The following is a 112,486-nucleotide window of genomic DNA, read 5'->3' as shown; positions in this document are numbered from 1 at the left end:
TGTCGATCTCCAGCAACAAATACGTCATCCTGCTCCTGCTCAATGTCTTGCTGCTGCTGCTCGGCACCCTGCTCGACATGGCGCCGTCGATCCTGATCGCGACGCCGATCCTGCTGCCGGTGATGCAGAATTTCGGCGTCGATCCCGTGCACTTCGGCATGATCATGCTGCTCAATCTCGGCATCGGCCTGTGCCATCCGCCGGTCGGCGCGATCCTGTTCGTCGGCTGCGCCGTGGGCAAGGTCTCGCTCGAGGAGGTCATGCGCAAGATCTGGCCGTTCTACGGCGTCATGCTGTTCGTGCTGATGCTCGTCACCTACCTGCCGGAGATCTCGCTCTGGCTGCCACGTCACATTTTACGGTGAGGAAACGCCGATGCCGCGGAAGCTGATCGACATCTCCGTGCCGTTGCAGAACGACGTGCCGGCCGACCCGCCGGGCAACCACCCGACGATCCAGTATATCGACCACCAGCAGGGATTGCCGCGCATGCTGCAATTCTTCGATGGTCTCAAGGCGGAGGATCTGCCGGATGGCCAGGGCTGGGCCGTCGAGCAGGTTTCGTTGTCGACGCATAACGGCACGCATCTCGACGCCCCCTGGCACTTTCATCCGACCATGAATCGCGGCAAGCGATCGTGGACCATCGACGAGGTGCCGCTGGAATGGTGCTTTCAGCCCGGCGTGAAGCTCGACTTCCGGCATCTGCCGGATGGTTACGTCGCCACCGCCGACGACGTCGAAAAGGAACTCAAACGCATCGGCCACACGCTCTCACCGCTGGAGATCGTCGTCGTCAACACCAGCGCCGGCGCAAAGTTCGGCCAGGCGGACTACGTCAACTCCGGCTGCGGCATGGGTTATGAAGCCACCATGTACCTGCTCGACCGCGGCGTACGGTTGACCGGAACCGACGGCTGGAGCTGGGACGCGCCGTTCGTCTTCACCGCCAGAAAATATGCTGAAACGAAAGATGCCGGCCTGATCTGGGAAGGGCATAAGGCGGGACGGCACATCGGCTATTGCCACCTCGAGAAGCTGCATGATCTCGACAAGCTGCCCTCGACCGGTTTCACGGTCTCGTGCTTCCCGGTCAAGATCGAGCGCGCATCCGCGGGCTGGACCCGCGCGGTCGCGATCATCGACAGCTAGGTGCGCACCGTCAGCTGCCGTCGAGGCCGCTTTCGACCAGTTCACGCAATGCGTCGGTGTCGAGCACGACGATGGCGCCATGCTCGAGACGAACCCAGTTGCGTCCGGACCAGGCGCGCAATTGCTTGTTGATGCTCTCGCGCGTCATTCCCACCATCTCGCTGATCTCCTGCTGCGTGATGGTGAGCGTTCCGCTGCCGGAGTCGAACTTGCGCTCCTCGGTCAGGCCAAGGAGAGCGCTTGCAAGCCGGCCCGGCAGATTCTGCAAAATCACTTGCTCGACCTGTTGACTGGTCCAGCGCAGGCGCGCGCAGAGCAATTCGATGAATTTCATCGCCAGCGCAGGCTGGCTCTTCACGAAAGGCAGGAAGTCGCGGCGGTCGATGATGTAGAGCTCGCAATTGGTGTTGGCGGTCGCATCCGCCGACCGCGGTGCGCCATCGAGGACCGCGATCTCGCCGAAAATCTCTCCGGGCCCGATCAGATTGAGAATGGCATTCCGTCCATCTGGCGACGAGGAGGAGATTTTCACTGTTCCCGTGATCACCGCGAACAGATTGTTGCCCGGATCGCCCTTGGCGGCGATCGTCGCGCCACGCTTGACCGTGGTGTGCTTGGCGTAGCGGCAGAGCTGATCGAGCGCGTCAGGTTCCAGATCTGCGAAGATCGGGTGCTTGCGCAGGACCGATAGTTTATTGCCCGACGGCTGTCGGGGGTCGCCGGTCTTGTCCTGAGGCACGCCGGGACTCCTAAGACTGCGAGGCACTGGGGTTCCTGCGTAGTCAACGTTGCCCGGCATTTCAACCGGAAAGCACGCAAACAGTTTTAGGCAAGTGCCGCTAAAATGCCGAAGACGCGCCGAGACGGCGCACCCGCAGGATGAGCCAATGCATCCCGGTCGATGCAGAGTTGCAGGCACCGCAAGTCGCAATTTGCGTTGAGGCGCTGCCATACGACCAAGAGGCAACAGGGCCAGTAGCGGCGGTTAGCGCGTCAAAATGCGACTGTGCTCTCAGGAACTTCGGCGCGAGGCATCCGAATCAGGCCCGCCTGCACTGGTCTGTCGGTCCGCCCAAGCCAGGAGCCGCAGCGAACGAGACAAAGACGGTCACAACGGCAATCATCACGAGCAGCGCGTCGGTTGGCATCCTGCCCCTCCCAACCCTCGTTTTGGGCATTATCCGCGGCGCACGACCGACGTCATTGATCGGGATCAAAAATCCGAGAGCGCTGTGGAAAGATCGTCAGGCCGCCGTCAACGCTTCGACCCTGGCGGAGTCGAGCAGGCTGATGCCACCGTGGATGATCTCGATCGCGCCATGGCGTTCCAGCTTGGTGAAAATGCCCGTTCGGCTCAATCGTCACCACAGAAGCCTTCATCCACCGCTCCAAGCGTCGGCCTCCGTTTGGGACCGTGTCCACCACACGGACTGCATTTTACTGCATCCTGGCAGTGGCAATTGACGCAGATCAAATTTGACGAAGATGGCCGCCCTGCAGGATGCGGGAAGAACGGGAAGTGCTAGACCGCCTGCACCGTCCAGCCAATCAGCTCCTTGGCAACGCGGGCAAAGGCTGCGTCGAACGCCTCGATCGCGGCAGCGGGCTCGACCTTGTCGAGTTTCTCGCTGGTTTCGACGAGGCGCGAGGCGATCACCTTGCCGTTCTTGTCGACGATCCTGGCCGACAGTCCGATCTCGACCCGTGTCTCGCCGTCCGTGGCAATGCGGAAGCGCCTGATGTCGATCAGGAGCTGGTAGTCCGCCTGCCCGAGGTCTGTCGTGCGCAAGGGCGCGTGAGCGATGTCGTAGTTCTCAAAGCTGTCGATCAGCCGGGCCTGCAACAGCTTTGGAATGCTGTCGGCCCACAGGAACTCCGCAAACCCCGGATTGTCCCCCACCGGCGAGAACAGCATGCGTTGCGTCTGGAGCATCGCGACTGCGGTCGGCTCCGGAATGGCCAGCGACGCGGACAGGGTCTTGCCGGCTGGCCCGAGATTTTGAGGCGTGCGCAAATCATAGGTGATCTTCTGCGCAGGCGCCCCGCCACCGGTCATCTTCTCGAGGCCCGCCAAAATGCCGTCGATTTTGCCGGTGTTGCGCGCGAGCCCGTCGGAAAATGTCTTGAGATTCGCGATGGTATCCTTCAGCGGGCCGGAATTATCCTCCAGCACGGTGTCGACGCGCCGTAGCGCATCGCGCGCCGCCTGCATCATGCTCTGGCCGGCGCCGGCCTCGGCGATCAAGGTCAGGGGCTCGCCGGATTTGGCGGCGATCATGCCGCCTTCCAGAGTCACCACCGGCACGCCCGTCAGGCCCTGGAAATCGAGCCCGACTTTGGTATCGGCGCGCACCGGCGTCGTGGCGGCAACCGAAATCGTCGCATTGACGAAGCGCGAATTGTCCGGCGCGAGGCCAAGCTGCGTGACCTCGCCCACGCGGATGCCGTTGAACAGCACGCCGGCACCGACCAGAAGGCCCGGCACCGGTCCCTGGAACTGAACGTGGTAGTTCGCACGCGGCCCGATGCCGCCGGTGTTGTTCAGCCAATAGACGAAGCCGAACACCGCGAGGATCGCAGCCAGCACGAAAGTGCCGATCAGCACGTAGGGAGCGCGGGTTTCCATGTCTCATCTCATCTGGGGTTGCAGCATCTGCGAGCGCTTGCCGTGGAAATAGGCGCGCACCCAGGGATGCTCGGATTGCAGCAGTTCGCGCATCGGGCCGATCGCGACGATCTTGCCGTCTGCGAGCGCCGCGACGCGGTCGCAGACCGTGGTGAGGCTCGCGAGATCATGGGTGACCATGAACACGGTGAGGCCCAGGGTCTTTTGCAGCGTCCCGATCAGCGTGTCGAAATCACCGGCGGCGATCGGATCGAGGCCGGAGGTCGGTTCATCGAGGAACAGGATCGGCGGATCGAGCGCGAGCGCGCGCGCAAGCGCCACGCGCTTGGTCATGCCGCCGGACAGCTCTGACGGATATTTATCGCCGTCCTGCGGCCGCAGCCCGACCATCTCGAGCTTGGCGATCGCGATCTCGTCCATCAGCTCCTGCGACAGCACCAGATTTTCGCGCAGCGGAAACTGGACGTTCTGCCGGACCGTCAGCGAGGAGAACAGCGCGCCCTGCTGGAACAGGATGCCCCACGTCGTGGCCGCGCCTTGCGTGCGGCCGCCGATCGGCTGTCCCATGACTTCGATGGTCCCGCCTTGTCGAGGAATGAGGCCGATGATGGTGCGCATCAACACCGACTTGCCGCCGCCAGACGCGCCCACAAGCCCGAGGATCTCACCCCGACGGACGTCGAGCGACAGATGGTCGAGCACGGTCTGGCGGCCGAAGCCGACCACAAGGTCGCGGACGCGGATCGCGAACTCTTCTTGCGCTTCGCCCATCGTCACATTCCGATCGAGGCGAAGAAGATCGCGAACAGGCCGTCCAGCACGATCACCAGGAAGATCGACTTCACCACCGACGTCGTCGTCTGCCGTCCGAGCGACTCCGCACTGCCTTTCACGCGCAGTCCCTCACTACAGGCGACGATCCCGATCACCAACGCCATGAAGGGAGCCTTCAGGATGCCCACCTCGAAATGCGTAACGGAAATAGCTTCGTGCAGCCGCGCGATGTAGATTGCGGGCGCCATGCCGCCGTAGAATTGCGCGACCAGCCCTCCGCCATAAAGCGCGGCAATCGATCCGATGAAGGCCAGGATCGGCAGCGCGATGACAAGAGCCAAAACGCGCGGCAGGATCAGGACGTGGACCGGATCGAGGCCCATGGTCGAGAGCGCATCAATCTCCTCCCGCATCTTCATGGAGCCGAGCTCGGCGGTGTAGGCGCTTCCGGAACGGCCCGCGACCATGATGGCAACGATCAGTACACCCAGTTCGCGCAGCACGAGGATGCCGACCATGTCGACAGTGTAGGACTCCGCGCCGAACCTGCGGAAATGGAAGAATCCCTGCTGGGCAATGATCGCGCCGATCAGGAAGGTGATCAGCACGACGATAGGAATGGCCTGCCAGCCGATCCGGTCAAGCTGATAGACCAGCGATGTCAGCCGCAACGTGCGTGGCCGGCGCGCGACGCCGATCATGGCCATAAACAATGCACCGAGCATTTGCAGAAAGAGTGTGACGTCTTCGCGGGCACCGATCGTAGCCTTGCCGAGATTGCTCAACCTGACCAGAACCGGATTGGGCGCGGCCGTCGCCGCCGGCGTATGGCGGTTGACCTGACGCACCTCGTCCATGAGTCCGCTGAAATGATCGGCCACGCCCACGATCCCGGCCGATCTTCCTGATGATGCAGCCTTGCGCGACAGTTTCTCCAGCATCCATGCGCCGAGCGTGTCGAGCGCGCTGATGCCCGACATATCCAGTGTCACGGCCCTGGATCGATCAACATCCGCCCCGACCGATCGGGACAGCATCTCGAGCGTCGACACGTTGGCTGCGATCCACGGCCCTTGAGGGCGCAATTCCAGCGCATCGCCAGACGGTGTTGCCAGAAGCAGGGGTTCCGAATTCACGCTGATATCCTCATGGGACTACCGGTCCTCGATAGCTTGTATTCTAGGCCGGCATAAGGCCGCTCGATTGACCTGCCTCAAAGCGGAAGGCCGCAAAGGAGCCAGCCGCGGAAACGTAGTTGGCACGCTCAGAGCTTCAGCCGGACGTCGCAGATATCAGGCTCGGTCGGATCCGACTTCACCTCGAAGCCGAGCTGACGGCACATCTCCAGCATCGTGCTGTTCTCCTTGAGCACGTCGCCCGAGATTGTCTTCAGCCCTTCAGACTTCGCGTAGTCGATGATCGACTGCATCAGGGCCCAGCCGAGCCCCCTGCCCTTGAGGTCGGACCGCAGCAGGATCGCATATTCGCCGCTCTCGTAGATCGAGTCCGAGTGGAGCCGCACCACACCGACCATCTCATTCGTGGCCTCATCGAACGCGATGAAGGCCATCGCGCGCGCGTAGTCAAGCTGGGTCAGGCGCGCGATGAACGCGTGAGTAAACTCCTTCATCGGCGCAAAGAACCGCAAGCGGAGGTCGTGAGGCGTGACGTGGCGCAGAAATTCGTGGATGGTCGGCTCGTCCTCCGGGCGCAACGGCCGCACGAAAATCCGCCAGCCATCCTTGAGCACGAGGCGGCGCTCCCATTGCGACGGATAGGCCCGAACGGCGAAATTGGTGGGGCCCGAGCCTGCGAATTTCCGCTGCGGCGGCCCCACCGCGACGCGGGCATCAACCGCCGTCACGCCGGTTTCGTCTGCCAGCAGCGGATTGATGTCGAGCTCGCGGATTTCGGGGATGTCCGCCGCCATTTGCGCCAGCTTGACCAGCACCAGGGCGACGGCGTGCTGCTTGACGGCCGGCACGTCCCGGTAGGCACGCAACAATCGCGAGACGCGGGTACGGTCGATCAGGTCGCGGGCGAGCTGCAAATCGAGCGGCGGCAGCGCCAGGGCCTTGTCGTTGATGATCTCGACCGCCGTTCCGCCGCGACCGAACACGACGACGGTGCCGAAAGTCGGATCGTCGGCGAGGCCCAGGATCAGCTCGCGCGCCTTCGCCTTGACGACCATTGCCTGGACGATGAGGCCGGAGATGCGGGCTTCGGGCTGCAGCTTCTTCGCCCGCGCGAGAATATCGGCGGCAGCCGCACGTACCGCACCCGGCGTGGTCAGATTGAGTACGACGCCGCCGACGTCGGACTTGTGCACGATGTCGCGCGACATGATCTTGAGCACGACGGTGGCGCCTTGCGCAAATATCTCGTCCGCATAGGCCACGGCCTTCTCGACATCTGCTGCCGCGTAGGTCGGCACCATTGCGAGGTCATAGCACCCAAGCAAATGCTTGATCTCGACGGGCTCGAGCCATTTGCGGCCGTCAGCGATGGCCGTCGTGACGATCTGCCTTGCAGCCGCGACATCCGGCACGAACGTGTCCGGCATGGCCGGCGGGACCTGGCTCAATTCCTCCGTCACCTCGCGATGCCGGACCAGATGCATAAAGCCGCGCACCGCGTCGTCTTCGGTCGGGTAGTTGGGGATACCGGCGCCGGACAGCGTTTCGATGATGTGCTGGTCGGCTCCAATCCAGGAGGCGAGCACGGGCTTGGCCCAACTGCGGTGCTTCTGTCGATACGCCTTGACGCGTTCGGTCACCGTCGTGGCAATTTCGGCGGCCGAGGCGATCGCGGTCTGCACATTAAGGACCAGAACAGCGTCATTGTCCGGATCGGCGAGCAGCACCTCGAGCGCCGCTGCATAACGAGATGCATCGGCATCACCGACGATGTCGACGGGATTTGCACCGGACCAGGTCGGCGGTAGCACCGCATCAAGACTTTTGCGCGCGTCCGCCGAGATGGACGCGGGAATGCCGCCAAGCTCGACCAGCCGGTCGACGGCGAGGACGCCGATGCCGCCGCCATTGGTCAGGATAGCGAGACGCTTTCCGGTCGGCGATTCGACGCGACCGAGCGTCTCGGCGCAGTCGAACAGCTCGCGCAGATCGGACACCCTGAGGACACCGGCGCGGCGGAACGCCGCGTCATAGACGGCATCTGCGCCGGCCAAAGCGCCGGTATGCGTGGCGGCCGCCTTCGCGCCCTGCGCCATGCGGCCGGACTTCACGACGACGACGGGCTTCACGCGCGCCGCGGCACGCGCCGCCGACATGAACTTCCGCGCATCCTTGATGGCCTCGATATAGAGCAGGATCGCGCGGGTCTTTTGATCCATCGCGAAATAGTCGAGCAGGTCGGCAATATCGACGTCGATCTGATCGCCGATCGACACGATGCCGGAGAAGCCGACGCCGCGCTGCGCCGCCCAATCCACCATGCCGGCCGCGATCGCACCCGATTGCGAGATTAGCGCGAGGTTTCCAGCCCCCGGCATATGCGCGGCGAAGCTTGCGTTGAGGCTCACGCCGGGCATCATGATGCCGAGACAATTGGGACCGATCAGCCGCATTCCGTATTTCCGGGATGCCGCGATCGCGGCCTCGTGCAGGGATCCCGGTCCGTGACCGAGTCCGGCCGAAACGATCAGGGCGCCCGCCGCGCCGAGACGCCCGGCCTGGTCGATGATGGCGGGGACCTCAGCCGCCGGCGCAGTGATGACGACCAGCTCGGGGACGAATGGCAGTTGGTCCAGGCTGCTCACGGCGGCAAGGCCGCCGATCTCGGCATGGCGTGAATTCACCAAACCGAATGGCCCCCTGAATTCCGCCTTGCGGATGTTTTCAAGGACGGCGCGTCCAACGGAGACCTGACGGGGACTCGCGCCGACGAGCGCAATCGACCGGGGCGACAGCAGGTTCTTCAGGCGGTAAGTCGACATGACTGCAATCGTCCAATCGGACGACGGGTCCGATAGTTGGAAACCTGGTAACTGAAGGCCTGGTAATTGAAGGCCTGGTAATTGAAGGCCTGGTAATTGAAGGCCTGGCTCGGATGTATGGCAACCGCGCCTAGTGCGACATCATCACCCAGCACGGCGGTTGACCGATGACGGTCTTGGTCACGCCGCCCCAGACGATCTCGTTCAGGCGCGAATGGTGGTAGGCGCCCATGACGATGGCATCGATAGCATGGGACTGCGCCCAGCTGCCGAGCACCTTGCCGATCGAGCTGCCACTGCCCTTCACGGTTTCGAAGGACGCGTAGACCCCGTGTTCCCTGAGATGATCGACGAGACTGGTGCCGGATTGCGCGATCGGCTCGGCTTTGTCGTCCGCTACCGTGATCACGCGGACCGCGGCGGCCGCCTGGAGGATCGGCAACGCGTCGCCGACCGCGCGCGCAGCACGGGCCGAGTTGTCCCAGGCGATCATGACATTCTCGAATTCCGGACGCAGCACCTCCACGTGCTGCTCCGGACAGAGCAGCAACGGCCGGCCGGATTCGAACAGGAACGTCTCGACAATATTTTCTGTTCGGCTGTCATGCGGCTTCACAGGGACCAGCGTGAGGTCGCTGAAACGAGCATGTTCGGCGAAGGTCAACGCGATCTGGCCCGCCGGCACCCTACCCGATCGGCTTTGGGCACGGATGCCGGTGCGGGAGGCCGCATTGGTGAACGCATTCAGGAGATGCTGCATGTCGCCCACCTCCCGCTCTCCTCTGGTCTCGGCGGAATCCGGGCCATCAGGAAAGACCACCTTCGGCCGCACAAAACCGTCGTCCTCGAGCGCAAGCGCGGTGATCCTGGCGCCGAGGTCGGCGGCGACCGCCACGCACTTCTCGATCGCGGCAAGTGCAGGTCCGCGCGGCTGGCCGATGAGCGGCAGAAAGACGTCCTTGATGGGCATCGGGATTCTCCTTGCCGGCCAAAATAGGCCGCCTCTGGTCGGGACGCTTGATCCTCGTCAAGCTGGGGAACTCCGTCCGGTCAACCGACGACAGGCATTGACGGAAGTCAAGGACCGGTCGTGATGGCGCGTTACGAGGCGTTGCCGCATGCGTCTGCCTCGCGAAGCGGTCCACACGAATCGGAAGCCGTCGAGGAGATGCATCAGACGCCACGCAAGAGGTTGCCGCGCTGCAAGAGCACTATAATATCGGCCATGTCGGTTGGGCGACCATCGATGCCTCCGGGACGCAGGAGCAGACGCTCCAGAGCTGCCGGGACGCGATCGCTGAGGGCAAATAAGGCAATCTGATTGGCGCGGGCTAGGATGGCGCGACCCACCACGAGTTCGACAGCGACCGCTCGCGCCAAACCTGCGGCCGGGCGCAATGCCCTGCCCGGCCGTCTCAGTCCCGGCATGGCCTGTGATACGGCCTTTCGGATCATAGCGCGCCGCCATCTCGACGCCGTCCTCGCCCAGCATGACGGCACTTGCCGCGGCGATCCGGACGCGCTGCATCAGATCCGAATCGCGCTGACCCATCTACGGACCGCCATCCGCTTCTTTTCGCCCATGGTCGATGACGCGCTGCGATCCAAAGTCTGGGCCGAGCTGAAGTGGCTGAACAGCCAGCTCGGCATGGTGCGGGACCTCGACGTTGCGATTGAACGTATCGTGGCCGAGAGCCGCGACGAGCTCGCCGTGATTGCCGAGCTCCAGCACTGGGACGAAAAGCGCGCCGAGAGCCACCGCCTGCTGGCCCGCGCGCTGCAATCGGCGCGATATCGGCGCCTGGTCGAGGAGACCTCTGCCTGGATCGAGAGTGGCCCCTGGTCGACCAGGCGCAGCAAGGAGGCCATCGGGCTGCGCCGTTGCTCGCTCTCCAATCACGCGACGACGCAACTGATGGAATGGGAAAGGACGCTGCTTCGGAAAGCCCGGAAGCTCAGCAAGCTCGACGTCGAGAAACGGCACAAACTGCGGATTCTCAACAAACGACTGACCTATTCGATCGAGTCGCTGGAGGATCTGTTCTCCGACACGTCGCTGACGAAGCAGAAGTCGATCCTCAAGCAATTGCGCAAGGCGCAACGGTCGCTCGGACAACTGAATGACGATGCACGAGGCCGAACTCTGGCGGCGTCATTGAACGGAGCCGGCCCCGAGGCAGGCATCCGCTTCCTCAACCGCAAGCGCGAGAAGAAGTTGCTGCAGACGGCATCGACGGCCTACCGGAAACTGGACAAGGCCAAGCCGTTCCGCTCCTCCGATCTCGCGCCAAATGCAGAGCCCGAGGACTAGGCGCGGACCAGCCCTCCTTGACTTGGGTCAAATCAAGTATCTCCCGGTGATCTAAGCTTCGCATCTCGATATTTGTGTGAACTTGCGGAGCTCGAAAATGCGCGCCCACCAGATCATGACCCGCTCGGTCATCTCGGTTACCCCCGACACCAGCATTGTCGAGGCGGCAAACATCATGCTGAAGCGGCACGTCAGCGGCCTCACGGTCGTCGACGACGCCGGCAAGCTGGTCGGCGTCGTCTCGGAGGGCGACTTCATTCGCCGCAGCGAAATTGGCACCGGACGCAAGCGCGGCCGCTGGCTGCGCTTCATTCTCGGTCCCGGCAAGTCGGCCAGCGACTTCGTCCACGAGCACGGCCGCAAGGTCGCAGAAGTGATGACCGCCTCGCCCGTGACCATCACCGAGGATACGGCACTCGCGGAGATCGTCGATCTCATGGAACGGAACAATGTGAAGCGGCTGCCGGTGGTACGCGGCGACAAGGTCGTCGGCATCGTGTCACGCGCCAATTTGTTGCAGGCGGTGGCCGGTCTCGCCCGTGACGTGCCGGATCCGACGGCCGACGACGATCACATTCGCGGCCGTATCATCGACGCCATGGAGAAGAGCGATTGGTGTCCGTTCGGGCTGAACGTCATCGTCCGCAACGGCATCGTTCACCTCAGCGGGGTCATTACGGAAGAGCACGCACGGCAGGCTGCGGTCGTTGCCGCCGAGAACGTGGAAGGCGTGAAGATGGTGCACGACCATCTCTGCTGGGTCGACACCATGTCCGGCGTCTATCTCAACTCGCCTGAGGACGACGATCTCGCCAAGGCGAGCTGAAGCCAAACGCAACTCAGCGCGGAATGACGGCGGTTGCCTCGATCTCGACGCGCGCCGCCTTCTCGACGAGGCGGACGACCTGGAGCAGCGCCATCGCGGGATAGTGCGCACCGAAAACCGTCCGGTAGATCTTGCCGAGCTCCTTCAGGTTGGCCAGGTATTCGTCCATGTCGACGACGTACCAGGTCAGGCGCACGAGATGCTCGGGCCGGGCACCGGCTTCGGCTAGAATCGCCGCAATATTGCTCAGCGCTTGGCGCACCTGAGCAATAAAGCCGTCCGCAAGACGTTCCTCGGCATCCCAGCCGATCACCCCGCCGGTGACGACGATGCGCCCCTCCGCGGCGATGCCGTTGGCATAGCCCTTCGGCATCGGCCAGCCCGAAGGCTGGAGCACCTGCGCCACCGAACGGGTGTCATCCTCGGCGGCGGTCGGCAGCACCGCAAGCTGTGGACCTTTCGGCGTCGTCACGGACAATTGTCTATCCTTTTCTCATTTTGCCGCGACGCCCGATGACGTCACTGCGGCCTGCGCCAATTGCCGCAAGGCAAAGCGCTTCAACTTCCCGGTCTCGGTCTTCGGCAGTTGTGCCACAAACTCAATCGCGCGCGGATATTTGTAAGGCGCAATCTCGCGTTTGACGTGCTCCTGCAATTCGGCCGCGAGCTGGGCGTCCGGCATCACTCCGGGTGCAGCGATGACATAGGCCTTCACGATCATCCCGCGCGCCTCGTCCGGCGCACCGACGACGCCGCACTCGGCGACAGCGGGATGCGTGAGCAGCGCGACCTCGACATCGGTGCCTGCGATGTTGTACCCGGCCGACACGATCATGTCGTCGGAGCGTGACTGGTACCAGAAATAGCCATCGCTATCCATCAGGTAAGTGTCGCCAGTGACGTTCCAGCCATTCTGGACGTATTTGCGCTGACGCTCGTCGGCGAGATAACGGCAGCCGGTCGGCCCGCGCACCGCGAGATAGCCCATCGTGCCCGGCGGCACGTCGTTGCCGGAATCATCGACAATCTTTGCCTCATAGCCTGGAACAGGCTTGCCGGTCGCCCCAGGCCGAATCTCGTCTTCAGTCGCGCTGATGAATATGTGCAGCAACTCGGTCGACCCGATGCCGTCCATCAGCTTGATGCCGGTCGCCTTGAGCCAAGCATCGAATGTCGGCTTGGGCAGCGTCTCGCCCGCGGAGACGCACTTCCGGAGCGAGGAAATATCGCGGCCAGGAAGCTTGCCGATCATGGCCCGATATGCCGTCGGCGCGGTGAAGCAGACTGTGGTCTTGTATTGTTCGATTGCGTTCAGAATTTCGTCGGGCGTCGTCTTCTCCAGAACGACGAAGGACGCGCCGATATGCATCGGGAACAGCACGCCACCGAAGCCGAAGGTGAAGGCGAGCGGCGCGGAGCCGACGAAGCGATCCTTCTGCTCGGCGCGCAGGATGTTGCGTGCATAGCCGTCACACACCGCCAGCATGTCGCGGTGGAAATGCATGGTGCCCTTGGGATCGCCGGTCGTGCCAGACGTGAAGGCGATCAGGCAGATGTCGTCGGAGGCGGTATCAACTGCCGTGAACTCAGGACTTGCGTCAGCGATGAGCGCCTCAAGTGAGTCGGCCGCGCCATTGCCCCAATAGACGACATGCTTGAGACCGGGTGCTGCCGCCTTCGCCTTCTCCATCTCGTCGGAGAGTTTTCCGTCGCAGAGCGCGAGCGTGATCTCCGCCTTCTGGATCGGATAGGACAGCTCCTTGGCGCGCAGCAATGGCATCGTCGCCACGCAAATACCACCGGCCTTGATCACCGCGAGATAGGTCGCAACCATCATCGGGCTGTTGGCGGAGCGCAGCAGCACGCGCCCGCCAGTCACGAGACCCAGCTGGCCGACCAGCACATTGGCGATGCGATTCACCAGCGCTTGCAGCTCGCGATAAGTGTAGCTGACGGCGGGACTGATGACACAAGGGGCATCGCCATGGCCCTGTTCGACCCAGCGATCGACGAAATAGCTGACGCAGTTCAGTCGTGGCGGATAGTGCAACTCCGGCCGTGTGAAGATGAACTCTGGCCAAAGCTCAGGTGGCGGCAGATGCTGCCGCGCGAATGTATCGACATGGGCCGTCGCAGCATTGCCGTCATACGAACCCGACACTTCAGCCTTCGCGGCGTTGGCCATCGCACGCTCCTTTGCGCATGGAAAGCACCCGGCAGCACTATCTGGAAATCATTTTAGGCTTAAAGCAATTTTGCGCAATAGCGGATTTTGGGCATCCCATGCTTTTTCCTGGGGCAAGGGAGATTGGCGGGCGTCCCGCTTGCGGCCTTAAGGCCGGCGGCGCGCAGCTGATTTCTGCGCCGACGCCTTGGTCTTGGCCAGGAGCCGCATCAGCTCGCGCACATCCTTCGGCGTCAGGTCGGCGAAGAGAGCGGCGATCCAGGTCTCGTGTTCCGCGGCCATCCTGCGAAACTCGGCACGCCCGAGTTTTGTGAGCCGGATCACCTGGACCCGGCGGTCCGTCTCCGATGTGCGACGATCGAGATGGCCGGATTCCACCAGCCGCTCGACGAGGCCAGTGACGTTGCCGTTCGACACCATCATGCGCTTGGAGACGTCGGACAGCGTCATCCCGTCGGGCGCCTTGTCGAGCTGCGCCATCAGATCGAAACGGGGCAGCGTGACATCGAAGCGTTGCCGCAGCCGGCCGCGGACTTCGCCCTCGATCAGGGTCGTGCAGGTCAACAGGCGCAGCCACAGCCGAAGCTCTTCGGCATGGTCCTCGGGCGTCTCGACGGCCTTGGTCTCGGAATCGAGCATCTTGATGCAGTCACTGGCGGCCGGCATTGGCGCCGGCCGGATTCCCTAACATTTTGAGCTTCAAATAAATTCGCGCGGGCTGCAAGCCTAAAGCTGCAACAATCGACAGCACGCCAATTTCTTTAAGCTTCAAGCAATTGGCGCGCCGCTTGCATGAACGTCGCCGGCGATGACGCGATGCGCACGGCCTTGCTTGCCGCGGCAGCCATCATCGGCATAAGCTTGAATTGGAGTACGCGGCTTGCGGCGCAAGCCCGGTAGTCACGGGGGACAGACCATGAGAACGCAATTGACCTTGGCCGCGGCGGCCTTGCTGCTCGGCACCACGGTGAACCCGGCCCTCGCCCAGGAGAAGATCAAGCTGGGTGTGATCGTGACCCTGTCGGGGCCCGCCGCCGCGCTTGGCCAGCAGGTCCGCGACGGCTTTGCGCTCGCCGTGAAGGATCTCGGCGGCAAGATGGGCGGCCGCGACGTCGAGGTCGTTGTGGTCGACGACGAACTGAAGCCGGATGCGGCGGTAACCAAGGTCAAGGGCCTCCTGGAGCGCGACAAGGTCGACTTCGTGGTCGGCCCGATCTTCTCCAACATCCTCCAGGCCATCCATCGGCCGGTCACGGAATCGAAGACCTTTCTGATCAGCCCCAATGCCGGCCCGTCGACCTTCGCCGGCAAGGACTGCAACCCGTTCTTCTATGTGACGTCGTATCAGAACGATCAGGTCCACGAGATCCTCGGCAAGGTGGCGCAGGATCGGGGCTACAAGCGCATGTACCTGATGGTGCCGAACTATCAAGCCGGCAAGGATTCGGTCGCCGGCTTCAAGCTCGACTATAAGGGCGAGATCGTCGAAGAATCCTACATGCCCCTGAACACGCTGGACTTCCAACCGGAGCTCTCCAAGATTTCATCGCAGAAGCCCGATGCGCTCTTCACCTTTATGCCGGGCGGGCTCGGCGTCAATCTCGTCAAGCAGTACAAGCAGGCCGGCCTCGCCGACAGCATTCCGGTGCTCTCGGCTTTCACCGTCGATGAATCAACACTGCCCGCGCAGCAGGACGCCGCGGTCGGCATGTTCGGAGGCGCCAACTGGGCGCCCAATCTCGACAATCCCCAGAACAAGAAGTTCGTCGCCGCCTATGAGGCCGCCTATAACGGCGTGCCCGGCACCTATGCCTTCCAGGCCTATGATGCAGCGATGCTGATCGACAGCGCGGTCAAGACCGTGAAGGGCGAGCTCTCCAACAAGGACGCCGTTGCAGCCGCTCTGAAGAAGGCCGATTTCACCTCGCTGCGCGGCGCCTTCAAGTTCAACACCAATGGCTATCCGATCCAGGACTTTTACCTGACCAAGGTCGCCAAACGTCCGGACGGAAAATTCCAGACCGAGATCGTGCAAAAGGTGTTTGAGAACTACGGCGATCGCTATGCCAAGGACTGCAAGGCGGCGAACTAAAGCCGCGCGTCGCGTTAAGGGAGGACTGCAATGAAGAGCGAAATCACCGGCATCACGCGGGCGAATGAGGGGATCCAGGGCATTTCCTGGAACATCCTCGGCCAGACCTATGTGCCGAAGAGCAACACCGAGCACAGCTTCTCCTGGCACGCGACGCTGCCGCCGGGCACCTTCGTGCCGCCGCACATTCATCCCGACCAGGATGAGTATCTCTACATGCTGGAGGGCAAACTCGATTTCATGCTCGGCAATTCCGAGTCACAGGCGACCGCTGGCGATCTGATCCGTCTCGGCATGGGCGTACCGCACGGCATCTTCAACAAGTCGGAGCAGACCGCGAAGGTGCTGTTCTGGGTCTCCCCGACCCGCAAGCTGTTCGACTTGTTCTGGGGCCTTCACAACATGAAGGAGCAGAAGCCGGAGGACGTGGTGGCGATGGCCGCCGAGTACAACATCCACTTCCTGCCACCACCGCCCGGCTAAGCATCAGGCTCGCACTGCGGCGAGCCCAGGCACTGCGGCAAAACCGGCCTTGGTGGCATAGCCGCGTACGATGGCCTCGCGCTGCGAATAGCTCAGCACGTTGTCGACATTGTCGAAGCCGTCGGGCGCAAGCTGCTCGACGGCATCAATGACGCCCTCGGGGCCGCCACGCCGGTTGGAGCGGACGATGTCCGCGGTCATCGGCAGCCGCTTCTTCTCATATTCGACCAGCGCCTGACGCGGATGCTCGGCGCGCACCAGCGCATCCGCAAGGCAGCGCGCATCGAGGATCGCCTGCGAGGCGCCGTTCGAGCCGACCGGATACATCGGATGCGCGGCATCGCCGAGCAGCGTGACACGCCCCGACGACCAATAGGGCAACGGATCGCGGTCACAGGTCGGATATTCGTAGAATTCCGGTGTGGCCGAGATCAGACTCTTCACGTCGATATAGGGCACGGAGAAGCGCGCGACATGCGGCATCAACTCTTCGCGCCGGCCCGGTCGCGACCAATCCTCCTTGCGCGGCGGCGAGGCATTGCCCTCGCCCACTTTCACCAGCACGGCCCAATTGGTCAGACGGCTCGCGGGGCTAGATCCCTCCGCAATCGGATAGACAACGACTTTGGCATTGAGGCCGCCCGCCACGATCATCGACTTGCCAGTGAGGAACAGCGGCCAGTCGCGCGCACCACGCCACAACATCAGGCCGTTCCAACACGGCGGGCCCTCGTTCGGGAACAGCGTGTCGCGGACCCGAGAATGGATGCCGTCAGCGCCAATCAGGATATCGCCACGCGCGGTATGGATGTGTACGCCGGCACGATCGAAGAAATAGGCCGTGACACCGCCTTCGTCCTGCGTGAACGCACCGAGCCGGCAACCCGTGTGGATCGACTCAAGCCCGAGCCGCTCTTCGACAGCGCGGTGAATGACGCCCTGAAGGCGACCTCGGTGAATCGAGAATTGCGGCACGTCGTGGCCCGCGTCGATGCCACGAGCTTCGCGCCAGACCTCCTGGCCATGGCGGTTGAGGTAATAGAGCTGGTCGGTGCGGATTGCGACGTCGTCAAGCTTCTGCAACAGGCCAAGACCCGCGAGTTCGCGCATAGCATGCGGCAGCGTGTTAATGCCGACACCGAGCTCGCGAATGGTATCGGCCTGCTCGAAAATCTCGCAACCGATGCCGCGGGCCCGCAGCATCAACGCCGTGGTGAGACCACCGATGCCGCCACCGACGATAATCGCTTTCATCGCCCTAACTCCACTCGAAACACACCAGGCAATGGGGTTAACGTCGCACGGCCGGTTACTCGGCCGCAAGCTGCTTTGTCGCCTCCGCCTTGAGCTAGGCCCGCGTCTTGGGCTTAGCCTTAATTCTCAGCTCCGTGGCGGCGAAAATTGTCGGTTCAGTCGCCCCTAAAGACCGGCTTGACCTTGTTGGCGAAGGCTTCGAAAGCGCGCGCGAAATCCGCCGTCGTCATGCACAGCGCCTGAGCAATGGCTTCCGCCTCGATCGCCTCTTCGATCGACATCGCCCATTCCATGGCCAGCATCCGCTTGGTCATGGTGTTGCCGAAGGTCGGTCCTTCCGCGATCTGCTTGGCCAGCAGCTGTGCCTGGGGCAGCACCTGCTCCGGCGTCACGATGCGGCTGAAGAAGCCCCAGCGCTCGCCCTCCTCCGCGGTCATGAACCGGCCGGTATAGAGCAGCTCGGAGGCGCGGGACTGTCCAATGATCCGCGGCAGGATCGCACAGGCACCCATATCGCAGCCGGCAAGGCCTACCTTGTTGAACAGGAAGGCGACCTTGGCCCCGCTCGCGGCGAGCCGCATGTCCGACGCCATGGCAACGATCGCACCCGCTCCGGCGCAGATGCCCTCGACGGCGGCCACGATCGGCTGCGGGCAGGCACGCATCGCCTTGACGAGGTCACCGGTCATCCGCGTGAAGGCGGTCAGCCCCTTGGTGTCCATCTTCACGAGCGGCCCAATGATCTCGAACACATCGCCGCCGGATGAGAAATTGCCGCCTGCGCCGGTGACGACGATGGACTTGACCGCGTCGTCGAACGCGCAGGCGCGGAAGAAGTCGGTCAGCTCCCGATAGCTCTCGAAGGTCAGCGGATTTTTCCGTTCGGGGCGATTGAGCGTTACGGTGGCAACACCGTCGACCACGGCCAGCAGGAAATGTTGCGGCGAATAGTCCGCGAGCGGCACGGTCACGGGATTGGCTGGTCTGCTCATGCGATGTCCTTTTCTTTGTTCCGAGCCGCTAGATTTCGCCGCCGGCAACGGCGATCGCCTGGCCGGTGATCGCGCCCGCGCCTTCGCCGCACAACCAAAGGACGGCGTCTGCCACCTCCTGCGGCGTGATCAGCCGTCCCTGCGGATTGTGCTTTGCGAGCTCAGCGATTGCATGCTCGCGGCTCCGGTCGGTCTTCTTCATGATGTTCTCGATGCTGCCGGCGACCAGATCGGTATCAGTGAAGCCGGGACACACGGCATTGACGGTTACATTGCTACCGGCCATCTCGATCGCAAGCGACCGCACGAGACCGACCACCGCGTGCTTGGCGGCCGTGTACGCGCTCACATAGGCATAGCCCTTCAGCCCGGCCGTCGACGCAATCGCGACGATGCGCCCATAAGGACGCCCCTTCATCCCGGGCAGCACACCGTGGATGGCGTGGACTACGCCCATGAAATTGACATCCATCATGCGCGCAAACAGTGCGCTGTCGGACTTCGAGAATGGCGCCGACTCGGCGCTGCCGGCGTTGGCAATCAAGATATCGATCGGCTTCCGCGCATGCGCTTCAGTGATTGCGACTTTCAACGCCGCTTCGTCCGAAACGTCGGCAACTGCCGCGAAATGCGCAGCTCCCGCGCTCACCGCCTCTTCAAGAGTTGCGGCATTCCGGCCAAGCACCGTAACAGTGGCACCAGCGCCAACGAGAGCCGCAGCAATCGCGCGGCCGATGCCGCGGCCGCCACCAGTCACCAGCGCGTGCGGCGAATGCGGCAATCCGGTCATGCTGTGGCTCCCTGACATAGCTGCTGGCCTATGCTTCGATATATTTTAAACTTCAAGCTTTTGCAACGAAGCGTACTCAAACGCCGCGAACGGCTACGCACCCGGGGCGGCCCGAAAATTGCTTTAAGTATAAAATTATCTCTTCCCATCGCCCGCAGGCCTGTTAGCATCCCGGGGCCAAGCAAAAGGATGTCGCGTGCCGCAACCCGCGCCGATGATAACAAAGGATGGGCGCTTCGCCTACGAAGCGGCGGGCCTCCCGGACGCGACACCTCTGATATTCCTGCATGGCATCGGCGGCGCGGCGCGGGCCTGGCGGCAACAGCTCGCCACGTTCGGCGATCGCTTCCACGCGATCGCGTGGGATATGCCGGGCTATGGCGGATCGGCACCGCTTGCCGCCGTCAGCATCCCTGCCCTGGCGGATGCGCTCCAGCAATTCATCGCGCAGATCGGTGCGGCGAATCCCATTCTGGTGGGCCATTCGATCGGCGGCATGATCGTCCAGAAATTACTGGTTCAGTCTCCCAAATTGGCGCGCGCCGTGGTGTTGGCTCAGACCAGCCCCGCCTTCGGCAAGGCCGACGGCGACTGGCAGAAATCGTTCATCGCAGCGCGGCTTGGGCCGCTTGACCGCGGGGAGACGATGAAGTCGCTGGCGCCGTCCCTGGTGAAGGAGCTCGTCGGCGAGGATCCCGATCCAAAAGGGATGGAGCTTGCGCGCGAGTGCATGGCCAGCGTGCCAGAGGCAAGCTATCGCGCCATGATGCTGGCGTTGATCGGGTTCGATCAGCGCAGCACACTGAAGGACATCTCCGTACCGACACTGCTGCTGTCCGGCTCCAAGGACAACAATGCGCCTGCCCCCATGATGGCGAAGACCGCGACGTACATTCCTTCCGCAGAGTATGTCGAGCTCGCCGGCGTCGGCCATCTCGCAAACCTGGAACGTCCGCATGCCTTCGATGACGCTCTCGGCGGGTTCCTCGACTCCGTCACTGCAAAATCCGGGTGACTGCGCAATGACCATGCAAGTCAGCAAAACCATTGGCGCCGGCGACAAGGTCGCACTCGATGCCCCGATCTTCGATCCCGCCGCATTCCGCCTGAGCGACGAGCAGGCGGCCATTATCGCGCGGGCGCGCGAGATCGGGCAGAGCGTGTTCGCCGGCCGCGCCGCGACCTACGATCGCGAAGCGATTTTCCCGACTGAGAACTATCGCGACCTGCACCGCGTCGGCCTGCTCGGCATTGCAGTGCCCAAGAAACACGGTGGTCTCGGCGCGAACTATCAGACCTACGCTTTGGCGGCGGCCGAGATCGGCCGCTATTGCGGCGCGACTGCGCTGACCTGGAACATGCATGTCTGCTCGACGCTGTGGTCGGGCCCCCTTGCCGATGATCTCGATATGGACGCCGAGACTCGGGCGGAGCACGAGCAGCGGCGCGCAGTCCACTACAAGCGCATCGTCGAGGACGGCGCGATCTATTCGCAGCCCTTCTCCGAAGGCGGTGCGGCAGCGGCGGGTGGCGTCGCCTTTGGCACGGAAGCAAAGCCCGTGGAAGGCGGCTGGATCGTCAACGGCAAGAAGATCTTTGCGTCGCTCTCCGGCCATGCCGATTATTACGGCGTGCTCTGCACCGAGATCGAAGAAGGGGGGAAGGCCTCGCGCCGCAACACGCTCTACCTGGCGATTCCCGCCAAGTCGCAGGGCGTCTCCGTCGTCGGCGACTGGGATCCGCTCGGCATGCGCGGGACGGTCTCGCGGACGCTGCTGTTCAAGGACGTATTCGTACCGGACGATTCTGCCTTGATGCCGCGCGGCGTCTATTTTCAGGCCGCGATGCGCTGGCCGCATATGTTCCTGACGCTGTCGCCGACCTATATGGGCCTGGCGCAGGCGGCCTATGATTTCACGGTGCGCTATCTGCGCGGCGAGGCGCCAGGCATGCCGCCGGTCAAGCGCAGAATGTATCCGACCAAGCAGATTGCGGTCGCGCAGATGCAGATCAAGCTCGAGCAGGTCAAGGCAATCTGGTTTCAGGCCGTCACCGAGGCGCGCGCCAATCCGAGCAAGGAGCAGGTGCTGCGCGCTTACGCCGCGCAATATTCGGTGATGGAAGGCGCCAACGAGCTCGCGGCGCTCGCGATCCGCACTTGCGGCGGCCAGGCCATGCTCCGATCGCTGCCGCTGGAGCGAATCTATCGCGACAGCCGCTGCGGCTCGCTGATGCTGCCGTGGACGGCCGAGCTCTGCCTCGATCGGATCGGCCGCGAGGCGCTGTACGAGGCCGGCGAAACGGACGACTGACGGTGGACCTCTGTAGTCTGATCGATCGCAACGCGGCGTTTTCGCCAGACAAGACGGCCATCGCCTTCGAAGGGGAGCGGCTGAGCTACGCGGCGTTCGCGGCACGCATCGAGCGGACGGCAACGGCCTTGAAGCACGAGCTTGGCGTCGGCCGAGGCGACCGCGTCGCGATCCTCAGCCTGAACCGGCCGGACTATCTCGTTCTGCTCTACGCATGCGCGCGGCTCGGCGCGATGCTTGTGCCCTTGAATTGGCGGCTTGCCGTCGCCGAACAGCTCTTTATTCTCTCGGATGCTGGCGCCAAGGTTTTGGTGCTCGAACAAGCATTTGAGGCAGTTCTTCCCGAACTGGCGCGAAGTGCGCCGGGGCCATCCGTTGTCGGCCTCGACTTCACACCGCCTCGCGGCACGACCTTCGAAAGCCTGCTAACGCAGGGCGACGGCAACGGCCGCAACCCGCACACCGACCTCTCCTGCCCGCTCCTCATCGTCTACACGTCTGGAACGACCGGACGACCAAAAGGCGCGGTGTTGCGCCAGGAAGCGCTGTTCTGGAACGGCGTCATGAGCCAGCACATGCACAACATGACGTCCGACGATCATGTGCTGACGGTGCTGCCGTTCTTTCATGTCGGCGGCCTCAACATCCAGACCACCCCGGCGCTCCAGCTGGGCGCGACCGTCACGATCCACGCCCGTTTCGCGCCCGACACGGCGCTCGCGGCCATTGAGCAAGAGCGGCCGACGCTGACGCTGATGGTACCCGCGATCATCCAGGCCGTGACCGAGCATCCCGCCTGGGCGACGGCCGATCTTTCGTCGCTGAAGGCTGTCGCCACCGGCTCGACTATTATGCCGCCGCATCTGATCGATCGCTTTGTCGCACGCGATGTTCCCGTTCTCCAAGTGTACGGTTCGACCGAGACTTGCCCTATCGCGGTCTACACGCGGCTCGGTGGCGATCTTTCGCGTGTGGGATCGACCGGTCTTGCTGGCCTGTGCTGCGAAGCCAAGGTGATCGATCAGGCAGGCGCCGAAATGTCGCCGGGCACGCCCGGCGAGATAGCACTGCGCGGCCCCAACGTGTTCTTCGAATATTGGGGCAATGAAGAGGCCACGCGCGACGTGCTGTGCGACGGCTGGTATCGCACCGGCGATATCGGCCTGTGCGACGCCGAAGGCTATTTCTGGATCCGCGACCGCAAGAAGAACTTGATCATTTCCGGTGGCGAGAACATCTATCCGGCCGAAGTCGAACGTGTCCTGCTCGAACATCCCGACGTCAGCGAGTGCGCCGTGATCGGCAGGCCGGACCCGCGCTGGGACGAGGTCCCGGTCGCCTATGTCATCCGGCGATCCGGCTGCCGGCTTGAGGCGGACGAACTGAGGGCACACCTTCAGGCTCAGCTTGCCCGCTACAAGGTTCCGCGCGACATGGTTTTCGTCACCGACCTGCCGCGCACAGCGCTCGGCAAGGTCCAGCATTTCGTGCTGAAGCAACTTGATGCCCAGTCGCGCGGCTATGGAGAAGCATCTTGAAGATTGCGGTACTGGGTGGGGGAAACGGCTCTTTCGCGGCCGCAGGCGATTTTGCGCAGTCAGGGCATGAGGTCCGGATCTGGCGCCGCGACGCGGATCAAGCGGCCGCGCATCGCGCTGCCGGCTCGCGGATCCTGGTCAAGGACCATAATGGCCAGCACGACATCAAGCTCGCGCTGGTCACGACCGACATTGCTGAAGCTGTCAGCGACGTCGAACTCATCCTGTGCCCTGCGCCCGCCTTTGCGCAGCCGGACATCGCCCGCCTTCTTGCCCCGCATCTGCGGGACGGCCAGGTCGTGTTTCTGCCGCCGGCTACATTTGGCTCCATGATCTTCGCGCAGGCGGCACGGGATGCCGGCAATCACGCCAAAGCAAGCTTTGCCGAAACCGGCACACTGCCCTGGCTGGCCCGCAAGCACGGACCGTTCGAGGTCGCGATCACCATCCGCGCCAAGCGGTTGCCCGTCGGCGTGTTCCCGCTCGACCAGGCACCGCACGCACTCGAAGTCATCGGACGCGCTTTTCCGGACGTGATCGAGCCGTGCGGAGATGCCCTCTCCGGCGCGCTGATGAATGCTGGGCCCGTTATCCATCCGCCGCTGATCGTGATGAACGCCGGCCCGATCGAGCATTTCGAGCGGTGGGACATTCACAAGGAAGGCACACAAGCCGCGATCCGCCGGGTCACCGATGCGCTCGACGCCGAGCGGATCGCGGTGCGCGAGGCGCTCGGATACGATGCGCCACATTTTCCGCTCGCCCATCACTACGCCAGTGAAGGCGAGATATGGATGTATGGCCGCGGCTCGCATGACCGGCTGACCGACTCGGGCGACTGGCGCGAACACATCGTGCTGACCGAGCATCGCTATATGCGGGAAGATCTGCGGCTTGGGCTGTCGCTGCTGGTCTCTGTCGCTGCGATGGCCGGTGTGGCGACGCCGCTGGCGAGGGGATTTCTGGCAATCGGCGGCGCGATCTGCGGCGAGGATTTTGCACAGGGCGGCCGAACACTCAAAACGCTGGGCCTTGGCAACCTCGGCAAGGCCGAATTGCAGACGCTCCTTCGCAAGGGATTTTGACCGATGACGACCCGCGCCAAAATCGCCTGCCTCGGTGCCGGCCGCATGGGGCGCGGCATCGCCGTTGCGTTCGCCTATGCGGGGCACAGTGTGGCCATGATCGACATCAAGGCTCGTTCCGCAGAAGACTTCGCCAGACTGGAGGCCGACGCTCTCGGCGAGGTCAGGAACACGTTTGCCAGCCTGTCGAACCTAGGGCTGCTGACCGAAGCCGATGTCGACCCGCTTATCGCGCGCGTTTCGGTGGTGCCCGCCGGCCACAGCGGGGCAGCGCTTTCCGATGCCGGAATAGTCTTTGAGGGCGTTCCTGAGGTCGTCGAACTCAAGCGCGAGGTGTTGGAGTCTGCCTCAAGGCAAGTGAAGCCGGACACGATCATCGCATCGACGACATCAACAATTCTCGTCGACGATCTGTCCGGCGCGATCGTGAACCCCCGCCGCTTCCTCAACGTGCATTGGCTCAATCCGGCCTATCTGATCCCGTTGGTCGAAGTTTCGCCCGGCAAGGCCACCGATCCCGCGATCATCGACGAGGTCAAGGCGCTACTCGAAGGGATTGGCAAAGTGCCGGTGGTCTGCGCTGCGACGCCTGGGTTCATCGTTCCGCGCATCCAGGCGCTGGCGATGAACGAAGCCGCGCGCATGGTCGAGGAAGGCGTCGCCAGTGCAGAGGAGATCGACAAGGCGGTCCGCTACGGCTTCGGCTTCCGCTACGCTGTGCTCGGGCTGCTCGAATTCATCGACTGGGGCGGCGGCGACATTTTGTATTACGCCAGCCGGTATCTCGAAGGCGCCCTGGGTAGCGACCGCTATCGTGCACCGGAGGTAATCTCGCGAAACATGCGCGAAGGCCGGATCGGCTTGCGGACCGGCGCCGGCTTTCTTGATTATTCCGGCCTCGATGTCGACGCCTATCGCACCAAGCGGCTACAGGCCATGGTCGACCTACTCCGGCACTTCGACCTCGCCCGCCCGCCCGTGCTCGACCGCAATTAACCGAAGACGTCCTGGAGCACGCCTTCCCGGACCACGGCAACCCCATCGAGTTCGATGGTCGTTCCCATCATCGGCAGGTCGAAATGGCCCGCCGTGTAGCGGCCGGCGAACTCATTTGCACCGGTTGAGAACAGGAAGTTGCCGGAGACAGCACGAAGCTCCGTGCCGTTGGTGTCGCGCTGGTCATACATCGACAGCGCTTCATAGCGCGCGCCCGGATTCATGCCGAAGCCGACATGCGACACGGCATAGGCTTCACGGTCCCCCCAAGCGGCGAGATAGGCGCGCATCATCGCAGCATCCGTGCCCTCGCCGTCGAGCTCGACGACATAATCGTCCTTTAGCGTCATCTTCACTGGCGACGTCAGGTAACGCTTGAAGGTCAAGTTGATGTCGCCGGGCGCCATCACCAGTGTCCCGTTGATCGTGCCGCTCTTGGGAAAGCTGACGACGATGCCGCCGGGCCAGTGCGCGAGAGTTCCGGGCTTGTCGGTCCAGCCCCAGACGCCAACCGTCGAAGCTCCGACCATGTCGACGTCGAGCGCGGTCCCCGCTTTTGAGGTGACCCGCATCCGCTTGGTCCCGCGCAGCATCTTCGCCGCCGCCCGAACGCGCTGTTCAAGCGCCGGATCCGGCACCATGCGCTCGAGCGCCTCGGGATGCTCGTTGGAAATCACCAGGATCCGGGCCCCGGCCTTCAAGATCTCAGGCGTCTCCACCGCGTGCATCAGGCCCTCGATTGTGCAATCCACTACAAAGCCGGCCTGCTGGAGCGCGCTGATGACCGGACCGAGCCGCTGGATCGCCTCGCTCGCCCCTGTCGAGCGAACCGGCACGATGTTGCGGTTGCGCGGCGTCGGCATCACCACGTGAAACGGCCGCGCCCCCATGCGCAGCAGGGCAAGCTCCGCCAGATGCACATTCAACGCGCGCGATTGGGTCTCCGAGAGGATCGCCGCGGTATCACCAGCTTTGACCGCGCATCGCTCAAAAATCTCGCAGAATGCGTCGATCCATTTTGCTTCGATGCGATCAGCCAGCATGGTTCACTCCCGGTACCGTGGTTTCTTGTTCGGTCAGATCACGCTTCGGGAAAGCCCCGCAAAAGGTATGATCGCAAAACCCCCAACAGGCCGTTCAGGATCAAACCGAGCAGCGAGATCGTAATCAGCGGTACGAACATGTCGACAGCCTGAAAGGTTCGGGCCGCGGTAACGAGGACATGGCCCAGCCCGTCAGTCGACGTGATCATCTCCGCCAGAAACACCACGATGCAGGAAATGACAAGGCCGATCCTGCAACCGGTCAGGATCGACGGCATCGCCGCCGGCAACACGACCTTGAACAGAATTTCATACCGCGGCGTTCCCGCTGCCATGGCCGACCAGATCAGCTTCTGCTCGACGCTCGACGCTCCATAATAGGTGGACAGAAGAATTGGAAACAGAGCATCGGCAGCCACCAAGGTGATCTTCGATCCATGACCGAAGCCGAGCAGCAATAATAACGCCGGATAAAGCGCGACCTTGGGCAATGGCGCCAGCACACGCACGATCGGCCGAACCACAGCATTGATCGCGGGATTGGCGGCGGCGGCAATGCCGATACCCACGCCGAGCACCACCGCAATCGCAAAGCCGGCGAACAGCCGGAACAGGGTTGACGCGATCTCCTGCTGGTACGTCCACGTCACGAGTTGTTGGAGCAACCGGCCGAAGACGATTCCTGGCGGCGGCAGCAAGGACGCGGGTGCAAGACCGGATGACACAAGACCTTGCCACACCGCGATCACCAGCGCGATGGGTGCGAGCCCGAGAACGACATTCATTGGAACAAGGCGCGATGTCATGAGAAGCTCAGCGGCAAGTCGAACTGGGGCTCGGACCAACGAACAAGCCTTGCGCGGACCCGCTCGAACATCGCATCGAGGCAGATGCCCATCGCCCCCACGATGATGATCATCGCATACACCGTGTCGTACTGCCCCATATCGAGTGCGTTGAACAGGATGTTCCCGGCGCCAGACTGCCGGGCGATCATCTCACTGGTAATCATTGTGATCAGCGCCAGCACGAGCCCCGTTCGGCAGCCGGTCAGGATTTCCGGTAGCGCCGCCGGCAATACAATCCAGACCAGGCGTTGCATGGCGGAGAGTCCCATCGCCGCGCCCGACCAGAGCATCTTCTCTTCGACGGCCTTGGCGCCCTCAAAGCTGTGATAGATCACCGGGAGACTGACGCCGAGGAAGATCACCAGCGTCTTCGTGATGTCGCCGACCCCCAGCCACAGCATGATGATCGGCATCAGCGCGGCCTTGGGAACAGGGTAGATCACCATCAGGAGCGGATTAAACAAGGCCGCGACCGCGCGGCTGCGCCCCATCAATAATCCTAAGGGAATCGAAACAAGCACCGCCACGCCGAATCCCATCGCCATGCGGCGCAGAGAGGCCAGAATATTGATCAAGGCCTCCTTGTCGCCAAGAATGTCCGGGATCGCGCGGATGGCCTCAATCGCGGTTGGAAAGCTGTCGTTCTTCAGCGCAAGCGCCGCGATCTGCCATACCGCGAGCAGCCCGAAGCAGGCGAACACCGGGGCAACACGCTTGGCCAGGGCCGCTGCCGATATCATAACGGAGATCCGGTCTCGTCGACCTCGTCGAACATGCGCTCGATATCGACGACGTATTTCTGGTAGCGCGGGTCGAGCAACAGCTCGTTGCGACGACGCGGCCGCGGCAGGTCGATGTTAATGACCTGCCGAATGCGGCCCGGAGATTTCGACATCATCACGACCTTGTCGGACAGGAAGACAGCTTCATCGACCGAATGGGTGACGAATAACACCGTCTTGCGGTCACGTTCCCAGATATTCAGAAGGTCATTCTGCAAGCGTGTCCGGGTGTGCGCATCGAGCGCACCGAACGGCTCGTCCATCAACAAGACTTCGGGATGGTACGCAAGCGTTCGAGCCAACGCGACGCGCTGCTTCATGCCACCGGATAGCTCCTTGGGGTAGAAGTTTTCGTAGCCCTTCAGCCCGACCATTTCGATCAGAGCGCGGCTCTGCCCTTCTGCCTCGGCGGCCTGCACACCCTGCTGCCGTGGCCCATACATCACATTGCCCAGTACTGTCTTCCAGGGAAACAGCGCGAATTCCTGGAACACAGGCCCGCGATCAGGCCCGGGCCCGGAAATGGTTTTCCCTTTCATCTTCGCCGCGCCGCTGGTTGGGCTAACAAACCCACCGACGATGTAAAGCAATGTCGACTTGCCGCAGCCGGATGGGCCGAGGATGGAGACGAACGCCCCCTCTTCGATCGTCAGCGAGATGTCCGACAACGCCAAATGATCCTTGCGCGCCGAGGTTTGAAAAACCTGCGAGACGCGGTCGATTTCGATGATCGCAGAAGCCGGCCTTTGTGACGTCACCGGTCTCACCCATTCGCTCGATCTCGAAGGCACTACCTTCATCCCGTCTCTCGCTTCACCCGTGCGCGAATATCTCGCAACCGACCCGCTGAATGTCCTCCATCAGCAGCACGAGCTTAGCAAGAAACTTGCCAAGCGAGTGATCGTTTTCGCAGGGGTGCGCGCGTCAATCGAACCAGGGCCATTCTGCCGGGCCTTCATGCGTAACTGCTCCACCCCGCGCCTGCCCGACCAATCGAGCATATTTCGCAAGCGCACCTGCACGGTGACGTGGCGCTCTAGGCTTCCAATCGCGCCGGCGCGCCGCGAGTTCCTGCTCGTCGACCAACAGATCCATGCGGCGGCCGGCCGCATCAATCCGGATCCTGTCGCCGTCGCGAACAAGCGCCAGCGGGCCGCCAACAAAGGCTTCCGGAGATACATAGCCGATGCACATGCCGCGGGTCGCACCGGAGAACCGTCCATCGGTGATCAGGGCTACCTTCTCGCCCATGCCTTGCCCGTAGATCAACGCAGTGACGCCGAGCATCTCGCGCATGCCGGGCCCGCCGACCGGCCCTTCGTTGCGGATCACCAGCACCTCGCCTGCCTTGTAGCTGCGGTCGCGCACTGCTGCGACACAAGCCTCCTCGTCTTCGAACACCCGCGCCACGCCTTCGAAGAACTGGTTCTTCAGACCTGCAACCTTGATCACCGCGCCGTCCGGACAGAGATTTCCCTTCAACACGGCCACGCCGCCATCGGGCATGATCGGCGCGCGGGCCGCGTAGACGACCTCACCATCAGGCGCGTTGGCAGCGCCATATTCTTCTGCAAGTGTGCGGCCCGTGATGGTCAGGCAGCTACCATCAATGTGTCCGCTTTGAATCAGCTCGCGGATCACGACGGCGGCACCGCCGATATCGTAGACGTCCTTCGCTGTGTATTTGCCGCCGGGCCGCAGATTTCCGATCAGCGGCGTCCGGGCAAAAACCTCCCCGACATCGTCAATCGTAAATGTTATGCCGGCTTCGTTTGCGATGGCCGGCAGATGCAGGGCGGCGTTGGTCGAACCGCCCGTCGCAGCAACGATCGCTGCGCCGTTCTCCAACGATTTCCGCGTCACGATGTCGCGCGGCAGCGGCCCGCCGCGTTCCAGCATTTCCATCACCAGCCGCCCGGCTCGTCGGGAAATCTGCGCGCGTTCGGCATACACACCGGGCACCATCGAGACATTGGGAATGGTCAACCCCATCGCCTCGGACACCATCCCCATCGTGTTCGCGGTGAACTGGCCGGCACAGGCGCCGATGGTCGGCAGGCAGGCACGTTCGATCCGCTCGAGCGTGGCGCCGTCGATCTCACCGGTCATGAAGCTGCCGACAGCTTCGTAGGAGTCGAGTACCGTCAGGGTCCGCCCGTCCACGCGGCCCGGCAGCGAACTGCCGCCATAGATGAAGATGGACGGCACGTTGCAACGAACCATTCCCATCATCACGCCTGGAAGCGTCTTGTCACATCCGCCGTATCCGATCAGCGCATCATAGGCGAGGCCATGAACGACCGCTTCGATCGAGTCGGCGATCAGCTCCCGTGAAAACAGGGAGAACTTCATCCCCTCGTGGTTCATGCTGATGCCGTCGGAGACCGAGATGGTCGAGAATTCGCGCGGCGTGCCGCCGGCCTCCTCGATCCCGGTCTTGGCTGCAGCGACCTGGAAGTCATGGGTCATGTTGCAGGGCGTCTGCTCGCCCTTCATGCTGACGACGCCTACCATCGGTTTGGCGATTGCCTCGTCGTCCAGGCCCATCGCGCGCATGAATGCGCGATGCGGGGCCCGGTCGAGACCGTCGGTCGTTATCCGTGATCGCAGCTTCTTCATATGTGCATCATCTTCATGCAATGTCCCGCACATGGCGGGACATTGCGACCTCGTTAATTCAACAAGCGGTCGATCGCCTACTGTAGTGGCGCAACGATGGTCGGATGCTTGAACTGGGCGACATCCAGCTTCGGAAGCATTCCCGTCTCAGCATAGATATCCAGCATCTTCTGGATCGCCGGGAAGTTCGGCGCCGCACCCGGATCACGGCCGAAATCATTGTCCTTGAGCAGATAGGTCTCGAGCACCGGAACGGGCGCCTTCAGCACTTCGGACACCACCTTCAGCGTCTCTTCGCGGTTCGCCAGCGCCTTCTTCATGCCTGAGGTGATGTCGCGGACATAGGCCTTGACCAGGTCAGGGTTCTTGTCGACGAAATCGGCGCGGCACGCTTCCAGGATGTGCACGATGTTCGGCATAGCCTGCGACAGCGAGAATAGTTTGCGGGTGCCTCCCTTGGCTTCCGCCCGCGCTGCAAACGGCTGGTTCATGTTGACCGCATCGACCCGACCCTGCCGCAATGCATCTTCCGAGACGGCAAAGCCGACCTCGACCAGCTTGATATCCTTGGCCGGATCGATGCCGTTCTGCTTCAAGAGCAGATTGAACGGCCCTTGCGTCCCGCCGCCGATGACGGAAATGCCGACCGTCTTGCCCTTGAGGTCGGCAATCGTCTTGATCGGGGAATCGTCCATAACCGCCCAGTAGACCGAGAACCCGCCGGGCTTCTCGAAGACATGCTGCGCCACGATGTAGGCCTTGAGATTGCCGCCAACCACGCCGTTGGCGAGCGACAGCGGCGCCTGCGTAGCGCAGTCGAGCGCACCGGCTGCGAGCGCCTGCGTCATCGGCGCGGTGCCCTGGAATTGGGTCCATTCGATATTATAGGTCTTGCCGATATCGGGAAATTCGGCCGGCCTGCGCATCATCCAGTATTTGGATTCCTCGGCCGGGATCGTCCAGCCGACGCGGATCGTCTGCTGCGCTCGTGACGGGCTTGCGCCCGCAATCATGGCCGCCACAGCTCCTATTGCCAGCATCCACCTCGAAACCGTCCGCATCGCGCCCACTCCGTTGCTCCGGCGCCGACCGACGCCACCCAACCCGACCGGTCTAAATGTTTCATGGTTCAAACAATCAGGCAAGCCATGCATGCCGGCCCGGTTTCGCTGCGGCGCGCGTTATGTATGGTGCGGCAGCGGTTGCGAGCAGTTGCGCCGCGACAGAAGGAAGCAACCTATGGCTGATGCGAGCAAGGCAAACCCGCAAGGCGTCGAGAGGCTCGGCTATCTCGGCCTCGGACTGATGGGGACGCCGATGACCCGGCGCCTGCTCAAGGCAGGCTATCAGGTGACCGTCTGGAACCGTTCGGAAGGCAAGGTAGCTCCGCTCGTCGAGGCCGGCGCCAAGCGTGCAGCCACGCCCCGCGACGCCTTGGCCAATTCGGACATCGTCTTCATGTGTGTGACGGATGCAGATGCCGTGGAGGAGGTGATCTTCGGGCCCGAAGGCATTTCAGGCGCTTCCGGCGCAGGCAAGCTCGTCGTCGACTTCTCGTCGATTCACCCCGATGCCGCGCGCAATCTCGCCACTCGGCTGAAAGCCGCAAACGGTGCGGGCTGGATCGATGCGCCGGTATCCGGCGGCACCAAGGGCGCCGAAGAAGGCACGCTTGCCATCATGGCCGGCGGAGAAGCCACTGCCATCGAGAGGGTGCGGCCCTACATATTGGCCATGGCACGCAGGTTCACCCACATGGGTGCGATCGGCGCCGGCCAGACAACAAAACTCTGCAACCAAGTGATTGTCGGATGCGCGATGGCTGTCCTCGCGGAAGCAACACGCCTTGCCGTAAACGCCGGAATTGATGCCAACCGCTTGCCCGAGGCGCTCGCCGGCGGCTTTGCAGATTCCATTCCACTCCAGCTCTTCGTACCGCGCATGGTCCAGGGCATTCACTCCCCGCCGCTCGGCCACATCGCCACGATGCTCAAGGACCTCGACACGATTGCCGATGTAGCCCAGGCGACCTCGACTCCTGTACCGATGGCCACGCTTGCGGGACAACTCTTCAGGCTGGCCAAGACTGCGCGTGGCGCGGATGCCGATGCGCTGGAGATCTACAAGCTCTCCGCGGAAGAGCGGTAGGCCGCAACTCCCCACTTACGGCGACTTCTTGCCCTCATCGTCGGGAAGGAATCGGCCAAACGCGCCGCGCGCAAAGAGCAGTGGCTCTTTCGCGTTGTAAGTATAGGCCTCGACCGCGCCGAGAAAGATCACGTGGTCACCGCCATAATAGCGATTAACGGAGCGGCACTGAAAGTTGGCGACGCTATCGGCAAGCACCGGAGCGTTCCCGAGCCCTGGCGTCCAATCGACCCCGGTGAATTTGTCATCGGATGATTTGGCGAATTTGTTCGCAAGCGACTGTTGCGAAGCTCCAAGTACATTGACTGTAAAATGGCTGGCGTTCTGAAATGCGGTCAAGCTTGAGGAATAGGCAACAAGACTCCAAAGAACCAATGGCGGATTCAGGGAGACCGAAGCAAACGAGTTACAGGTTAAACCGTAAGGCTTTCCGTCCGGACCTGCGGCCGTAATGATGGTCACGCCCGTTGCATAGGTACCGAGCGCATTGCGAAAGTCGCGGGGGTCGATCGGCGAGCTGTCGCTCGCGAATTCGTTGGCTGGATCAGGGACGGCCGGCTGCTTTGGCGGATCATTCATCGGCCGGCCTCACAAGGTGAGATTCTCGGACGGCAGGCCAAGTGCCACGCGTCCATAATTGGTTCCGGCCGCATCAAAATTAAATGCAAGGTGCGAGTTGATCGCGTGCGCATCGCGGAACTGTCGCTGCAACACGCCCGTCGTGAACAAGCCGCGCGCCCCGCTCGCCGCGAACAACATCGAGACCGCATCGGTGCACAGATTCACCGAAAAAGCCCCGTCGCGCCGATATCTCGTCTTGGCCGTCATGTCCGGCACATGATGACGTCGCGCGTCCTCCATGGCATCGATGCAGGCGGAGCGCATAATCAAACGCGCAGCATCGATCTTGGCCGAGGTCTCCGCGATCTTGATTTGAGTGCTTTGAAAGTCGCTCAGCTTGGCGCGGTTGTAGGTCGATATGCGATGACGCGCGACCTCCGCATAGTCGTCCAGGCATGCCTGCGCATTGCCGAGCGCGACGCCGGACAATACATAGGGAAACAACGAGAACACAGGCAGAGCATACAGCGGGTTGGGATTGACGTTGCTTCCCGGCGCGGAACCGCCGGCGAGATCACCCACGGCGACCGTCATATGGCCGGCCACGAAAGCGTCCCTGACTTCCACGTCCGACGACCCGGTGCCGCGTAGCCCGGTGACGTTCCAGGTGTCGAGAATCTTGTAGTCGGCCTTAGGCAGCAGAAAGATACGATACTCGATGCCGTCAGCCTCATCGTCAGAAGAAACGACGCTTGCGAGCATATTCCACTCGCAGGAGGCGACCCCCGATGAGAATGGCCAGCTTCCGTGTAGCCGGTATCCGCCCTCGACCTTCCTGGCGCGGCCGGCGGGGAAGATGAACGATGACGCGATCAGCACGTCCGGGTCCCCGCCCCAAACCAGATCCTGTGCTCTCTGCTCGAACATGCCGAGCATCCAGTGATGACTTGCCAGATTGGCGAGATTCCAGGCCACGGATGCGTCCGCCTGTCCGAGCAGGTCGGCGCAATCGATCAGGGCGACGTAATCGAGCTCGGCGCCGCCGATGCGCTTCGGCTGGAGCATGCGGAACAGGCCGGTGTCGTGCAGGTCCCGCTCGGTCTCCGGCGGCAGGTGCCGCAACTCTTCGGTCCGGGCTGCCCGCTCCCGCAATTGCGGCAGGAGCGACCGGGCCCTCGCGATCATTGACGCATAGGCGCGATCGCCGGAGTCCGTCCCCGCCGACTGACCCGTGCTCGGCTCTCGACCAGGCGCCATTCGTATCCCTCGCTTTCACACAGTTATGCGGCGGGAACCTCGCCAAATCAAGCTGGCGCAACGTTAACGAGGTGCAGTCGCCCTGTAACCGGGCTGTTCGAAGGGGTGCGACGTCGCGAAGGCCGGCATTGCAAAGCAGTGCCCCGCAAGTCGCGCCACGGCCGGATATGACGCCACGTCGAGCTTCAAAAAGTGAGCTCCGACGACTTGGCCGGCAATGCAGATATCCGCGACCCCCACCTGCTTACCGAGTGTAAACGGCTCCGCTGGCCGCCGCTCCAACAGTCTCTCGTAGGTTGCTAGTCCTTCGATTGTCCAATGCTTCGCCCAACTCTCGATCGCATTGGCGTCTGCACCGAACATCTTCACGAGATGATTGCGGACACGCGGAGTCACCAGCGGATGCGCATCCGCGATCGTCACCAAGGCCAGAGATCGAGCATAGGCACGGTCGCCAGGGTCCGACGGCAGCAGCCTCGGCTCCGGCATGAGATCATCGAGATACTCGATGATCGCCAGTGACTGAAACACCCGGTGTTCGCCATGCACCAGCGTCGGAACGACACGCTCGGTGTTGACCGCGTCATAGACCGGGTTGAACTGCTCTCCGGACAGGATGTCGACCGGAATTTCCTCGAATGGTAGTCCCTTTAGCTTGAGGGCCACACGCACGCGAAACGAGGCAAGTGACCGCCAGAAGCCATAGAGCTGTATGTTCATCGTCAATCCTGTTGGCAAATGATGGCCGCGTTGCTCGGTTAGTCAGCTCAAGCGAAGTGGTAGCTCACCGTTCTGCTTCAAGATGGCTTGCTCGATCCAAAGACGCCCTTTTGAGCGAAGTCCACGATACGACGATCATCGTAGCCAAGAGTATCACGCAAAACATGCTCCGTATGCTCGCCCAGCAGGGGCGCAGCTACAGGATCGACCGCCGCCGTCAAACTCATGTTGATAGGAGGCTCGATGTTGGGGACCCATCCCGCCGTGGGGTGCGGAATCTGGCTCAGGCGGTGACGCTCCCGCGCCTCGGGCGCGTTGAATCCCTCCTCAACGGTGCGGAGATAGCCGACCGGGATATTGGCCAGCTTCATCTTCGCCATCCAGTTCTCGAGGCTGTCGCTTGCGAAAACCTCCGCGATAGCCGTCCGCAGGAGCTCTTTGTTCTCCGACCGCGCCTTCCGTGTCGCGAACCGGAGATCGGTGATGAGATCGGGGCGATTCAACACCTCGACCACCAGCCGCCGGTACAACCGGTCATTGGCGCAAGCCATGTAGAACGGCCCGTCGGATGCCTCGTAGACGCCGACGGTGGGAGAGCCACTCGGCGAGTTACCGAACCGGCCGGGATTCTCACCATTGATTAAATAGGCCATGCCGTAAAAACCAGTCATGCCCATGGCCACATCGAACAGGGCGACTTCAGCATGCTGCCCGCGACCAAGCCGATCCCGCGCCAGAAGCGCCAACAGGATGGCATTACAGGCCGACATCCCCGTCGCCATGTCAACGATGGGCGGCCCGGTACGAACGGCCGGGCCGTCAGCGAACCCATTGAGCGACATGAAGCCGCTTTCCGCCTGCGTGATGGGATCGAAACCGGGACGCGAGGCGAAAGGCCCGGTGCGTCCATAGGCCGAGATTGAGCAATAGACCAGCCGCGGATTAAGCGGCGCGACCGCTTCATAGTTGAGGCCGAACTTCTTCATGACCCCGCTCGAAAAATTCTCGACGACGACATCCGCCTTGCGGATCAGATCCAGCGCGATCTCGCGCGCTTCCGGTATGGCAAGGTCGAGCGCGATGCCGAGCTTGTTGCGGTTCAGGCTGAGATAGGCTGCGCTTTCACCACCGATCTCGGCATGCTCATAGGCGCGCGTGTCGTCGCCACCATCTGGATTTTCGATCTTGATGACGCGCGCACCGAAATCGGCGAGCGTCTGTGTGCAGGCTGGTCCCGCTACCACGCGCGTGAAATCGACCACCAACAGACCTTCAAGTGCGGTTGGCCCTCCCATCGCCCGCGACGGACGTTCCGGCAATTGAGGCTTCGTGGACATCATTGGCGCTCCCTTACATCGGCTTGTAGTCGCCGAATTTCCTGCATCGCAAACTTAAAGCCCGGCGACGCCAGCTGCGCAAGTACCTGATCCAACTCTCTCTCAAAACGCAAAAAGGGCCCGGCAGCTATCAAGCCGCCGGGCCAATCCGATCGAGCAAACTATTCACTGCAGAAGTGGCGTTCCGCGTCCCGGGAAACCGGACAATTATGCGCCCGTCACAGCCACTTTCTCCAATAGAGCGTGTTCGACCAGGCCCAGGGCACATCGGGTTCATAGAGCCGATAGCCGGCCTTGATGAAATTATTGCCCGACACCGGATTGTCCGTCGTATCTGAAACAATGCTGCGCCATCTTTCCGGTCTTCATCCTCAATGCCAAAGGATGCCAGCACCGATGCCACCGCCTTCAATACGATGGTATCGATACTCTCCTGCTGGAGCCTGTGCTGCTCGGCCAGCGTCTCGGCGACGATCGCCCGGATCTCGTCGTCCTAAATCTTCACCGCTTGATGATCCTTGCAACGTTCTCAAAGCCGCGTTTGGCGAAATAGAAGGAGATCACGAGATTGGCCGTGGTCGCAGCAAATCCCGCCAGGGCATCCGTGGAGCCAAAGCCAAGGACCTTGTCCCAGACCAAGAGCTTGCCCGAGCCGCGGCCACCGTAGACGCCCTTGTAGCGCGCAGGCTTGAGCAACGGCGCGAAGATCTTGGCCGTCGGAATTTTCAGGATGGACATCGCGAGCGCCTCTCCTCAAGCGATGGCGCCGGCGTCCTCGCCATCAAAATGTTCGGGATGCACGATGATCCGCTCGATCCGGTGGATCAGTTGCAGGACTCCGTCCTCGCCGTTCTCCAACGGCTGCGCCGCCTTGCCCCAGCCGCGATCGAGGATCGCATTGGCGGCCGAGACGCGAGCGGCCGGTGTTGAATCGTCGCTGCGCATGATCCCGACGAGAACGTTGACGGCTGTCTTGGTGTGGCTACGCGCGAGCGATCGGATTTCGGTCAGCGTTCGCGCCTTTGACGCTTTCCTGGCGACAGGCCGGCGGACCGGAACGCTCTCATGATCGCATTCGAGATCGTCACTCAAGCAAAAGTCTCCCACAAGGCAATCGCGATCAAGCCCGCAGTCGCGAGCGATATCAGGTACGCCGTCATTTTCTCTCCATGAAAGCAAGTGTGCGGCAGATCGCGCGACGAGGCGTGATCGTTTCGGGCGCGAACCCTATCCCCGTGTCCGGGGACCGCGGCGGCGGAGCGAGGGACTCGCGCCGCGGGCCGGCACGTTCGCGCGTGCTCGGCCAATAAGCTGGTTCGGACGGCGGCGCGCCATTCGGCGCTCCATGAAGTCTATCTGTGAGTGCGTTGCCATAATGCGTGGCCGCCGTCCGATTCCGAAAATCGAGACGAAAAAACCCGCGGCGGAATTGCGTCCCGCGCGGGTGAACCAAACTCGTCTCGATGATGTCATTCTGCCGGTGTTTTGCCCGACGAGTCAAACCTTGTTATGCACGATCTGAGTTCGACATGAAAAAGCCCGCCGCGGATTATGCCGCGCGGGCTGAAGCAAACTCATCTCGATGATGCCACTCTGCCAGTGTTTTGCCCGACGAGTCAAACGACGTCGGCGTGGCTGAAGGATGGACGTCAGCGGCGCGGCTTAGAATTCGAATGTTGGCGAGATCGACACGAGTTGGCTCGCCAACTCTGGTGACCGTCTGCGCCTTCTTCGTCTCAGGTTCATATGCAAGTGCCTCGCGCATCCATTGAGGCCAGCCGGTCGACTGAGGCTCTGGTCTGCCGGCGATGTGGTCGCAGACACAGCGACGGTTGCTCGCGCTCTAACACTCATCGCAATTCCCCTTCTTGCGATGAGACCGATTGTGAGACCTGCGAGAGATCGGATCTCTCAATGTGATTGACGGCCGGCGATGGATTATCCGGGTGCACGATCACTCGCTCGATCCGATGCAGCAATTCCATTGGGCCATGATCGGTAGCCAACGGCTGCACCGGCCTGCCCCAACCCCGGTCGAGAATGGCGTTTGCGGCGGCCACCCGCGCAAACGCATTCGCGGTCTCTCTCAACATGATTGCGGAAAGCACGTTGATTGCGCTCTCGGTCCTACTCCTCGCCAAGTCCTGAACGGCCACGAGCGTTGGAGCCCTGAAACGTTCACTATTGGGTTCCTCAGCGACTGGCTGATAAAACTGCATCTCCCCTCTTCAACCTGGCCATTTCCAAATCCCTTCCAGATACGCAATTGCGTCTTCGGAAACAAAAAGCCCGCGGCGGATTGCTCCGTGCGGGCTGAACCAAACTCTTTCGATGATGGCATTCTGCCAGTGTTTTGCCCGACGAGTCAAACTTTGGCCCACCGCACACCCTTCAAGACATCCGGTCTGCACTCACAAGCGGACGCTGGGTCAGTTTACCCGCTCGTCCGCTAAGGGCCAGAGGCGGACATGGCAGGTCAGTCATCTGGATCGGACCTTCCAACCAATCTGACCGAGCCCGGATAGTCGGCTGGCGCGCGACTCACATACCCGATTTCTTCAGAGAAATTTTTGCCCGCTTCTGTCCACCGCCCAAAGCGGGTATTCACTATTTCCATCAGTCCAAAGTCCGCAAGTACTTGGATTGCCCGCTCTCCGGCGGACTCCGCGAGATTGTCAACTTCATCGCCATGCTCGTGCAGATGTTGGTGAACCATGGCGACGAGCGCTATCAAGAGCTTCTTCTCGGTATCGGTCATGACTTTTTATTCCTTCCCACGCGATTGCGGTGGTAGGTGTCTATTTTGGCCCTGCAAGATGCCAATCGCCGTTCCGGCGCTCGACGAAAGCGGTTACGCGCTTCGTTGGTGTCTCAGTTGATGTCGCCACCAGCTCGACATGATCATCGCCCTCCCAGCCTGCAAACTCATAAAGCCATTGATCATCATCCGGGCTCCTGTAGTGCCATTCCTTGAGAGAGGGATCGGACGTGGCCAGGACAATATCAATTCCGTCAGGCGGTCCCGAAGGCCCGACGCCCGAAGCGACGGAGACGAGCCAAAGCTTGCCCGGTGAATAGTGCGGGGGCGCAACGATCTCCGATGTCTTGCCGCTATCGACGTGCACCAGAAGCCAACTCCCACCCTCCCAATAGCCTACTTCGATCAGCAACAGATCATGCTTGGGAAAATATCCGGTCAGTCGATATTTGACGCAGCCCTCTGCTTTGGGGGTCTGACATTTGGCGTCTTCATTGAGGTAGACCCGCGCCAGCCCGTTGCGGAATTTCAATTGCAGCCCCGGTCCTACGCGGCGGCCGAGGTCGCCGACCTGTTCTAAACATGCCCGTTCCGACCGATCCAGATCACCGACGCCCTTATCGCCGATGCATCGACCGTCTTGCGATGGACGATCTGACAAGGAAAATGTCGGTGGATCAGCTAAGGCTGTTGCGCACGAGAAGAGTGCTGCCGTCGCGGTTAGGGCGACACGTATCATGGCAATCTTGCGTTGGGTTCCGATGATGCTGCTGTCGTCCACCACTATCGCCTGCGGCCCTTCGGCAATATTAAGAGCTTCGTTCAAATCGGACAAATCGACCAAGTCTGTTGTGGGTCACGAGCGTCGGTTTGTCCGCGTGTGCGCGATGTCCGGTCTGGGCCCGACTATGCTCGTGCTGAACGCCGCCTCCATCTTCGCCTACGGGCCAGAAGGCGACATGGCCGATCAGCCGCCCACGTCCGATCATCCGTCTATATGGAGACCCTGCGTTAGGCTATTTACTCGCTATCGATGTTAAGGATGCCAGTGGCACATCGAGCGCGTACACGAAGCCGCTGGGCTCGTACGTCAACTGCACGTCGCCCTTGAGTTGATTGCCGAGCGTCTCGATCAGCCGCGTTCCGAAACTGCGCTTATCCGGAGCCCGAACCGCGGGGCCGTTCTTCTCGGTCCATTTCAGATGCAGGCGCTGCGTCCCGGGATCGAGCGTCCAGGCGATGTCGATGCGGCCGGCGGGCACCGACAATGCCCCAAATTTCGTGGTGTTGGTGCAGAGTTCGTTGAGGGTCATCGCAATCGCGATCACGGCTCCTGACGTCATCCGGACGTCAGGTCCCGCAATCGCGAATTTCGGCACATCGGGATTATCGAAGGCTTCGGTCGCGCCGCGCACGATCTTTTCTAGATCGGCGCTGGTCCAACGTGCCTGCAACAAGAGGTCGTGAGCCCGCCCCAGCGCCAGCAGCCGGCCTTCGATCGCGTGCTGCGCATGTTCGGCGCCCGCCACGTTGCGCAAGCTTTGGGAGGCAATGGCACTGACGGTCGCCAGCGTATTCTTGATGCGGTGGTGCAGCTCTTCAAGGATAAGCTTCTGCAGCTTGTCGGCCGCCTCGCGCTCGCGGGCGTCGATGCCGGCCTGATCGAGCAGCTCCTGGGCGTTGATTTCAGCCTGCGCCAATAGCAGCCGAAGGCTGACGTTCTCCGCCGCCAGAAATTCCTGCGGAGGGGCTTCTCCCGCACTCAATTGGTGCTGGTTTCGCTGATGATCGATCTCAAACATTCCTGACGGTAGCACCATACGTTGGGTTCCGCTCATATCAATTAAGACGAGATGGCTGCACGAGAGGGTGATTATCGCCGTTTTCGCCTGATAACGTCGGCGTCAGGCGTGGCCGATCATGCTCTGGATCTGGGCTATCATGACCTTTGCCTCCAGCGGCTTGCCAAAAAAGCGGCTGTTGGCGGGAATATCGATGCTAGCCAGCTTCAACTGGCCGGACACCAGGATGATCTTGATCGGCGGCCAGCGCGCATGCACGGAGTGCGCAAGTCCGAGGCCGTCCATGCTGCCGGGCATCTGGATGTCGGTGAACAGCAACACGATGTCGGATCTGGATTCCAGGATTGTGACAGCCTGGTCGGCATCGACCGCCTCGACCGAGATGTAACCGGCGTCTTCCACCATATCGACCGCGCGCATGCGAAGCAGCATGTCGTCCTCGACGACGAGAACGACCGCGGGAACAGGCGAATGATCAAGGGCCATCATGACGGGCCGCTTTCAAAGGTTAGGTGGAGGAAATCAGCCTTGCTCAAACCGGCTGGCTCAGAAAGGGTAGCTCAGAACGACTGGCAACAGCGGGATAAGCATCTTACGGCCCTTTTGATCCCAATTGCCTTAACAATAGTCGAATGACAGCCCGCGCTTGACGCCGTCAGATCAGCAGGGCTGAGCGACGGGAGTAAGGCTGCCAATGTCCGAGATGGGTCACCAGCCGACCTCGGCTTGCCAACTCGAAGACGTCCGCTCCGGGCCGAGCGCTCTGCGAATGGGGGGCCTTCACCCCGCCGGGGAGGCCGGCGGCGCGGCGTTCAAGAGGTTGGAAACGGCGGTAACAAGCTGCGCGGGCGCGAATGGTTTCGCCAGCATGATGCTGTTGGGGACGCCCTGTGACGCCCACTCGTCGACGTCCCTTCCGCTCATGTAGACGATGGGAAAATTGGGGTCGATTTCTCTGGCGTGTCGCGCGACCTGCCACCCGTCGACCTTTCCGGAACGCATATTGATGTCCGTGACAAGCGCCCGGTATTTGCCTTCGGCTGCATCAAGCAGCTCGATGGCGCTCTCGCCGGACGAAGCGATGACGGTTTCAAAACCTCCCTCGCTCAGGCAATCCTCGACGACGTTTCGAACATCCGGGTCGTCTTCGACGACCATGATCAGCAATTGGTTTGCCATTTGTGACCCCGCTTGCGCCGCCACAGGGACAGCAGGGGGTACACGCGGTCAGGAGATCATCGTTCCGGAGGACGTGAACAAAAGTGCACATAAACAAAAACAGGACCACGAAGGCTCAGCTGTTCTGCTGCCACCCGACGATCGCACCCACGAGGCACAGCACCGAGCCGAAGGCCGAGCCGCCCATTTGCATCCAGTACCGGATCGGCATGGTGTCCCGGTCATACACCTGCCGCGACCACCTCGACCAGTCCCACCAATCATCGCTGACGAACAGGATCTTTCGCTCGACATAGCCATACCAGGTCTTGCGGGCGCAAAAGACGCACGCCCCGAGCGCAACGAGGCGATAGCCGAGATCGAGAGCGGGGGTCATGCAAACATCCGTTCAGCAAGGACTGATCCAGGACCAGGCCGTATGTCGATCCTTTGGTCGGGCGGAAGGCCGGCGGAGTTCAAAACGATCTGGTTTCAGGCGTGTTTCGTCGGGATGACCACGCCGCTATTTCGTTCGCGGGAGGCGGCGTCGGCTAAGAGCCCAGGAGCAGACGGAGAAAGAGGCGGTCCACTGTTGCTCAAACACGGTCCGGCTATCGTTTTGGCCAGAAAGCGTTGGCTAGGATTTTGCAAACGAAGAACGCCGCCACGAGGTCGAGTGGGATGGTAAGCAAAGCTAGTGGAATCGAAGCCAAATAACCCTCGCCGCAATTTCCTCCCGAACCTCCTCCATGACAGGAAATGGTAGGAAAAAATAGGATGAGCACAAACAGCCCGATCGGTGTGACAATAGTGAGCGCCGCGATGATCGCACCAGCGGCAAGCCGTTTGAGAAAGAGCGTCAAGTCTGGCAGCTTTAGTTGCTTAAGCTTGTCCAGTGACGCTCGTTGCGCTTCTTCGGTCTGCGACTTTCGCCACCCCCGGATTACGATGACGAAGAACGCGATCAGAGGCGCGACCACCCCAAAGAAGCTAACAATCGATACAACGGTTAAGTGCATTGGATTGGATTACCACCGCTTCCTTAACTGGTTGCAAATTTCAGTAGGCTCGATACTGGGCGAGACCTGATAGCGAGGCGCTTCGTCAAATGTTCTGAGCGGTCAGAACTTCGACGTAAAATGTGGTCCCCCAAATGTCTGCAATGGGGTCAGAAGCGCACTCCATCTACGCCGCTCAGTCGGTATACCGCGCTGCAAAGCTACCTCTAACGGGCTGTCAAGGTCATCCAATTGCTGGCAATCTGCGAGCCGCATGAGGGCGCCGGTCCGCTTCACGGGCAGGTCCAAACCTTTCATGCCCCTAGGGTGACCACATGACCAACCCGCAAACGCCCACAGCGCCAGCCCACGAGCAGGCTCAACCAACGATCGAGCAGCTGAACTCGCGCCTCGAGCGGGCGGAACGAAAATTGAAAGGGCTTCAATGGACGATTCCGGGGCTCGCAGTTCTGGCCGCCGTCCCGATTTTCATGCATCTCGATAAACCCACAGCGATCAACGCGAAATCGATCATCGCCGAAAGCTTCGCGGTGCAGAGCGCCAAAGGCGACATCGTCGCCCAATTCAGCGCTGACCGCGACGGCCTTCCCAGCCTCGCGCTCCTCGACGCCAACAAGAAGGTTCGCCTGATGGCGTGGGTTGGCGCCGCCGGCCCCTCCGTGTCGCTGCTGGACCCGCAGCAAGTCTCTCGCGCAACGCTATCGCTGAACGAAAAGTCCGACCCTTCGCTCAGCCTGTCCAATGCCGACAAGCTTCCACGCAGCGTGCTCGCCATCGACACCACCGGCTCCGGCCATCTGGTCCTTTACGGCACCGCCGGAGGCCTCGACCTCTCAGCCCACAAAGGCCGAGTGCGCTGGACGCCGTCCGACGGCGCCCCGGTCGATGCCGTGCCGGCACCTAAATGATTTGACGGAAGGGCTCCCGTGCCAGAGGTTTGCGCGCCTCCGTGTGACGTGGGTCAGAAGCGGGCTGCCGCGGCGGATTTGCGGGATCATCTCGACGTTGCCTCTGTCGGTATTTACCGACAGCTCAAGAACTTTACTTAAATGCACCACATCGGATTCGGCGGAATGAAATCTCTCCGCGCCATGCTCACCCGCACGCGTTCTGAGGAGAGATGCGCGATGTATTACGTCGCTGCCGGGTTGCTCGGGCTGTCAGGACTGTTCTACTCCGCGAGCCATCATGAGCTCGGCCAGTTCGGCGCGAACGTGTGCAGCTATGGCAGCACGTTCTGCGACAACCCGGTGGTCGTCTTCACGGGCGCGGCGCTCGCCGCCGCCTGGGGCATGTTCGTCAGCATGAAATAGAACGCAGAAAGCCCGACATCCGCGACGGACGCCGGGCCGTTTGAAGAGTTGCACGTCCGAAGCTTACTGTCGGGCCGCGCCGCTGGATCCTGGAATCTGCCCGCCGAACTTCGACGAGCCGGTGCCGCTGACGCTTGTCGGTCCGCTTGCCGACCCGTTCGGATCGTTTCGGGCGGCCGCCCGTCCCGGGCCGTGCATCATGTTCATCGAGCCAAACCAGCCATGGTGATGGGTGTGCCTGGCGCTGTGGGCCGACGCGTAGCCGGCCGGGAGCGCAAACAGGATGGCCAAAGTCAGTGTTGCTGCTTTCATCGGTGCTTCCTCCAGAGCGGAAAACGCGCCTGCGGTTCACTCGTTCCCGCGGCTACGTCGCCAGCTCCTTGCGGACGGCGGCAGCCGAATTGCCGACCTTGTCGACGGCCTTTTGCAGCTGCTCCCTGGACACGCCGAGCGCGTGAGTCCAGTGCTTGACCTCGTAAGGCTCGTGCATGTTGATCTTGCTGCGGTCGGGCTGCTCGCGCTTCGTCAGATTGTCCATTGGCGATGTCCTCGTTCTCGAAACGGGGAAACGCCGCCATGGCCACGCTGTTCCTAGACGGAGCGGTGTGGGACAAACACCTCGCTGGTGTCCATGCGCATGTTGCGAATGGTCACGGGTTTGTTTTGAAGGAGAGCTAGACACAGGCAACAGAAAAGCCCGCGGGCGGTGACGGTGCGGGCTCGACGATTGTCGCGATGGCGATCTTTGGAATGGTACATCCCTACAGGTGTTTTGCCCGACGAGTCAAAGCAACGGTGAAGCATTGCCTCGCCACGCGGCACATCGCTGGCCGGCGATGGAACTTTCCGCGTATGATGGCGCTTAGGCTTTGAATTCGAAATTCCGGAAGGTGAGCCCTGTCGAACCGATCAAAGCGCCCCGCCTCGAAGCATGACAGCGTCGTCGCACCGACGAAGTCCGCGCCAACGATGCTACAGCGGCTGGGGCCAGGCCTCATCACGGGTGCAGCCGACGACGATCCGTCGGGCATCGCCACCTATTCGCAGGCCGGCGCGCAATTCGGCTACGGGCTGCTGTGGACGGTCTTCCTCACCACGCCGTTCATGATCGCCATTCAGCTGGTGAGCGCGCAGATCGGCCGGGTGACCGGCAAGGGGCTTGCCGCCAACGTGATGGAGCTTGCGCCGCGCTGGCTGGTGCTGGGGCTCGTGGCGCTGCTCGTTGCCGCCAACACCTTCAACATCGCCGCCGACATCGCCGCGATGGCAGAGGCGCTCTCGCTGGTCATCGGCGGGCTCAACCATGAGCATGCGCTGATCTTCGCGGCCGGCTCGACCATCCTCCAGGTCTTCCTGCCCTATCGCCGCTATGCGCCGGTGCTGAAATTCCTGACGCTGACGCTGTTCGCCTATGTCGCGACCGCCTTCACCGTAAAAATCCCGTGGGGCACGGCGCTGCTCGCAGCCGTATGGCCGAAGGCGACCGTCAACGCCGACTATTTCATGATGGTGGTCGCCGTGCTCGGCACCACCATCAGCCCCTACCTCTTCTTCTGGCAGGCCTCCCAGGAAGTCGAGGAGATGAACCAGGGCAAGCGCGACCGGCCGCTGCGCGAGGAGACGAAGCGCGGCGGCGATCCCGAGCTCGCGCGCATCAAGATCGACACCACGTTCGGCATGCTGCTGTCGAACGGCATCGCCTTCTTCATCATCCTGACCACGGCCGCGGTGCTGAACGCCAATGGCGTCACCAACATCAATTCGGCGACGGAGGCGGCCGAGGCGCTGCGGCCGCTCGCCGGCGACTTCACCTTCGCGCTGTTTGCGCTCGGCATCATTGGCACGGGCCTGCTGGCGATCCCGGTGCTGGCGGGCTCGGCGGCTTATGGCGTTGCTGAAATTTTCGGCTGGCGCGCCACGCTGGAGGCAAGGCCCGAGAAAGCGATCGGCTTCTACACCATCATCGCGGCCGCAACCATCATCGGCTTCGGCCTCGGCTTCACCGGCATCAGCGCCATCCACATGCTGGTGTGGAGCGCCGTGCTCAACGGCATCGTCGCCGTCCCCATCATGGCGATGATGATGCTGATCGTCTCGAACGAGAAGATCATGGGCCGCTTCAAGGCGCGGTCATGGCTCGTCGCGCTGGGTTGGCTCGGCACCGCGCTGATGGCGCTTGCCGTGCTCGCGCTGTTCGGATCGTTCGTGATCGGCTGATCAGACCGGCGACAGCGCCGCCGAGATTTGCGATGCGATAATGAAGGCCGCAAGCACGGCCGGCACGCTGATGAAGCGCAAGAACTGGTCTACCGAAAGCATCGCTGTCGTCCCCCAAAGACAAACCGCAAAACACAAAGTGCCTTCGCCCGCCGCGCCTACTTCACCCCTTGCGCGACGTGCTGATCGGCCGTCAAAAGCTGATCGGAAATGGCCGCTCCACTCATCGTGAGCAGCGCCAGAATCCAAATCATGGCCATGAATTTCATGACCACAGCGTCGATCCCGATTGTGGCCAAAAACGTCAGAGCCTCGTGCAATTTCGAGATGATCCCAAGAAAGATCATGATGACCTAGATTCTACGGGCTTTCCCAACACAGCCAAAATCGACGCATGGCCAAGTGTTTGCGGGCTTCACGGCAGTCAGTCGTTAGCTTAACAATTGTGGCTGGGTCCGGGCTTGCGACCGGGCCACAAGAGCAACAACGCCCGACCGGGCGACAGGGAGCGACATGACAAAATCATCGAAAGCATCAAGTCTCGAGATCCTCGCCTGCGACGCCGGCTGGAGAAACTACCACTTCGTCAAGGTGACGACCGAAGATGGCATCGTCGGCTGGAGCGAGTTCGACGAAGGCTTTGGCTCGCCCGGCGTCGGTGCGGCGATCCAGCGCCTTTCTGCCCGCGTCGTCGGCCAGAACGTCTTTCAGCATGAGCGCATTTTTGCCGAGCTGTTCGCGGCGACCCGCCCCGCTGCCGGTGGCGTCGTGGCGCAAGCCCTCGGTGCGATCGAGAATGCGCTGCTCGATGCCAAGGCGAAGTGCCTCGGCGTGCCCTGCTACGAGCTGCTCGGCGGCAAGATCCGTGACCGCGTTCGGGTCTACTGGTCGCACTGCGCGACGTGGCGGATCAATCATCCCTCCTGGTACAAGCCACCGATCGAAAGTCTTGACGGCGTCAAGGCCATGGGACGCGAGGTGCGCGAGAAGAAGTTCACCGCGCTCAAGACCAATATCTTCTCATATGACGACGGCAAGCCAACCGGATGGCGACCCGGCTTCGGCTCGCCCTTTGCACCCGAGATCAATGTCGACCGGAAAATCCTGCGCGATCTGCGCATGCATCTAGAAGCGATCCGCGACGGCGCCGGCCCCGACGTCGACATCCTGCTCGACTGCAACTTCAACGCAAAGACCGAAGGCTATCTGAAGATCCTGCGCACCATCGCCGACCTCGACATGTTCTGGATCGAGATCGACAGCTTCAATCCGGAAGCGCTCGGCTATATCCGCAGGCAGAGCCCGCATCCGATCTCGTCCTGCGAAACGCTATTGGGCCTGCGCGAATTCCTGCCCTATTTCCGCGAGCAGGCGATGGACGTCGCGATCATCGACACGCCGTGGAACGGCGTTTGGCAATCGATGAAGATCGCCTCAGCAGCGGAAGCCTTTGAGGTCAACGTCGCGCCGCATAATTTTTACGGCCACCTCTGCTCGATGATGAACGCGCATTTCTGCGCCGCTGTCCCCAACTTGCGCATCATGGAAATCGACATCGATCGTTTGGCGTGGGACCAGGAGCTGTTCACGCATGAGCCTGAAATCCAGAACGGCCATCTGATCATTCCGGACCGCCCCGGTTGGGGCACCGAGCCGAACGAGGAGGCTCTTCGCGCGCATCCGCCGAAAGCGAGCGGCGGGCTACTCAACTACGGCCGCAAGAGCTGACGCCTACGGCGTCACCGGATTGACGGTCGGAGACGTCTTCGGTCCCGGCCGCTCGGGCTCGACCGGCGATTTCGGCTCGGTGGGAAGCACCTTCGCGCCAGCGGCGTGCGCGGCGTCGCCTGTGTTTGCATACATCGCAACATGAGCCGGCTGCGCCTTGGCGCGGCTCCACGGTCCGTGGTCGACGAGCAGCATCGCAGCAATCGTCACGGCGGCCACGATCAGCGCGATCACGCCTGGATGACGAAGCGCGATGGAGATGGAGTTCGGGAAACGATCTGTCATCGAATGATCCATACTTTTTCCTCTCGCGGGTTAACTCACTTGTGCCCGGACGAGTTCCGCCCTTGCTTAAGCAAGTTCCGAGCCAATGCGCCGGAACCAGAGGCCTGCCCCTCAATGCTTCACGTCGGGACGCGCATCGCCGACAAACCTGTCGCGGTTCGGCATTCTGATGGCCGCGAGCGATTTCGCATCCAGCGCCGCATCGGCTGCGACCAATCCGTTCAAGCTCAGGATGTACGCCGACACCGCGTACACGTCGTCATTGCTGAGCGACTGCGGCGCATTCTGCGGCATGGCGCGGCGAATGTAATCGAACAGCGTCGTCGCATAAGGCCAGTAGCTGCCGACAGTGCGGATCGGCTTGGGCGTGTCGATCGTTCCCTGCCCGCCGACGAGACGATCACCGAGGCCGCCCTGGCCCTTCTCGCCATGGCAAGAAGCGCATTGCTGGGCGAACACGTCGCGTCCTTGGCTGACCGTACCGCGCCCCTCCGGCAGATTGCTGCCATCGGGCCCGATATCGATGTTCCAGCCCGCGATCTCGGTTGCGGTTGCGGGCCGCCCGATGCCGTAGGGGCTTTGTGCCCGCACGACGCTCGCTGAGGCCCACAGAAGAATTGCCAGGAGGATGCCGCCGGTCTCACGCAAGCGCATTAGTTACCTCGCCGTCAGCCGCGATGCGCCAGGGCCAGATCGCGTTGTTGTGGTAGAAATAATTCTCGCCGCGCACCGCAAGCAGTTCGGCGAACGTTGGCTGCACGTAGCCGGTCTCATCGATCGCACGGCTCTGGATTACGGCGGGCTTGCCGTCCCATTGCCAAGGCAGCCGGAAGCGCGTCAAGGCACGCGTCAGCACTGGCTCCTGCAATCGTGCGTCCTGCCAGGTCTTGCCGTCGTCGACGGATATTTCGACACGCGTGATCTTGCCATGCCCGCTCCAGGCGATGCCGGTGATCTCGTGGAAGCCGGGTGCACTCAGGCGCTGACCACCCGAGGGACGCGTGATGATCGACTTCGCCTCCATGTAGAAGGAAAACTCGCGCGCCGTGCCGTCCGGCAGGAGGTCGGTATATTTCGAGGTCTCTTCGCGCGAGTAAGCAGGCTCTGCCGCCACGTGCAGACGCCGCAGCCACTTCACGCTCATATTGCCTTCGAAGCCCGGCAGGAACAGCCGCAGCGGATAGCCCTGCTGCGGCCTTAGCCGCTCGCCGTTCTGGCTATAGACCAGCATCGCGTCATCGAGACATTTTTCGATCGGAATGCTGCGAGTCAACGCTGCGGCATCGGCGCCTTCAGCAACGACCCATTTGGCCTCCGGCTTCAGCCCCGCCTCCTGGAGCACCAGCTTCAGGCTCACGCCCGTCCATTCCGCGCAGCTTAGCAGACCCACGAGGTCTGACGCCGTTTTGCCGTAGGGCTTGCTGTAACCGGGATTGCCGGAACATTCGAGAAAGTGGATGCGCGACTCCGACGGGAAGCGCCGCAGATCATCCATGGTGAAGATCAGCGGATGCTCGACGAGGCCGTGCAGCATCAGCCGGTGCTGCGCCGGATCGATGGTCGGAACGCCACCATGATGCCGCTCGTAGAACAGGCCATTCGGCGTGATGATGCCGTCGAGCTCCTGCAATGGCGTCCGACCGGATGCGGAAATGTACTGCTTGAGGTTTTGCGAGATGTTCTTGACGACACCGTTCTCGAACGGCGACGGCGTCCCGTAAGGCTGGCTCCCCATTGGCTCGCCCGGCGCCTTCATCCAGTCGGGAATGTTGGGCGGAAGGTTATCTGTTTCCGCAGCAGCAGTGCCGGCGCCAAGGACGGCTCCTCCGACCGCGACAGTGCCACTTTGCAGGAAACGACGGCGTGTGGTGCTGGAGGATTTTTCGTCGGCGTCGAATGTGCTGCTCATTACGGACCCTCGGCTGAAGCTCGGCCCGCATGAAACCTTTCGCGAAGCGCATTTGCAATTCGCAGGTATTTCAAAAGCAGGCGATTTCGATCACGACTGATCTAAATCCACCGGCCGCGACAGCAGTTCCCTTCTTTGCGGTGCACAAACGGCTCGCGCGTCACTCGCCGGGTGCGATCGCGTTGCTGGGGGTCGGCCGATCGGCGATCTGCTGGCCGAACAGGCTGCCGATCAGCTCGACCGCGGTGCGCGCCGTCCGGCCCCGCTCGTCCAGGAACGGATTGAGCTCGACGATGTCCACCGACCCCACCAGGCCAGAATCGTGCAGCAGTTCCATGATCAGGTGCGCCTCGCGATAGGTCGCTCCGCCCGGCACCGTGGTACCGACGCCCGGCGCGACACAAGGGTCGAGGAAATCGACATCGAAGCTGACATGCAGCACGCCGTTGCTCGCCTTGACGCGCTCGATGACGCGGCGGATCAGCACGGCAACACCGAACTCGTCGATCTGGCGCATGTCAGCGACCCGGATCCGCCGCGTGCGCATCAACTCCTTTTCGAGCTTGTCGATCGAACGCGTGCCAAACAGGTCGAGCCTGTCAGGATCGATCGCGGCCCGCGGATCGTCACCCAGGAGCCCATCGAGGCCGGGCTCGCCACAAAGAAACGCCGCCGACATGCCGTGCATGTTTGCCGTGATCGTCGTCTCCGGCGTGTTGTAGTCGGCATGCGCGTCCAGCCAGAGCACGAACAGCTCGCGTCCGCGCTCCTGCCAATGCCGCGCCATCGCATTGACCGAGCCCATCGACAGCGTGTGATCCCCGCCGAGGAAGATCGGGATCGCGCCGGTCTTGGCGATCTCGTAACCGCGGCGACTGAGCACGCGCGTCCAGCGCTGGATTTCACGGTAATGGTTGGCTTTCTCCGGCGGCCTGTCGGCGAGGTCGCTAAGCTCGGCCACGGAGAGATCACCGTAGTCGATGACATCAACGTCGAGGCTCTCGATCAGCATCGCAAGACCGGCGGTGCGCAGCGCCGCGGGGCCCATGAGGGTACCGCGTTGCGAAGCCCCCATGTCGATGGGCGCGCCGAGTAAAGCGATGCGCCGGGCGCGATCCGTTGTGGTCCGATCGGTCACGGCAATCTCCCGAGATCAGCAAGGACTGCGCCAGCCTAACAGAGATTCGCATCCGTCGTTTCACGGGGAAAAGACATGGCGCGGGCCTGCAACCCGGAACAAAAGCCCGCGCGCCGCATTTCCACTGCAAGGCCGGCACCCGCCGTTTCACCACGGCGCCCGTCGCGGATAGCCAAAGGTCTTCGGGCCCGCTATTCAAAACTAGCGCTCGCGCGGATAGCCAAAGGTGCCGGCCTCATTCACCTCATCTAGAGCGGAGTTCACCAACTTGAGCACGGAAATTCCGCAGCCCCCGCACCAGCCCGGCATGGCCGAGCGTGCCATTGATGCCGCGACCGACGTCTCCCACACGATCGATGAGGTCGCGGGAGGTCTGCGCGCCGCCGTCGATCGTCTTACTTATGCGATCGAGGAAGCGCGAAAGCCCGGACGACCGCTCTCGACCGTCGCCGCGATCACGCGGGAGGCGCCGCTGGCCAGCCTTTTCGTCGCTTTCCTGTTTGGTATCGCGGTTGCGCGCCGGCGCTAGCCGTCAAGCAGCGCTAACGGATTCGCGCTCGGTCGTCAGGAATTGCTTTTCGAACGCGTCCACAGGCATTGGGCGGCCGAAGAAATAGCCCTGCCCTTCCTCGCACCCCATGCTCACCAGAAAGTCGGCGGTGGCGCGATTCTCGATACCTTCGGCCACGACCGTAAGACCAAGCTGCTTGCTGAGGCCAATGGTCGAGCTGACGATGGCCGCGTCATCGGAATCCGCGAGCAGGTCGAGCACGAATGAGCGATCGATCTTGAGTCCATCGAGCGGAAACTTCTTCAGATAGCTCAAGCTCGCATAGCCCGTGCCAAAGTCGTCGAACAGGACGCGGACGCCGAGTTCCTGGATCCGCTTGAACATGTCGAGCACGCGGCCTTCGTCGTGTAGCAGGATGTCTTCGGTAACCTCGAGCTCGAGCAGCGACGGCGTGAGCCCGGTCGCCGCGAGCAGCACCGCAACCGAATGGGCGAGATCGCCGGAGTGGAGCTGCGACGGCGACAGGTTGATCGCGACGCGCACGATGTGACCGGACAATTCCCACGCGCGCGCCTGCCGGCAGGCGGTCTCCATCACCCAATTCGCGATCCGCTCGGACAGCGCCGAGGTGTTGACCACGGGCATGAACTCTCCGGGCGACACATAGCCGCGCGCCGGGTGCCGCCAGCGGATGAGCGCCTCGGCTCCGACCATGCTACCGTCGACCAGACGAACCTGGGGCTGGTAGAACAATTCGAACTCGCCGCGGTCCGCGGCGAGCGCAAGCTCGCTCTCCAGCGTCAGCCGGTTCTCGAGCTCTTGCCTGATGGCACTCTCGAAGATCACATGGCTGCCGCGCCGCGTCGCCTTCGCGCGGCTCAGCGCGAGATGACCGTTGCTGAGGAGATCATCAGCACTGTGCCCGCCTTCCGGACAGACGGCGACGCCGATGCTGATCCTGACGCGGTGCTGGCGCGTGCCGGTCACAAGCGGCGTTTCGAACGCCCGCGCGACCCGCTCGGCAAACTCTGCAACCGGCTCGCCGGCACATGCGCAATCAAGCGCGATGGCGAATTCGTCGCCGCTGAGCCGCGCGACGATCGCGGCCTTGCCGGCCTCTACCTTCAGGCGCGCAGCGACGGCCCGCAACACGAGATCGCCGGCCGCATGCCCAAGCATGTCGTTGATCTGCTGGAAGCCATCGAGCCCGAGCACCAGCAGCGCGACCTCGGAAGATCGCCGTTCCGCCGCAGCGATCAGACTGGCAAGGCCTGCATGCAGCGTGTTGCGGTTGGCAAGCCCGGTCAGCGCATCATATTCTGCGAGATATCTGACGCGTTCCGCCTCGCGCTTGCGCACAGAGATATCGCGCAGGATCGCACCGTACTGGAAGCCATCCGCGCCCTGCCAGCCCGAGAAGCTCGCCTCGACGGAAAAGGTTTCGCCGTTCTTGCGCCGTCCCTCGAACTCGACGACAACCGCGCCACCCGGAACCAGGAGCGCCTGGCGCGCAGCGTCGCGCGTGGAGAAACGCCTCGCGTGGCCGTCGACCGGCACCGCGCACAGGCTTTCGAATGGGCGGCCGATCATCTCGGCTGGCATATAGCCGAAGATCGAACTGGCGCCCGGATTCCACACCGTGATGCGATGATCCTCGTCGGTGCAGACCAGGCCGTCACCGAGCGACATCGCGATGCGGTGAAAGCGGCTCTCGGCGATGCGTCCCAAGAGGCTGCGGAAGTCGATCTCGTCGAGCGCAATCGCCGTCAGGTAAGCGATGATGGCGATGTGGAAGAGCGATGTGTCGATGACCAGCGGCCATCTTGCCTGCACCAGGGCCGCAATCAGTTCGACGCCGGCCCCTGCCGCGACCAGGATCGCGACCCGCAGACCCGGCGCGACGCGGCGCCACGAATACATCATCAAGAGGCAGATCAAGCCGAGGCCGAGCATCATGCCGGTATCGGACGTCCAGCGCAGCGTCCGGTGCTGAAGAATCGATTCCGCAGCGAGGGCCTGGAGGATAGGCCCGGAGACGATGCCGCCATTTGGAACGCTGAAGCGGTCGCCGAGCTCGAGCGCGGTGGCCCCGACGATGACCTTCTTGTCTCTCAGCCTGTCCAGGGTCGCGACATCGCCGCGGAGCACGTCGGCATAAGAGACACTCGGAATGGAAGCCGCGCGGATGCCGAAGTCGATCAGGAAAGGCGGCCGCTGATTAACGTCCTGTCCGGCCAGCACCACGGCCATCGATGGCATCACGGCGTCGCCGAGCTTCTCCCCGAACGGATAACGGCGAACGAGGCCATCGGATTCGACCGCGACGTTGACGACGGCCGGCCAGGACTGATTGCTGAACGGCTTCAGCGGACGATTGATGTGAACCGCACCGCCGGCCGGCTGCTTGAAGGAGGGAAGGATGGTCGAGCCGCCGACCTCCCGAAGCGCCTTGACGAAGGCCTCGTCGGAAGAAGGATCAGACGGCGTGCTGAAATCGACGTCGAAAGCCACCTCCTGCGCGCCTGCACCTTCGAGCCGGTGCAACAGCTCTGCGTGCAGCCGGCGCGGCCAGGGCCACACCCCGATCTGGTCGATCGAGGGCGCGTCGATGGCCACCACGACGACGTTGCCGCTCGCCGCACGCGACTGCCACGCAAACCGCAGATCGGTGAGCGCATTGCGGAGCGCGCCATGCCATCCCGTGGACAGCACGACCGCAAGCGCGATCACGACAAGAATATGCGGTCGATAACGTTTCACCTTGCTCCCCCTGCACAGGCGGCGAATGCCGCTACGTGCTCCCCCTTATGGCCACGGCACGGTCCCTAGTGATGCTTGTACCAACCGTAGTGGTGACCGTTGTTGCCGTCGTTTCCGTTTCCGCTATTGCCATTACCGCTATTGCCGGTGCCGCCGCTCCCGTTGCCAGTCGCGCTAGTCCCGCTGCTTCCGCTCCCCGAGCTTCCGCTGGACGCGTCTTTGGTCGAGCCGGCGGTGGTCGCAACTGTGGTCGTCGTGCTTGATGACGTCGTGGTCGCGCTGGCGGCGGAAGTACTACTGCTCACGGCGACCGCCGTTACGGTAGAGCTGTTGGCAGCTGTGGTCGTGGTGCTCGTCGAGCTATCACTCCACACCGTGGCTGTGCTGGTGCCGGTGCTGGCGCTGGCGCTCGCGTTACGCACCCGGCCAGGCGCGATGGCGCCATGGGCGAGACCACTCGTGACCTTGTGGAAGTTCAGCTTGACCTCGCCGAGCGAACTCGAGATGCGCACGACGCCGGCCTTGGGCGCCGGGCCTCCAGCCGCCTGATGCGATTGCGTCGATGCGCCGGCTGCCTTGATCCCCTTGTCGATCGGACCCAGCGCGTGAATCGCATGGCCGTTCGTCGCATTGCGCGGCGTAGACAGTCCGGATTTCGGCACGGGGATCCGCTCGATCGTCGAGGCGCGCGGCTTGCCCTGCTCGATCGGATTGAACGTACCGGCGCCGCTCAGGCTGAGACCCGGCTTGCCGTGCTCAAAGGCCGTGGCCGCCTGCCCCGGCATCACCTGGGCGACCTGGCCTGTCCTGAAATCGGAGACTTCGACCTGGCCGCGGAGCACGCCGACCTTGGTGCTGCCCGCATTCACGGTGACGCTGAAGTGCGTTCCCTTGACCACGGCGGCCAGATAGGGCGTCTCGACCTCGAAATGCTTGACGTTGCGCTTCTCGACCTCGAGCAGGATCGAACCGGCCTGCTGAATGATGGTGGTCGAAAGGCCCTCCTTCTTCTCGGCCGGCAGGCCGACCACCGAGTTGGGCGAGATCAGGATCGTTTCCTCGCCGCGGACGAGCAGCACCCGACCGTTACGCCCGGTGCGAACGGTATCGCCGGGCTTAAGCGCTTCCTCCTGGTTCAACGACGCCTGCTGTGCGCCGTCGGTTGCAACCCAGACCTCGCCCGACGCCTTGCTTACCGACCAGACGCCGTCATCTGCGGCGGACGCGCCGGAAGACGTTCCCAGGATCAGCGCCGCCACGAAGGCGCACCGCATTCCAACTCTGCCGAGCATGACGATCCTCAGTCCGCGTTACAGCCGGAGATGAGGCTAGTCGGAATCACTCAAGATAGAATTAGCCGGAACCAGTAAGTCGGGCGGCCGCATTAACCTTTCATTGACCATAAAAAACTATGAAAAATCATGCGGCTAACGATTCCTTACCTGCTCCGGCGGGCTCCTCAGTTGAACTACGGAGCGCGGCCCACGCAAGCCATGGCGGGACGGTATCTCGCTGCTGCGTGCGTCCTTCTCGGACCAACATTTACGGGAATTCCGCAAGCACTCGCGCAACAGGCGAACCAGCCCGGATTCGATCCGCGCCAGCCCGAGAAGTATTTTGAAAACCAGTCCGATCAGGAAACGCTGAGCCGCCCCCCGGTCAAGCTGCCGACGATCGGCCAGCCGAACACCGGCGGCGATACCAAGCCGCAATTCGTCCTCCGCGGCGTCAACGTCAGCGGCGCCCACGCCATCCCGGGCGATCGCGTCGCCGCGGTTTATCAGCCCTATCTCGGCAAGAAGGTCTCGCAAGCCGACCTCGCGGCGATCGCCGGCGCGATCAGCGATCTCTACCGCGCCGACGGCTTCCATCTGAGCCGGGCGATTGTGCCGCCGCAGGACATCGCCGATGGCCGCGTCCAGATCCGAGTGATCGAAGGCGCGATCGTGCAGGCCGACTTGAAGGGCGATGGCGCCGAGCAGTTCGGCGTAAGACCAATGCTCGGGCCGGTTCTGGCCGAGCAGCCGTCCCGTCTGGCGACGCTTGAACGCCAGCTATTCCTCATCAACGGCAGGCCGGGCGTCCGGATCACCGATACCGCGCTGGAAGAGATCGGCGGTCCAACCGGCCGCTTCCGCCTCACCGTCTATTTGAAGACGTGGCACGTTTTCACGTCGTTCGGTTTGGACAACCTCGGATCATCCTCGGTCGGCCCGTGGCAGACCTATGCGACGGGCGCGTTCAACTCCTACCTGACGCCCGGCGATACGCTTGCGGTCAACCTGTCGACCATTGCCAACGACCCGCGTGAGCTCGGCTTCGCACGGCTGTCCTATGACGCGCCGGTCGGGGTCGACGGTGTGCACCTCGGCGCCTCCGTCCTCTACAGTGCGGTCCGGCCGGGCGATGCGCGGCGCCTCGACAGCGATATCACCACGACGGAGGCCTTCGAGGTGCGCGCAAGCACCGTGCCCTTCATGTCGCAATGGTCGGCCCTGACGCTGACGCTGGCTGGGACGTTCAGCAACGTCTCTGAGCATGACCTTTACGGCCCTTGGTACAACGACCATATCCGGACCGCGAGCCTGACCGCCGACTACCGACTCCAGGATCGCTTCGGCGGTACCAACTTCGCGACGCTGACCTATCGCCAGGGCCTCGACGTCTTCGGCGCTTCACAGTTCAATGACGATCTACTGTCGCGCGACGGCGCCTCCTCGAATTTTTCGGTGCTGAACCTCTGGTTCACACGCTATCAGACGCTCAACGAGGCCTGGTCGCTCAAGTTTTCCGCGGCGAGCCAGACGGCGTCGCGTCCGCTGTTCACCTCGCAGCAATTCTATCTCGGCGGCGCAGCCTTCGGCCGCGGCTACGGAGCAGCGGAGATTAGTGGCGACAACGGTCTTGCCGGCTCGCTCGAGCTGCGCTTCGACCAGAAACTCAATTTCCGCTACTGGAGCGGCTACCAGCTCTACGCCTTCGGCGACGCCGGCGCAGTCTGGAACGACGGCTATCGCCTGAGCGACGGCCTGTCGCTGACGTCAGCGGGCGCCGGCGTGCGGCTCTTCCTGTGGGACGATGTCCAGGCCGATTTCGGCGTCGCCGTGCCGCTGAGCTACCGGGCGCCGGACAATGAGCGCCGCAGCCCGCGCTTCCTGTTCACGCTTTCAAGCGCCTTCCGGCTCTGTCCGGAACGCGGCAAGGCCAACTGCCTCTAGCCGTACGGCCTCGGCGCTGCGCGCCCGCATGTGGCCCTTTCTGGGACCCTGCTCACAGACTTGCCTAAATTTAATCCCGTAAGGTGCTCACGATCGCTCGATCCGGGAGTTCCTAATGACCATCTTCAGTCAAAAGTGATTGAGACGGAACCATGAAGAGGGTGTTTGCAATTCTGGCTTTTCTCTGTGTCCTCGGGGCGGGCCAGTACGTCGTCGTGAGCAAGTTCGCGATCCGTCACGAGGTGGTCACCTTGTACGACGCCGCGCGCCAGCGACCGATCTCGGTCGAGATCGCGGTGCGGCGCGATTACGAGACCAAGGCCAATCTCGGCCTCTGGAAGCTTCCGATCGCCATCATCAGCAATGGCAATACAGTCAAAGCCACCGAGTATTCCTTCCTCGCCAACGTCATCGCCGCGCGTGGCTATCTCGTCGCCAGCATCCAGCAGGACTTGCCGAGCGATCCGCCGTTGATGACTCATGTCGGCCAGCCCTATGTCGGCCGGCGCGAAGTCTATATCCGTTGCGAGGCCAATATTCTCTTCGTGCTGAACGAGCTGAAGGGGCGGCAGGAGAACGCCGACTACGATCACATCACACTGGTCGGTCATTCCAACGGCGGCGACGTCTCCATGTATGTTGCCCGTCAGCATCCCGAGCTGGTGTCGAAGGTGATCACGCTCGACAATCTCCGGGTACCGTTCGTGCTCAGCGACCGCATGAAGATCCTGTCATTCCGCTCAAAGGACCCGAACTTCGTGACCGATCCCGGCGTGCTGCCGACACCGGAACAGGCCAAGGCGCGCGGCATCGACATCGTCCATACCGGGGCGCAGCACACCGAGATGAGCGATCGCGGGCCCGACTCGGTCAAGGAAAAGATCCAGGCGACGCTCGATCGCTTCCTGCGCGACAGCGCCAGCAGCTCGCTCGCGCCGGCCGATACGACGAGCCCGATGATCATGAACCCCGGCGATTACTAGCCGGGAACGCTTTGCGCCCACTCCGCAAAATGCAAATCCCTGCCGGACGAACCGACAGGGATCAGCAGAAAGGATGATGGACGGCGAATGAAGATCATCCGGTGGCCCATCATGGACCTGCACCAGAATTGAAAAGCCCATCGCGCCGCCGCGCAAGATCAATTTGTAAGCAGTCGGCGGCGCCTTGCATACTCAGGACTTGCCCTTGCCTGGCTGCATGAAGTTGCCGGTCATCTGGCGCATGTGATCCCCGGCGTTGGTGAACTGGCTGCGCAGGAATTCGGACTGGATCCGCATGGCTTCCTGAAGGTCGGTTGCGTGCACGAGCTTGCGCGCGTGCTCGAATGCCGCCTTCATGTTCTGCTCGGTGAAAGCGAGCGCCTGCTTGGACACGTCCGCGCCGGCCCCCGGGACCGACGACACGGACTTGGTGGCGGCATCGAAAAACATGCCGAATGCCTTCTCCGCCTGGTCAATCGTCTTTTCGGCCAGGTCGCGCAGTTCGGCCGGAACTTCGAGCTTCGGTTCGATCATGGTCGCACTCCTCCCTCTTTTTCCCATGATTATCACACTTGTCGCACCGCCTTCCAGCGGCCAGACGCCGGTCACGGCCGCCACCGGGCGGTCCCTCTTCGGCCGGAAAGATGGACAAAGTGTAATGCGGGCGCGCAGCCCGGCTCAAGACAACGGATGTTCGGGGAGGGTTTCGTCGGTAACGAGGTCTTCGACGAGCTTGATGACCTCAAAGCGCTGCCGAGGCGCGAGTTTGAGAAAGGCGCGCAGCAAGCGCAGACTTTCGACGGTACTGTTCGCGGGCGCGCCAAGCTTGAGATGCAGTTCAGCCGCGAAATTGAGGTTTTTCATCTCGCACCTATGACAGGGATCGGCCTTCGTGGTCGGACGTCGGGGTCCAGAACGAGAACTGGACGCCGTCACCGATCACTATGGCGACAACGAACTCTCGGCCGGGGCACCCCAGCGGGTCAGCTCGCTGAGCTGCACACACCTGACCGGACTCGGCCCGACCCGAGAAGTTGCAATTATGCCAAGGAACAACCCTTCGGGCAAGCCAAACCGTAAGACTTAGCGATGCTTCGTCGGCATCTCGCCACGGCAATTCCGGATAACAGGAATATGCGCCGCCGTCACCCACCTGCGTCAAGAAGCAGCATCACTGACGCACGCAGCCCGGATCGCTGTCAATCAGCACAGCGTTTCGCCTTGTTTCCGGTGTGAACGGAGATTGGCAACCGCCGACTAGCGCTTTTTCAACGTATACACGTAATCGTTGAGTCCGACCTCGGCGGCTGTGTCGTTCCCGTCACATGAACCGCGGTTCAATATCCTGCGACCAAGCGGGTGCGTAACGGCCACGCAGATCACGGGCGCCATGGCTGATGGACACTTCGATTCGGGCGCGCGTCAGCACCAAAGGACGACGGCATGCTTTCTCGCTGCGATCTCATCAAGGGCGCCGCGGTTGCGCTTCTCACCCTCTCCATACAAGGCGCATGGGCGCAGGAGACCAAGACGAACCTGTTCAAGATCGTCACCGTCAAGGACGAGATCATCATCGGTTTGTCGCCCGAGGAGCTCCAGGCGCTCGGCGGCAGTGATGCAAGCGCGGTTGCGCATGCGCTGGCGCAGAAAGGCGATCTCACCGTCTGGCAGTACAACGTGCATCGTGGCCAGAACGGCGAATTGCAGCAGGCGCCGACCGCCAAGATCGGGCTGCTCGCCAACGCCTCGCTCCGCGTCGAGCCCTACACCACTCCCTACCAGGTCATGCCGCATCCGTAAGGGACCGCGGCGGCACGCCGGCGACGAAGATCGCCGGCGTACTCATGTCATCGACGCAGCCCTGAGCGCTGCACCGAGGCCTCCGTCGCAAAACCGTAGATCAGCGCCAGCCGGTCGAGGCATTCGCGAAAGCGCCGGGCGAAATAATCGTTCCAGCGTTGGGTGCGGACGGCGCGGCACTGCCCGATCTGATCCATGGTCAGGCCAAGTACCAGCACGTCATGCACCAGTACCGCACCGTCGGTGCCGAGTTCGCGCTCGATTCGGTTCAGCCGCAGCACCGCCTGGCGCTGGCTCTCGGTGACGGGCTCGCGGGAGCGTGCGCCGTCGACATATTCGCGGGTTGGATCCACAGCCTGAGGGCCACGCTCCGCTCTCTCCCAGTCGTTCTGGTAGGCGCGACCGCCCCGATATTGCGCCTCGTCGATCTGGTGATGCGAATGCAGCCGGCCGAGCGGATCGTTGCGGATCGACCGCATGGCCACGATCTTCTCGTCCGGATCGAGCGCCAGGGGATTGTCGACCTCAACCTCCGCCACCGCGGCATTGAACGGCAGGTCCCGCGACCGCCGGTCGTGAAGCTTGGCCAATTTGTAGGACATGTTACGTCTGACACGTGCCACTCGGAGACTCCTTGCGAAACTGACGTTGGAATGAATGGCTGGGCCGCGCGCCCATCAGGCAGCGGAGACCAGCCTCAGCGCGACGCCGCCGGCGGCGCGGCCCGAAGCGGGTCCGGGACTGCGGGTCACGCGCGCATGCGGCGCGCAATAGCTTGAGCCGGGCAGCCGCGGATGGCCGCAGAAGGCGATCTCCTCGCCTTCCTTGTCGCCGCCATAGGGATAGCGGCAGTCATCTCGTTCGAGCTCGACGAGCGGGATCAAGCGCGGCCGGACACCGACGCAGCGCAACTTGACCGGTTTGGCCGGCTTCAGCGCCGATTGCGGCGGCAGGTTCAGGTACGGCAATGCTGCACGGCGCGTCGAGAGCAGACCGGGCTCACCAGGCAAGGACGGCACGATCGACGGACTCATCATCCGTACCGGCGCGGCGAGCCCGAGCCGCTTGGCGCGGCCGACCACTGCGTTGCGCGAGTAAGCCGTTCCAAACCTTGCGTTAATCTCCCTTCCGATCTCCGCATAAGACATCCCTTTGAGAAAATAGTCGCGAAGCGCGTCGGAGTGCTCCGACGACCAATGGCCCGGTTCCATGCTGCTGTCCTGTGATGCACCTCCGCCGATCGCACGATCCGAAGGCAAGACAAATATTCCGGTATTCCGAAACAAAAGTCAAGCGCGAATTCTGATATTCATAATTGCATCAATTCCGAATTTCGGATTACAAGAGGCAAGACCACGGGCAATCGAGGGAATCACGATGTTGGACGCTGCAATGATCGAGCGAGGCCTGGAGAAGACGGGCAAGAGCAAGGGCGGGCTGGCCGCAGCGATGGGCGTGCGCCCGGGCGCGGTGTCGGAAATCCTTGGTGGCGAACGCCTGGTGAAAGCCTCGGAAATCGTTCCAATCATGGAATATCTTGAGCTGAACCTCGCGCCGATCATGGGCCGTGTCGGCGCCGGCGCCGTGATCGAGCCGGATTTCGAGCAGGTTCCTCCGGAGGGGCTCGGCGACATCGCGCTGCCCTTCCCGATCATGGAAGAGACTGTCGCCTTCGAGATCGTCGGCGATTCGATGCTGCCCAAATACGAGAGCGGCGACGTGATCGTGGTCTACAAGGACCAGCGCCATCCGCTGTCGAGCTTCTACGGCGAAGAGGCCGTGGTCCGGCTCAAGACCGGCGAGCGCTATCTGAAGACCATCGAGCGAGGTAAATCTCCCTCCGTCGTCAATCTCAACAGCTTCAACGCCAAGCCGATCGTCGGCGTCAAGCTCGACTGGGTCGGGGAGATTTGCCTCTCGATGCCCAAGGGCCAGCTTGAGCGCCTGCGCGCCAAGTCGGCCCGTCCCCGAAAGAAAAACAGGTAGGCGCGTTGGCGTCGATTTCTGATTTTTGGAAATCTATCTTGACTTTATTCCGTTTTTCGGAAATACTCTGCCGCGCTCCGACCATGGCGCGGCAGGATCGTTTCATGCAGTATTTCGTCGTGATGATCGACTATGGGCGGCGCGGCCGCGAGGCGATCGTTGACCCCGAAATCACCCGACGCGAGGTCATCTCCCGCGTGGCCTCGGGTGAATATCAGAACATCTCGTTCATCCACGAGGTCGTGGAGAGTTCGGTCGAGGACGTGACCGAGGCAGTCCTGACTGAGGCCGCCCTCCCCCAAATCCCGCCTGACGAAGTCGATCTCCAGGCGACCCACCTCGATCATGCCCACGACCTGCGCAAGCATGAACGGACGTGACGCAGGCCCAAAGCCCAGTTCCGATAGGATCGGAACTGGGCTTTGGATTTTTGTTTTGACGCGTTTTCTTTAGGCGAATCGGTATCCACTTCGCTCGAAAACGCTCTCGTGAGCCTGCGCCACCGTCCGGCCGGAGATCACACCGTGAGAACAGTCGATCCCGTGGTCTTGCGCGCGGCAAGATCGGCGTGCGCCTTGGCGGCGTCCTTCAGCGGATAGGTCTGGTGCACCTCGATCTTGACTGCGCCGGACTTGACGACGTCGAACAGCTCACCCGCCATCGCGACAAGGCTCTCGCGCTTGGCAGCATAGGTGAACAGCGTCGGACGGGTGACGTAGAGCGAGCCCTTCTGCGCCAGCAGGCCGAGATTGAGCGGCTCGACAGCGCCCGAGGACGCGCCGAACAATGCGGCGACGCCGAGCGGCGCGAGGCAATCCAGCGACTTCAGGAACGTATCCTTGCCCACGGAATCATAAACAACCGGCACTTTCTTGCCGCCGGTAATCTCGTCGACGCGCTTCACGAAATCCTCGCGGCTGTAGATGATGACGTGATCGCAGCCATGTGCCTTGGCGAGCTTTGCCTTCTCGTCGCTGCTCACCGTGCCGATCACGGTCGCGCCGAGATGCTTGGCCCACTGGCTCAAGATCAGGCCAACGCCGCCGGCTGCCGCATGTAGCAGGATGGTGTCGCCGGCTTTCACCCGATAGGTCTGCCGGATCAGATATTGGGTGGTGAGCCCCTTGAGCATCATCGCCGCCGCAGTCTTGTCGTCGACACCGTCAGGCAACTTGAGCAGCCGGTCGGCGGGGATCAGCCGCGCCTCGGAATAGGCGCCGAGCGGTGAAGCGCCATAGGCGACGCGATCGCCCGGCTTCACGTCGGTGACACCGGGCCCAACCTCCTCGACGACACCCGCCGCCTCGCTGCCGAGCCCACTCGGCAATTGCGCCGGATACACACCCGAGCGGTTATAGATGTCGACGAAGTTGAGACCGACGGCGGTGTGACGGATACGCGCTTCGCCAGGTCCGGGCTTGCCGACGCTGACCTCCTCCCACACCAGGACTTCCGGACCGCCGGTCTTGTGAAAACGAATGGCATGCGTCATGGGCTTTGCTCCCCTTATCGTTGCAGTGAAGGTCCGAGAAACCGGATCGAGCTGTGAAATAGGCATTTGGTCCGCCCGTTACAGTACAGAGACGTAACAAGAATGTCACAGCGAACGACAAACCCGCGCCGTTCCGCCTCTGTTCGAAAGAGTTGATGACGGCGCTGGCGCCACCGGCAGTAGCCTCTGCGCGGGGATTGGTGGTCGCCTGCGAAGGAGAGCCGAGATGCCAGCTTATGTACAGCATCATCAGGATATCGAAATCGCGCCTGTGATTTGCCCCACCTGTATGGGGTTCCTGCCGATGTACGTGCGCGAGGTCGAGCCGCATTGGAGCCTTGCCAAAATCGACTTCGTCTATGAATGCGTCGATTGCGGCGCCGAGGTCAGACAGACCATCCGGAAGCCGGAGCTGCTGCAGCACTGACCGCACATCGGTCATCGCTTAAGTATTTGCGCTGAACGGAAAAAGCGACCGTTCGCGCGGGTCAGGCCCGTCCCAGACGAGGCTTGTTCTTTGCCAGGAACGCAGGCAGAACAGGCCTCAAGCAAGACCTTTGGGAGCGCCCTTTCGTGGCTGATCAGAAGCCCTCGATAGCGATCGAGGCAGTGGAGAGCGGCCTCGCCGCGCAAGGCTATATCGCGAGCCGGCAGATCGCGACCGCCGTCTATTTGTCGCAACAAATCGAGAAGCCGATCCTGGTCGAAGGCCCCGCGGGCGTCGGCAAGACCGAGCTTGCCAAGGCGATTGCCGCCTGGCGCGGCATGAAGATGATCCGCCTGCAATGCTACGAAGGCCTCGACGAAGCCAAGGCGCTTTACGAGTGGAAATATGCCAAGCAGCTTCTCTACACCCAGATCCTGAAGGACAAGCTCGGCGAAGTCCTTGGCGGCGCGCAGACGCTGCACGATGCACTCAATCAGCTCCACGATTTCGGCGACGTGTTCTTCTCCAAGGAGTTCGTCGAGCCGCGCCCCCTGCTCCAGGCGCTGGAGCAGCCGGGCGGCTGCGTGCTGCTGATCGACGAGATCGACAAGTCGGACGCGGAATTTGAATCGCTGCTGCTGGAAATCCTGTCCGACTTCCAGGTCACGATCCCCGAGCTCGGCACCATCTCGGCGATCACCCCGCCGACAGTGATCCTCACCTCCAACAGCGAACGCGATCTTGGCGACGCCCTGAAGCGCCGCTGCCTGCATCTGCATATCGGCTTCCCCGAGCAGCGGCTGGAGGAGCGCATCGTTGAGAGCCGCGTGCCTAACATCTCGCAGACGCTGCGCCGGCAGATGGTCGGCTTCATCCACGAGATCCGTTCGCTGGATTTGAAGAAGCTACCCTCGGTCAGCGAGACCATCGATTGGGCGCGTGTGCTGGTGCTCTTGCAGGCCTCCGAGCTCGACACCGAGATCGTCAAGGATACGCTCAACGTGCTGCTGAAATACGAAGCCGACATCGAAGCCGCGTCGCCCCAGATTACGACCTTCATTGCCAAGTCAGCGCGATCCAACGTCTTCGGTTGACGCCGATGCGCGAGAATATCCATCGTTTCTTTCGGGCGGCGCGCGGTGCCGGCGTCCTTGTTTCGCCTGCTGAAAGCATCGATGCGATGCGCGCGGTCGCGGAGGTCGGCGTGTCCGACCGCGCCATCCTGCGCGATACCCTCCTTCTGACACTCGCCAAGTCGCAGGACGAGAAACTCGCGCTCGGTGACTGCTTTGATCTGTTCTTCAGCCAGCCGGAGCCGCGGCAGGAACAGCCTGAGGCCGATAGCGACGATAGTCCGCAGGATGCGGATCAATCGCCCTCGTCGGGTGCGGCCAGCGAAGCGGGCGGAGGTCCACCGCCCGAGGAACTAGGCTCGCTTGCCCAGATGCTGCTGTCGCAGGATCGCAACGCGATTGCCGCCGCGATCGCCGGCGCTGCGGGCGCGGCGTCCCTGTCCGACATCCGCTACTCGACCCAGCGCGGAATCTTCTCCAGCCGAATCCTCGACGCCATGGGCCTTCAGCGCCTGCGCGACGATCTCGACGAACTGACAGTAACCAACCCGGCACTCGCCGAGCGCCTGCGCGCCGCGCTCGACGCGCTGCGCGAGGCGGTGCGCGATACCGTCGCGCAGGGACTTGCGCTTTATGCCCGCGAAGAGGCCGAAAACCTCCGCAACGAGATCCTGCGCAATGCCCCGCTCGCGCGCATCGAGCGGCGTCAGGTCGCGGAGATGCGCGCGCTGATCCGCCAGATCGCGCGGCGCCTGCGCGAGCGCTATTCGAAACCGCGCAAGCGCCAGCGCCGCGGCCATCTCGATGTTCGCCGCACGCTGCGCCGCAACGCCGCCTGGGGCGGCGTGCCCTTCCTCACCGCGTGGAAGCGCAAGCACCGCGACCGGCCCAGGATCGTGGCGATCTGTGACGTCTCCGGCTCGGTTGCACAGGTCTCCGACTTCTTCCTGCTCCTGATCCATTCGCTGCACGAGGTGGTTGACGACGTCCACTCGTTCGCATTCTCATCGCACCTGATCGAAGTCAGCGACATCCTGGAATCGAAATCGCCGGAAGAGGCGATGGCCGAGATCATGTCCAAGGTCGGCTTCGGCTCGTCCGACTACGGCTCTTCGCTGGTCGATTTCGAGAAGGAGTTCATGAGCACGCTGACGCCGCAGACGACAGTGATCGTGCTCGGGGATGCCCGCAGCAACAATCTCGACCCGCGCGCCGACATCCTGCGCCGCATCTCCGAACGCTCGAAGCGGCTGGTCTGGCTCAATCCCGAAGGACGGCTCGCCTGGGGCTTTGGCGATTCCGAGATGCCGCGCTACGCGACATTTTGCAGCGTGGTGCGTCAATGCGCGACCGCGCAGCAGCTGGAGCGCGCGGTGTCCGATATCGTGGCGACTTATCAGTAAGAAGTGATCGCAATCGCGTCAGGCGGCGTTCAGCTCGGTCTTGACGAACTCGCCCTTGGCGAGATTGCACTCGCGAAAGTGATACGCGATTTCGTCGAGCGCGCGCTGTTCCCATGCCTCGGCTTGCGCAAGCCAGAACACCCGGCGCTCGAAATCCAGCGCGGCGCGCTCTCGGCAGAGGAATTCCTGACTACGAATTTCGACCAGCCTGTTCATGCACTCACACTCCTGTTGTGTGAAGCCATTCCCCGGAATCAGCGTAACAGAGTCCGAAACCCTTGGCCTCAAGATTTCTGTGCATATTGCGACGCAGAATGGGACAGAGGTGCTTCCCGTGCATTGCGGTAGTCGGCGTCGCACGATCAAGAGCAAATCATCAATTAGTGATCCGCGATCAGGGACGATATTCGTGCCTGAGCGATCTTAACTGTTGTGACGCAACAGTGTGCGGCAATTTGTGAAGAGACGTTCTAAACGGCTCACCGGATTCCGGACTCATTGTCGTCGCATGGTCTTCATGCAGCGCCGCTAACAGGGGCGCGCGAACAGCACCATCACTTGAGGCAACATGAGCAACGATTTCGACTTCGATCTTTCACCGGACCAGTGGGAAACGCTGCGTGCGCTTCGCAATCCGGTGTCGAACGGTCGCCTCTCGAAGGCTTATGTCGTCGAAAGCCTGGTCAAGCTCGGCCTTGTTGTCGTCACTGACGGTGTGCCCGCGATGACACCGGCCGGGCGCAAGGCGCTGGTGCGCGGGTCGTGCAGATTGCTGGATCTCGCGGCGTAACGCGAGTATCAAAAGATCTGAGCGATCACGATCGCGTAAGCGATGAACACGACACCGAGTCCCCAGACCATCGCCGGAATCTGCGACCGCCGGCCGACCGTCACTTCCAAGGCGATATGGCTCAGTGTGCCCAAAGCCATTCCGTTGATGAGGTTATTGGTCAGCACGGTGACGAGCAGCGTCAACACGATCGGAACCGCATTGACGAGATCGGTCATGTCGATGCGGGCAAGCCCCTGCATCATCAATACACCGACGAGCACCAGCGCGGGCGCAGTCGCTTGCGGCGGGATGATGACGAAGATGGGCCAGAAGAACAGTGCGAGGAAGAAGAACCCAGCAACGGTCAGCGAGGTCAGGCCGGTGCGGCCGCCGGCCTGCACGCCGGTGATGGACTCGATGTAGGCCGTGACGACAGAGGTGCCGAGCAGCGGGCCGATGATGGATGCCGTCGCATCGGTAGCAAACGCCGCGGTGGCATTCGGGATCGAACCGTCTGGCTTGCGCAGATTGGCGGCTCCCGTGACGCCGATCAGCGTGCCAAGCGTCGAGAAGAATTCGGCGCACAGGAAGTAGAACAGCAGCGGCAGCGCCACGACGAAATGGCTGAAGAGATAGCCGACATCGAGTGCCATGAAGGTGCTGGTCGGCCAGCGCGGCCACGCCATGATGGCGGATGGCACCGACGTCACCATCTTGCCGTTGGCGCCTGGAACGAAGAAGCCGATCAGGGTCAGCAACGCGATCGACAAGATCAGCGCCGCCGGCACCCGGCGCACCACCAGCACCGGCGTGAGCAGGAGGCCAAACAGCGTCAGCAGCACAGGCGGGCTGCGCAGGGATCCCATGGCGATGTAGGTCGACGGGTTCTGGACCACGAAGCCGGCGCCCCGTAGCGCAATGAAGACGATCAGGGTACCGACCGCCGCCTGAATACCGATCTTCAGCGCTTCCGGAACATCCTTCGCGACTTTTTCGCGCAGCTTCGACAGGCTGAGAATCAAAAACAACACGCCGGTGAAGGCGACCATCGCAAGCGCACCTTGCCAGGGCACGCCCATTTGCTTGACGATGACATAGGTGAAGATGACGTTCGATCCCATCGCCGGCGCGACCGCGAGCGGCAGATTGGCCCACAGCCCCATCATCACCGAGCCCAGAATCGCGGCGAGTGCCGTGGCGCTGACGAGATCGGCACGATCCGTTCCGGCATTGGACATGATGGCCGGGTTCACGGCGATGATATAGGCCATCGCCGCGAACGTAGTCGCGCCAGCCGTCACCTCGCGGCCGACACTGGTGCCACGCTCGGTGAGGCAAAAGATGCGATCGAGCCGTCCCGCGGCCGCGTGCGGCGCCGGCTCTGCGGAGGCGGCTTGCGGCTTCGTCATCTCGTTCATCCCTGTCCTCCCCCTACCAGACCACCGGGTGCGCTTCGCCGGTCTGCACGTTGATGAAACCAAGCGGCGCCTGCTCGCACGGCGCCACCAGCACCCAACTCCAGGGCGCGCAGGTCAGCGTCGCGAACATCAGGCGCTCCGGAAATCCGGGATACCAGCGCGGCCGGAAGGTTGGTTCATACATCCAGTCCACTTTACGGCCCTCTGCATAAAGCGCTTGCATCTCGGCATCGAGCGCCTGCGCCGAGCGACAGCTCATCAATCCGCCAACCTCGAAGCGCACGGTGGCGACGAGCTCGCCTTCGCGCACCAGAGCCCAACCGCCCCGACGTTCGACCAGCGCGTTCACGGCCTTGGCCATCGCGGCGTCGGACGAGCCGACCACCCAGATGTTGTGCTTGTCGTGTGCGACCGAGCAGGCAAGCGCAGTGTCCGGCGTGCGCGGTCCACAGCCGCGCCAGAACATTTTTGCAACCCGGCCGTCGCCGGAGAAACGATCGACGATGGCAAACTTGGTGATGGCCTCGCTCTCATCGCGCTGCACGGCGCCGTCACGCACCGGCAGTTCGAGGGTGTAGAATTCGGGATGCCAATGGAACGGGCGGATCACCGCGGCCTTCATCGTGGTGCGGCCGGGCTGGGCCGGCAGCTCGAAATCCTCCGACTGGATCTCGCGTTTGACATTCACCGTCCTGGTCGCCCAATCCGGCCAGGAGATTTCGGGAACCTTGCCCAGATAGCGTTTGCCTTCGGAAACCTGCGCGCCATCGGCCCAGACCTCGGCGATGGTCAGCCTGGCGACATCCGAGAGCAGCACGACATCGCCAAACCGCCCCGGGGCGAGACTGCCGACGAACGGCGTGATGCGCATGTGCCGCGCCGGATTGATGGTCAGACACTGGATCGCGACTTCCGGCGCAAGACCGGCTTCAATCGCCACCCGCGCGTTGTGATCGCTGGCGCCGAGCTCGAGCGTATGGCTGGCGCTGCGGTCGTCGGTGGTGAAAGCGATCTGCGACCAGTCCTGCAAACCCTTCGCGAGCAGCCATTTGACGATCTCGTCCATGGCGTAGACGCGCAACTCGATGAAGAGACCGCGGGTGAGCTTGTCCCAGGTCTCCTCTGGCGTCTGCACTTCATGATCGGAGGCGAGCCCGGCTGCGGCAAAGGCGTTAATGGATGGCAGGTCCCGCAGACCGGAGCCATGGCCTTCGACGACGCCGCGGGCCGCGAACGTGGCCTCGATCATGCCCCATAGCCGCCTGTAGGACGGATTGTCGGGATTCCAGACCGCCGGCCAGTCCATCACTTCGTCGAGCCCGGTGACCATCAGGCTCTCGCTCATGAAGCTCGCCTGCTCCTCGCGGCCATACCAGCCGCCGCCCCATTCATAGGCCGTGGGCGGCACCGCCGATCCGGGTTGCGGAAAGATCTTCAGCGGCGATCCGCGACGACGCGCTTCGAACCAGAATTCGAGATTGCGTGCACCGTTGACATTGGAGAATTCGTGGCTCGCCTCGCAGGTCCAGGTATTGCCATGCGGCAGCACCAGCGCGGCCTCCCATTCCGGCGTCAGATGCGAGCTTTCGATATGCTTGTGCACTTCACCGAAGCCTGGCACGGCCGCAAGATCCGGCCGATGCACGCGCTCGCGGACCTCGCCGGGATAACTGCCGGCAGGCCCGATCCAGGCGATGCGCCGGCCCTTGAAAACAATCTCCTGATCCTCGCTCCAGGTGCGGCTGTGCACGTCGAGCAACTTGCCGACCCGCAAGGAGCGATCGGCCGGGCGGCGGCCGAGCGCCGTCAGCACCAGATCCTGGCGGATAAGAACCTCGTCGGGCGCGTTGATCAGGAGATCGTCGGGTATCGCGTTCATCGCCTTCCTCTCTCTACGCCTGCTCTTTCGCAGCCGTGCTTCGCTTGCGCGGCGATTTGCCGGTCTTGCCGCTGCGGGCCGCAGCGGCATCGCGCTGACGGACGTCCTTCAAGAGCGTCGTGAGCGCCCACTCGATCGCGTCGGCGATCTCGGCGCTGGACATGCCAAAGTCCTCGCGCATCGCATTCCAGGCCAGCACATTGTTGAGATAAGATGCGACCGCCTCTGCCTGGCGGACCTCCTTCGCGGGGAGATGCCGCACCAGCGGCGCCATCGCCTTGTGATGCTGGTCGATCACGTGCCGCCGGAAGCCGGCGCGCACCCGGCGGCCCGCCCGCGTCATCGCAATGGCGCGCGCCAGATGCGGATGGCGATCGAACCGCTTGCACAGCTTGCGGAAGATATCCGGCAACTCGTCGGGCGACGTGAAGGGAATATAGCTGAAGACATTGTCTTCGATCCATTCGCCGGCCGCCGCAAACAGCTCCGCGCGGGTCTTGAAGTGCCGATAAATGGTTCGCTCAGCCACCTTCGCGCGCTTGGCCACCGCGGCCATGGAGATGTCGTCAGCCGCCTCGTCCTCCAGCGTCTCGACAAAGGCGGCAACGATGCGCTGCCGTGTCATCTCGGCATATTCGTCGCGAAGGCTGGCGATATGTCGCTTTGCTGTACTCATGTCATAAGTCTGACACCAGACGATTTAGGGGGTCAAGCCGAGACTTGAGGCACGCGGCGCTGCAACAATGGGCGTCGGCATGCTTCGGGGACGACCGACGGTCCGCGCAGGCACGGTCGACTTCGCCTGCCAGCCTGAAAAATGGACTTTTGCGTGCCGCCAAAATCGGATTTGCTCGTCCGCGAACGAATAGCGCGCAACGGCGCCGCGCGAACGGCAAGGGAGCAGATCATGAACGGACTTGGCGGATTGAACAAATCGCCTGAGGGCGTGGTCATCGGGCTCGTGCAGTTGCAACTGCCGAACGTCGTGACCCGGGCCGATCTCGCGAAGCAGACCGAGCGCATCGCCTGGATGGTCGGCAAGGCCCGCCGCAATCTCTCCACCATGGATCTGGTGGTATTCCCCGAATATTCGCTGCACGGCCTCACGATGGACACCAATCCCGAGATCATGTGCCGGCTCGACGGGCCCGAGGTCGCGGCTTTCAAGAAAGCCTGCATCGACAACAAGATCTGGGGCTGCTTCTCCATCATGGAGTTCAACCCGCACGGCAATCCCTACAATTCCGGCCTGATCATCGACGACCACGGCGAGATCAAGCTCTACTACCGCAAGCTCCATCCCTGGATTCCGGTCGAACCGTGGGAGCCCGGCGACATCGGCATTCCCGTGATCGAGGGTCCGAACGGCGCGAAGATCGCGCTGATCATCTGCCATGACGGCATGTTTCCGGAGATGGCGCGGGAATGCGCCTACAAGGGCGCGGAGATCATGATCCGCACCGCCGGCTATACCGCGCCGATCCGCGAATCCTGGCGCTTCACCAATCAGGCCAATTCGTTCCAGAACCTGATGGTGACCGCGAATGTCTGCATGTGCGGCTCTGACGGCTCGTTCGATTCCATGGGCGAAGGCATGATCGTCAATTTCGACGGAAGCGTGCTCGCGCACGGCACCAATGGCCGCGCCGACGAGATCATCACCGCCGAGGTGCGGCCCGATCTCGTGCGCGAGGCCCGCATCAATTGGGGCGTCGAGAACAACATCTACCAGCTCTGGCACCGCGGCTACGTCGCCGTGAAGGGCGGCGCGATGGATTGTCCCTATACCTTCATGCAGGACATGGTCGCCGGCACCTTCCGCCTGCCGTGGGAAGATCAGGTCAAAGTCACCGACGGCACGTCCTGTGGCTTCCCGGCGCCGACGCGGATGTTCGGCAGGACAGCGAAAGCGGCCGAATAGGCCATTTTCGGCAAATCCCGCGACATTCTGGCACGGTTGTTGCTCCTTTTTGCCGTTCAGGACGTCGTTGAAACGGGGGAGTCACCATGTCGACCATTGCCGCGGCCCCGGCCGCCGAGCGCAAGCCGCTTTATACTTCGCTGTTCGTCCAGGTTCTGGCAGCGCTGATCCTTGGCATCATTCTCGGCGTAGCCACGCCGGATTTCGCCATCAGCCTCAAGATCCTCAGCGACGCCTTCCTGAAGCTGATCTCGATGATCGTGGCGCCGATCGTGTTCTGCGTCGTCGTCCACGGCATTGCCGGCGCAGGCGACCTCAAGAAGGTCGGCCGGGTCGGCGTCAAGGCGCTGCTCTATTTCGAGGTGATGACCACCGTGGCACTCGTGGTCGGGCTCATCCTCGCCTACATCTTCGGCCCCGGCCACGGCATGAACATCGATACGTCGACGCTGGATGCCAAGGCGCTCAACACCTACGCCGACAACGCCCACAAGCTGCAAGGCGCGGGCGTCGGCGCTTTCTTGCTCAACGTGATCCCCAGCACTTCGTTCGATGCGCTGTCGCGCAACGACGTGCTCCAGGTGCTGTTCTTTGCGATCCTGTTCGGTGTCGGCCTCGCGCTGGTCGGGGGCGAGAAGGGCAAGCTCATCACCTCGATCATCGACGCCGCCTCGACCGTGCTGTTCCGAGTCATGGGGCTTATCGTTCGCGTTGCGCCACTTGGCGTGCTCGGCGCGGTCGCCTACACCGTCGGCAAATACGGCATCGGCTCGCTGAAGCAGCTCGTCTCGCTGGTGATGCTGTTCTACGTCTCGGTCGGCATCTTCGTGCTCGGCGTGCTCGGCAGCGTGATGGCGCTCGCCGGAATCAACATCCTCAAGTTCCTCTCCTACCTGCGCGAAGAGCTCACCATCGTGCTCGCGACCGCGTCCTCCGACGCCGTGCTGCCGCAGATCATGAAGAAGCTGGAGCGGATGGGCGTGAAGGATTCCGTCGTCGGACTCGTGATTCCGACCGGCTATTCCTTCAATCTCGACGCCTTCTCGATCTACCTGACGCTGGCCGTCGTGTTCATCGCGCAGGCGACCAACACGCCGCTGTCGTTCGGCGATCTCCTGCTGGTGCTCGGCGTGTCCCTGATCACGTCGAAAGGCGCGCATGGCGTGCCGGGCTCGGCGATCGTGATCCTGGCTGCAACACTGAACGCCGTGCCGAGCATTCCCGCGATCGGCCTCGTGCTGGTGCTCTCGGTCGACTGGTTCATCGGCATGGCCCGCGCCATGGGCAACCTCATCGGCAATTGCGTGGCGACTGTCGTTGTCGCCGCCTGGGAGGGCGACCTCGACCGCGCCAAGGCGGCCAAGGTGCTCGAAGGCGGCGAGTTGGTCGACGTGACGGCGGGGTAGCGTTCGCGGGTCAATCATTCCAATGGAGCAAGGGCGTTTCAAACGCCCTGCTCCAGACGGACAAGAAACGCGGAAACCAGGAGTGAGCCACGGCGCCCTTGTAGGCCCAGGTGCGATATTTCAGGCCTCTCTCCGAGATCAGCTCCTGATATCCGCCGTGGACTTCGGTCGCGGTGCGAATGTCCTTCAATATTCCCTGGGCGTAGGCACGATAGGTATCGCTCCCTGAGAATTCATCATAGTCCAACATGCGATCGGCAAATTCGACGTTGAACGTCGGCCAGGAGGAACGTCCCTGATAGGCGGGCGCTGCAATCTTGTGGATCATCTTGTTCCGCGGATTATCCGCTGACACCAGGAAGTGGAATGTGCTGGGGATGCGAAAGCGTGGTTCGGCGATAACCAGATCCGTCGTGGCCGCAAACAACGCGCGCTCGCTCGCCTCGCTCAGATCCCAAAATCCCTGATGCACGCTGACGAAATCCAGGGCGATGGACGATGCCGGCGAACCTGCCGGGCTATCCAGGGAATGCCTGACATAACCGTCCTTGCCGAACAGTCGGAGAAGCTCTTGCTTGTACTGTGAGAGGTCGCGCCCGAGCAGCCGCTTCAGCTCGTTTTCGCCGACGACTCCGAGTTGCACGCCCCACGCAAACGTCGTGTAGACACACGCATTGGTGACAAAGCGCCTGCGCTCGGCCCGGGTGTCAGTTGCCGCAGAACGAGGTGCGCTGACATCGCAAAGCAGATACCTGGCGCCGTCATGATCGAACGGCTCGAGTTCGCCGGCGAGCTGCAATATCGCCCATTTCAGGTCGACGCCATATTCGGCCAGCAACAGACGGCCGGCATGCGCACATTGCGACATCGCCAGATAGGACGACGCTCTCTGGTCGGCAGAAATCATCTGCTGAAGGCCGGCAAGAATGCCGAGCAGCGTATCCGAGGGGCGCGAGAAATAGTTCACGCCGAGATACCGGCCGCGTCCCGCCGGAACAATGGTCGTCGTGACGACGTTGGCGCGAACCGCCTCCAGCAAGAGACGGACGCTCTTTTCGAGCAGCCGGGCCCGCCGGACCGCATCCTGCGCATCCATGATGGTCGCGGGGTCGAGGACGTCGGGATAGAACCAGGCGAAGTCGCGCGGATAATATGCGGATGCGTGCGGCGCCCCCGTGACGAGAAAGGACTCAGTCACCGAAAAAGCGCTGTCCATCGAGTGCCGGTAAAGGTCCTCGATGGCCGACGATACATGATGCGGCTTTCTCAGGAATCGATCGCCGAGAAAATTGACCGCCTGAAGGGCGTTGGCGACGAAGGTCGCCGTCAAGCCCTGGTAAAACCGGTTATCGCGATGGGATGAAAAAGGGATGTCGCTGTTCATGTGCGTCGTCGAATGATGTCTCGTGATCGCGGCGGTGAGCCGTCACTATTCTAGACCTGCCTGATTCGTATCTCTACCCGGTGACTTGCGGGCCCGGCTTACGCTTCCCGCGGCCTGAAATTCTCGATCACCCTGAGCAGGACCCGCGCGCCAGCATCGGCGTCGGCGAACTCGACGTGCTCGTCCGGGTGATGGCTGATGCCGCCGCGGCAGCGCACGAAAATCATGCCGACGTCGGCAATGTCGATCATTGCCATGCCGTCATGCCCCGCCCCGCTCGGCAGCTCGAACACACCAAAACCTTCTGCGGCGATCGCCTGTGCGATCTGCTGCTTGAGCCAGGGCGCGCAAGGCGCGGTGCGATTCTCATGGGTGACGTCGAGCTGAAGCGCCAGTTGCCGACGCTTTGCGATCGCCTCGATCTGGCGGACGACGTCAGCCACCGCGCGCTTGCGATGCATGTCGGTCGGCGCGCGCATGTCGATGGTGAACGACACCTCGCCTGGAATGACATTGGTCGCACCGGGCCTCGCTTGAATGTAGCCGACAGTGCCGACCAGCCCGCCCTCGTCGGTCCGGCAGAACTGCTCGATCGCGCCAATGCACTCGGCCGCGCCGGCGAGCGCGTCACGGCGCAGCGCCATCGGCACCGTGCCGGCGTGGCCGGCCATGCCGGTCAGCCGTGCCGCAAGCCGCGTTGCGCCAGCGATCGCTGTGACCACGCCAACCGGCAGATTCTGTGCTTCGAGAACCGGCCCCTGCTCGATGTGCAATTCGAGATAGGCAAGCAGCTCGCGCCGAGCCCGCGCCGCTGCGCCGATATGATCAGGATCGAGGCCGAACTGCACGAGGGCATCGCGCATCGAGACACCGTCGCGGTCGCGCGTACTCAAAGCGCTCTCATCAAAGGTGCCGGCCAGCGCGCGGCTGCCAATCAGCGTCGAGGCGAAGCGCACGCCCTCCTCGTCGGCAAAGCCGACGACTTCGATGGCAAACGGCAGGCGCTTGCCGCGGCGGTTGAGATCGGCGACGCAGGCGATCGCCGTGATCACGCCCAGCGGCCCATCCCATTTGCCGGCATCGCGCACAGTGTCGTAGTGCGAGCCGAGCATCAGGCAGGGCGTACCCGGCCGCTCGCCCTCGTAACGGCCGCAGACATTGCCGATCGCGTCGAGATGCGCGCTCATGCCGGCCTCGCGCATCCAGCCGAGGATGAGGTCCGAAGCCGTGCGCAGCTCCTTGCTGAGATAAATGCGGGTAAGCTTGCCGGGTTCTTCCGAAATCGCACCGAGCTCGTCGATGCGGCGAACGATCTCCTTGCCGAGCGATACATCTTGAACGGCGGCAGCACCCATCTCGGTCGAGCTTTCCATCCTGGAGACCGCGCGCGGCGATCGTGACGACAATCGATACAAGTTCGGTGCCAGCGAAATCGCTCGGCTGGCGCCCGTCCCAAATCAGCGACTGGTTAGCATGAATGCGCCAAGCAGCAGACGGTCCGGGCATCGCAATGCACACGCGTGCTGGTTAAGGCTGCTTAACTCAATTGCATACAATGATAAGATACTGCTCAAAATTTGATCTGCTGATTTCCTCATCAAGATTCGAGAACGTGATATAAATAAATAATTCAAATACTTAGAAAGATATGCACGCTTCCTAGCCTCTGGCACGAAGCTTGCGACATCTTGTTCCGGGCTCCGCCAGACCGGCGCAGCCGCGAAATCACGGCGGTGCAGCCGCCAAGGGAGCAACCAATGGATTTTGGCAGGATTTCACGACGGCACGTGTTGCAGGGCGGCGCGGCCCTCACCCTCGGCGCGGCGGCCGGCGCCCGCCCGGCTTTGGCGGCCGACACCACCATCGGCTTCATCTATGTCGGCTCGCGCGATGACTACGGCTACAACCAGGCGCATGCGCAGGGCGCCGCAGCACTGAAGAAGATTCCCGGTCTCAAGGTCGTCGAGGAAGAGAAGGTACCGGAGACCGATGCGGTCGAGAAGACCATCGAGTCCATGATCAATCTCGACGGCGCCAGCCTGCTCTTCCCGACCTCGTTCGGTTACTACAATCCGCACATGATCAAGATGGCCAACAAGTTCCCAAAGCTGCGCTTCGAGCACTGCGGCGGCCTGTGGAGCGACAAGGATCCGAAGAACGCCGGCAGCTATTTCGGCTATATCGACGAAGCCCAGTACATCTCGGGCATCATCGCCGGCTACACCTCCAAGACCGGCAAGCTCGGCTTCGTCGCGGCGAAACCAATCCCGCAGGTGCTGCGCAACATCAACGCTTTCGCGCTCGGCGCCAAGCTCGCCAATCCGAAGGCCACCACGCAGGTGATCTTCACCGGTGACTGGTCGATGCCAGTCAAGGAAGCCGAGGCCACCAACAGCCTGATCGACCAGGGCGTCGATGTGCTCACCTGCCACGTCGACGGACCGAAGACCATGGTCGAGAACGCGGCACGCCGCGGCGCCATGGTGTGCGGCTATCACGTCAACCAGTCGCCGCTGGCACCGAAGGCCTATCTCACCGGCGCCGAGTGGAACTGGGAAGCGCTCTATCCGAAATTCGTCAAGATGATCGCCGCCGGCGAGACCATCCCGAATTTCTATCGCGGCGGCCTCAAGGAAGAGATCGTCAAGACCTCGCCCTATGGCGAGGCTGTCTCCGCCGAGGCGCGCAAGCACGCCGACGAGGTCAAGGCCAAGTTCCTGTCGGCTGAGGGCTACGCCATCTTCAAGGGAGGACTGGTCGACAACAAGGGCAAGACGGTGATCCCAGCCGGCACCGATCGGGGCCAGAAGGATCCCGAACTGGAGAAGATGGACTATCTCGTCGAGGGCGTGATCGGAGCGACTTCGTGACAACGGAAGCGGCGGATCCCACTGAAACGGTCGGGGCAATTGCCCCGGCCGCCGATCCCGGTTTCCTCCAACGCCACGGCGCGACAATTGAATACATCCTGATCCCGGGCGCGGCGCTGGCCGGCGCGCTCGTGGTCTTCGGCATCTTTGTCGCGATGTTCGGCAAGAACCCGCTCGACCTCTATTTTTATATGTACTACGGCGCCTTCGGCACCTGGTTTTCCTGGCAGAACACGCTGACGCGCGCGGCTCCCCTGATCCTCACCGCACTCTGCACCGCGCTGCCGGCGCAGCTCGGCATGGTCATCATCGGCGGCGAAGGCGCGCTGTTGATCGGCGCACTCTCGGCGACGAGCGCCGCGCTCGCGCTTCAGGGCATGCCACCGTTCATCGTTCAGATCGCCATGGTCTGCGCGGGCGTGATCGGCGGCGGCCTGTGGATCATGCTGGCAGGCGCGCTGCGACAGTATCGCGGCGTCAACGAAACGATCTCGAGCCTTCTGCTGGTCTACATCGCGCTTGCGATCCTCAACCATCTCGTCGAAGGCGCGATGCGGGATCCCGCCAGCCTCAACAAGCCGTCGACGCGCGAGATCGGCGCCGCCAACATGATCGGCTCCATCCCCGGCACCGACGTGCATTGGGGCCTGGTCTTCGGCCTGATCGCCGCGACCGCCGCCTACATCCTGATCTATCACACCGTGTTCGGCTTCGCCGCGCGGGTTGCCGGCGGCAACATCCGCGCTGCCAAGATCGTCGGTCTCGGCGTCAGCAAACTCATTTTGACGATCTGCTTCCTTGCTGGCGGCGCAGCTGGCCTTGCCGGCATGGTCGAGGTCGCAGCCGTTCAGGGGCGCACCAACGCCAATCTCGCGGCAGGCTATGGCTTCACCGGCATTCTCGTCGCCTTCCTCGCGCGACAGAATCCGCTCGCGATCATCCCCGTCGCGATCCTGCTCGGCGGCATCAGCGCCAGCGGCGGCCTGTTGCAGCGTCGCCTCGGATTGCCCGACGCATCCGTTCTGGTGCTCCAAGGCATCATCTTCGTCTTCGTGCTGGCCAGCGATGCGCTCTACGGCCGCATCGGATTCCTGAAGGGAAAATCCTGAGATGGCAGACGGATCGATCGGACTCTGGACCGTCCCACTTGCCGTGCTCGGCGGCGCCATTCGCGTCTCGACCCCGTTCCTTTTCGTGAGCTTGGGGGAATGCATCACCGAGCGCTCAGGCCGGATCAATCTCGGCCTCGAAGGCACGCTGGTGATGGGCGCGATGAGCGCCTATGGCATCTCCTATCTCACCGGCTCGCCCTGGCTCGGCGTGCTCGCGGCCGGTATCACCGGCGCATTGCTTGGTGCGCTCCATGCCGGCATCTGCTCGCTGCCGCGCGTCAACGACGTCGCGGTCGGCATCGCGCTGATGCTGTTCGGCACCGGTCTCGCCTTCTATCTCGGAAAGCCACTGATCGAGCCAACCGCGCCACGCCTGCCAGCGATCGATTTCGGCTGGTGGAGCGACATTTCGCAGGTCCGTGCAGCACTGCGGGTCAATGTCCTCTTCCTGATCGGCGTTGCGCTGGCGCCGATCCTCTATTGGGCCTTCCGCACCACGCGCTGGGGCCTTCTCATTCGTACCGCCGGCGAAAGCTCTGACGCCGCACGCGCGATGGGCCACTCCGTGCTCCTGATCCGCCTCCGCGCCACCATGGTCGGCGGCTTCCTCGCCGGCATCGGCGGCTCGTTCCTGTCGCTGTTCTATCCCGGTAGCTGGAACGAGGGCCTGTCCTCAGGTCAGGGCATTACCGCCGTGGCGCTCGTGATCTTCGCCCGCTGGGATCCCCTGCTGTGCCTGTGGGCCTCGCTGGCCTTCGGCGGCGCCGCCGCGCTCGGGCCGGCGCTGCAATCGGTCGGCGTCACCTCCGGCTATCACCTCTTCAACGCCGCGCCCTACATCCTGACGCTGGCGATCATGATCATAACCTGCTCGCCGAAACGCACGCTGACCGGAGCCCCGGCCGAATTGTCGATCACCCGCTAGAGAGCGAAATCATGCCCGAGCGCACCATCAAGTCCGAGCCCTACGCCTGGCCCTACAACGGTGATCTGCGTCCCGAAAACACGGCGCTCATCATCATCGACATGCAGACCGACTTCTGCGGCGTCGGCGGCTATGTCGACAAGATGGGCTATGACCTCTCGCTGACGCGGGCCCCGATCGAGCCGATCAAGAAACTGCTGACGGCGATGCGCGCCCAAGGCTTTCACATCATCCATACCCGCGAAGGCCATCGCCCCGATCTCTCCGACCTGCCCGCCAACAAGCGCTGGCGCTCGCGCCAGATCGGCGCCGGCATCGGCGATCCCGGCCCCTGCGGCCGCATCCTGGTGCGCGGCGAGCCCGGCTGGGACATCATCGAGGAGCTGGCGCCGCTGCCGGGCGAACCCATCATCGACAAGCCCGGCAAGGGTTCGTTCTGCGCCACCGACCTCGAATTGATCCTGCGCGTGCGCGGCATCGAGAATATCGTGCTGACCGGCATCACCACCGATGTCTGCGTTCATACCACCATGCGCGAGGCCAACGATCGCGGCTTCGAATGCGTGCTGCTGCACGATTGCTGCGGCGCGACCGACAAGAGCAACCACGAGCACGCGCTGAAGATGATCAAGATGCAGGGCGGCGTGTTCGGCGCGGTCTCGACCTCCGACGCCTTCATCGGAGCGATTTCGTGATCGTCGGCGAGCCTCTCCCGCCGTCAGGCGCCTTCGGCGTCAACGCCATCGCCATGACCATGCGCTTCGGCGACTTCCTGGCGCTGGACAATGTCGAGCTGAAGGTGCGTCCCGGCTCGTTCCATGCGCTGCTCGGCGAGAACGGTGCCGGCAAGTCGACGCTCGTCAAATGCATCATGGGCTATTACCACGCGACCGAAGGTGACATCATCATCGGCGATCGCGAGCAGGCGATCGCCAATCCAAAGGACGCCCACGCGCTCGGCCTCGGCATGGTCTACCAGCACTTTACGCTGGTGCCGGCCATGACGGTCGCCGAAAACCTCGTGCTTGCCCGCGACGACGTGCCGGTCGTGGTGGACTGGTCGAAGGAAATGAAGGAGCTCGAGTCCTTCCTGGCGCGGATGCCCTTCAAGGTACCGCTTGGCGCAAAAGTCTCCGACATCTCCGCCGGCGAACGGCAGAAGTGCGAGATCCTGAAGCAGCTCTACTTAAAACGCCGTTTCCTGATCCTGGACGAACCGACCTCGGTGCTGACGCCGGCGGAGGCCGACGAGGTGCTCGGCATGCTCCGCAACATGGTCGTCAAAGGCGAGCTGACCATCCTGATGATCACGCACAAGTTCCGCGAGGTCATGGCCTTCGCCGACGACGTCACCATCCTGCGCCGCGGCAAGCTTGCGGGTGCCGGCAAGGTTTCCGAGCTGACACCGGATGCGATGGCGCGCACCATGATCGGCGCCGAGGAGCTGACGGTGCAGCCGCCACGCACCGGTGAAGCCGGTCAGGCCAGGCTGGAGCTGGCAAAGGTCCGCGCGCTCGACGATGCCGGCGCCATCGCCGTGCATGACGTCTCGCTCACCGTGCGCGCCGGCGAGATCGTCGGCATCGCGGGCGTCTCCGGCAACGGCCAGCGCCAGCTCGTCGAGGTGCTGGCGGGCCAGCGCGAATCCGAGAGCGGCGAAATCCGCGTCGTCGGCGATCCTTACCACGCCAGCCGCGAGGAGATGCGCCGCCACAAGATGTCCCTCCTGCCCGAGGAACCGCTGAAGAACGCCTGTGTCGGCGGCATGAGCGTTGCCGACAACATTGCCTTCCGCGAATTCGACCGCGCGCCTTTCGCCAGCGGCGGCTGGTGGCTCAACCGCGGCGCCTTCCGCGACGATGCGAAGAAGAAGATCGGGCAGTACAAGATCAAGACCCGGACGCCGGATACGCCGATTTCGGCGCTCTCGGGCGGCAACGTGCAGCGCGCGGTGCTCGCACGTGAGCTCGGCGGTGACGTCGAGGTGCTGATCGCGGCCAATCCCTGCTTCGGGCTCGACTTCGCGGCAGTGGCGCAGATCCACGCCGAGATCATGGCCGCGCGCAACCGCGGCGCCGCCGTGCTGCTGGTCAGCGAAGACCTCGACGAATTGCTCGAACTCTCCGATCGGCTGGTGGTGATGTTCCACGGCGAATTCGTGTATGAAGCACGAACCAGCGAGGCCGATCTCACCGTGGTCGGCCGGCACATGGCGGGCCACTAACGAATCGTTTGAGCATGATCTTTTCGGAGAACCGCTGCACACTTTTCCGGATCATGCTCTAGGAGCAGCGATGAACGGCGCATCCGAACGCGACGAACACTTTCTGCGCCTCTCCTTCGCGGTCGCCCGCCGTTCTCTCACCCACGGCAACCACCCCTTCGGCTGCATCGTCGTCGATGCGGGTGGCCGGGTGCTGATAGAGACCGAGAACGGCTACATGCCGGATCATGACGGCACCGCGCATGCAGAACGCCTGGCGGCCACCCAGGTCTGCCGCACGCTGGACCGCGAGGTGCTGGCGAAGGCGACGCTCTATTCCTCCGCCGAGCCCTGCGCGATGTGCGCCGGCGCGATCTACTGGGCCGGCATCGGCCGCGTGGTCTACGGCCTCAGCGAACACCGCCTGCGCGGCGTCACCGGCAATCACCCGGAGAACCCGACCCTCGACCTGCCCTGCCGCGAGGTCTTTGCCAGCGGCCAGCGCCCGACGGAGGTTGTCGGCCCGCTGCTCGAGGAAGAGGCCGCAGCGCTGCACGACGGCGTGTGGACGAAGTAACTCGCCCCAAGAACTCAACTTCGTAGGGTGGGCAAAGCGAAGCGTGCCCACCATAGCCAACCGTCTGGGAAAATGGTGGGCACGGCGCGTTGCGCCTTTGCCCACCCTACGCAAACGCCAATGGCGCCGCGCGGGACATGCGCGGCGCCATTCGAACTTGGAGACCGTCAGCCGATCAGAACTTCACAGTCACACCACCGTAAACCGTGGACTCGGTGCAGCTCTTGGTGCTCTGGCCGGTCGGGGCGATGGTGCAGACGCCAGCCATGGCGTTGTGGTCGAGGCCGAACTTGTTCTGCCAGTAGCGATAGGCAACCCAGAGGTCGACGAAGTGCGAGTACTTGTCACCCCAGACCGCCTTCGAGGCGTCGAAGGTCAGGCGGATCGGTTCGCTGTTCAGCTCGGTCTTGGACTTGGTGCTGAAGATGCCCACGCCCGAGAGTGCAGGCGTACCGTTCGAGTCACCCTTCGGCCCGTACCAGCCAGCGCGGCCGCTGATCGACCAGAACTGCATGTTCGGCGGCAGGAAGCCGAGGTCCATGTAGTAGTTGATTTCGACGGCCCAGGTCGGGTTGTAGCTGACGTTGCCGTCGGAGTTACAGGTCACGCCCGCAACGCCCGGCGCGAACAAGCCGCACTGGGTGAAGGCGTTGTGGTTCGAGAACTCCCAGTACATCAACGGAGCGACGTTGATATAGCCCTTGTAGGGAAGGTCGAAGGCGAACTGGAGACCGGCGACGACGTCGCGCTTGGCGGGCGCGAGGAAGTTGTTCTCGGTGTTGGCATCCATACCGACTTCGAACGAGATGTTGTGCAGCGGCCCCATGGTGAAGGCCTTGGTGTTGAAGATCTCGTTCCAGCCGAAGGTCGAGCGGAACAGGCCGTAAATCTCGGTTGCGCCCGCGCAGTCCGCGGCGCCGCCGGTGATGGTCACGCCCGGCGCGGAGCAAGGCGAGGCGGGATCATTATGACCCGACTTGAACATCGAGATGGTGAAGAAGTTGGTGCCGTAGGCCCAGAGGTCGAAGTGGGTGAAGGAGTAGACCTGCTTGGCGGTGGTGCCGTTGATGCTGCCATCCGGGCGGACGCTCCACATGCCGGGGTCGGTGCCCTTCGGCATCCAGGAGAACGACACACGGTCGTCGATCACAAGGAAGAACGGGAGGTCAGGAGCCTTCTTGGCAGCCTTGACCGGCAAATCCGCTGCCTGCGCCAAGCCACCGGTGGCGAGCGTAGCAAGTGACAGCGCCGCGGCTGCAATTGCTTTGAAACGAAACGACATCCTGAATACCCCCAAGTTTGGACACGTAAAAATGAACGTCCCTTGGTGCGACACTTGCGCCGAACTCCCGGTGTGAGAAGCCTCAACTTTTTTCAAGGCGTGCCGCATGTTTCAGCAGCAAGCCGCACTTCACCGCGGAATTTTGAGGATTTCTGCGTCTCGCCCCAGTCGGCAAGCAGCAAAGCAAGCCTGGTTATTGCCAGACATTCCCGATTGATTTTGCTTGGCTTTCGCGCCGAGCGGAGAACGCGGACTCGATCGTCACTGAAGACGTCATCGCTGTCCGGAGATGCATACGAGCAGTGGCGCGCTTTTGCTCAACTTCACGTCAACTCTGCATAGCGAGTTCCGATTTGGTTTGAACCGTCACAAATTTGCAACAGCCGTTGCTCGCAGGACGCGGCCACAACGACGGTCGAAAGGACGGTTGGAGACAATCGTCGCCCGACGAGAGCAGCGACTCGCAACGCCGGCGTACCTGCCGAAGCGTTGAGCAAGGGATGACGCTTTTTCACACCTTACGCGACGGTTCAAACTAGCCCACAATTAAGGCACTTCATCTCATGCAAGCGTATCAGCGAATGTTAGATCCGACGCCTAACGGCCTGCATTCCGGCGAGTCCCCGCTGCTTCAAACGCTCGGGCTCAGCAAACGCTATGGGGATTTCCTCGCTAACGATTCCATCGACATCGACATCTGGCCGAAGGAAATCCACGCCCTGCTCGGCGAAAACGGCGCCGGCAAGTCGACGCTGGTCAAGGCGATCTACGGACTGATCCAGCCCAGCGCCGGCGAGATCCGCTGGCAGGGTGAGCCGATCGTGCTATCAGGTCCGTCGGAAGCTCGCAGCCGCGGCATCGGCATGGTGTTCCAGCATTTCTCGCTGTTCGACAATCTCACCGTCGCCGAGAATGTCGCGCTCGGCCTCGACGGCAAGGAATCGTTCAAGGACATGTCGGCCCGGCTGGAGCAGGTGTCGAAGACCTACGGTCTTCCGCTCGATCCCAGACGTGAGGTCTGGCAATTGTCGGTCGGCGAGCGCCAGCGTATCGAGATCGTCCGCGCGCTGATGCAGGACCCGAAATTCCTGATCCTGGACGAGCCTACCGCCGTCCTGACACCGCAGGAAGCCGACCAGCTCTTCATCGTGCTGGAGCGGCTCAAGGCCGAAGGCCGCGCCATTCTCTACATCAGCCACAAGCTCGAGGAGGTGAAACGCCTCTGCGACACCGCCACAATTCTGCGCGGTGGCAAGAAGGTCGACACCTGCAATCCCCGGCTCGAGACCGCTGCCTCGCTCGCGCGCATGATGGTCGGCGGCGAGATCAAGGAAGTGAAAGCTGCCGCCGGCAGGCAGACCACGATACCGCGACTGGTCGTCAACGATCTCTCGCTCACACCGGACGAGGCGCACGGCGTGCGGCTCGAGCACATCTCGTTCGAGCTGAAGGGCGGCGAAATCCTGGGTATCGCCGGCGTGGCCGGCAACGGCCAGGACGAACTGTTCGCCGCACTATCTGGCGAGCGGCTCTCGAAAGACCCAGGCACGGTGGTGATCGAAGGCATCGCCGCCGGCCACCTCTCAATCACCAAGCGGCGCAAGCTCGGCGCTGCCTTCGTACCCGAAGAGCGGCTCGGCCACGGCACGGCGCCGCGCATGAGGCTGTCGGAGAACGCGCTGCTCACGGGACACGCCGCCAGCGGCATGGTCCATCGCGGCTTCATCGACACCGCGGCCACGTTGAAGACCGTCGACCGCGCCACCGAAACATTCGACGTCCGCAAGGCCAAGCGCGATCCGGAAGCGGCAAGCCTCTCCGGCGGCAATCTGCAAAAATTCATCGTCGGCCGCGAGATCCTGCGCAACCCGGCCGTGCTGGTGGTGAGCCAGCCGACCTGGGGCGTCGACGCCGGCGCTGCCGCCGTCATCCGCCAGGCGCTGCTCGATCTGGCAACCGCGGGCGCGGCCGTGCTCGTCACCAGCCAGGATCTCGACGAGCTCGCCGAAATCGCCGACCGCATCGCCGTGATGTTCCATGGCCATTTGTCCGAGCCGCTCGCCACACGCGACGCGACACGCGAAAAACTAGGCCTGTTGATGGGCGGCAGCAGCCTGGAGCCGAAGGAGGCCGCGCATGCAGTTGGTGCTTGAGAAGCGCGCCGAGCGCTCCAACACGATCGCGCTGGTCTCGCCGCTGATCGCGATCGGCCTGACGATCGTCACCATGACCATCCTGTTCGCGATCCTCGGCAAGAATCCGCTGCTCGCGCTGCAAGCCTATTTCATCGCACCGCTCACCGACAGCTATTCGCTCCAGGAGATCGCGGTCAAGGCGACGCCGCTGGTGATGATCGCGATCGGACTGTCGCTCTGCTATCTCGCCAACGTCTGGAACATCGGCGCCGAGGGACAATTCCTGATCGGCGCGGTCGCCGGAAGCTGGATCGCGGTGAAGACGCAGGGCACCGACGCCGGTGCCTGGGTGCTGCCGGCGATGTTCGTGCTCGCGGCAGCCGCGGGCGCGCTCTATGCGCTGATCCCCGCGATCTGCAAGGTGAAGTTCGGCGCCAGCGAAATCCTGACCAGCCTGATGCTGGTCTATGTCGCCGACCTCTTCCTCGATTACCTCGTGCGCGGGCCTTGGCGCGATCCGCAAGGCTTCAACTTCCCGACCACGGCCGAATTCGATCCGGTGGCAACGGTCCCCCTTCTGATCGAAGGTGGCCGGCTGCATCTCGGGTCCATCATCGCGCTGCTGGTCGTCGCTGCGGCAGCGATCCTACTCGGGCGAACCATCAAGGGATTTGAAATCCGCGTGGTCGGTGCCGCACCGCGCGCGGCGCGGTTCGGCGGTTTCAATTCCAACCAGTTGATCCTCCTGACCTTCGCGATCTCGGGCGCGCTCGCGGGTCTTGCCGGCATCATCGAGGTCGCTGGTCCCGTCGGACACCTCCAGCCCGGCATCTCGCCCGGCTACGGTTTTACCGCGATCATCGTCGCCTTCCTCGGCCGGTTGAACCCGATTGGAATATTAATTGCAGGCCTTTTTCTCGCATTGACCTTTATCGGCGGCGAACAGGCGCAGATCGCAATGAAGATCCCGTTGGACGTCACCAAGGTCTTCCAGGGCATTCTGCTGTTCTACGTGCTCGCCTGCGATTCCCTCATCCTCTACCGCTTCAAGCTGGTGTTCCCGAACCGTCAGGTGGCCCGTGGAACTGGTTGAAGCCATCATCCTGTCGGTGCTTGCCGCATCGACGCCGCTCTTGATTGCGGCGACCGGCGAGCTCGTGACCGAGCGCTCCGGCGTGCTCAATCTCGGCGTCGAGGGCATGATGATTGTCGGCGCGGCCTGCGGTTTTGGCGGCGCGTGGCTAACCGGCTCGATCTTCATCGGCGCGCTGTTCGGCATCGTCGCGGGAACACTGATGTCGTTGGTCTTCGCGCTGATGGCACTCGGGCTCGCCGTCAATCAGGTCGCGACGGGCCTAGCGCTAACCATTCTCGGCGTCGGTCTCTCCGGCCTGATCGGCGCACGCTTCGTCGGCGAGCGCATCACGCCGGCGGCGCATCTCCATATTCCCGGCCTCACCGACATCCCGCTGATCGGGCGCATCCTGTTCGGCGAGGACGCCTTCGTCTACTTCTCGCTGGCGCTGATCATCGGCGTCTGGTGGTTCCTTTATCGCACGCGTGCGGGACTAATCCTGCGCGCGTGCGGTGACAATCATGTCTCCGCGCATGCGCTCGGCTATCCCGTGCTGAAGATCAGGATGCTCGCCGTGATGTTCGGCGGCGCCTGCGCCGGGCTTGCCGGCGCTTATCTGCCGCTCGCCTATACGCCGTTCTTCATTCCCGGCATGACCGCGGGCCGCGGTTGGATCGCACTGGCGCTCGTCGTTTTCGCGTCGTGGCGGCCGGGCCGGCTGGTGATCGGCGCTTACCTGTTCGGCGCGGTGACGATCCTGCAATTGCACGCGCAGGGCTGGGGCGTCGGCATTCCCTCGCAGTTCATGTCGGCGCTGCCTTATCTCGCGACTGTCATCGTTCTGGTCCTGCTCTCCCGTGCGCGCACCGGCGGCTCGACTGCGCCGGCCGCACTCGGCACCGTATTCGTGCCTGACCGTTAAAGTTTTCATTTCCGCGGCGTGCGCGATGGGGCGCGCATGTTGCGGATCGTAGCTATCCCCGACTGTTTGGAGATTGATGATGAGGAAAACACTTCTTGCGCTGGCTGCCGGGCTTTTGCTTGCCGGGAGCGTCAGTGCAGCCTCCGCCGCCGACAAGCTGAAGGTCGGCTTCATTTACCTTGGCCCGGTCGGCGATCTCGGCTGGACCTATCAGCACGAGCTCGCCCGACAGGCGCTGGTGAAGGAGCTCGGCGACAAGATCGAGACCACCTTTCTCGAGAACGTGCCCGAGGGTCCCGACGCCGAGCGCTCCATCGAGCAGCTCGTCCGTGCCGGCAACAAGCTGATCTTCACGACGTCATTCGGCTACATGGATCCGACGCTGAAGGTCGCCAAGAAATATCCGAACGTGCATTTCGAGCACGCCACCGGCTACAAGCGCGACAAGAACATGTCGACCTATTCGGCCAAATGGTACCAGGGCCGCTACATCCAGGGCCTGATCGCGGCCAAGATGTCGAAGTCCGGCGTGCTCGGCTATATCGGCTCGTTCCCGATTCCCGAGGTCGTCTCCGGCATCAACGCGACGATCCTAGCGGCGCAGACCATCAACCCGAACATCAAGGTCAAGATCATCTGGGCCAACACCTGGTTCGACCCGGGCAAGGAAGCCGACGCGGCGAAGGCGCTGATCGATCAGGGCGCCGACGTCATCATGCAGCACACGGATTCGCCGGCGGCAATGCAGATCGCCAGCGAACGCGGCAAGTTCGCCTTCGGCCAGGACTCCGAGATGATCAAATTCGGGCCGAAGACCCAGCTGACTTCGATCCTCGACACCTGGGCGCCCTACTACATCGCCCGCGTCAAGGCCGAGCTCGACGGCAGCTGGAAGTCGGAGGACAGCTGGGGCGGCCTCGACAGCCACATGTTCGCGATGGCGCCGTATACCAACATGCCTGACGACGTGAAGAAAATCGCCGAGGATGCCCAGGCGGCGATCACCGCCGGCAAGCTGCATCCGTTCAAGTGCCCGGTCATTGGGCAGGACGGCAAGGAAATCGAGTGCAAGGGCGGCGCCAATCTTGCCGACGGCCAGATCCTCGGCATGAATTTCTACGTCAAGGGCATCGACGACAAGCTGCCGGGCAAGTAGCACGCTTCTTGCTTTACTAAAATCACCTGCTCCTCCCGGAGGAGGTTCGGAGGGGGTGGCCAGAAGCACCCGGCACTTGTGGTCGCCCCCTCTTTCTATTCTGCCTGGATTATCCCGCCTGCATGGCCCGCGCCGCGGAACTGTGACGCCGGATGAGGTCCGGGACGTCCAGCCCCGGAATCGCGCCGTCGACCACGGCCCATTTCCCCGCCACCATCACCCGATCGGCCCGATGCGCCCCGCACAGCACCAATGCGGCCAGCGGATCGCCATGGCCAGAGAAACGCAGTTCGTCGAGCTTGAACAGCGCAAGGTCGGCGGCCTTGCCGACGGCGATCTCGCCGAGTTCCGGCCGGCCGGCACAGGCCGCCGATCCCTTGGTCGCCCAGCGCAACGCGTCCTTGTGGCTGACCTTCGTCACCCCGTAGCGCGCTCGTTGCAGCAGAAAGGCGGCCCGCACCTCCTGCATCAGGTTCGATCCGTCGTTCGAGGCTGAGCCGTCCACGCCGATGCCGATCCCGACACCGGCCTCTTCCATCTCGCACACCGGGCAGCAGCCGGACGCCAGGAGCTGATTGCTACAGGCGCAATGGCTGATAGTGGTCTTGGCCTTGCCGAGCCGCTTCATCTCGTCGGCGTTGAAGAAAATGCCGTGGGCTAGCCAGGTCCGTGCGTTGAGCCAACCGCATTGCTCGAGATAATCGAGCGGACGGCAGCCATACATCTGCTGGCAGAACTTGTTCTCATCCTCGGTCTCGGCGAGATGGGTGTGCAGCCGCACGTCGAGCTTGTCGGCAAGATCGGCCGTGGCGCGCATCAGGGACGTCGTCACCGAGAACGGCGAGCACGGCGCGAGCGCGATCTGCACCATCGCATCCGCGCCGCGCTGGTGATGTTTTGCGACCACGCGCGCGCTGTCGGCGAGAATCGTGTCCTCGTCCTGCACGACGCTGTCAGGCGGCAAGCCGCCGTCGCGCTGCGACAGGTTCATCGAGCCACGCGTCAGCAGCACCCGTACGCCGAGCCGTTTTGCGACCCCGACTTCGATATCGACGGACTCCTCGAGCCCTGCCGGGAATACGTAGTGATGATCCGTCGTCGTCGTGCAGCCCGAGAGCAGCAGCTCGGACATCGCTACGGTGACGCCGAGCTCAAGCGACTCCGGCGTCAGCTTCGCCCATATCGGATAGAGCGCCTGAAGCCAGGGAAACAGTTCGCGATCCATCGCCGCCGGCAGCGCCCGCGTCAGGGTCTGGTAGAAATGATGATGCGTGTTGATGAGGCCAGGCAGCACGACATGCTCGCCCGCGTCAAGCACCGCGGCATCCGCAGTCGCGGGCGTGCCGCCGGCGGGCACGAGCTCGATGATCCGACCGTCTTTCACTACGATTCCTCGCTCGGCACCGTCGGCGAGGATAGCCAGGGGATCCCTGATCCAGATCGGCTTTGCGTTGCTCATGAGCCTGCTTCTCCTCACATCCGCCGGCGACAGGCCTGCAAGGCAGGGGCCAGCCCGAGCGCGCGATTGCTGCGACTTGTTGTTGCCACTTGGCGCTGGTCTTGCAAGACTTTCCCGCAGAGAAAATCACTCGGTGCAAGCGTTTACCCAGCCATGGACTTGAATACCATCACAGCGGTGGCCCATCCACAAACGCGCTCCCAACTGCCCGTTTGGACGTCAGGCGATGCTTGGCTCGCAGGCGGCACCTGGCTGTTCTCGGAGCCGCAAGTTCACCTGACCAGGCTCATCGATCTCACCGATCTGAAATGGCCGGCGCTGACGATCACGGACACCCATCTTATCATTGCCGCCACCTGCACGATCTCACAACTCGATGCGCTCGCCTGCCCGGCCGACTGGCTCGCCGCACCGCTGATCGGTCAGTGCTGCCGCGCCTTCCTCGCTTCCTTCAAGATCTGGAAGACGGCAACGGTGGGTGGCAATCTCTGCATGTCGCTGCCGGCGGGACCGATGATCTCGCTCACGTCAGCGCTCGACGGCGTCTGCACCATCTGGAAGGTAACCGGCAGCGAGCAGAAGATTCCCGTCGTCGACTTCGTCACCGGTAACCAACGCAACCGCCTGACTTCAGGCGACCTGCTGCGGCAGATCGATATTCCGATTGCGTCGTTGAAGCGACGCTCGGCGTTTCGCCAGATCTCGCTCGCGCCAGTCGGCCGCTCGGCGGCACTTCTGATCGGCAGCCTCGATGCCGATGGTGCGCTGACGCTGACGGTCACCGCTTCGACGGTGCGCCCGATCCGACTGTTGTTCCCAAAAGCGCCCGACGCGAGCACGCTTCGCGCGGCGATCTTGGAGCAGATCACCGACAACCTGTACCATACCGACATCCACGGCAAGCCACTCTGGCGCAAGCACATGACGCTGCGGCTCGCCGAGGAGATCCGCGGCGAATTGCTGGACACGGCGCGACCATGAGCCTCGAGATCAACGGTACGATTTTTCCGCAAGAGCCGCGCGCAGGCCAATGCCTGCGCACGTTCCTGCGCGAGCTCGGCCATTTCGGCGTGAAGAAAGGCTGCGACGCCGGCGATTGCGGCGCCTGCACGGTGCTGCTCGACGGCGAGCCGGTGCACAGCTGCCTGATCCCGGCCTTCCGCGCCGAAGGTCGCGCCGTCATCACGATCGAGGGGCTTGGAGGCGACAACGGCGCGCATCCGATGCAGCAAGCCTTCCTCGACGCACAGGGGTTCCAGTGCGGCTTCTGCACCGCCGGCATGATCCTCACCTGCGCCTCGCTCAACCAGGCACAACGCACCGATCTTGGCGGGGCGCTGAAGGGCAACATCTGCCGCTGTACCGGCTATCGTGCGATCGAGGACGCGATCCTCGGCAAGACCAATGTCGAGGAGAGCGTCGAGGCCGGCGCAGCGTTCGGCCGCAGTTTGCCGGCGCCCGCAGGTCCGGACGTCGTGAGCGGCAAGGCGCGCTACACGTTCGATACTGCCATCGATCGCTTGCTGCACATCAAGCTGCTCCGTTCGCCGCATGCGCACGCAAAGATCGTCGCGATCGACAAGTCGGCGGCGCTGACCGTTCCCGGCGTGCATGCGGTACTGACGCATGATGATGCACCATCAATGCTGATCTCGACCGCGCGGCACGAGAAGGACTGGATGGACCCGGAGGACACCCGCATCCTCGACGACGTCGTCCGCTTCATCGGACAGAAGGTCGCCGCCGTCGTCGCCGAGAGCGAAGCCGCAGCCGAGGAAGCGTGCCGGCGACTGAAGGTTGCGTACGAAATCCTGCCCGCACTGGTCGACCCCGAGCAGGCGATGGCGCCGGGCGCGCCGATCATTCATCCCGACCGAACCACCGAAAATCGTGTCGCCGACGCCCAGCGCAACCTCGTCGCAGAGACGCATGGCGAGTTCGGCGATGTCGCGTCGGCGCTCGCCACATCCGCCGTCAGCTACGAGGCGACCTTCCACAGCCACCGCGTGCAGCATGCTGCACTGGAGACCCATGGCGGCCTCGCCTGGCTCGATGACGCCGGCGTGCTCAACGTCCGCTGCTCGACGCAAGTACCGTTCCTGACCCGTCGTGCGCTATCCGACATCTTCAAGCTCCCCATGGACAAAGTCCGCGTGTTCTGCGAGCGCGTCGGCGGCGGCTTTGGCGGCAAGCAGGAGATGTTCGTCGAAGACATCCTGGCGCTCGCCGCGCTAAAGACCGGCCGCCCCGTCAAGCTCGAGCTCACCCGCGAGGAGCAGTTCATCGCGACCTCGACGCGCCATCCGATGCGGGTTCACATCAAGGCCGGCGCCGATGCGGACGGCAAGCTCACCGCACTCCAACTTGAAGTGCTCTCCAACACCGGCGCTTACGGCAATCACGCCGGCCCCGTGATGTTCCACTCGCTGTCCGAGTCCATCGCCGTCTATAACTGCCCGAACAAAAAGGTGGACGGCTTTGCCGTCTATACCAACACGGTGCCATCAGGTGCATTTCGCGGCTACGGCCTGCCGCAGACGCTGATCGCGGTGGAGGCCGCGATCGACGAGCTCGCCAGGCAGCTCGGTATCAGCCCCTACGACATGCGCCGCCGCAACATCGTCAAGCCCGGCGATCCCATGCTGTCGCCGCCGCCGTCCGAATTTCACGACGTGCTTTATGGCTCCTACGGCCTCGATCAGTGCCTCGATCTCGTCGAGCGCGCGATGCAGGCCGACACGCCGCAGCCCGATCTGTCGCCGGAATGGCTGATCGGCGATGGCGTGGCGCTCACGATGATCGATACGGTGCCGCCGGCCGGCCACATCGCGGATGCGATGATTGCGCTCAACGACGACGGCGGCTTCGATCTCACGGTCGGCACCGCCGAATTCGGCAACGGGACCAGCACCGTGCATCGGCAAATCGCGGCAACGACGCTTGCGACCACCGTCGACAGGATTCGCCTGCGCCAGTCCGACACCGCCCATGGTGGCCACGACACCGGCGCCTATGGCAGCGCGGGCACTTTTGTGGCCGGTAAGGCGACGCACGCGGCGGCGATGCAGCTTGCGACCGAGCTGAAGGCGGCAGCCGCGGGCGCCTGGCTGTGCGATGTTGCGACTTGCATGCTCGAAGAGGCCTCCGTCGTGAGCGGCGTGCGACGGATGTCCTTTGCGGAGTTGGCAAAGCTTGCGCGCGAACGCGGCCAGCCACTCGCGGCGAAAGGCAATTCCGACGGCACGCCGCGCTCGGTCGGCTTCAACGTCCAGGGCTTTCGCGTTGCCGTGAACAAGGGCACCGGTGAGCTCAAGATTCTCAAGAGCGTGCAGGCCGCCGACGCAGGCGTCGTCGCCAATCCCATGCAGTGCCGTGGCCAGGTCGAAGGCGGCGTGGCGCAGGCGCTTGGCGCCGCACTCTATGAGGAGATGGTGATCGATGGGACTGGCCGCGTCACCAACCCAAAGTTTCGCGACTACCACCTGCCTTCCTTCGCCGACGTGCCGCGCACCGAAGTCCTCTTCGCCGAAACGTCCGATGCGATCGGGCCGCTCGGCGCGAAGTCGATGAGCGAGAGCCCGTACAACCCGGTCACCGCCGCGCTCGCCAACGCGATTACGGACGCCACCGGCATCCGTTTCACCGCACCGCCCTTCAAGCCGGACCGGCTGTTTCCGGCCCTGCACGACAAATTTGGTGCTTAGCTGCCGCGATAGGTCGAATAGGTCCAGGGCGTGACCAATAGCGGCACGTGGTAGTGGTTTTCCGGCTCGCTGATCGCAAAGCGCAGCGGGATCTCGTCGAGAAACGGCGGATCTGACAGCGGCACGTTGCGCTCGGCGTAATATTTGGCGACGCTGAAGCGGAGCTCGTAGCGGCCGATCGGCAGCGGACGGCCGCCGATCAGCGGCTGGTCGGTGCGGCCGTCAGCGTTGGTAACGGTGCGCGCGATGACACGGCTCTCGCCGAGACTCGCGAGCTCGATCAATTCGACCGCGATGCCCGGCGCGGGCTTGCCCGCGTGATTATCGAGCACATGGGTCGAGAGCCGGCCGTGCACCTTGAGCTTGTCATCCGCGATGACGAGCTGGTCGAGCCGCAGAGCGGCGATACGAGAGATTTCCTCGAGCGCGCGGCGGGTCTCGGTCTTAGCGATGTTCTGTAGCCGCGCCTCGAAGTCCCGCAGGATGGAATCCTTGGTGTGCCGGCGCGCGCAGACGATATACGGGATGCCAAATTTTTTGCGATAGGCGTTGTTCGCCCGCTCGAAGGCCGCATATTCGGTGTCCGACAGACGATCGAGACCAGCGCTGTTCTGCTCGGCACTCGAGTCAGGCGTGAGTCCCGCTGCGCGCTGGGTCTTGTTGGCGAGGTCGGGATGCGCGCGTATCAGCGCCAGTTGCACCTCGGGCTCAGCGCTCGCGATCGCCGCCTTGATCGCGTCGAGCAGTGGATTGATGCCGGCAAACGGACGGCGCGCCGCAGCTTCCTGGGCAATCCAAGGCGAATATTCGACCACGTTTTCAAGTACGGCGACGAAATCGTCAAAGCTCGCAGCATTGAGATCAGACAAGGCGATCTGTGACATTGCTTCCCTATTCGATCTCGAAAGCGTTGCCGGCAAGACCCGCATGCTTGTCGTGCCAATGCTGCGCGATGTGGAGCCGCGTCGGCACCCAGACGCGCTCGTGCTTGCCGATATAATCCAGGAAGCGGATCAGCCCCGCCGCGCGGCCGGGCCGGCCGGCGAGACGGCAGTGCAGACCCACCGACATCATCTTCGGCGCGCTCTCGCCTTCGGCATAGAGCACGTCGAAAGCGTCCTTCAGATAGGTGAAGAACTGCTCGCCCTCCGCAAAGCCCTGCGGATTGATGAAGCGCATGTCGTTGGCATCAAGCGTATAGGGAATAATGAGTTGCTTGCCCTTCGCGCCCTTGACCCAATAGGGCAGATCATCCGCATAGGAATCGCAGAGATAGAGGAAGCCGCCTTCCTCCATCAACAGACGGTTGGTGTTGATCGAGGAGCGCCCGGTGTACCAGCCGAGCGGCCGCGCGCCGGTGGCCTCGGTGTGGACGCGGATCGCTTGCGCGATCTCGTCGCGCTCCTGCGCCTCGGACATGTCCTTGTGCTCGATCCATTTCAGGCTGTGGCTCGCAATGTCCCAGCCCGCCTCCTTCATCGCCGCGACGATTTCCGGATTGCGCTTCAGCGCGGTGGCGACGCCGAAAACGGTGGTCGGCCACTTCCGTTCGTTGAACATCCGCCAGAGCCGCCAGAAGCCGGCACGTGAGCCATATTCGAACATCGATTCGATATTGGCATGGCGCTGGCCCGGCCAGGGCTGCGCGCCGAGCACGTCGGACAGGAACGCCTCCGAAGCGCGGTCGCCGTGCAAAATGTTGTTCTCGCCGCCCTCTTCGAAATTGACGACGAACTGCACCGCGACCCGCGCGTTGCCCGGCCATTGCGGATGCGGCGGGTTGCGGCCGTAGCCGCGAAGGTCGCGCGGGTAGCGGGCGTCCGCCAACTCAGACTTCCTCGAAGCGGATCGGAAGCGCGCCCTTCCACAACACGCTCTTGCCCAGCGTCGCCAGATTCTCCAGCCCCGAGGTCACGGTGATAAAGTGATTGCCGGCGAGCTGGCCCATCTTGCTCGCGAAGCTCACGCCGCCATAGGCCATCAGGATCTCGGTCTCGCTGATCCCGCCGGGATAAAGGATGATCTGGCCGGGCGCGGGATAGCTCGTGTGATTCTCGTAGCCGACGCCGAAGTCGAGATCGCCGAGCGGCATCCACACCGCCTCGCCGCTCCAGCGCACATGGATGATGTGGCTCTCGAACGGCAACGCTTTGCGGAACGCAGCGACGGTCTTGGGTGCCAGCTGCTCCTCGAAGCGAGCATCGAAGGTGTAATCGCCGGTGCGGATAACGAGTTTGCTCATCTCATCTCTCTGGATCGGGGGCGGTGGCCCCACGGGGAACTTTCAAGCAAAGAGCATTCCAGAGGACTTCGCGCAAGGGGCGCGGCCCGTCACCTGCGGTCGTAGGACCAGCCGAGAATGCCGCTCCGCCGCACCTCCGGCTCCGGCTCGGCGGCGGGCACGGGCGCCTCCTTCAGTTCCGCCTGCGGTGGGGGCGCGGGCGGCGCCGGCAGGTTCTCGCATTTCATGGAATAGACCAGCTTGCCATCCGCGGTGCGTCCGATCGGCGCGCAGGGGTCCAGATGCGCCGCCGAGGTTTTGGGAGCCAACTTGACTTGCGCCGCGGCCGGTGAGGCAATCAGGAGAAGGATCAGCAGATATTTCGACATCGTTGTCGCTCAAAATCTCAATTCACCCCATTCAACCGGATTGCGGGGGGCAAGTCCATCGGCCCCAAAGGGCCAATTGCCGAATATTTAGCCGAGACCAAAAAACTTGCTCGCCCCAACGTGATGGCAGCGCTGCTGATCGTGATCCGGGCGCTGCTGATATTCGGTAGGGCGTGTCGCCATGTCAGCCGCGACGACGAACACATTTCTCACAACCGGGACGTCGTCACGGGAGAAACAAAAATGCAAAAGACCTTCACCATTCTCGGCGCCGCGCTGATTGCCGCCGTCACCATCCAGGCCGCAGCAGCGAGCGACCGCCACCACACCCGCAAGGCGCAGCCTGCCCCCATCAGCCAATCGGTGCGCGACTCCAACGCCGCCGTCTGGCCGTCGCAACCGACCGAGCCGGACTATTCGCGCTACATGAACGGCGCGCTGTCGGCGCCGGCGGGACGTTGAGGTGAAATTGGGAATGTTGCGGGCCTAGCTTCGCGACACGACTGCGAAGCGGCAAACTAAAAGGGGTGGGTTCGCTTTCGCGAACTCACCCCTGGCAATACCTGAGAAGCTGTCCGGCCCGACGGCCGCATCCGAACTCAACGGTCGAAATTGCCGCAGACGGCCGAGGGGCCTCCGCCGGCACAATAGCCCCCAGGGATGTAAGGGCCCGAAGGACGGTTCGGCCCCCGGTAATAGTTGGAACCGCCGTAATTGGCTGGACCACCGTAATAGCCTGGGCCCCGATCGTAATAATAACGATCCTCGTAATAATCGCGGCGCCGGCTCTCAGCGATCGCACCTCCGATGATGCCAGCCGCCGCACCCATGACGGCAAGAGCCGCGGCGTTTGATCCGCGACGATTGTAGCGGCGCTTGGCGGCGCTGAAATCGGTGGCATCGCGCGATGCAGCCGGGCTTGCCGCTGCGGACTTGGTTGCCGGAGCGGTCGACGCTGCAGCCGAAGGCGATGCGGAAGCCGCAACCAGGGCGAAGCTAGCGAATGCGGCCAGCAAGGTGGTGGAATTGGCGGGTCGATCGCTCATATCAACGTCCTCTGTTCTCGCCGAAGCGACATGTGCAAACAATACATAATGCGCAAACCACTGAAATGCTTGCATGATCGCGGCAATCTGCCGCGCTTTGAACGATTGTAAACCCAACATCCAGATCGAGCTTGATCCATTCAACCTGAGCGGTTAGTGAACGGCCGCGCCGTTTTTCGGTCGCCGTAAGCGTTTCACGTGAACCAACGCATCAACCGACGTCGTCGGGATCGATGCCAATTTCAGGGTTCAACGTGACTGACGCGTCTTTTTCCTTAAGAGAAATCAAATGAATGCGGTTCGCAAACTGCCGGCGCGCTATGTGCCGATCGTGATGCCATTGGTACTGTCCATCCTCATGACAGCCGTGGTGTCGGTTATTTCAACACTCAAAAGCCTCGGCGCAACGCCGGCGTTTCTAGCGACATGGCCGGGCGCCTGGGCGCTCTCATGGCTCGTTGCTTTTCCAACTCTGCTCGTGGTGCTGCCGATGGTCCGCCGGATTGTCGCCTGCCTCGTCGCAGTCCCTCCTCAACCAGGCCGATAGCCGGCGCGGACGGCGGTGCAAAGAGCCCGCCGTCCCGCTTCCAGATTGCCCAACACCTTGGATCAAACTTCCACACTTCCATCTGCACCCGTCGCGTTGTTGCGACATCCACCGCTACTGCTCTACATTGCTTCGCGAACCCTGTCGGAGTTCTCCTATCAGGTCGCGACCGTCGCGGTGGGCTGGCAGATCTATGCGCTGACCGGCAGCGCGTTCTATCTCGGCCTTGCGGGCCTGGTGCAGTTCATTCCGAGCGCACTGCTCGTCTTCGTCGCCGGCCACGCCGCCGACCGCTACGACCGTCGGCGCATCGTCCAGCTCTGCGAACTCGTGCAAGGCCTCGCCGCCGGTTATCTCGGCGCGCGGATGCTGGCCGGGACGCTCACCGTGGCGGAGATATTCGCCGTGCTCGCGATCTTTGGCCTCGCCGGCGCATTCGAAAGCCCGGCCTCGTCCGCGCTGCTGCCGGCGGTCGCGCCGGACGGCATGCTGCAACGAGCGACGGCGCTTGCGACCGGCGCCTGGCAGGTCGCGACCATCGGCGGCCCTGCCGTCGGCGGGCTCGCTTACGCACTGTCACCAAGTGCGCCATTCGTGCTGATGGCGGTGCTATCGCTGATCGCGTGCGGCCTCAGCGGCCTGATCCGGGTCGCGCGCGTTGCGGCCTCCGAGCACGAGGGTCTCAACGGCCTGTTCGCCGGCCTGCACTTCGTCCGCAGCAATCCCGCGATCCTCGGCACGATCTCGCTCGACCTGTTCGCGGTCCTGCTCGGCGGCGCCACCGCGCTGCTGCCGATCTATGCCAAGGACATCCTGCAGGCTGGTCCCTGGGCGCTCGGCGTGATGCGCGCGGCGCCCGCGGTCGGCGCGCTGTGCATGACCGCGATCATCGCACGCCATCCCATCGCGCGCCGTGCGGGCTTGCGGATGTTTCAGGCTGTCATCGCCTTCGGGCTCGCAACCATCGTGTTCGCGCTGTCGCGGAACATCTGGCTCTCGGTCATCGCGCTCGCCGCGATGGGTGCGGCCGACACGATCAGCGTCGTCGTCCGCGTCGCGCTGGTGCAGCTTGCCACGCCGGATGCGATGCGCGGCCGCGTCGGTGCCGTCAACTTCCTCTTCATCAACGCCTCCAACCAGCTCGGCGAGTTCGAGAGCGGCATGGCGGCAGCCCTGCTCGGCGCGATGCCGGCAGCCGCGCTCGGCGGCCTCGGCACCATCGCGATCGCGCTGCTGTGGATGAAGCTGTTTCCCGTGCTGCGCGAGGTGGACCAGCTCGAATAAACCACCGGACCCCTAGGCCCTGTAACTCCAATACTTTCGGAGTGCGTCACCTGCGGCCTGGAGGTCGAAGCGCTGGTCCGGCCCAAGTTGCTGCGCGATCAAATTGAACATGTCGTTCAGGATCGAGCGCTTCTCGCCGAAATAGGAATGGTGCAGGCCGATCAGGCTGGTGTCGACCAGCGACGCATCGATCGTATCGATGCCGTCGACGACCGTCAGTGCCTCACCGGCCTCTCCCGCCCTTGGATAGCCGTGCACGAATTTCGAGGCCAGCAGCGCGACGTCGCGTGACGAGGCATAGAGCGTGACGCGCGCGGCACAGCCCTTGAATTTCGCGGCGAGCTGGACGAAGCGATCGCGATCGATGTCAGGCGCGGCAAAAATGACCTGACCGAGTTTTGCGGCACTGGCCGATAGCTGCCAGGACGTAACGCGCTCAAGCGTGTTGATCACCGCGCGGTTGCCCATGCTGTGGGCGATGATGTGAACCTTGCCGGCACCGATCTCGTTGAGCGCGAGTTGGAGAAACGCCTCGAAATGATCGCGCGACCAATCAATCGTGCTCTCGTCCACGGTGTACTTCTTCGTGTCACCCGCCGACGCCCAGCTATACAGCAGCGTCCTGCCGGCGAATTTCAAATCCACTGAAAGCTGCCCGGCCCGCCGCGCCGCATCCTCGAACGTCACGTTGTAGCCGTGCACGAAGATCAGGACGTCGCGCTGGTCCGCTGCCGCAAGCGAGTCCTTTAGGCTCGTGACGAAGACGTCCCGGCCAAGCGCCCCGACGCTTTTGAGGATCACATGCTTTTGCGGATTGGCCGAGAGTTCGAAGTGCCACCAGCTTGGAGCGGTCAGCGCGCCGAGTTCGCGGCCGCGCGTGGGCACGCTGACCTCCGCGATCCCGAATGCAAGCGTGCCGCGCGCGCCGCCAAAATAGTTCGCCGGCGTGTCGTCACCCCGGGCGCGGTCGGTGCCGTAGAAGACGGGGATGGTGACAACACCGGTCGCCTCATCCGTGCTCGGCCCGACGATGTCAGGGACCACAAGCGGCGACACCCGGCCGCGCCGGGTCACAGTCTCCTTGACGACAGCGGGCGCTGACTCCGCCACGGCCTGCTCGACGAGTTCCATGGCCGGCGCCTCCGCGAGCAGCCGCACGACCAACAGGTCGAGCGCCTGGCGAAGCTGATCCGGATCATCGCCACGACCTGCACGAGCGGCCAGCTCCAGCAATTCGTCGCCGTAAGGGGGCCATTTATCGCCCAGCCGATCCTTCAACCGGGGCCCGAGTTCGAGCAAGGCAAGCAACAGGCGAAGCGTGTCCGACATCGCACGTCCCTCGTCGCTGAATGCGGCCAGGCGGCAGCCTGATCGTCCGCCCCTAGCCTAGAGGTTGTGAACGATCTGGCAAGTCCGCTGCACGTGCCAGCGTCAACTTGCCCGGGGCGCGATCTCTACGACAGCGCGCCCAGCACGCCGCGCGTGGCCTTGTCGATCTCCTCGACGTAGCGGCGGCGGGCGGTGGTCTCGGTCAGGAAGCCGACCACCTTGCGGCTGTCGGTGGAATCGACCACCGCCAGCATCTCGGCCTCGGCCTCGTCGAACACCGCCATCGCCGACTTCACGTTCATTTCCGGGATCAGCACAATGTCGGTCAGTCGCGCGAGCTCGATGATCTGGATGTCGTCAGCGATGGTGTCGAGGTCGCTGGAGAACAAATCGGGCAGCAGGACGAGGCCGACATATTCGTCCGCATTGTTGACGATAACGATGCCGGGCCGCGATCCCAGCGGAAACTCGCTCCGGACGGCGGCGATCGTCGTGGTCGACGGTACCTTGCCGACGTCGGAGCGCATCAGCCGCTCGACGGTGAGGTTGCGCAGCCAGCCGACGTCGTTGGCGCTGCGGATGGTCTCGCCGCGCAGATGCAGACGCCAGGTCGAGAAGGAATGGCCGAACATGAAACGGACGCAGATCGAGGTGACGATGCAGCCGGCCAGCACCACGGCGGTGACATCGACATTGCGGGTCATCTCGAGCACGAGGAACGACATGGTCAAGGGACCGCCGACGATGGCGACGCCGAGCGTCGCCATGCCGGTCAGCATCGCCACCAGCGGATCGATCACGAATTCCGGGCTGATGAGCAACAGCACCGCGGCGAAGAACTTTCCGATCAAGCTGCCGACGAACAGCGAGGCAAAGAACAATCCGCCGCGGAACCCGGACGCGAGCGAGATCAGGCAGGCCGTCACCTTCAGGGCGATGATCAGCGCGATCAGACCGATGGTCAGGTCGTGAAACAGATCGAGCACCATGGCGCCGTGGCCGGCCGCAAGCACCTGCGGTGTGACGATGGCAAAGCCGCCGACGATGAGACCGCCGATCACGGGGCGCAGCCAGACCGGCAGCCATTTGAACAGCCGCTCGAACATCGAGGACGAGCGCATCACGGCGATGCCGACGCCGCTGGTGACGAGCGCAAGCCCGATCAGCGCCAGATATTGCTCGATGCCGACGGCGCTGACCTTGGGTATTTCGATGGAGTACGGCGCACCGCCGAGCCATTGCGCGGTCAGCGCGCCGGCGAGCGAGGCCGCTAGGATCGGCGCGGCGCTCCCGACCGAGTAGACGCCGACAATCAATTCACAGGCGTAGAACGCGCCGGTGATCGGCGCGCCGAACGCCGCTGCGATCGCAGCAGCAGCACCGCAGCCGACGATCAGCCGCTGGTCGTTGCGGCGGAGATTGAAGAACTTGCCGAACAGCGAAGCGATGCCCGAGCCGATCTGGGTATAGCCGGCCTCGAGGCCGACCGAGGCGCCGCAGCCGTTGGAGATCAGCGTCTGGCTCGACACCACCACGCTGTCGCGCATCGACAAATTTCCGCCGCGCAGCGCGTTGGCCTCGATCGGGTCGACGGCGCTGGAGATCTTCATCCGCCGCCGCGACCATTCCATGATGCCGAGCGCCAACCCGCCGAGCGCGGGCGCGAGTAGCGCCGCCCAAGGGCTGACCCGGGCGTTGGCGGACAGGCGGACGTCGACGGGAATGCCGTAGATCACCATATGGGCAATCTGCGCGATCTCGGCCATCAGCGTCACGATCGTGCCGGCAAGCGTGCCGATCACCAGCGCCAGCGGGATCAGGTAGAACTCGTTGCTGCGCAACAGCGCGCGCAGCCGAACCATGACGCGATTCGATCCCTTGCGATCGACGATATGTCTGATCCGCGCGAACACCGCCTGCCCTAACCTTCCGACATGCCGTAGCCGGCCATGCGCTGGCGGACCCGTTCGATCTCGGCGCTCGACAGCAGCGGCGGTTTGCCGATCTGGAGACAGCCGTGATATTGCCGCGCCAGCGTCTCGACCTCGACGGCGAGCCACATCGCCTTGTCGAGCGTCTTGCCGATCGCGATCATGCCGTGATGGTCGAGCAGGCAGGCGAGCCGGCTCTCCAGCGCCCGCACCGCATGCTCGGACAGCTCCACCGTGCCGAAGGTCGCATAGGGCGCGCAGCGGATGCTGTCGCCGCCGGCGGCCGCGATCATGTAATGCACTGGCGGGATGTCCATGCCCATAATCGCCAGGATGGTGCAATAAGTCGGATGGGCGTGGACGACAGCGTTGACGTCATCGCGCGCCTTCAGGATATCGCGGTGGAAGCGCCACTCGCTGGACGGCTTCTGGCTGGGGGCATGCGAGCCGTCCATCGCCATGAACACGATCTGGTCGGGCGTCATGGCGTCATAGGGCACGCTGGTCGGTGTGATCAGGAGCCCATTTCCAAAACGCACGCTGATATTGCCGGAGGTGCCCTGATTGATGCCGAGCGCATTCATGCGGCGACAGGCGTCGATGATGGCCTGCCTCTTGTCGAGCTCGTCCGCTGTCATCGGCATCTCGAATTCCTGGCGATGCGCAATCCTCTGGAGGGGAAGTACGTCAAAGCAATGCGGCAGTGCAAGAGAAAGCGGGCCGGATCGCGGCCGCCTCCCTGATGCTCCCGGGATACCAGTAAATATCCCGTAAAATCAACAAATTAACGGATTATCGCAGCCCTATGACAGACTTGCCCGGACAGCCGCGATTCCGTTGATCACGAACTGCACCGAATAGGCGGCGAGCAGCATGCCGAGCACGCGTGAGAGTACCGCATTGCCGGTGCGCCCAAGCGTCCGCGCGATCAGGCCCGCGGAGACAAAGGAGAGCATGCAGAGAAGGCAGACCGCGAGGACGACGGCGATGATGATGGCGAGCCTCGCCCCGTAGCCGGCATCGCCCGTCAGCAGCAGGGTGGTCGCGATCGCGCCGGGGCCGGCCATCATGGGAATGGCCAGCGGAAACACCGCGACGTCGGAGGCATGCTCCGCGGTCGCCTTGTCGGCCTCGCGCGCCTCGCGATGCGGGCGGTCGCCGAAGATCATCTGGTAGGACACGCCAAACAACAGGAGCCCGCCGGCGATCTGGAACGCGGGGATGCCGATCCCGAGCTGGCGCAACAGCCAGTTTCCGGCCAGCGCGATCACAACCAGGATCGAGGCCGCAATCATCGGGGCGCGCAGCGCGACCGTCCGCTTGACCTTGTCGGGCATGCCTCCGGTCGCGGCGAGAAAGGCCGGCGCGAGGCCGACGGGATCGACCACCAGCAGCAGTGTCACGAAAGCGGACAGGGCGAAGTCGAGCATGCGGATGGGTCTCGCGCGAGGTGCAGCCGCAATCCATAACGGCTCGACACGGCCTTCGCGAGGAACATTTGCCCTCGCCGAGTCTTGGTCGCGCGAGGATTGAGGACGGGATCGCCTTCCCGTGCCCCTCAAGAGGAGGATTTATGGCTAAACAAGCAAAGAAGCGAACAACCAAAAAGACCGCAGCACGCCGCACGCGTCAGGCCCCGAAGCTGCTGAGCGACCTGTTTCTGGAGACGCTGAAGGACATCTATTACGCCGAGAACAAGATCATCAAGACCCTGCCGAAGATGGCCAAGGCGGCCCACTCCAAGCAGCTCTCTGCAGCCTTCACCAAGCACCTGCGCGAGACGCAGGGCCAGGTCAAACGTCTCGACCAGATCTTCAAGATGCTGGGCAAACCGGCGCGCGGCAAGCCCTGCGAGGCCATCAACGGCATCACCGATGAGGGTGCCGAGATCATGAAGGACTTCAAGAACGCCCCTGCCCTCGACGCCGGCCTGCTCGCTGCCGCGCAAGCCGTCGAGCATTACGAGATCTCCCGCTATGGCACACTTCGCACCTGGGCGGAGGAGCTCGGCATGCCGGACGCGGCAAGACTGCTCCAGGCGACGCTGGACGAGGAAGAGGCGACCGATCACACGCTGACCGAACTCGCCACCTCCGTGATCAATCTCGAAGCGGAAGACGAGTACCGCGCCGCGGCCTGATTGCGCGCCCGAGACACGGCGCCGCGGAACTCTCCGCGGTGCCGAACTGTTTGCAAGGGCCTCCTCTGGTTCGAGGGCCAGGCATGCTCTGAATGCGCGATGCTGGATTTCCGGGGAACCATCCCCATATGCTGTTTTTCCAATCGCAGCGCCTTCCCCCGAGTTTTGCCATGCAACCCAAAAATCCCCTCGACTGGATGCTGTCCGAAGCCCTGGACTCGCTGACCCGCGCCGACCGGATGCGGCAGCAGTTCGGCCGTCAGGAAGCCTGCTGGGAGCCGCCGATCGACGTGCTCGAGACCGAGCATGAGCTTCTGATCCTGGTCGCGCTTCCCGGCGTCAATCCCGACAATGTCGAGACGGTGATCCATGACGGCGTGCTCGTCATCTCCGGCCAGCGCACGCTGCCGCCGGAGCTTCGCAACGCCCGCATCCACCGGCTCGAACTGCCGCAGGGCCGCTTCGAGCGGCGCATCGCGCTTCCCATCGGCCGCTACGCCATCAGCCGCTTCGTGATGGACGGCTGCGTCGCGCTGCGCCTCGCCAAATCCTGAGGTCGATCATGGCCACCGAACAGATGAATACCGCACAGACCAATTCCCAAAACAATTCTGACGTGAAGATCCCCGAAGACGCGCTGATCATCATCCCCGTGCGCGAGATGGTGCTGTTTCCCGGCGCCATCGCGCCGATCGCGATCGCGCGGCCGAAGTCGGTTGCCGCCGCACAGCAGGCGCTGCGCGAGCAGCGGCCGATCGGCATCGTCCTGCAACGCAGCCCCGAGACCGAAGAGCCTGGGCCGGACGACCTCTATCGCGTTGCGACCATCGCCAACATCGTGCGCTACATCACCGCACCCGACGGCACCCACCACATCGTCTGCCAGGGTGTGCAGCGCGCGCGCATCCTCGACTTCCTGCCGGGGACGCCGTTCCCGGTGGCGCGCTTCCAGCAGATTCCGGAGCCGACCACGAGTTCGCCCGAGATCGAGGCGCGCGCGCTGAACTTGCAGCGCCAGGCGATCGAGGCGATCGAGCTGCTGCCGCAGGCGCCGCCCGAACTGGTCGCGATGTTCCAGAGCACCACCGCGCCCGGCACGCTGGCGGATCTGGCGACCTCGTTCATGGACATCAAGCCGCAGGACAAGCAGGAGGTGCTGGAGACCATCGACCTCGCCTTGCGCGTTGAGAAGGTGTCGAAGCATCTGGCCGAGCGGCTGGAGGTGCTGCGCATCTCGAACGAAATCGGCCAGAAGACCCGCGCCAGCTTCGACGAGCGGCAGCGCGAGGCGATCCTGCGCGAGCAGATGGCGACCATCCAGCGCCAGCTCGGCGAAGGCGACGGCAAGGCCGCTGAGGTCGCCGAGCTGACGGCTGCGATCGCCAAGGCCAAGATGCCGCCGGAGGCGGACGCGCATGCGAAGAAGGAGCTGCGCCGCTATGAGCGCATGCCGGAAGCCGCAGGCGAAGCCGGTATGGTCCGCACATATTTGGACTGGCTGATCGAGTTGCCCTGGGCGCTGCCCGAGGAGAAGCCGATCGACATCAAGGAGGCGCGCCGCATCCTCGATGCCGACCATTTCGGCCTGGAGAAGATCAAGACCCGGATCATCGAATATCTGGCGGTGCGCAAGCTCGCCCCGCAGGGCAAGGCGCCGATTCTGTGCTTCGTCGGCCCGCCCGGCGTCGGCAAGACTTCGCTCGGCCAATCCATCGCGCGCGCGATGGACCGCCCCTTCGTGCGCGTCAGCCTGGGTGGCGTACATGACGAGGCCGAGATCCGCGGCCACCGGCGCACCTATATCGGCGCGCTGCCCGGCAACATCATCCAAGGCATCAAGAAGGCAGGCACGCGAAACTGCGTCATGATGCTGGACGAGATCGACAAGATGGGCCGCGGCGTGCAGGGCGACCCATCGGCTGCGATGCTGGAGGTGCTCGACCCCGAGCAGAACGGGACGTTCCGGGACAATTACCTCGGCGTGCCCTTCGACCTGTCGCGCGTGGTGTTCATCGCGACCGCCAACATGCTGGACCAGATTCCGGGTCCGCTGTTGGACCGCATGGAGCTGATCAGCCTGGCCGGCTACACCCAGGAGGAGAAGCTCGAGATCGCGCGGCGCTATCTGGTACGGCGGCAGCTCGAGGCCAACGGCTTGACCGCCGAGCAGGCCGAGATCGAGCCGGAGGCGCTCAAGCTGGTCGTCAAGGGCTACACCCGCGAGGCCGGCGTGCGCAGTCTGGAGCGCGAGATCGGCAAGCTGTTCCGGCACGCGGCCGTGCAGGTCGCTGAAGGCACGGCTTCGAAAGTTGTCGTGACGCCGAAGGACATCGTCACCGTGCTCGGCCAGCCGCGCTTCGAGGGTGAGATTGCGCAGCGCACCAGCGTTCCCGGCGTGGCCACCGGCCTTGCCTGGACGCCGGTCGGCGGCGACATCCTGTTCATCGAGGCCACGCGGGTGCCCGGCAGGGGCAATTTAATCCTGACCGGCCAGCTCGGCGACGTCATGCGCGAGAGCGTGCAGGCTGCGCTGACGCTGGTGAAGAGCCGGGCCACGCAGATCGGCATCGATCCGTCGCTGTTCGAGAAGAGCGACATCCACGTTCACGTGCCGGCGGGTGCGACCCCGAAGGACGGACCGAGCGCGGGCGTTGCGATGTTCACGGCGCTGACGTCGCTGCTGACCAATCGTACGGTGCGCAGCGACACCGCGATGACCGGCGAGATCTCACTGCGTGGTTTGGTGCTCCCCGTGGGCGGCATCAAGGAGAAGGTGGTGGCGGCTGCCGCCGCCGGATTGAAGCGGGTGATGCTGCCGGCGCGCAACAAGCGGGACTACGACGACATCCCGCAAAGCGCGCGGGACAACCTCGAATTCATCTGGCTCGAGCGCGTCGACGAAGCCATCGCCGCAGTGCTCGAACCGGCCGAGGCCAAAGTCGAAGCGGCGGAGTGATGCGATGAGCGGATTGTTGGAAAGAGCAAAGAGATCGCGGAGAGCGCAGCGGCTACGCCAGTTGCTCGATCGCGCGGTCGATCGGGTTCGCGATGCGCTCGCAGCACCGGAGCCGCGGCTTCAGCCGGTCCCGGTCCGGGTGAAGCGCCGCAAGGGCTGATCCCCTCCGTATCAACCCTCGCGATCACTCAACACAAAAGGCCCCCTCTCACGAGGGGGCCTTTGCTTTATCAGGCCACAGCGTCCTTGGCGGCCTTGACCGGGCGGGCGCGGACGATCTTCCGGGCCGGCTTGGCCTTGAACATCATCTCTTCACCCGTGAACGGGTTGGTGCCCTTGCGCGCCTTGGTCGCGGGCTTCTTGATGACCACGAACTTGGCGAAGCCCGGCACCAGGAACAGGCCGTTCTTCTTCAGCTCCTTATGGCCGACATCGGTCAGCGTCTCCATGACGCTCTTGACGTCACGCTTGGAAAGCTCGGTGCTGGTCGCGATCTTTTCGATCAGCTGCGATTTGGACATTTGGGTTGGCATCGTGTCTCCTCTGATTCGTTGCCGGTTGCATATTAGACCAACCGTTGAAGGCCTATAGCCTTCTGCACAGTTTTGTCGCGGTTTTACGGGCTTTTTTGGCCCCCTATGGCAAAAAACCCTGCTTTTTAGCTACTTCCTGAGCGGAAGGCGCCTAGGTCAGCGGATTTTGCCTTGTTTCAAAGGCCCGCAAGCAGCCTTGCTAATGCTGATTCGATGCTTTCGACAAGCGACGACCGGCCTCTTTGTGCGAGGCCGGTCGCGATTCACCCTAGAAAATAAGGCTAGACGCGCTCGATGATGACGGCAGGAGCCATGCCGCCAGCGGCACACATCGTCACGAGACCGCGCCTGAGGCCGCGCCGTTCGAGCTCGTCGAGCACAGTGCCGATCAGGATCGAGCCAGTCGCGCCGATGGGATGGCCGAGCGCGATCGAGCCGCCATTGACGTTGACCTTGGCGCGATCGAGCTTGAGATCGCGGATATATTTTTCCGCCACCACCGCAAAGGCCTCGTTGATCTCGAACAGGTCGATGTCGTCGATGGTGAGGCCAGCTTTCGCCAACACCTTGCGGGTCGCCGGCACCGGCGCGTTCAGCATCAGGGTCGGCGAGTCCCCCATATTCGCCATCGCGACGACACGGGCACGCGGCTTGAGGCCATGCGCCTTGGCGTAAGCGGGCGAGGCCAGCAGGATCGCGGCGGCACCGTCGACGACGCCGGACGAATTGCCGGCGTGGTGCATGAAGTCGATCTTGAGGTCCGGATATTGCTGGAGGATGAGACCGCGATAGGTCGTCCCCTTGTCGTCGAGCGCATAGTCGGCGATGGCGGGGAATGCCGGCTTCAGGCTGCTCAGGCCTTCCATCGTGGTCTGCGGCCGCGGATACTCCTCGTGATCGAGCGCGAGGCTGCCGTCCTCGCGATGGACGGGTACGAGGCTCTTGTTGAAGTGGCCGCCGGCAATCGCTTGCGCGGCGCGCTTCTGGCTCTCGAGCCCGAGCGCATCGACATCGTGCCGCGTGATGCCTTCCATGGTCGCAATTGCATCGGCGCAGACGCCCTGATGCGACTGCGGATGCCGCGCACGCAGGCGCAGATTGCCGCTGTCCATCATCATCGGACCACCGCCGCGACGTCCTTCCATCGACATCATCTCGCAGCCGCCGGCGATGACGAGGTCTTCCGCGCCCGCCATGATCGAGGCTGCCGCCATGTTGACGCTGGTGATGCCGGAGCCACAAAAACGATCCAGCGTCACCGCGCTGGCGCGCACGTCGTAGCCGGCATCGAGTGCCGACATCCGCCCGAGATCACCGCCTTGGGTCGCGACCTGCGCGCTGCAGCCCCAGACGATGTCGTCGACGTCAGCGGTGTTGATGCCGGTGCGGTCGGCCAGCGCGCGCAGCACGGTGGCGCCGAGTTGCTGCGGATGAATGCCGGAGAGTGCTCCCTTGCCGGCCTTGCCGACGCCCCGCGGGGTGCGGCAGGCATCGATAATCAGTGCGTCAGCCATTGGCGTTGTCCTCTTTTTTATGGATGTTGAGGCCGTTGTGAATCAGGGGGACAGCGGAGTCAATGCGCGGTGCCGGGCACCCTGTTTGCAAAAAACGCGAAAACAACCCCATGCACAGTAGAAATGCAGGTGCTGGATGGTGCATCGTCCGTTTGCGAAGCGATTGACTCGTCGGGCAAAACAGGAGCAACAATTGATGATCGCCGGGATATCAGCCGCGACCCGATAGGCTAACGGTGGACGTGCGGCCGCCTGGGTTCGTCGGCCGACGGCGCCACATCCGCAACTTCGACGCGCGGCGCGACCGGCGCAGCGGCGCCAGGCTCCGGAAAATTCAGAACCATGGTCTGCTGGTCGCGCGCGAACGTCGCCTCGCGGCCCTGCACTGCGCGCAATCTCCAGCCCTGATATTCTTCGCCTAATCTCAAACGCAGGGCAGCCTTGGAGGTCTGGTCGACGAAAATGCCGAAGCTTCGGTCGCCGCCGATGACGGTGCCGACCAGCGAAAGCTGCGGAGGACGCTCCTCCTGCGCCGGCTTCGGCGGTGGCTTCGCGACCGCGACCTGAACAACCGCGACTGGCGGTGGCCGTCGCGACGGCGAAAATATTGGACGCTCGCGCGTATTGCTGAGGATCTCAAACGGGATCGCCCACAGCGGATTGGCGCTTCGCGCGCGCCCGCCCGGCTGTGCGGCAGGCGCGCTCAGCACCCGCACGGAAGCCGTGG

Annotated in this window: 114 protein-coding genes and 2 pseudogenes (2 of these 116 only partly in view); 49 read left to right on the top strand and 67 right to left on the bottom strand. The window is 63.0% G+C overall.

The features are described from left to right. Both UB31_RS38885 and UB31_RS38880 read left to right on the top strand, forming a co-directional pair. Window positions 1–365 carry the 3' end of a TRAP transporter large permease gene (locus tag UB31_RS38885; RefSeq protein ID WP_045001347.1) on the top strand. It extends 925 nt beyond the left edge of the window, so 365 of the gene's 1,290 nt are visible here — the last part of the coding sequence; the start codon falls outside the window, past its left edge; it ends in the stop codon at window positions 363–365. Window positions 366–375: 10 nt separating this feature from the next. After that, window positions 376–1,152 carry a cyclase family protein gene (locus UB31_RS38880; RefSeq protein ID WP_045001346.1) on the top strand — a complete coding sequence of 259 codons (777 nt, stop codon included), beginning with the start codon at window positions 376–378 and terminating at the stop codon, window positions 1,150–1,152. 10 nt (window positions 1,153–1,162) lie between these two features. Here UB31_RS38880 and UB31_RS38875 read toward each other — a convergent pair whose 3' ends face one another. The 6 genes from UB31_RS38875 to UB31_RS38850 form a co-directional block, all read right to left on the bottom strand. Beyond that, complete coding sequence (locus UB31_RS38875) at window positions 1,163–1,891, bottom strand: Crp/Fnr family transcriptional regulator (RefSeq protein WP_045001345.1); 729 nt, start codon at window positions 1,889–1,891, stop codon at window positions 1,163–1,165. Between the two features lie 783 nt (window positions 1,892–2,674). Beyond that, window positions 2,675–3,778 (bottom strand): ABC-type transport auxiliary lipoprotein family protein, encoded by a 1,104-nt coding sequence (locus UB31_RS38870; RefSeq protein ID WP_045001344.1) that lies wholly within the window; start codon window positions 3,776–3,778, stop codon window positions 2,675–2,677. Window positions 3,779–3,781: 3 nt separating this feature from the next. Further along, entirely contained in the window at window positions 3,782–4,549 is a 768-nt protein-coding gene (locus UB31_RS38865; RefSeq protein ID WP_045001343.1) for an ABC transporter ATP-binding protein, read from the bottom strand. A 2-nt stretch (window positions 4,550–4,551) separates the two neighbouring features. Then, window positions 4,552–5,688 (bottom strand): ABC transporter permease, encoded by a 1,137-nt coding sequence (locus UB31_RS38860; RefSeq protein WP_045001342.1) that lies wholly within the window; start codon window positions 5,686–5,688, stop codon window positions 4,552–4,554. 128 nt (window positions 5,689–5,816) lie between these two features. After that, on the bottom strand, window positions 5,817–8,510 hold the full coding sequence (locus UB31_RS38855) for a bifunctional acetate--CoA ligase family protein/GNAT family N-acetyltransferase (protein WP_045014596.1): 2,694 nt from the start codon (window positions 8,508–8,510) through the stop codon (window positions 5,817–5,819). A 130-nt stretch (window positions 8,511–8,640) separates the two neighbouring features. Beyond that, the gene (locus UB31_RS38850) at window positions 8,641–9,480 is read right to left on the bottom strand and encodes a universal stress protein (RefSeq protein WP_045014595.1); all 840 of its coding nucleotides are present in this window, start codon (window positions 9,478–9,480) and stop codon (window positions 8,641–8,643) included. Between the two features lie 158 nt (window positions 9,481–9,638). Between UB31_RS38850 and UB31_RS42980 the strand changes: the two are divergent. The 3 genes and pseudogenes from UB31_RS42980 to UB31_RS38840 form a co-directional block, all read left to right on the top strand. Next, window positions 9,639–9,821, top strand: a pseudogene (locus tag UB31_RS42980) (bifunctional aminoglycoside phosphotransferase/ATP-binding protein); the annotation flags it as partial. Between the two features lie 25 nt (window positions 9,822–9,846). Then, on the top strand, window positions 9,847–10,821 hold the full coding sequence (locus UB31_RS38845) for a CHAD domain-containing protein (RefSeq protein ID WP_045001337.1): 975 nt from the start codon (window positions 9,847–9,849) through the stop codon (window positions 10,819–10,821). A gap of 97 nt (window positions 10,822–10,918) precedes the next feature. Continuing rightward, window positions 10,919–11,647: a CBS domain-containing protein gene (locus UB31_RS38840; RefSeq protein ID WP_045001335.1), complete on the top strand. Its 729-nt coding sequence runs from the start codon at window positions 10,919–10,921 to the stop codon at window positions 11,645–11,647. A 13-nt stretch (window positions 11,648–11,660) separates the two neighbouring features. On the opposite strand, the gene UB31_RS38835 is transcribed toward UB31_RS38840, so the two are convergent. The 3 genes from UB31_RS38835 to UB31_RS38825 form a co-directional block, all read right to left on the bottom strand. Continuing rightward, window positions 11,661–12,119, bottom strand: a complete 459-nt coding sequence (locus tag UB31_RS38835) for a RidA family protein (protein WP_045014749.1) — start codon at window positions 12,117–12,119, stop codon at window positions 11,661–11,663. A 21-nt stretch (window positions 12,120–12,140) separates the two neighbouring features. Then, complete coding sequence (locus UB31_RS38830; RefSeq protein WP_045014594.1) at window positions 12,141–13,832, bottom strand: benzoate-CoA ligase family protein; 1,692 nt, start codon at window positions 13,830–13,832, stop codon at window positions 12,141–12,143. A 147-nt stretch (window positions 13,833–13,979) separates the two neighbouring features. Beyond that, a complete protein-coding gene (locus UB31_RS38825; protein ID WP_045001333.1) occupies window positions 13,980–14,498 on the bottom strand; it encodes a MarR family winged helix-turn-helix transcriptional regulator in 519 nt (172 codons plus the stop codon). Between the two features lie 250 nt (window positions 14,499–14,748). Between UB31_RS38825 and UB31_RS38820 the strand changes: the two genes are divergently transcribed. Then, complete coding sequence (locus UB31_RS38820; protein WP_045001332.1) at window positions 14,749–15,924, top strand: ABC transporter substrate-binding protein; 1,176 nt, start codon at window positions 14,749–14,751, stop codon at window positions 15,922–15,924. A gap of 30 nt (window positions 15,925–15,954) precedes the next feature. Beyond that, a complete protein-coding gene (locus tag UB31_RS38815; RefSeq protein WP_045001331.1) occupies window positions 15,955–16,407 on the top strand; it encodes a cupin domain-containing protein in 453 nt (150 codons plus the stop codon). 3 nt (window positions 16,408–16,410) lie between these two features. Here the strand turns inward: UB31_RS38815 and UB31_RS38810 are convergent, their stop codons facing one another. The 3 genes from UB31_RS38810 to UB31_RS38800 form a co-directional block, all read right to left on the bottom strand. Beyond that, a complete protein-coding gene (locus tag UB31_RS38810) occupies window positions 16,411–17,661 on the bottom strand; it encodes a flavin-dependent oxidoreductase (RefSeq protein WP_045014593.1) in 1,251 nt (416 codons plus the stop codon). Between the two features lie 155 nt (window positions 17,662–17,816). Beyond that, window positions 17,817–18,653, bottom strand: coding sequence for an enoyl-CoA hydratase family protein (locus tag UB31_RS38805; protein ID WP_045014592.1), 837 nt, complete (start codon window positions 18,651–18,653; stop codon window positions 17,817–17,819). 28 nt (window positions 18,654–18,681) lie between these two features. Next, window positions 18,682–19,443: an SDR family NAD(P)-dependent oxidoreductase gene (locus tag UB31_RS38800; protein WP_045014591.1), complete on the bottom strand. Its 762-nt coding sequence runs from the start codon at window positions 19,441–19,443 to the stop codon at window positions 18,682–18,684. 214 nt (window positions 19,444–19,657) lie between these two features. Here UB31_RS38800 and UB31_RS38795 point away from each other — a divergent pair, with 214 nt between their 5' ends. The 5 genes from UB31_RS38795 to UB31_RS38775 are packed head-to-tail and all read left to right on the top strand — an operon-like array spanning window position 19,658 to window position 25,374. Beyond that, on the top strand, window positions 19,658–20,458 hold the full coding sequence (locus UB31_RS38795; protein WP_245306141.1) for an alpha/beta fold hydrolase: 801 nt from the start codon (window positions 19,658–19,660) through the stop codon (window positions 20,456–20,458). A gap of 7 nt (window positions 20,459–20,465) precedes the next feature. Next, entirely contained in the window at window positions 20,466–21,755 is a 1,290-nt protein-coding gene (locus tag UB31_RS38790; protein ID WP_045001320.1) for an acyl-CoA dehydrogenase family protein, read from the top strand. A gap of 2 nt (window positions 21,756–21,757) precedes the next feature. Further along, the gene (locus tag UB31_RS38785) at window positions 21,758–23,293 is read left to right on the top strand and encodes a class I adenylate-forming enzyme family protein (RefSeq protein WP_045014589.1); all 1,536 of its coding nucleotides are present in this window, start codon (window positions 21,758–21,760) and stop codon (window positions 23,291–23,293) included. Beyond that, the gene (locus UB31_RS38780) at window positions 23,290–24,378 is read left to right on the top strand and encodes an NAD/NADP octopine/nopaline dehydrogenase family protein (RefSeq protein ID WP_045014588.1); all 1,089 of its coding nucleotides are present in this window, start codon (window positions 23,290–23,292) and stop codon (window positions 24,376–24,378) included. The genes UB31_RS38785 and UB31_RS38780 overlap by 4 nt, the downstream gene beginning before the upstream one ends. 3 nt (window positions 24,379–24,381) lie before the next feature. Continuing rightward, window positions 24,382–25,374 (top strand): 3-hydroxybutyryl-CoA dehydrogenase, encoded by a 993-nt coding sequence (locus tag UB31_RS38775; RefSeq protein ID WP_045014587.1) that lies wholly within the window; start codon window positions 24,382–24,384, stop codon window positions 25,372–25,374. Here the strand turns inward: UB31_RS38775 and UB31_RS38770 are convergent. The 6 genes from UB31_RS38770 to UB31_RS38745 form a co-directional block, all read right to left on the bottom strand. Beyond that, window positions 25,371–26,417: a 2,5-dihydroxypyridine 5,6-dioxygenase NicX family protein gene (locus UB31_RS38770; protein ID WP_045014586.1), complete on the bottom strand. Its 1,047-nt coding sequence runs from the start codon at window positions 26,415–26,417 to the stop codon at window positions 25,371–25,373. The two genes, UB31_RS38775 and UB31_RS38770, sit on opposite strands and share 4 nt — an antisense overlap. 38 nt (window positions 26,418–26,455) lie before the next feature. Next, entirely contained in the window at window positions 26,456–27,223 is a 768-nt protein-coding gene (locus UB31_RS38765; protein ID WP_045014585.1) for an ABC transporter permease, read from the bottom strand. Further along, window positions 27,220–28,005, bottom strand: a complete 786-nt coding sequence (locus UB31_RS38760; protein ID WP_045014584.1) for an ABC transporter permease — start codon at window positions 28,003–28,005, stop codon at window positions 27,220–27,222. The genes UB31_RS38765 and UB31_RS38760 overlap by 4 nt, the downstream gene beginning before the upstream one ends. After that, window positions 28,002–28,847 (bottom strand): ABC transporter ATP-binding protein, encoded by an 846-nt coding sequence (locus UB31_RS38755; RefSeq protein ID WP_045014583.1) that lies wholly within the window; start codon window positions 28,845–28,847, stop codon window positions 28,002–28,004. The genes UB31_RS38760 and UB31_RS38755 overlap by 4 nt, the downstream gene beginning before the upstream one ends. Window positions 28,848–28,971: 124 nt before the next feature. Then, the gene (gene ilvD / locus UB31_RS38750; RefSeq protein ID WP_045014582.1) at window positions 28,972–30,666 is read right to left on the bottom strand and encodes a dihydroxy-acid dehydratase; all 1,695 of its coding nucleotides are present in this window, start codon (window positions 30,664–30,666) and stop codon (window positions 28,972–28,974) included. A gap of 77 nt (window positions 30,667–30,743) precedes the next feature. Then, a complete protein-coding gene (locus tag UB31_RS38745) occupies window positions 30,744–31,727 on the bottom strand; it encodes an ABC transporter substrate-binding protein (protein WP_045014581.1) in 984 nt (327 codons plus the stop codon). On the opposite strand from UB31_RS38745, the gene UB31_RS38740 reads away from it, so the two are divergent. After that, on the top strand, window positions 31,678–32,814 hold the full coding sequence (locus UB31_RS38740; RefSeq protein WP_245306140.1) for an NAD(P)-dependent oxidoreductase: 1,137 nt from the start codon (window positions 31,678–31,680) through the stop codon (window positions 32,812–32,814). The genes UB31_RS38745 and UB31_RS38740 overlap by 50 nt on opposite strands. Before the next feature lie 15 nt (window positions 32,815–32,829). Here UB31_RS38740 and UB31_RS38735 read toward each other — a convergent pair whose 3' ends face one another. The 15 genes and pseudogenes from UB31_RS38735 to UB31_RS38670 form a co-directional block, all read right to left on the bottom strand. Then, window positions 32,830–33,393, bottom strand: coding sequence for a flavin reductase family protein (locus UB31_RS38735; RefSeq protein WP_045001307.1), 564 nt, complete (start codon window positions 33,391–33,393; stop codon window positions 32,830–32,832). Window positions 33,394–33,402: 9 nt separating this feature from the next. After that, complete coding sequence (locus tag UB31_RS38730) at window positions 33,403–34,632, bottom strand: acyl-CoA dehydrogenase family protein (protein WP_045014579.1); 1,230 nt, start codon at window positions 34,630–34,632, stop codon at window positions 33,403–33,405. A 63-nt stretch (window positions 34,633–34,695) separates the two neighbouring features. Beyond that, complete coding sequence (gene maiA / locus UB31_RS38725) at window positions 34,696–35,352, bottom strand: maleylacetoacetate isomerase (protein WP_050044948.1); 657 nt, start codon at window positions 35,350–35,352, stop codon at window positions 34,696–34,698. A 77-nt stretch (window positions 35,353–35,429) separates the two neighbouring features. Further along, window positions 35,430–36,689: a CaiB/BaiF CoA transferase family protein gene (locus tag UB31_RS38720; RefSeq protein WP_045001536.1), complete on the bottom strand. Its 1,260-nt coding sequence runs from the start codon at window positions 36,687–36,689 to the stop codon at window positions 35,430–35,432. 218 nt (window positions 36,690–36,907) lie between these two features. Then, window positions 36,908–37,042 (bottom strand): annotated as a pseudogene (locus UB31_RS41045) (GNAT family N-acetyltransferase); the annotation flags it as partial. A gap of 148 nt (window positions 37,043–37,190) precedes the next feature. Continuing rightward, window positions 37,191–37,427: a hypothetical protein gene (locus UB31_RS38715; protein WP_045001305.1), complete on the bottom strand. Its 237-nt coding sequence runs from the start codon at window positions 37,425–37,427 to the stop codon at window positions 37,191–37,193. Window positions 37,428–37,442: 15 nt separating this feature from the next. Beyond that, window positions 37,443–37,781, bottom strand: a complete 339-nt coding sequence (locus tag UB31_RS38710) for a hypothetical protein (RefSeq protein WP_045014578.1) — start codon at window positions 37,779–37,781, stop codon at window positions 37,443–37,445. 758 nt (window positions 37,782–38,539) lie between these two features. Then, a complete protein-coding gene (locus UB31_RS38705) occupies window positions 38,540–38,908 on the bottom strand; it encodes a hypothetical protein (protein WP_045001534.1) in 369 nt (122 codons plus the stop codon). Window positions 38,909–39,165: 257 nt separating this feature from the next. Next, window positions 39,166–39,447, bottom strand: a complete 282-nt coding sequence (locus UB31_RS38700) for a hypothetical protein (protein ID WP_045006664.1) — start codon at window positions 39,445–39,447, stop codon at window positions 39,166–39,168. A 40-nt stretch (window positions 39,448–39,487) separates the two neighbouring features. Then, window positions 39,488–40,291: a hypothetical protein gene (locus tag UB31_RS41035; RefSeq protein WP_245306139.1), complete on the bottom strand. Its 804-nt coding sequence runs from the start codon at window positions 40,289–40,291 to the stop codon at window positions 39,488–39,490. Between the two features lie 172 nt (window positions 40,292–40,463). Continuing rightward, window positions 40,464–41,249: a sensor histidine kinase gene (locus UB31_RS38690; RefSeq protein ID WP_045014576.1), complete on the bottom strand. Its 786-nt coding sequence runs from the start codon at window positions 41,247–41,249 to the stop codon at window positions 40,464–40,466. Between the two features lie 102 nt (window positions 41,250–41,351). Then, on the bottom strand, window positions 41,352–41,738 hold the full coding sequence (locus UB31_RS38685; RefSeq protein WP_245305552.1) for a response regulator: 387 nt from the start codon (window positions 41,736–41,738) through the stop codon (window positions 41,352–41,354). 291 nt (window positions 41,739–42,029) lie between these two features. Then, a complete protein-coding gene (locus UB31_RS38680) occupies window positions 42,030–42,428 on the bottom strand; it encodes a response regulator (protein WP_045006667.1) in 399 nt (132 codons plus the stop codon). 115 nt (window positions 42,429–42,543) lie between these two features. Continuing rightward, window positions 42,544–42,804, bottom strand: coding sequence for a hypothetical protein (locus UB31_RS38675; RefSeq protein WP_045006668.1), 261 nt, complete (start codon window positions 42,802–42,804; stop codon window positions 42,544–42,546). Between the two features lie 214 nt (window positions 42,805–43,018). Beyond that, window positions 43,019–43,426, bottom strand: a complete 408-nt coding sequence (locus UB31_RS38670; RefSeq protein WP_045014575.1) for a hypothetical protein — start codon at window positions 43,424–43,426, stop codon at window positions 43,019–43,021. A gap of 314 nt (window positions 43,427–43,740) precedes the next feature. Here UB31_RS38670 and UB31_RS38665 point away from each other — a divergent pair, with 314 nt between their 5' ends. After that, entirely contained in the window at window positions 43,741–44,334 is a 594-nt protein-coding gene (locus tag UB31_RS38665; RefSeq protein WP_045014574.1) for a hypothetical protein, read from the top strand. Window positions 44,335–44,553: 219 nt separating this feature from the next. Continuing rightward, window positions 44,554–44,739 carry a hypothetical protein gene (locus tag UB31_RS38660; protein ID WP_045014747.1) on the top strand — a complete coding sequence of 62 codons (186 nt, stop codon included), beginning with the start codon at window positions 44,554–44,556 and terminating at the stop codon, window positions 44,737–44,739. Window positions 44,740–44,802: 63 nt separating this feature from the next. Here the strand turns inward: UB31_RS38660 and UB31_RS38655 are convergent, their stop codons facing one another. Beyond that, a complete protein-coding gene (locus tag UB31_RS38655; protein ID WP_045014573.1) occupies window positions 44,803–45,051 on the bottom strand; it encodes a hypothetical protein in 249 nt (82 codons plus the stop codon). Window positions 45,052–45,103: 52 nt separating this feature from the next. Beyond that, the gene (locus UB31_RS41030) at window positions 45,104–45,277 is read right to left on the bottom strand and encodes a DUF3606 domain-containing protein (protein WP_082078795.1); all 174 of its coding nucleotides are present in this window, start codon (window positions 45,275–45,277) and stop codon (window positions 45,104–45,106) included. A gap of 431 nt (window positions 45,278–45,708) precedes the next feature. Between UB31_RS41030 and UB31_RS38650 the strand changes: the two genes are divergently transcribed. Then, entirely contained in the window at window positions 45,709–46,956 is a 1,248-nt protein-coding gene (locus tag UB31_RS38650) for an NRAMP family divalent metal transporter (protein ID WP_045006673.1), read from the top strand. A gap of 158 nt (window positions 46,957–47,114) precedes the next feature. Here the strand turns inward: UB31_RS38650 and UB31_RS38645 are convergent, their stop codons facing one another. Continuing rightward, the gene (locus tag UB31_RS38645; protein WP_045014572.1) at window positions 47,115–47,303 is read right to left on the bottom strand and encodes a hypothetical protein; all 189 of its coding nucleotides are present in this window, start codon (window positions 47,301–47,303) and stop codon (window positions 47,115–47,117) included. Between the two features lie 166 nt (window positions 47,304–47,469). Between UB31_RS38645 and UB31_RS38640 the strand changes: the two genes are divergently transcribed. Beyond that, complete coding sequence (locus UB31_RS38640) at window positions 47,470–48,684, top strand: mandelate racemase/muconate lactonizing enzyme family protein (RefSeq protein ID WP_045014571.1); 1,215 nt, start codon at window positions 47,470–47,472, stop codon at window positions 48,682–48,684. A 3-nt stretch (window positions 48,685–48,687) separates the two neighbouring features. On the opposite strand, the gene UB31_RS38635 is transcribed toward UB31_RS38640, so the two are convergent. The 4 genes from UB31_RS38635 to rocF all read right to left on the bottom strand — a co-directional run bounded on the left by UB31_RS38635 (window position 48,688) and on the right by rocF (window position 52,016). Further along, window positions 48,688–48,981 carry a hypothetical protein gene (locus UB31_RS38635; protein ID WP_045006676.1) on the bottom strand — a complete coding sequence of 98 codons (294 nt, stop codon included), beginning with the start codon at window positions 48,979–48,981 and terminating at the stop codon, window positions 48,688–48,690. Window positions 48,982–49,080: 99 nt separating this feature from the next. Next, window positions 49,081–49,623: a c-type cytochrome gene (locus tag UB31_RS38630; protein ID WP_045014570.1), complete on the bottom strand. Its 543-nt coding sequence runs from the start codon at window positions 49,621–49,623 to the stop codon at window positions 49,081–49,083. Beyond that, window positions 49,610–50,878: a sulfite dehydrogenase gene (gene soxC, locus UB31_RS38625; protein ID WP_045014569.1), complete on the bottom strand. Its 1,269-nt coding sequence runs from the start codon at window positions 50,876–50,878 to the stop codon at window positions 49,610–49,612. Before soxC ends, UB31_RS38630 begins: the two co-directional genes overlap by 14 nt. Window positions 50,879–51,038: 160 nt before the next feature. Further along, window positions 51,039–52,016, bottom strand: a complete 978-nt coding sequence (gene rocF, locus UB31_RS38620) for an arginase (protein ID WP_045014568.1) — start codon at window positions 52,014–52,016, stop codon at window positions 51,039–51,041. Window positions 52,017–52,284: 268 nt separating this feature from the next. Here rocF and UB31_RS38615 point away from each other — a divergent pair, with 268 nt between their 5' ends. Beyond that, on the top strand, window positions 52,285–52,545 hold the full coding sequence (locus UB31_RS38615) for a hypothetical protein (protein WP_045014567.1): 261 nt from the start codon (window positions 52,285–52,287) through the stop codon (window positions 52,543–52,545). 3 nt (window positions 52,546–52,548) lie between these two features. On the opposite strand, the gene UB31_RS38610 is transcribed toward UB31_RS38615, so the two are convergent. Further along, window positions 52,549–55,287, bottom strand: a complete 2,739-nt coding sequence (locus tag UB31_RS38610; protein ID WP_045014566.1) for an EAL domain-containing protein — start codon at window positions 55,285–55,287, stop codon at window positions 52,549–52,551. Between the two features lie 65 nt (window positions 55,288–55,352). Then, window positions 55,353–56,579, bottom strand: coding sequence for a FecR family protein (locus tag UB31_RS38605; RefSeq protein ID WP_045014565.1), 1,227 nt, complete (start codon window positions 56,577–56,579; stop codon window positions 55,353–55,355). Window positions 56,580–56,708: 129 nt separating this feature from the next. Between UB31_RS38605 and UB31_RS38600 the strand changes: the two genes are divergently transcribed. Next, a complete protein-coding gene (locus UB31_RS38600; RefSeq protein ID WP_045014564.1) occupies window positions 56,709–58,505 on the top strand; it encodes a ShlB/FhaC/HecB family hemolysin secretion/activation protein in 1,797 nt (598 codons plus the stop codon). Between the two features lie 152 nt (window positions 58,506–58,657). Continuing rightward, on the top strand, window positions 58,658–59,488 hold the full coding sequence (locus UB31_RS38595; RefSeq protein WP_045014563.1) for an alpha/beta fold hydrolase: 831 nt from the start codon (window positions 58,658–58,660) through the stop codon (window positions 59,486–59,488). Between the two features lie 192 nt (window positions 59,489–59,680). Here the strand turns inward: UB31_RS38595 and UB31_RS38590 are convergent, their stop codons facing one another. Further along, the gene (locus UB31_RS38590; protein ID WP_045006685.1) at window positions 59,681–60,022 is read right to left on the bottom strand and encodes a phasin; all 342 of its coding nucleotides are present in this window, start codon (window positions 60,020–60,022) and stop codon (window positions 59,681–59,683) included. 144 nt (window positions 60,023–60,166) lie between these two features. After that, window positions 60,167–60,352, bottom strand: coding sequence for a hypothetical protein (locus UB31_RS38585; RefSeq protein ID WP_045006686.1), 186 nt, complete (start codon window positions 60,350–60,352; stop codon window positions 60,167–60,169). A 579-nt stretch (window positions 60,353–60,931) separates the two neighbouring features. On the opposite strand from UB31_RS38585, the gene UB31_RS38580 reads away from it, so the two are divergent. Then, complete coding sequence (locus UB31_RS38580) at window positions 60,932–61,288, top strand: hypothetical protein (protein WP_045014562.1); 357 nt, start codon at window positions 60,932–60,934, stop codon at window positions 61,286–61,288. Between the two features lie 47 nt (window positions 61,289–61,335). Here the strand turns inward: UB31_RS38580 and UB31_RS38575 are convergent, their stop codons facing one another. Continuing rightward, on the bottom strand, window positions 61,336–61,911 hold the full coding sequence (locus UB31_RS38575) for a hypothetical protein (RefSeq protein WP_045014561.1): 576 nt from the start codon (window positions 61,909–61,911) through the stop codon (window positions 61,336–61,338). Window positions 61,912–61,965: 54 nt separating this feature from the next. Further along, window positions 61,966–62,499 (bottom strand): GcrA family cell cycle regulator, encoded by a 534-nt coding sequence (locus tag UB31_RS38570; RefSeq protein WP_045014560.1) that lies wholly within the window; start codon window positions 62,497–62,499, stop codon window positions 61,966–61,968. Between the two features lie 166 nt (window positions 62,500–62,665). Here UB31_RS38570 and UB31_RS38565 point away from each other — a divergent pair, with 166 nt between their 5' ends. Both UB31_RS38565 and UB31_RS38560 read left to right on the top strand, forming a co-directional pair. After that, window positions 62,666–63,274: a S24 family peptidase gene (locus UB31_RS38565; protein ID WP_045006690.1), complete on the top strand. Its 609-nt coding sequence runs from the start codon at window positions 62,666–62,668 to the stop codon at window positions 63,272–63,274. Window positions 63,275–63,378: 104 nt separating this feature from the next. Then, complete coding sequence (locus UB31_RS38560) at window positions 63,379–63,654, top strand: hypothetical protein (RefSeq protein ID WP_045014746.1); 276 nt, start codon at window positions 63,379–63,381, stop codon at window positions 63,652–63,654. A gap of 137 nt (window positions 63,655–63,791) precedes the next feature. On the opposite strand, the gene UB31_RS38555 is transcribed toward UB31_RS38560, so the two are convergent. Next, window positions 63,792–64,766, bottom strand: a complete 975-nt coding sequence (locus UB31_RS38555) for a quinone oxidoreductase family protein (RefSeq protein ID WP_045006691.1) — start codon at window positions 64,764–64,766, stop codon at window positions 63,792–63,794. 226 nt (window positions 64,767–64,992) lie between these two features. On the opposite strand from UB31_RS38555, the gene UB31_RS38550 reads away from it, so the two are divergent. The 3 genes from UB31_RS38550 to UB31_RS38540 all read left to right on the top strand — a co-directional run bounded on the left by UB31_RS38550 (window position 64,993) and on the right by UB31_RS38540 (window position 67,669). Then, window positions 64,993–65,193: a hypothetical protein gene (locus UB31_RS38550; protein ID WP_045006692.1), complete on the top strand. Its 201-nt coding sequence runs from the start codon at window positions 64,993–64,995 to the stop codon at window positions 65,191–65,193. 146 nt (window positions 65,194–65,339) lie between these two features. Beyond that, on the top strand, window positions 65,340–66,287 hold the full coding sequence (locus UB31_RS38545; RefSeq protein WP_045014559.1) for an AAA family ATPase: 948 nt from the start codon (window positions 65,340–65,342) through the stop codon (window positions 66,285–66,287). A 5-nt stretch (window positions 66,288–66,292) separates the two neighbouring features. Next, window positions 66,293–67,669, top strand: coding sequence for a vWA domain-containing protein (locus tag UB31_RS38540; RefSeq protein WP_045014558.1), 1,377 nt, complete (start codon window positions 66,293–66,295; stop codon window positions 67,667–67,669). 18 nt (window positions 67,670–67,687) lie between these two features. Here UB31_RS38540 and UB31_RS38535 read toward each other — a convergent pair whose 3' ends face one another. Beyond that, window positions 67,688–67,885, bottom strand: coding sequence for a hypothetical protein (locus UB31_RS38535; protein ID WP_045014557.1), 198 nt, complete (start codon window positions 67,883–67,885; stop codon window positions 67,688–67,690). 352 nt (window positions 67,886–68,237) lie between these two features. Between UB31_RS38535 and UB31_RS38530 the strand changes: the two genes are divergently transcribed. Then, window positions 68,238–68,459: a hypothetical protein gene (locus tag UB31_RS38530; RefSeq protein ID WP_045006696.1), complete on the top strand. Its 222-nt coding sequence runs from the start codon at window positions 68,238–68,240 to the stop codon at window positions 68,457–68,459. A gap of 8 nt (window positions 68,460–68,467) precedes the next feature. Here UB31_RS38530 and UB31_RS38525 read toward each other — a convergent pair whose 3' ends face one another. From UB31_RS38525 to UB31_RS38515, 3 genes are read right to left on the bottom strand one after another with little or no spacing between them, the layout of a single operon-like run. After that, window positions 68,468–69,859, bottom strand: coding sequence for an NCS2 family permease (locus UB31_RS38525; protein WP_045014556.1), 1,392 nt, complete (start codon window positions 69,857–69,859; stop codon window positions 68,468–68,470). A 13-nt stretch (window positions 69,860–69,872) separates the two neighbouring features. Continuing rightward, a complete protein-coding gene (locus UB31_RS38520; RefSeq protein ID WP_045014555.1) occupies window positions 69,873–71,738 on the bottom strand; it encodes an adenine deaminase in 1,866 nt (621 codons plus the stop codon). Between the two features lie 13 nt (window positions 71,739–71,751). Further along, the gene (locus UB31_RS38515; RefSeq protein ID WP_045014554.1) at window positions 71,752–72,414 is read right to left on the bottom strand and encodes a TetR/AcrR family transcriptional regulator; all 663 of its coding nucleotides are present in this window, start codon (window positions 72,412–72,414) and stop codon (window positions 71,752–71,754) included. Between the two features lie 231 nt (window positions 72,415–72,645). Between UB31_RS38515 and UB31_RS38510 the strand changes: the two genes are divergently transcribed. Both UB31_RS38510 and UB31_RS38505 read left to right on the top strand, forming a co-directional pair. Then, window positions 72,646–73,659, top strand: a complete 1,014-nt coding sequence (locus tag UB31_RS38510) for a formamidase (RefSeq protein WP_045014745.1) — start codon at window positions 72,646–72,648, stop codon at window positions 73,657–73,659. 86 nt (window positions 73,660–73,745) lie between these two features. Then, on the top strand, window positions 73,746–75,065 hold the full coding sequence (locus UB31_RS38505) for a dicarboxylate/amino acid:cation symporter (protein ID WP_045014553.1): 1,320 nt from the start codon (window positions 73,746–73,748) through the stop codon (window positions 75,063–75,065). A gap of 10 nt (window positions 75,066–75,075) precedes the next feature. Here the strand turns inward: UB31_RS38505 and UB31_RS38500 are convergent, their stop codons facing one another. Further along, window positions 75,076–76,449, bottom strand: coding sequence for a hypothetical protein (locus UB31_RS38500; protein WP_045014552.1), 1,374 nt, complete (start codon window positions 76,447–76,449; stop codon window positions 75,076–75,078). A gap of 98 nt (window positions 76,450–76,547) precedes the next feature. Next, complete coding sequence (locus UB31_RS38495) at window positions 76,548–77,804, bottom strand: allantoate amidohydrolase (RefSeq protein WP_045014744.1); 1,257 nt, start codon at window positions 77,802–77,804, stop codon at window positions 76,548–76,550. 402 nt (window positions 77,805–78,206) lie between these two features. Here UB31_RS38495 and UB31_RS38490 point away from each other — a divergent pair, with 402 nt between their 5' ends. The 6 genes from UB31_RS38490 (at window position 78,207) to UB31_RS38465 (ending at window position 84,136) form a co-directional block, all read left to right on the top strand. Further along, on the top strand, window positions 78,207–79,319 hold the full coding sequence (locus UB31_RS38490) for a BMP family ABC transporter substrate-binding protein (RefSeq protein ID WP_045014551.1): 1,113 nt from the start codon (window positions 78,207–78,209) through the stop codon (window positions 79,317–79,319). Then, window positions 79,316–80,428 carry an ABC transporter permease gene (locus tag UB31_RS38485; protein ID WP_045014550.1) on the top strand — a complete coding sequence of 371 codons (1,113 nt, stop codon included), beginning with the start codon at window positions 79,316–79,318 and terminating at the stop codon, window positions 80,426–80,428. The genes UB31_RS38490 and UB31_RS38485 overlap by 4 nt, the downstream gene beginning before the upstream one ends. Before the next feature lies 1 nt (window position 80,429). Continuing rightward, window positions 80,430–81,356: an ABC transporter permease gene (locus tag UB31_RS38480; protein WP_045006704.1), complete on the top strand. Its 927-nt coding sequence runs from the start codon at window positions 80,430–80,432 to the stop codon at window positions 81,354–81,356. A gap of 11 nt (window positions 81,357–81,367) precedes the next feature. Continuing rightward, window positions 81,368–82,051 (top strand): biuret amidohydrolase, encoded by a 684-nt coding sequence (gene biuH / locus UB31_RS38475; protein WP_045014549.1) that lies wholly within the window; start codon window positions 81,368–81,370, stop codon window positions 82,049–82,051. Then, window positions 82,048–83,580, top strand: a complete 1,533-nt coding sequence (locus UB31_RS38470; RefSeq protein WP_045014548.1) for an ABC transporter ATP-binding protein — start codon at window positions 82,048–82,050, stop codon at window positions 83,578–83,580. The genes biuH and UB31_RS38470 overlap by 4 nt, the downstream gene beginning before the upstream one ends. Before the next feature lie 70 nt (window positions 83,581–83,650). After that, entirely contained in the window at window positions 83,651–84,136 is a 486-nt protein-coding gene (locus UB31_RS38465; protein ID WP_045014547.1) for a nucleoside deaminase, read from the top strand. Window positions 84,137–84,311: 175 nt separating this feature from the next. Here the strand turns inward: UB31_RS38465 and UB31_RS38460 are convergent, their stop codons facing one another. Then, complete coding sequence (locus UB31_RS38460) at window positions 84,312–85,418, bottom strand: hypothetical protein (RefSeq protein WP_045014546.1); 1,107 nt, start codon at window positions 85,416–85,418, stop codon at window positions 84,312–84,314. Between the two features lie 581 nt (window positions 85,419–85,999). Here UB31_RS38460 and UB31_RS38455 point away from each other — a divergent pair. The 4 genes from UB31_RS38455 to UB31_RS38440 all read left to right on the top strand — a co-directional run bounded on the left by UB31_RS38455 (window position 86,000) and on the right by UB31_RS38440 (window position 90,706). Beyond that, the gene (locus UB31_RS38455) at window positions 86,000–87,571 is read left to right on the top strand and encodes an ABC transporter ATP-binding protein (protein ID WP_045014545.1); all 1,572 of its coding nucleotides are present in this window, start codon (window positions 86,000–86,002) and stop codon (window positions 87,569–87,571) included. Continuing rightward, window positions 87,555–88,646 carry an ABC transporter permease gene (locus UB31_RS38450; RefSeq protein WP_045014544.1) on the top strand — a complete coding sequence of 364 codons (1,092 nt, stop codon included), beginning with the start codon at window positions 87,555–87,557 and terminating at the stop codon, window positions 88,644–88,646. The genes UB31_RS38455 and UB31_RS38450 overlap by 17 nt, the downstream gene beginning before the upstream one ends. Next, the gene (locus UB31_RS38445; protein ID WP_045006711.1) at window positions 88,633–89,550 is read left to right on the top strand and encodes an ABC transporter permease; all 918 of its coding nucleotides are present in this window, start codon (window positions 88,633–88,635) and stop codon (window positions 89,548–89,550) included. The genes UB31_RS38450 and UB31_RS38445 overlap by 14 nt, the downstream gene beginning before the upstream one ends. Before the next feature lie 79 nt (window positions 89,551–89,629). After that, the gene (locus UB31_RS38440) at window positions 89,630–90,706 is read left to right on the top strand and encodes a BMP family ABC transporter substrate-binding protein (RefSeq protein ID WP_045006885.1); all 1,077 of its coding nucleotides are present in this window, start codon (window positions 89,630–89,632) and stop codon (window positions 90,704–90,706) included. Window positions 90,707–90,815: 109 nt separating this feature from the next. Here the strand turns inward: UB31_RS38440 and UB31_RS38435 are convergent, their stop codons facing one another. Then, a complete protein-coding gene (locus UB31_RS38435) occupies window positions 90,816–92,165 on the bottom strand; it encodes an 8-oxoguanine deaminase (RefSeq protein ID WP_045006712.1) in 1,350 nt (449 codons plus the stop codon). A gap of 153 nt (window positions 92,166–92,318) precedes the next feature. Between UB31_RS38435 and UB31_RS38430 the strand changes: the two genes are divergently transcribed. Continuing rightward, complete coding sequence (locus UB31_RS38430; protein ID WP_045006713.1) at window positions 92,319–93,146, top strand: FAD binding domain-containing protein; 828 nt, start codon at window positions 92,319–92,321, stop codon at window positions 93,144–93,146. Beyond that, the gene (locus UB31_RS38425) at window positions 93,143–95,869 is read left to right on the top strand and encodes a molybdopterin-dependent oxidoreductase (RefSeq protein ID WP_045006714.1); all 2,727 of its coding nucleotides are present in this window, start codon (window positions 93,143–93,145) and stop codon (window positions 95,867–95,869) included. The genes UB31_RS38430 and UB31_RS38425 overlap by 4 nt, the downstream gene beginning before the upstream one ends. On the opposite strand, the gene uraD is transcribed toward UB31_RS38425, so the two are convergent. The 4 genes from uraD to UB31_RS38405 all read right to left on the bottom strand — a co-directional run bounded on the left by uraD (window position 95,866) and on the right by UB31_RS38405 (window position 98,479). Beyond that, window positions 95,866–96,753: a 2-oxo-4-hydroxy-4-carboxy-5-ureidoimidazoline decarboxylase gene (gene uraD / locus UB31_RS38420; RefSeq protein WP_045014543.1), complete on the bottom strand. Its 888-nt coding sequence runs from the start codon at window positions 96,751–96,753 to the stop codon at window positions 95,866–95,868. The two genes, UB31_RS38425 and uraD, sit on opposite strands and share 4 nt — an antisense overlap. 7 nt (window positions 96,754–96,760) lie before the next feature. Then, complete coding sequence (gene puuE, locus UB31_RS38415; protein WP_045014542.1) at window positions 96,761–97,696, bottom strand: allantoinase PuuE; 936 nt, start codon at window positions 97,694–97,696, stop codon at window positions 96,761–96,763. A 1-nt stretch (window position 97,697) separates the two neighbouring features. Beyond that, window positions 97,698–98,111, bottom strand: a complete 414-nt coding sequence (locus UB31_RS38410) for a DUF3830 family protein (protein ID WP_045006717.1) — start codon at window positions 98,109–98,111, stop codon at window positions 97,698–97,700. Between the two features lie 89 nt (window positions 98,112–98,200). Next, on the bottom strand, window positions 98,201–98,479 hold the full coding sequence (locus UB31_RS38405) for a hypothetical protein (RefSeq protein WP_045006718.1): 279 nt from the start codon (window positions 98,477–98,479) through the stop codon (window positions 98,201–98,203). A 123-nt stretch (window positions 98,480–98,602) separates the two neighbouring features. Between UB31_RS38405 and UB31_RS42745 the strand changes: the two genes are divergently transcribed. Then, window positions 98,603–98,941 (top strand): hypothetical protein, encoded by a 339-nt coding sequence (locus tag UB31_RS42745; RefSeq protein ID WP_245305553.1) that lies wholly within the window; start codon window positions 98,603–98,605, stop codon window positions 98,939–98,941. A gap of 137 nt (window positions 98,942–99,078) precedes the next feature. Here the strand turns inward: UB31_RS42745 and UB31_RS38395 are convergent, their stop codons facing one another. After that, a complete protein-coding gene (locus UB31_RS38395; protein WP_502691323.1) occupies window positions 99,079–99,645 on the bottom strand; it encodes a hypothetical protein in 567 nt (188 codons plus the stop codon). A 169-nt stretch (window positions 99,646–99,814) separates the two neighbouring features. Here UB31_RS38395 and UB31_RS41025 point away from each other — a divergent pair, with 169 nt between their 5' ends. Both UB31_RS41025 and UB31_RS38390 read left to right on the top strand, forming a co-directional pair. After that, the gene (locus UB31_RS41025; RefSeq protein ID WP_082078790.1) at window positions 99,815–100,072 is read left to right on the top strand and encodes a DUF2798 domain-containing protein; all 258 of its coding nucleotides are present in this window, start codon (window positions 99,815–99,817) and stop codon (window positions 100,070–100,072) included. 96 nt (window positions 100,073–100,168) lie between these two features. Continuing rightward, window positions 100,169–101,356, top strand: coding sequence for an MFS transporter (locus UB31_RS38390; protein WP_245305554.1), 1,188 nt, complete (start codon window positions 100,169–100,171; stop codon window positions 101,354–101,356). Between the two features lie 12 nt (window positions 101,357–101,368). Here UB31_RS38390 and UB31_RS41020 read toward each other — a convergent pair whose 3' ends face one another. From UB31_RS41020 to UB31_RS38370, 4 genes are all read right to left on the bottom strand, one after another. Then, window positions 101,369–102,685, bottom strand: coding sequence for an alpha/beta hydrolase (locus UB31_RS41020; protein ID WP_050044947.1), 1,317 nt, complete (start codon window positions 102,683–102,685; stop codon window positions 101,369–101,371). 125 nt (window positions 102,686–102,810) lie between these two features. Next, complete coding sequence (locus UB31_RS38380; protein ID WP_045014541.1) at window positions 102,811–104,598, bottom strand: chloride channel protein; 1,788 nt, start codon at window positions 104,596–104,598, stop codon at window positions 102,811–102,813. An 8-nt stretch (window positions 104,599–104,606) separates the two neighbouring features. Further along, window positions 104,607–105,260, bottom strand: coding sequence for an L-fuculose-phosphate aldolase (locus tag UB31_RS38375; protein ID WP_197090918.1), 654 nt, complete (start codon window positions 105,258–105,260; stop codon window positions 104,607–104,609). Between the two features lie 159 nt (window positions 105,261–105,419). Next, window positions 105,420–106,046, bottom strand: a complete 627-nt coding sequence (locus UB31_RS38370; RefSeq protein WP_045006722.1) for a MarC family protein — start codon at window positions 106,044–106,046, stop codon at window positions 105,420–105,422. Between the two features lie 143 nt (window positions 106,047–106,189). Between UB31_RS38370 and UB31_RS38365 the strand changes: the two genes are divergently transcribed. The 4 genes from UB31_RS38365 (at window position 106,190) to UB31_RS42380 (ending at window position 109,872) form a co-directional block, all read left to right on the top strand. Beyond that, on the top strand, window positions 106,190–106,756 hold the full coding sequence (locus UB31_RS38365; protein ID WP_045006723.1) for a YciE/YciF ferroxidase family protein: 567 nt from the start codon (window positions 106,190–106,192) through the stop codon (window positions 106,754–106,756). 170 nt (window positions 106,757–106,926) lie between these two features. Then, on the top strand, window positions 106,927–107,310 hold the full coding sequence (locus UB31_RS38360; protein ID WP_045006890.1) for an Hsp20/alpha crystallin family protein: 384 nt from the start codon (window positions 106,927–106,929) through the stop codon (window positions 107,308–107,310). An 8-nt stretch (window positions 107,311–107,318) separates the two neighbouring features. Beyond that, entirely contained in the window at window positions 107,319–109,712 is a 2,394-nt protein-coding gene (gene lon, locus UB31_RS38355) for an endopeptidase La (protein ID WP_045014540.1), read from the top strand. A 4-nt stretch (window positions 109,713–109,716) separates the two neighbouring features. Next, window positions 109,717–109,872, top strand: coding sequence for a hypothetical protein (locus tag UB31_RS42380; RefSeq protein WP_197090917.1), 156 nt, complete (start codon window positions 109,717–109,719; stop codon window positions 109,870–109,872). Window positions 109,873–109,942: 70 nt separating this feature from the next. Here the strand turns inward: UB31_RS42380 and UB31_RS38350 are convergent, their stop codons facing one another. Both UB31_RS38350 and UB31_RS38345 read right to left on the bottom strand, forming a co-directional pair. Continuing rightward, complete coding sequence (locus UB31_RS38350) at window positions 109,943–110,245, bottom strand: HU family DNA-binding protein (protein WP_045006725.1); 303 nt, start codon at window positions 110,243–110,245, stop codon at window positions 109,943–109,945. Window positions 110,246–110,526: 281 nt separating this feature from the next. Continuing rightward, complete coding sequence (locus UB31_RS38345; RefSeq protein ID WP_045014539.1) at window positions 110,527–111,759, bottom strand: acetyl-CoA C-acetyltransferase; 1,233 nt, start codon at window positions 111,757–111,759, stop codon at window positions 110,527–110,529. A 69-nt stretch (window positions 111,760–111,828) separates the two neighbouring features. Here UB31_RS38345 and UB31_RS41955 point away from each other — a divergent pair, with 69 nt between their 5' ends. Then, a complete protein-coding gene (locus UB31_RS41955; RefSeq protein WP_156175750.1) occupies window positions 111,829–111,993 on the top strand; it encodes a hypothetical protein in 165 nt (54 codons plus the stop codon). Here the strand turns inward: UB31_RS41955 and UB31_RS38340 are convergent. After that, a protein-coding gene (locus UB31_RS38340; protein WP_050044946.1) for a hypothetical protein crosses the window boundary here: on the bottom strand, window positions 111,990–112,486 show its 3' portion. 142 nt of this gene lie beyond the right edge of the window; only the last 497 of its 639 coding nucleotides appear in the window; its start codon lies beyond the right edge, outside the window; its stop codon occupies window positions 111,990–111,992. The genes UB31_RS41955 and UB31_RS38340 overlap by 4 nt on opposite strands.

It is taken from the genome of Bradyrhizobium sp. LTSP849 (assembly GCF_000938255.1).
Classification (GTDB): domain Bacteria; phylum Pseudomonadota; class Alphaproteobacteria; order Rhizobiales; family Xanthobacteraceae; genus Bradyrhizobium.
This window is presented reverse-complemented; position numbering and strand designations above follow the sequence as displayed.

Excerpts from the sequence above, each read along its gene's own strand:
- UB31_RS38880 (WP_045001346.1), top strand. The coding sequence starts at position 376 with ATGCCGCGGAAGCTGATCGACATCTCCGTGCCGTTGCAGAACGACGTG.
- UB31_RS38870 (WP_045001344.1), bottom strand. The coding sequence starts at position 3,778 with ATGGAAACCCGCGCTCCCTACGTGCTGATCGGCACTTTCGTGCTGGCT.
- UB31_RS38865 (WP_045001343.1), bottom strand. The coding sequence starts at position 4,549 with ATGGGCGAAGCGCAAGAAGAGTTCGCGATCCGCGTCCGCGACCTTGTG.
- UB31_RS38855 (WP_045014596.1), bottom strand. The coding sequence starts at position 8,510 with ATGTCGACTTACCGCCTGAAGAACCTGCTGTCGCCCCGGTCGATTGCG.
- UB31_RS38850 (WP_045014595.1), bottom strand. The coding sequence starts at position 9,480 with ATGCCCATCAAGGACGTCTTTCTGCCGCTCATCGGCCAGCCGCGCGGA.
- UB31_RS38845 (WP_045001337.1), top strand. The coding sequence starts at position 9,847 with ATGGCGCGACCCACCACGAGTTCGACAGCGACCGCTCGCGCCAAACCT.
- UB31_RS38840 (WP_045001335.1), top strand. The coding sequence starts at position 10,919 with ATGCGCGCCCACCAGATCATGACCCGCTCGGTCATCTCGGTTACCCCC.
- UB31_RS38830 (WP_045014594.1), bottom strand. The coding sequence starts at position 13,832 with ATGGCCAACGCCGCGAAGGCTGAAGTGTCGGGTTCGTATGACGGCAAT.
- UB31_RS38825 (WP_045001333.1), bottom strand. The coding sequence starts at position 14,498 with ATGCCGGCCGCCAGTGACTGCATCAAGATGCTCGATTCCGAGACCAAG.
- UB31_RS38820 (WP_045001332.1), top strand. The coding sequence starts at position 14,749 with ATGAGAACGCAATTGACCTTGGCCGCGGCGGCCTTGCTGCTCGGCACC.
- UB31_RS38815 (WP_045001331.1), top strand. The coding sequence starts at position 15,955 with ATGAAGAGCGAAATCACCGGCATCACGCGGGCGAATGAGGGGATCCAG.
- UB31_RS38810 (WP_045014593.1), bottom strand. The coding sequence starts at position 17,661 with ATGAAAGCGATTATCGTCGGTGGCGGCATCGGTGGTCTCACCACGGCG.
- UB31_RS38805 (WP_045014592.1), bottom strand. The coding sequence starts at position 18,653 with ATGAGCAGACCAGCCAATCCCGTGACCGTGCCGCTCGCGGACTATTCG.
- UB31_RS38800 (WP_045014591.1), bottom strand. The coding sequence starts at position 19,443 with ATGACCGGATTGCCGCATTCGCCGCACGCGCTGGTGACTGGTGGCGGC.
- UB31_RS38795 (WP_245306141.1), top strand. The coding sequence starts at position 19,658 with ATGATAACAAAGGATGGGCGCTTCGCCTACGAAGCGGCGGGCCTCCCG.
- UB31_RS38790 (WP_045001320.1), top strand. The coding sequence starts at position 20,466 with ATGACCATGCAAGTCAGCAAAACCATTGGCGCCGGCGACAAGGTCGCA.
- UB31_RS38775 (WP_045014587.1), top strand. The coding sequence starts at position 24,382 with ATGACGACCCGCGCCAAAATCGCCTGCCTCGGTGCCGGCCGCATGGGG.
- UB31_RS38770 (WP_045014586.1), bottom strand. The coding sequence starts at position 26,417 with ATGCTGGCTGATCGCATCGAAGCAAAATGGATCGACGCATTCTGCGAG.
- UB31_RS38765 (WP_045014585.1), bottom strand. The coding sequence starts at position 27,223 with ATGACATCGCGCCTTGTTCCAATGAATGTCGTTCTCGGGCTCGCACCC.
- UB31_RS38760 (WP_045014584.1), bottom strand. The coding sequence starts at position 28,005 with ATGATATCGGCAGCGGCCCTGGCCAAGCGTGTTGCCCCGGTGTTCGCC.
- UB31_RS38755 (WP_045014583.1), bottom strand. The coding sequence starts at position 28,847 with ATGAAGGTAGTGCCTTCGAGATCGAGCGAATGGGTGAGACCGGTGACG.
- ilvD (WP_045014582.1), bottom strand. The coding sequence starts at position 30,666 with ATGAAGAAGCTGCGATCACGGATAACGACCGACGGTCTCGACCGGGCC.
- UB31_RS38740 (WP_245306140.1), top strand. The coding sequence starts at position 31,678 with ATGGCCGCCACAGCTCCTATTGCCAGCATCCACCTCGAAACCGTCCGC.
- UB31_RS38745 (WP_045014581.1), bottom strand. The coding sequence starts at position 31,727 with ATGCGGACGGTTTCGAGGTGGATGCTGGCAATAGGAGCTGTGGCGGCC.
- UB31_RS38735 (WP_045001307.1), bottom strand. The coding sequence starts at position 33,393 with ATGAATGATCCGCCAAAGCAGCCGGCCGTCCCTGATCCAGCCAACGAA.
- UB31_RS38730 (WP_045014579.1), bottom strand. The coding sequence starts at position 34,632 with ATGGCGCCTGGTCGAGAGCCGAGCACGGGTCAGTCGGCGGGGACGGAC.
- maiA (WP_050044948.1), bottom strand. The coding sequence starts at position 35,352 with ATGAACATACAGCTCTATGGCTTCTGGCGGTCACTTGCCTCGTTTCGC.
- UB31_RS38720 (WP_045001536.1), bottom strand. The coding sequence starts at position 36,689 with ATGTCCACGAAGCCTCAATTGCCGGAACGTCCGTCGCGGGCGATGGGA.
- UB31_RS38715 (WP_045001305.1), bottom strand. The coding sequence starts at position 37,427 with ATGTCCATCCTGAAAATTCCGACGGCCAAGATCTTCGCGCCGTTGCTC.
- UB31_RS38705 (WP_045001534.1), bottom strand. The coding sequence starts at position 38,908 with ATGCAGTTTTATCAGCCAGTCGCTGAGGAACCCAATAGTGAACGTTTC.
- UB31_RS38700 (WP_045006664.1), bottom strand. The coding sequence starts at position 39,447 with ATGACCGATACCGAGAAGAAGCTCTTGATAGCGCTCGTCGCCATGGTT.
- UB31_RS38690 (WP_045014576.1), bottom strand. The coding sequence starts at position 41,249 with ATGTTTGAGATCGATCATCAGCGAAACCAGCACCAATTGAGTGCGGGA.
- UB31_RS38685 (WP_245305552.1), bottom strand. The coding sequence starts at position 41,738 with ATGATGGCCCTTGATCATTCGCCTGTTCCCGCGGTCGTTCTCGTCGTC.
- UB31_RS38680 (WP_045006667.1), bottom strand. The coding sequence starts at position 42,428 with ATGGCAAACCAATTGCTGATCATGGTCGTCGAAGACGACCCGGATGTT.
- UB31_RS38675 (WP_045006668.1), bottom strand. The coding sequence starts at position 42,804 with ATGACCCCCGCTCTCGATCTCGGCTATCGCCTCGTTGCGCTCGGGGCG.
- UB31_RS38670 (WP_045014575.1), bottom strand. The coding sequence starts at position 43,426 with ATGCACTTAACCGTTGTATCGATTGTTAGCTTCTTTGGGGTGGTCGCG.
- UB31_RS38665 (WP_045014574.1), top strand. The coding sequence starts at position 43,741 with ATGACCAACCCGCAAACGCCCACAGCGCCAGCCCACGAGCAGGCTCAA.
- UB31_RS38660 (WP_045014747.1), top strand. The coding sequence starts at position 44,554 with ATGTATTACGTCGCTGCCGGGTTGCTCGGGCTGTCAGGACTGTTCTAC.
- UB31_RS38655 (WP_045014573.1), bottom strand. The coding sequence starts at position 45,051 with ATGAAAGCAGCAACACTGACTTTGGCCATCCTGTTTGCGCTCCCGGCC.
- UB31_RS41030 (WP_082078795.1), bottom strand. The coding sequence starts at position 45,277 with ATGGACAATCTGACGAAGCGCGAGCAGCCCGACCGCAGCAAGATCAAC.
- UB31_RS38650 (WP_045006673.1), top strand. The coding sequence starts at position 45,709 with ATGCTACAGCGGCTGGGGCCAGGCCTCATCACGGGTGCAGCCGACGAC.
- UB31_RS38645 (WP_045014572.1), bottom strand. The coding sequence starts at position 47,303 with ATGATCTTTCTTGGGATCATCTCGAAATTGCACGAGGCTCTGACGTTT.
- UB31_RS38640 (WP_045014571.1), top strand. The coding sequence starts at position 47,470 with ATGACAAAATCATCGAAAGCATCAAGTCTCGAGATCCTCGCCTGCGAC.
- UB31_RS38635 (WP_045006676.1), bottom strand. The coding sequence starts at position 48,981 with ATGGATCATTCGATGACAGATCGTTTCCCGAACTCCATCTCCATCGCG.
- UB31_RS38630 (WP_045014570.1), bottom strand. The coding sequence starts at position 49,623 with ATGCGCTTGCGTGAGACCGGCGGCATCCTCCTGGCAATTCTTCTGTGG.
- soxC (WP_045014569.1), bottom strand. The coding sequence starts at position 50,878 with ATGAGCAGCACATTCGACGCCGACGAAAAATCCTCCAGCACCACACGC.
- UB31_RS38605 (WP_045014565.1), bottom strand. The coding sequence starts at position 56,579 with ATGCTCGGCAGAGTTGGAATGCGGTGCGCCTTCGTGGCGGCGCTGATC.
- UB31_RS38600 (WP_045014564.1), top strand. The coding sequence starts at position 56,709 with ATGCGGCTAACGATTCCTTACCTGCTCCGGCGGGCTCCTCAGTTGAAC.
- UB31_RS38595 (WP_045014563.1), top strand. The coding sequence starts at position 58,658 with ATGAAGAGGGTGTTTGCAATTCTGGCTTTTCTCTGTGTCCTCGGGGCG.
- UB31_RS38590 (WP_045006685.1), bottom strand. The coding sequence starts at position 60,022 with ATGATCGAACCGAAGCTCGAAGTTCCGGCCGAACTGCGCGACCTGGCC.
- UB31_RS38585 (WP_045006686.1), bottom strand. The coding sequence starts at position 60,352 with ATGAAAAACCTCAATTTCGCGGCTGAACTGCATCTCAAGCTTGGCGCG.
- UB31_RS38580 (WP_045014562.1), top strand. The coding sequence starts at position 60,932 with ATGCTTTCTCGCTGCGATCTCATCAAGGGCGCCGCGGTTGCGCTTCTC.
- UB31_RS38570 (WP_045014560.1), bottom strand. The coding sequence starts at position 62,499 with ATGGAACCGGGCCATTGGTCGTCGGAGCACTCCGACGCGCTTCGCGAC.
- UB31_RS38565 (WP_045006690.1), top strand. The coding sequence starts at position 62,666 with ATGTTGGACGCTGCAATGATCGAGCGAGGCCTGGAGAAGACGGGCAAG.
- UB31_RS38560 (WP_045014746.1), top strand. The coding sequence starts at position 63,379 with ATGCAGTATTTCGTCGTGATGATCGACTATGGGCGGCGCGGCCGCGAG.
- UB31_RS38555 (WP_045006691.1), bottom strand. The coding sequence starts at position 64,766 with ATGACGCATGCCATTCGTTTTCACAAGACCGGCGGTCCGGAAGTCCTG.
- UB31_RS38550 (WP_045006692.1), top strand. The coding sequence starts at position 64,993 with ATGCCAGCTTATGTACAGCATCATCAGGATATCGAAATCGCGCCTGTG.
- UB31_RS38540 (WP_045014558.1), top strand. The coding sequence starts at position 66,293 with ATGCGCGAGAATATCCATCGTTTCTTTCGGGCGGCGCGCGGTGCCGGC.
- UB31_RS38535 (WP_045014557.1), bottom strand. The coding sequence starts at position 67,885 with ATGAACAGGCTGGTCGAAATTCGTAGTCAGGAATTCCTCTGCCGAGAG.
- UB31_RS38530 (WP_045006696.1), top strand. The coding sequence starts at position 68,238 with ATGAGCAACGATTTCGACTTCGATCTTTCACCGGACCAGTGGGAAACG.
- UB31_RS38525 (WP_045014556.1), bottom strand. The coding sequence starts at position 69,859 with ATGAACGAGATGACGAAGCCGCAAGCCGCCTCCGCAGAGCCGGCGCCG.
- UB31_RS38520 (WP_045014555.1), bottom strand. The coding sequence starts at position 71,738 with ATGAACGCGATACCCGACGATCTCCTGATCAACGCGCCCGACGAGGTT.
- UB31_RS38515 (WP_045014554.1), bottom strand. The coding sequence starts at position 72,414 with ATGAGTACAGCAAAGCGACATATCGCCAGCCTTCGCGACGAATATGCC.
- UB31_RS38510 (WP_045014745.1), top strand. The coding sequence starts at position 72,646 with ATGAACGGACTTGGCGGATTGAACAAATCGCCTGAGGGCGTGGTCATC.
- UB31_RS38505 (WP_045014553.1), top strand. The coding sequence starts at position 73,746 with ATGTCGACCATTGCCGCGGCCCCGGCCGCCGAGCGCAAGCCGCTTTAT.
- UB31_RS38500 (WP_045014552.1), bottom strand. The coding sequence starts at position 76,449 with ATGAACAGCGACATCCCTTTTTCATCCCATCGCGATAACCGGTTTTAC.
- UB31_RS38495 (WP_045014744.1), bottom strand. The coding sequence starts at position 77,804 with ATGGGTGCTGCCGCCGTTCAAGATGTATCGCTCGGCAAGGAGATCGTT.
- UB31_RS38490 (WP_045014551.1), top strand. The coding sequence starts at position 78,207 with ATGGATTTTGGCAGGATTTCACGACGGCACGTGTTGCAGGGCGGCGCG.
- UB31_RS38480 (WP_045006704.1), top strand. The coding sequence starts at position 80,430 with ATGGCAGACGGATCGATCGGACTCTGGACCGTCCCACTTGCCGTGCTC.
- biuH (WP_045014549.1), top strand. The coding sequence starts at position 81,368 with ATGCCCGAGCGCACCATCAAGTCCGAGCCCTACGCCTGGCCCTACAAC.
- UB31_RS38465 (WP_045014547.1), top strand. The coding sequence starts at position 83,651 with ATGAACGGCGCATCCGAACGCGACGAACACTTTCTGCGCCTCTCCTTC.
- UB31_RS38460 (WP_045014546.1), bottom strand. The coding sequence starts at position 85,418 with ATGTCGTTTCGTTTCAAAGCAATTGCAGCCGCGGCGCTGTCACTTGCT.
- UB31_RS38455 (WP_045014545.1), top strand. The coding sequence starts at position 86,000 with ATGTTAGATCCGACGCCTAACGGCCTGCATTCCGGCGAGTCCCCGCTG.
- UB31_RS38450 (WP_045014544.1), top strand. The coding sequence starts at position 87,555 with ATGCAGTTGGTGCTTGAGAAGCGCGCCGAGCGCTCCAACACGATCGCG.
- UB31_RS38440 (WP_045006885.1), top strand. The coding sequence starts at position 89,630 with ATGAGGAAAACACTTCTTGCGCTGGCTGCCGGGCTTTTGCTTGCCGGG.
- UB31_RS38435 (WP_045006712.1), bottom strand. The coding sequence starts at position 92,165 with ATGAGCAACGCAAAGCCGATCTGGATCAGGGATCCCCTGGCTATCCTC.
- UB31_RS38430 (WP_045006713.1), top strand. The coding sequence starts at position 92,319 with ATGGACTTGAATACCATCACAGCGGTGGCCCATCCACAAACGCGCTCC.
- UB31_RS38425 (WP_045006714.1), top strand. The coding sequence starts at position 93,143 with ATGAGCCTCGAGATCAACGGTACGATTTTTCCGCAAGAGCCGCGCGCA.
- uraD (WP_045014543.1), bottom strand. The coding sequence starts at position 96,753 with ATGTCACAGATCGCCTTGTCTGATCTCAATGCTGCGAGCTTTGACGAT.
- UB31_RS38410 (WP_045006717.1), bottom strand. The coding sequence starts at position 98,111 with ATGAGCAAACTCGTTATCCGCACCGGCGATTACACCTTCGATGCTCGC.
- UB31_RS38405 (WP_045006718.1), bottom strand. The coding sequence starts at position 98,479 with ATGTCGAAATATCTGCTGATCCTTCTCCTGATTGCCTCACCGGCCGCG.
- UB31_RS42745 (WP_245305553.1), top strand. The coding sequence starts at position 98,603 with ATGGCAGCGCTGCTGATCGTGATCCGGGCGCTGCTGATATTCGGTAGG.
- UB31_RS38395 (WP_502691323.1), bottom strand. The coding sequence starts at position 99,645 with ATGTTGGGTTTACAATCGTTCAAAGCGCGGCAGATTGCCGCGATCATG.
- UB31_RS41025 (WP_082078790.1), top strand. The coding sequence starts at position 99,815 with ATGAATGCGGTTCGCAAACTGCCGGCGCGCTATGTGCCGATCGTGATG.
- UB31_RS41020 (WP_050044947.1), bottom strand. The coding sequence starts at position 102,685 with ATGTCGGACACGCTTCGCCTGTTGCTTGCCTTGCTCGAACTCGGGCCC.
- UB31_RS38375 (WP_197090918.1), bottom strand. The coding sequence starts at position 105,260 with ATGCCGATGACAGCGGACGAGCTCGACAAGAGGCAGGCCATCATCGAC.
- UB31_RS38370 (WP_045006722.1), bottom strand. The coding sequence starts at position 106,046 with ATGCTCGACTTCGCCCTGTCCGCTTTCGTGACACTGCTGCTGGTGGTC.
- UB31_RS38365 (WP_045006723.1), top strand. The coding sequence starts at position 106,190 with ATGGCTAAACAAGCAAAGAAGCGAACAACCAAAAAGACCGCAGCACGC.
- UB31_RS38360 (WP_045006890.1), top strand. The coding sequence starts at position 106,927 with ATGCAACCCAAAAATCCCCTCGACTGGATGCTGTCCGAAGCCCTGGAC.
- lon (WP_045014540.1), top strand. The coding sequence starts at position 107,319 with ATGGCCACCGAACAGATGAATACCGCACAGACCAATTCCCAAAACAAT.
- UB31_RS42380 (WP_197090917.1), top strand. The coding sequence starts at position 109,717 with ATGAGCGGATTGTTGGAAAGAGCAAAGAGATCGCGGAGAGCGCAGCGG.
- UB31_RS38350 (WP_045006725.1), bottom strand. The coding sequence starts at position 110,245 with ATGCCAACCCAAATGTCCAAATCGCAGCTGATCGAAAAGATCGCGACC.
- UB31_RS38345 (WP_045014539.1), bottom strand. The coding sequence starts at position 111,759 with ATGGCTGACGCACTGATTATCGATGCCTGCCGCACCCCGCGGGGCGTC.